Source organism: [Clostridium] clostridioforme AGR2157 (assembly GCF_000424325.1).
In the GTDB taxonomy this organism is placed as follows: Bacteria; Bacillota; Clostridia; order Lachnospirales; family Lachnospiraceae; genus Enterocloster; species Enterocloster clostridioformis_A.
Genome location: NZ_AUJR01000015.1, coordinates 1 through 96,738, shown reverse-complemented (window position 1 = coordinate 96,738; position 96,738 = coordinate 1). Strand labels below are relative to the sequence as shown.

General features: G+C 50.1%; 87 protein-coding genes, 1 tRNA gene, 11 pseudogenes and 3 riboswitches. Of the genes and pseudogenes, 35 read left to right on the top strand and 64 right to left on the bottom strand.

What is annotated here, in order from left to right:
• Nucleotides 1–192: pseudogene (locus G614_RS32145) on the bottom strand (IS21 family transposase); the annotation flags it as partial.
• A gap of 415 nt (nt 193–607) precedes the next feature.
• On the opposite strand from G614_RS32145, the gene G614_RS0109105 reads away from it, so the two are divergent.
• The 7 genes and pseudogenes from G614_RS0109105 to G614_RS0109075 all read left to right on the top strand — a co-directional run bounded on the left by G614_RS0109105 (nt 608) and on the right by G614_RS0109075 (nt 7,693).
• On the top strand, nt 608–1,456 hold the full coding sequence (locus tag G614_RS0109105; RefSeq protein WP_027641723.1) for a MerR family transcriptional regulator: 849 nt from the start codon (nt 608–610) through the stop codon (nt 1,454–1,456).
• Between the two features lie 146 nt (nt 1,457–1,602).
• Nucleotides 1,603–3,183 (top strand): MobQ family relaxase, encoded by a 1,581-nt coding sequence (mobQ, locus tag G614_RS0109100; RefSeq protein WP_027641722.1) that lies wholly within the window; start codon nt 1,603–1,605, stop codon nt 3,181–3,183.
• Nucleotides 3,184–3,247: 64 nt separating this feature from the next.
• Nucleotides 3,248–3,892 carry a CHC2 zinc finger domain-containing protein gene (locus tag G614_RS0109095; RefSeq protein WP_027641721.1) on the top strand — a complete coding sequence of 215 codons (645 nt, stop codon included), beginning with the start codon at nt 3,248–3,250 and terminating at the stop codon, nt 3,890–3,892.
• Nucleotides 3,861–5,198 (top strand): virulence-associated E family protein, encoded by a 1,338-nt coding sequence (locus G614_RS0109090; RefSeq protein WP_027641720.1) that lies wholly within the window; start codon nt 3,861–3,863, stop codon nt 5,196–5,198. The genes G614_RS0109095 and G614_RS0109090 overlap by 32 nt, the downstream gene beginning before the upstream one ends.
• 308 nt (nt 5,199–5,506) lie before the next feature.
• Nucleotides 5,507–5,740 (top strand): excisionase, encoded by a 234-nt coding sequence (locus G614_RS0109085; protein WP_027641719.1) that lies wholly within the window; start codon nt 5,507–5,509, stop codon nt 5,738–5,740.
• A gap of 111 nt (nt 5,741–5,851) precedes the next feature.
• Nucleotides 5,852–7,049: pseudogene (locus G614_RS27160) on the top strand (integrase DNA-binding domain-containing protein).
• 185 nt (nt 7,050–7,234) lie between these two features.
• A complete protein-coding gene (locus tag G614_RS0109075; RefSeq protein WP_027641718.1) occupies nt 7,235–7,693 on the top strand; it encodes a low molecular weight protein-tyrosine-phosphatase in 459 nt (152 codons plus the stop codon).
• Between the two features lie 166 nt (nt 7,694–7,859).
• On the opposite strand, the gene G614_RS0109070 is transcribed toward G614_RS0109075, so the two are convergent.
• The 5 genes from G614_RS0109070 to G614_RS0109050 are packed head-to-tail and all read right to left on the bottom strand — an operon-like array spanning nt 7,860 to nt 15,626.
• On the bottom strand, nt 7,860–10,493 hold the full coding sequence (locus G614_RS0109070) for a ComEC/Rec2 family competence protein (RefSeq protein WP_027641717.1): 2,634 nt from the start codon (nt 10,491–10,493) through the stop codon (nt 7,860–7,862).
• Nucleotides 10,494–10,515: 22 nt separating this feature from the next.
• Nucleotides 10,516–11,517 carry a GerMN domain-containing protein gene (locus G614_RS0109065; protein WP_044917521.1) on the bottom strand — a complete coding sequence of 334 codons (1,002 nt, stop codon included), beginning with the start codon at nt 11,515–11,517 and terminating at the stop codon, nt 10,516–10,518.
• A complete protein-coding gene (locus tag G614_RS0109060; RefSeq protein ID WP_027641715.1) occupies nt 11,514–12,983 on the bottom strand; it encodes a sensor histidine kinase in 1,470 nt (489 codons plus the stop codon). The genes G614_RS0109065 and G614_RS0109060 overlap by 4 nt, the downstream gene beginning before the upstream one ends.
• Complete coding sequence (locus G614_RS0109055; protein WP_027641714.1) at nt 12,984–13,853, bottom strand: DegV family protein; 870 nt, start codon at nt 13,851–13,853, stop codon at nt 12,984–12,986. It abuts the gene before it with no gap.
• A 15-nt stretch (nt 13,854–13,868) separates the two neighbouring features.
• Nucleotides 13,869–15,626, bottom strand: coding sequence for an ABC transporter ATP-binding protein (locus G614_RS0109050; RefSeq protein WP_027641713.1), 1,758 nt, complete (start codon nt 15,624–15,626; stop codon nt 13,869–13,871).
• A gap of 90 nt (nt 15,627–15,716) precedes the next feature.
• On the opposite strand from G614_RS0109050, the gene G614_RS27155 reads away from it, so the two are divergent.
• The gene (locus tag G614_RS27155) at nt 15,717–16,211 is read left to right on the top strand and encodes an MmcQ/YjbR family DNA-binding protein (RefSeq protein WP_242828045.1); all 495 of its coding nucleotides are present in this window, start codon (nt 15,717–15,719) and stop codon (nt 16,209–16,211) included.
• 57 nt (nt 16,212–16,268) lie between these two features.
• On the opposite strand, the gene G614_RS0109040 is transcribed toward G614_RS27155, so the two are convergent.
• The 4 genes and pseudogenes from G614_RS0109040 to G614_RS32635 form a co-directional block, all read right to left on the bottom strand.
• Entirely contained in the window at nt 16,269–16,754 is a 486-nt protein-coding gene (locus G614_RS0109040) for a GNAT family N-acetyltransferase (RefSeq protein ID WP_027641712.1), read from the bottom strand.
• Between the two features lie 11 nt (nt 16,755–16,765).
• Nucleotides 16,766–17,213: pseudogene (locus G614_RS27150) on the bottom strand (GNAT family N-acetyltransferase).
• Between the two features lie 56 nt (nt 17,214–17,269).
• Entirely contained in the window at nt 17,270–17,728 is a 459-nt protein-coding gene (locus G614_RS27145) for a GNAT family N-acetyltransferase (RefSeq protein WP_044917520.1), read from the bottom strand.
• A pseudogene (locus tag G614_RS32635) lies at nt 17,727–17,923 on the bottom strand (nuclear transport factor 2 family protein); the annotation flags it as partial. The pseudogene G614_RS32635 and the gene G614_RS27145, both read right to left, overlap by 2 nt.
• Nucleotide 17,924: 1 nt before the next feature.
• Here G614_RS32635 and G614_RS32630 point away from each other — a divergent pair.
• Both G614_RS32630 and G614_RS0109020 read left to right on the top strand, forming a co-directional pair.
• Nucleotides 17,925–18,083: pseudogene (locus tag G614_RS32630) on the top strand (DUF6061 family protein); the annotation flags it as partial.
• A gap of 141 nt (nt 18,084–18,224) precedes the next feature.
• Nucleotides 18,225–18,638: an aldo/keto reductase gene (locus G614_RS0109020; protein WP_330366798.1), complete on the top strand. Its 414-nt coding sequence runs from the start codon at nt 18,225–18,227 to the stop codon at nt 18,636–18,638.
• On the opposite strand, the pseudogene G614_RS27140 reads toward G614_RS0109020, so the two are convergent.
• A pseudogene (locus tag G614_RS27140) lies at nt 18,614–19,030 on the bottom strand (LysR substrate-binding domain-containing protein); the annotation flags it as partial. The gene G614_RS0109020 and the pseudogene G614_RS27140 overlap by 25 nt on opposite strands.
• Before the next feature lie 35 nt (nt 19,031–19,065).
• On the opposite strand from G614_RS27140, the pseudogene G614_RS27135 reads away from it, so the two are divergent.
• Nucleotides 19,066–20,303 (top strand): annotated as a pseudogene (locus G614_RS27135) (cation:proton antiporter).
• 82 nt (nt 20,304–20,385) lie between these two features.
• Here G614_RS27135 and gpmI read toward each other — a convergent pair.
• From gpmI to gap, 4 genes are all read right to left on the bottom strand, one after another.
• Nucleotides 20,386–21,927, bottom strand: a complete 1,542-nt coding sequence (gene gpmI / locus G614_RS0109005) for a 2,3-bisphosphoglycerate-independent phosphoglycerate mutase (protein WP_027641709.1) — start codon at nt 21,925–21,927, stop codon at nt 20,386–20,388.
• Between the two features lie 98 nt (nt 21,928–22,025).
• A complete protein-coding gene (tpiA, locus tag G614_RS0108995) occupies nt 22,026–22,778 on the bottom strand; it encodes a triose-phosphate isomerase (protein WP_027641708.1) in 753 nt (250 codons plus the stop codon).
• 54 nt (nt 22,779–22,832) lie between these two features.
• A complete protein-coding gene (locus G614_RS0108990) occupies nt 22,833–24,050 on the bottom strand; it encodes a phosphoglycerate kinase (protein WP_027641707.1) in 1,218 nt (405 codons plus the stop codon).
• 109 nt (nt 24,051–24,159) lie between these two features.
• The gene (gene gap, locus G614_RS0108985; protein WP_027641706.1) at nt 24,160–25,191 is read right to left on the bottom strand and encodes a type I glyceraldehyde-3-phosphate dehydrogenase; all 1,032 of its coding nucleotides are present in this window, start codon (nt 25,189–25,191) and stop codon (nt 24,160–24,162) included.
• A gap of 227 nt (nt 25,192–25,418) precedes the next feature.
• On the opposite strand from gap, the gene G614_RS0108980 reads away from it, so the two are divergent.
• Nucleotides 25,419–26,228 carry a histidinol-phosphatase HisJ family protein gene (locus G614_RS0108980; protein WP_027641705.1) on the top strand — a complete coding sequence of 270 codons (810 nt, stop codon included), beginning with the start codon at nt 25,419–25,421 and terminating at the stop codon, nt 26,226–26,228.
• Between the two features lie 33 nt (nt 26,229–26,261).
• On the opposite strand, the gene G614_RS0108975 is transcribed toward G614_RS0108980, so the two are convergent.
• Nucleotides 26,262–27,221, bottom strand: coding sequence for an N-acetylmuramoyl-L-alanine amidase family protein (locus G614_RS0108975; protein WP_027641704.1), 960 nt, complete (start codon nt 27,219–27,221; stop codon nt 26,262–26,264).
• 186 nt (nt 27,222–27,407) lie between these two features.
• On the opposite strand from G614_RS0108975, the gene G614_RS0108970 reads away from it, so the two are divergent.
• The 5 genes from G614_RS0108970 to G614_RS0108950 all read left to right on the top strand — a co-directional run bounded on the left by G614_RS0108970 (nt 27,408) and on the right by G614_RS0108950 (nt 31,627).
• Nucleotides 27,408–27,959: a sigma-70 family RNA polymerase sigma factor gene (locus G614_RS0108970; protein ID WP_027641703.1), complete on the top strand. Its 552-nt coding sequence runs from the start codon at nt 27,408–27,410 to the stop codon at nt 27,957–27,959.
• Nucleotides 27,928–28,800 (top strand): DUF3298 and DUF4163 domain-containing protein, encoded by an 873-nt coding sequence (locus G614_RS0108965; protein WP_027641702.1) that lies wholly within the window; start codon nt 27,928–27,930, stop codon nt 28,798–28,800. The genes G614_RS0108970 and G614_RS0108965 overlap by 32 nt, the downstream gene beginning before the upstream one ends.
• A 64-nt stretch (nt 28,801–28,864) precedes the next feature.
• Complete coding sequence (locus G614_RS0108960; protein ID WP_027641701.1) at nt 28,865–29,047, top strand: hypothetical protein; 183 nt, start codon at nt 28,865–28,867, stop codon at nt 29,045–29,047.
• Nucleotides 29,048–29,053: 6 nt separating this feature from the next.
• Complete coding sequence (locus G614_RS0108955) at nt 29,054–29,233, top strand: hypothetical protein (RefSeq protein WP_027641700.1); 180 nt, start codon at nt 29,054–29,056, stop codon at nt 29,231–29,233.
• A gap of 120 nt (nt 29,234–29,353) precedes the next feature.
• Nucleotides 29,354–31,627 carry an adenosylcobalamin-dependent ribonucleoside-diphosphate reductase gene (locus G614_RS0108950; protein WP_027641699.1) on the top strand — a complete coding sequence of 758 codons (2,274 nt, stop codon included), beginning with the start codon at nt 29,354–29,356 and terminating at the stop codon, nt 31,625–31,627.
• A gap of 121 nt (nt 31,628–31,748) precedes the next feature.
• Here G614_RS0108950 and G614_RS0108945 read toward each other — a convergent pair.
• A tRNA-Ser gene (locus G614_RS0108945) sits at nt 31,749–31,837 on the bottom strand.
• 121 nt (nt 31,838–31,958) lie between these two features.
• Nucleotides 31,959–32,762 (bottom strand): DUF6612 family protein, encoded by an 804-nt coding sequence (locus G614_RS0108940; RefSeq protein WP_027641698.1) that lies wholly within the window; start codon nt 32,760–32,762, stop codon nt 31,959–31,961.
• 253 nt (nt 32,763–33,015) lie between these two features.
• Here G614_RS0108940 and G614_RS0108935 point away from each other — a divergent pair, with 253 nt between their 5' ends.
• Genes G614_RS0108935 through G614_RS0108925 form a run of 3 tightly spaced genes read left to right on the top strand, consistent with a single transcriptional unit; the run spans nt 33,016 to nt 35,400 of the window.
• Nucleotides 33,016–33,681, top strand: a complete 666-nt coding sequence (locus G614_RS0108935) for an amino acid ABC transporter permease (protein WP_027641697.1) — start codon at nt 33,016–33,018, stop codon at nt 33,679–33,681.
• A 43-nt stretch (nt 33,682–33,724) separates the two neighbouring features.
• On the top strand, nt 33,725–34,624 hold the full coding sequence (locus G614_RS0108930) for a transporter substrate-binding domain-containing protein (RefSeq protein WP_027641696.1): 900 nt from the start codon (nt 33,725–33,727) through the stop codon (nt 34,622–34,624).
• Between the two features lie 38 nt (nt 34,625–34,662).
• On the top strand, nt 34,663–35,400 hold the full coding sequence (locus G614_RS0108925) for an amino acid ABC transporter ATP-binding protein (protein WP_027641695.1): 738 nt from the start codon (nt 34,663–34,665) through the stop codon (nt 35,398–35,400).
• A 65-nt stretch (nt 35,401–35,465) separates the two neighbouring features.
• Here the strand turns inward: G614_RS0108925 and G614_RS0108920 are convergent, their stop codons facing one another.
• From G614_RS0108920 to nifS, 4 genes are read right to left on the bottom strand one after another with little or no spacing between them, the layout of a single operon-like run.
• Nucleotides 35,466–36,872 (bottom strand): N-acetylmuramoyl-L-alanine amidase, encoded by a 1,407-nt coding sequence (locus G614_RS0108920; protein WP_027641694.1) that lies wholly within the window; start codon nt 36,870–36,872, stop codon nt 35,466–35,468.
• Nucleotides 36,869–37,948 (bottom strand): tRNA 2-thiouridine(34) synthase MnmA, encoded by a 1,080-nt coding sequence (gene mnmA / locus G614_RS0108915; protein ID WP_027641693.1) that lies wholly within the window; start codon nt 37,946–37,948, stop codon nt 36,869–36,871. Before mnmA ends, G614_RS0108920 begins: the two co-directional genes overlap by 4 nt.
• Nucleotides 37,945–38,382 (bottom strand): Fe-S cluster assembly scaffold protein NifU, encoded by a 438-nt coding sequence (gene nifU / locus G614_RS0108910; protein WP_027641692.1) that lies wholly within the window; start codon nt 38,380–38,382, stop codon nt 37,945–37,947. The genes mnmA and nifU overlap by 4 nt, the downstream gene beginning before the upstream one ends.
• Nucleotides 38,383–38,439: 57 nt before the next feature.
• The gene (gene nifS / locus G614_RS0108905) at nt 38,440–39,633 is read right to left on the bottom strand and encodes a cysteine desulfurase NifS (protein WP_027641691.1); all 1,194 of its coding nucleotides are present in this window, start codon (nt 39,631–39,633) and stop codon (nt 38,440–38,442) included.
• A 214-nt stretch (nt 39,634–39,847) separates the two neighbouring features.
• Between nifS and G614_RS0108900 the strand changes: the two genes are divergently transcribed.
• Nucleotides 39,848–41,407: a putative polysaccharide biosynthesis protein gene (locus G614_RS0108900; RefSeq protein WP_027641690.1), complete on the top strand. Its 1,560-nt coding sequence runs from the start codon at nt 39,848–39,850 to the stop codon at nt 41,405–41,407.
• Between the two features lie 55 nt (nt 41,408–41,462).
• Here G614_RS0108900 and G614_RS0108895 read toward each other — a convergent pair whose 3' ends face one another.
• From G614_RS0108895 to G614_RS0108880, 4 genes are all read right to left on the bottom strand, one after another.
• Nucleotides 41,463–42,188: a GntR family transcriptional regulator gene (locus G614_RS0108895; protein WP_027641689.1), complete on the bottom strand. Its 726-nt coding sequence runs from the start codon at nt 42,186–42,188 to the stop codon at nt 41,463–41,465.
• Nucleotides 42,189–42,276: 88 nt separating this feature from the next.
• The gene (pnuC, locus tag G614_RS0108890; RefSeq protein WP_027641688.1) at nt 42,277–42,960 is read right to left on the bottom strand and encodes a nicotinamide riboside transporter PnuC; all 684 of its coding nucleotides are present in this window, start codon (nt 42,958–42,960) and stop codon (nt 42,277–42,279) included.
• Between the two features lie 26 nt (nt 42,961–42,986).
• Nucleotides 42,987–43,919, bottom strand: a complete 933-nt coding sequence (locus tag G614_RS0108885) for a PfkB family carbohydrate kinase (protein ID WP_027641687.1) — start codon at nt 43,917–43,919, stop codon at nt 42,987–42,989.
• The gene (locus G614_RS0108880; protein ID WP_027641686.1) at nt 43,916–44,911 is read right to left on the bottom strand and encodes an ADP-ribosylglycohydrolase family protein; all 996 of its coding nucleotides are present in this window, start codon (nt 44,909–44,911) and stop codon (nt 43,916–43,918) included. The genes G614_RS0108885 and G614_RS0108880 overlap by 4 nt, the downstream gene beginning before the upstream one ends.
• A gap of 324 nt (nt 44,912–45,235) precedes the next feature.
• Between G614_RS0108880 and G614_RS0108875 the strand changes: the two genes are divergently transcribed.
• A complete protein-coding gene (locus G614_RS0108875) occupies nt 45,236–46,615 on the top strand; it encodes an MATE family efflux transporter (RefSeq protein WP_027641685.1) in 1,380 nt (459 codons plus the stop codon).
• Between the two features lie 195 nt (nt 46,616–46,810).
• Here G614_RS0108875 and G614_RS0108865 read toward each other — a convergent pair whose 3' ends face one another.
• The 5 genes and pseudogenes from G614_RS0108865 to G614_RS0108845 all read right to left on the bottom strand — a co-directional run bounded on the left by G614_RS0108865 (nt 46,811) and on the right by G614_RS0108845 (nt 50,481).
• Nucleotides 46,811–47,662, bottom strand: a complete 852-nt coding sequence (locus tag G614_RS0108865) for a sugar phosphate isomerase/epimerase family protein (protein ID WP_027641683.1) — start codon at nt 47,660–47,662, stop codon at nt 46,811–46,813.
• Between the two features lie 46 nt (nt 47,663–47,708).
• A pseudogene (locus G614_RS34325) lies at nt 47,709–47,857 on the bottom strand (NAD(P)-dependent oxidoreductase); the annotation flags it as partial.
• Between the two features lie 5 nt (nt 47,858–47,862).
• Nucleotides 47,863–48,435, bottom strand: coding sequence for a folate family ECF transporter S component (locus G614_RS0108860; protein WP_027641682.1), 573 nt, complete (start codon nt 48,433–48,435; stop codon nt 47,863–47,865).
• A gap of 234 nt (nt 48,436–48,669) precedes the next feature.
• A riboswitch (THF riboswitch) is annotated at nt 48,670–48,782 on the bottom strand.
• Between the two features lie 66 nt (nt 48,783–48,848).
• Nucleotides 48,849–49,874 carry an MBL fold metallo-hydrolase gene (locus G614_RS0108850; RefSeq protein WP_027641681.1) on the bottom strand — a complete coding sequence of 342 codons (1,026 nt, stop codon included), beginning with the start codon at nt 49,872–49,874 and terminating at the stop codon, nt 48,849–48,851.
• Nucleotides 49,875–49,938: 64 nt separating this feature from the next.
• Entirely contained in the window at nt 49,939–50,481 is a 543-nt protein-coding gene (locus G614_RS0108845) for a phosphatase PAP2 family protein (RefSeq protein WP_027641680.1), read from the bottom strand.
• A gap of 208 nt (nt 50,482–50,689) precedes the next feature.
• Between G614_RS0108845 and G614_RS0108840 the strand changes: the two genes are divergently transcribed.
• Nucleotides 50,690–51,712, top strand: coding sequence for a PTS transporter subunit IIC (locus G614_RS0108840; RefSeq protein ID WP_027641679.1), 1,023 nt, complete (start codon nt 50,690–50,692; stop codon nt 51,710–51,712).
• Nucleotides 51,713–51,927: 215 nt separating this feature from the next.
• Here the strand turns inward: G614_RS0108840 and G614_RS0108835 are convergent, their stop codons facing one another.
• The 10 genes and pseudogenes from G614_RS0108835 to rsmH all read right to left on the bottom strand — a co-directional run bounded on the left by G614_RS0108835 (nt 51,928) and on the right by rsmH (nt 59,279).
• Entirely contained in the window at nt 51,928–52,674 is a 747-nt protein-coding gene (locus G614_RS0108835) for an ABC transporter ATP-binding protein (RefSeq protein WP_027641678.1), read from the bottom strand.
• Between the two features lie 35 nt (nt 52,675–52,709).
• Nucleotides 52,710–53,840, bottom strand: a complete 1,131-nt coding sequence (locus tag G614_RS0108830) for an ABC transporter substrate-binding protein (RefSeq protein WP_027641677.1) — start codon at nt 53,838–53,840, stop codon at nt 52,710–52,712.
• Nucleotides 53,841–53,885: 45 nt separating this feature from the next.
• Nucleotides 53,886–54,659 carry an ABC transporter permease gene (locus tag G614_RS0108825; protein ID WP_027641676.1) on the bottom strand — a complete coding sequence of 258 codons (774 nt, stop codon included), beginning with the start codon at nt 54,657–54,659 and terminating at the stop codon, nt 53,886–53,888.
• Nucleotides 54,628–54,924 (bottom strand): thiamine-binding protein, encoded by a 297-nt coding sequence (locus tag G614_RS0108820; protein ID WP_002584424.1) that lies wholly within the window; start codon nt 54,922–54,924, stop codon nt 54,628–54,630. The genes G614_RS0108825 and G614_RS0108820 overlap by 32 nt, the downstream gene beginning before the upstream one ends.
• A gap of 80 nt (nt 54,925–55,004) precedes the next feature.
• Nucleotides 55,005–55,114: riboswitch (TPP riboswitch) on the bottom strand.
• Nucleotides 55,115–55,180: 66 nt separating this feature from the next.
• Nucleotides 55,181–55,480 (bottom strand): TIGR02452 family protein, encoded by a 300-nt coding sequence (locus tag G614_RS33635; protein ID WP_330366803.1) that lies wholly within the window; start codon nt 55,478–55,480, stop codon nt 55,181–55,183.
• Nucleotides 55,413–55,772, bottom strand: a complete 360-nt coding sequence (locus G614_RS33630) for a hypothetical protein (RefSeq protein WP_027641674.1) — start codon at nt 55,770–55,772, stop codon at nt 55,413–55,415. Before G614_RS33630 ends, G614_RS33635 begins: the two co-directional genes overlap by 68 nt.
• Before the next feature lie 3 nt (nt 55,773–55,775).
• Nucleotides 55,776–56,159: pseudogene (locus G614_RS27125) on the bottom strand (NUDIX hydrolase); the annotation flags it as partial.
• Nucleotides 56,160–56,447: 288 nt separating this feature from the next.
• Nucleotides 56,448–57,056: a DNA-3-methyladenine glycosylase I gene (locus G614_RS0108795; protein WP_027641672.1), complete on the bottom strand. Its 609-nt coding sequence runs from the start codon at nt 57,054–57,056 to the stop codon at nt 56,448–56,450.
• Between the two features lie 68 nt (nt 57,057–57,124).
• Complete coding sequence (locus G614_RS0108790; protein ID WP_027641671.1) at nt 57,125–58,138, bottom strand: SDR family oxidoreductase; 1,014 nt, start codon at nt 58,136–58,138, stop codon at nt 57,125–57,127.
• Nucleotides 58,139–58,229: 91 nt separating this feature from the next.
• Entirely contained in the window at nt 58,230–59,279 is a 1,050-nt protein-coding gene (gene rsmH / locus G614_RS0108785; protein ID WP_027641670.1) for a 16S rRNA (cytosine(1402)-N(4))-methyltransferase RsmH, read from the bottom strand.
• Between the two features lie 577 nt (nt 59,280–59,856).
• Here rsmH and G614_RS0108775 point away from each other — a divergent pair.
• Complete coding sequence (locus G614_RS0108775; protein ID WP_027641668.1) at nt 59,857–60,765, top strand: LysR family transcriptional regulator; 909 nt, start codon at nt 59,857–59,859, stop codon at nt 60,763–60,765.
• A 13-nt stretch (nt 60,766–60,778) separates the two neighbouring features.
• On the opposite strand, the gene metF is transcribed toward G614_RS0108775, so the two are convergent.
• From metF to G614_RS0108660, 23 genes and pseudogenes are all read right to left on the bottom strand, one after another.
• Complete coding sequence (gene metF, locus G614_RS0108770) at nt 60,779–61,642, bottom strand: methylenetetrahydrofolate reductase [NAD(P)H] (protein ID WP_027641667.1); 864 nt, start codon at nt 61,640–61,642, stop codon at nt 60,779–60,781.
• A 138-nt stretch (nt 61,643–61,780) separates the two neighbouring features.
• On the bottom strand, nt 61,781–63,262 hold the full coding sequence (locus G614_RS27120) for a DUF512 domain-containing protein (RefSeq protein ID WP_162142744.1): 1,482 nt from the start codon (nt 63,260–63,262) through the stop codon (nt 61,781–61,783).
• 28 nt (nt 63,263–63,290) lie between these two features.
• Entirely contained in the window at nt 63,291–64,028 is a 738-nt protein-coding gene (locus tag G614_RS0108760; protein ID WP_027641666.1) for an ABC transporter permease, read from the bottom strand.
• A complete protein-coding gene (locus tag G614_RS0108755) occupies nt 64,019–64,864 on the bottom strand; it encodes an ABC transporter ATP-binding protein (protein ID WP_027641665.1) in 846 nt (281 codons plus the stop codon). Before G614_RS0108755 ends, G614_RS0108760 begins: the two co-directional genes overlap by 10 nt.
• Nucleotides 64,864–65,574 (bottom strand): precorrin-2 C(20)-methyltransferase, encoded by a 711-nt coding sequence (gene cobI, locus G614_RS0108750; RefSeq protein WP_027641664.1) that lies wholly within the window; start codon nt 65,572–65,574, stop codon nt 64,864–64,866. Before cobI ends, G614_RS0108755 begins: the two co-directional genes overlap by 1 nt.
• A 160-nt stretch (nt 65,575–65,734) precedes the next feature.
• Nucleotides 65,735–66,832: an ABC transporter ATP-binding protein gene (locus G614_RS0108745; RefSeq protein WP_027641663.1), complete on the bottom strand. Its 1,098-nt coding sequence runs from the start codon at nt 66,830–66,832 to the stop codon at nt 65,735–65,737.
• 40 nt (nt 66,833–66,872) lie between these two features.
• On the bottom strand, nt 66,873–67,892 hold the full coding sequence (locus G614_RS0108740) for a FecCD family ABC transporter permease (protein WP_027641662.1): 1,020 nt from the start codon (nt 67,890–67,892) through the stop codon (nt 66,873–66,875).
• A 16-nt stretch (nt 67,893–67,908) separates the two neighbouring features.
• Nucleotides 67,909–69,108 carry an ABC transporter substrate-binding protein gene (locus tag G614_RS0108735; protein ID WP_027641661.1) on the bottom strand — a complete coding sequence of 400 codons (1,200 nt, stop codon included), beginning with the start codon at nt 69,106–69,108 and terminating at the stop codon, nt 67,909–67,911.
• Nucleotides 69,105–70,081 (bottom strand): annotated as a pseudogene (locus tag G614_RS0108730) (hypothetical protein). The gene G614_RS0108735 and the pseudogene G614_RS0108730 overlap by 4 nt, the downstream one beginning before the upstream one ends.
• Nucleotides 70,082–70,112: 31 nt before the next feature.
• Nucleotides 70,113–71,168, bottom strand: a complete 1,056-nt coding sequence (locus G614_RS0108725) for a sirohydrochlorin cobaltochelatase (RefSeq protein ID WP_027641659.1) — start codon at nt 71,166–71,168, stop codon at nt 70,113–70,115.
• 297 nt (nt 71,169–71,465) lie between these two features.
• Nucleotides 71,466–71,674, bottom strand: a riboswitch (cobalamin riboswitch).
• Between the two features lie 41 nt (nt 71,675–71,715).
• A complete protein-coding gene (locus G614_RS0108720; RefSeq protein WP_027641658.1) occupies nt 71,716–71,994 on the bottom strand; it encodes a type II toxin-antitoxin system HicB family antitoxin in 279 nt (92 codons plus the stop codon).
• 271 nt (nt 71,995–72,265) lie between these two features.
• On the bottom strand, nt 72,266–72,805 hold the full coding sequence (locus tag G614_RS0108715; protein WP_027641657.1) for a methylated-DNA--[protein]-cysteine S-methyltransferase: 540 nt from the start codon (nt 72,803–72,805) through the stop codon (nt 72,266–72,268).
• A 65-nt stretch (nt 72,806–72,870) separates the two neighbouring features.
• Nucleotides 72,871–74,355 (bottom strand): AAA family ATPase, encoded by a 1,485-nt coding sequence (locus G614_RS0108710; protein WP_027641656.1) that lies wholly within the window; start codon nt 74,353–74,355, stop codon nt 72,871–72,873.
• A 241-nt stretch (nt 74,356–74,596) separates the two neighbouring features.
• Nucleotides 74,597–75,100: a hypothetical protein gene (locus G614_RS0108705; protein ID WP_027641655.1), complete on the bottom strand. Its 504-nt coding sequence runs from the start codon at nt 75,098–75,100 to the stop codon at nt 74,597–74,599.
• Between the two features lie 278 nt (nt 75,101–75,378).
• Nucleotides 75,379–76,251, bottom strand: coding sequence for a tyrosine-type recombinase/integrase (locus G614_RS0108700; RefSeq protein ID WP_027641654.1), 873 nt, complete (start codon nt 76,249–76,251; stop codon nt 75,379–75,381).
• Between the two features lie 389 nt (nt 76,252–76,640).
• Nucleotides 76,641–77,645 (bottom strand): LacI family DNA-binding transcriptional regulator, encoded by a 1,005-nt coding sequence (locus G614_RS0108695; RefSeq protein ID WP_027641653.1) that lies wholly within the window; start codon nt 77,643–77,645, stop codon nt 76,641–76,643.
• A 47-nt stretch (nt 77,646–77,692) separates the two neighbouring features.
• A complete protein-coding gene (locus G614_RS0108690; protein WP_027641652.1) occupies nt 77,693–79,783 on the bottom strand; it encodes a heparinase II/III domain-containing protein in 2,091 nt (696 codons plus the stop codon).
• Between the two features lie 149 nt (nt 79,784–79,932).
• On the bottom strand, nt 79,933–80,742 hold the full coding sequence (locus tag G614_RS0108685) for a PTS system mannose/fructose/sorbose family transporter subunit IID (RefSeq protein WP_027641651.1): 810 nt from the start codon (nt 80,740–80,742) through the stop codon (nt 79,933–79,935).
• Nucleotides 80,732–81,520, bottom strand: a complete 789-nt coding sequence (locus G614_RS0108680; RefSeq protein ID WP_027641650.1) for a PTS mannose/fructose/sorbose/N-acetylgalactosamine transporter subunit IIC — start codon at nt 81,518–81,520, stop codon at nt 80,732–80,734. The genes G614_RS0108685 and G614_RS0108680 overlap by 11 nt, the downstream gene beginning before the upstream one ends.
• Before the next feature lie 34 nt (nt 81,521–81,554).
• Nucleotides 81,555–82,046 carry a PTS system mannose/fructose/N-acetylgalactosamine-transporter subunit IIB gene (locus tag G614_RS0108675; protein WP_027641649.1) on the bottom strand — a complete coding sequence of 164 codons (492 nt, stop codon included), beginning with the start codon at nt 82,044–82,046 and terminating at the stop codon, nt 81,555–81,557.
• A 22-nt stretch (nt 82,047–82,068) separates the two neighbouring features.
• Nucleotides 82,069–83,274, bottom strand: a complete 1,206-nt coding sequence (locus tag G614_RS0108670) for a glycoside hydrolase family 88 protein (protein ID WP_044917518.1) — start codon at nt 83,272–83,274, stop codon at nt 82,069–82,071.
• 166 nt (nt 83,275–83,440) lie between these two features.
• The gene (locus G614_RS0108665; protein ID WP_027641647.1) at nt 83,441–83,875 is read right to left on the bottom strand and encodes a PTS sugar transporter subunit IIA; all 435 of its coding nucleotides are present in this window, start codon (nt 83,873–83,875) and stop codon (nt 83,441–83,443) included.
• A gap of 612 nt (nt 83,876–84,487) precedes the next feature.
• Nucleotides 84,488–85,951 carry a GntR family transcriptional regulator gene (locus tag G614_RS0108660; protein ID WP_027641646.1) on the bottom strand — a complete coding sequence of 488 codons (1,464 nt, stop codon included), beginning with the start codon at nt 85,949–85,951 and terminating at the stop codon, nt 84,488–84,490.
• A 162-nt stretch (nt 85,952–86,113) separates the two neighbouring features.
• Between G614_RS0108660 and G614_RS0108655 the strand changes: the two genes are divergently transcribed.
• The 11 genes and pseudogenes from G614_RS0108655 to G614_RS0108605 all read left to right on the top strand — a co-directional run.
• Nucleotides 86,114–87,766 (top strand): diguanylate cyclase, encoded by a 1,653-nt coding sequence (locus G614_RS0108655; protein WP_027641645.1) that lies wholly within the window; start codon nt 86,114–86,116, stop codon nt 87,764–87,766.
• An 18-nt stretch (nt 87,767–87,784) separates the two neighbouring features.
• On the top strand, nt 87,785–88,138 hold the full coding sequence (locus G614_RS32615) for an Hpt domain-containing protein (protein WP_242828042.1): 354 nt from the start codon (nt 87,785–87,787) through the stop codon (nt 88,136–88,138).
• A 41-nt stretch (nt 88,139–88,179) separates the two neighbouring features.
• The gene (locus tag G614_RS0108645; protein WP_044917517.1) at nt 88,180–89,559 is read left to right on the top strand and encodes a ParB/RepB/Spo0J family partition protein; all 1,380 of its coding nucleotides are present in this window, start codon (nt 88,180–88,182) and stop codon (nt 89,557–89,559) included.
• 309 nt (nt 89,560–89,868) lie between these two features.
• On the top strand, nt 89,869–90,225 hold the full coding sequence (locus tag G614_RS0108640; RefSeq protein WP_009901612.1) for a hypothetical protein: 357 nt from the start codon (nt 89,869–89,871) through the stop codon (nt 90,223–90,225).
• Nucleotides 90,212–91,297, top strand: a complete 1,086-nt coding sequence (locus G614_RS0108635) for a DNA cytosine methyltransferase (protein WP_025992000.1) — start codon at nt 90,212–90,214, stop codon at nt 91,295–91,297. The genes G614_RS0108640 and G614_RS0108635 overlap by 14 nt, the downstream gene beginning before the upstream one ends.
• Nucleotides 91,298–91,301: 4 nt before the next feature.
• On the top strand, nt 91,302–92,015 hold the full coding sequence (locus G614_RS0108630) for an antirestriction protein ArdA (RefSeq protein WP_027641643.1): 714 nt from the start codon (nt 91,302–91,304) through the stop codon (nt 92,013–92,015).
• A 14-nt stretch (nt 92,016–92,029) separates the two neighbouring features.
• Nucleotides 92,030–93,079 (top strand): hypothetical protein, encoded by a 1,050-nt coding sequence (locus tag G614_RS0108625; protein WP_027641642.1) that lies wholly within the window; start codon nt 92,030–92,032, stop codon nt 93,077–93,079.
• Between the two features lie 91 nt (nt 93,080–93,170).
• The gene (locus tag G614_RS0108620; protein WP_027641641.1) at nt 93,171–93,641 is read left to right on the top strand and encodes a PcfB family protein; all 471 of its coding nucleotides are present in this window, start codon (nt 93,171–93,173) and stop codon (nt 93,639–93,641) included.
• Nucleotides 93,638–95,461 carry a VirD4-like conjugal transfer protein, CD1115 family gene (locus G614_RS0108615; RefSeq protein ID WP_027641640.1) on the top strand — a complete coding sequence of 608 codons (1,824 nt, stop codon included), beginning with the start codon at nt 93,638–93,640 and terminating at the stop codon, nt 95,459–95,461. Before G614_RS0108620 ends, G614_RS0108615 begins: the two co-directional genes overlap by 4 nt.
• Nucleotides 95,462–95,550: 89 nt before the next feature.
• Nucleotides 95,551–95,766 (top strand): Maff2 family mobile element protein, encoded by a 216-nt coding sequence (locus tag G614_RS0108610; protein WP_016306504.1) that lies wholly within the window; start codon nt 95,551–95,553, stop codon nt 95,764–95,766.
• Nucleotides 95,767–95,807: 41 nt separating this feature from the next.
• A pseudogene (locus G614_RS0108605) lies at nt 95,808–96,398 on the top strand (VirB6/TrbL-like conjugal transfer protein, CD1112 family); the annotation flags it as partial.
• Between the last annotated feature and the right edge of the window lie 340 nt (nt 96,399–96,738).

Below are 96,738 nucleotides of genomic sequence, written 5' to 3'. Positions count from 1 at the left end.
CCACTCCTGAATGACAGGCTTAAATGGATCAAGTTTTGAAGGATTCTCCTGTGCAATCGGTGGAACAGGGGAGAAATCATCCTGTGAGAGGTATTTGCGTATTGTTTTGGGATCCGAGCCGGTTTTTTCGGAAATTTCACTGATTCGGTATCCACAACTGCTCAAATCTTTGATATGATTGATTTGGGACATAGTGAGCATCTTCCTTTCCTCCTTTATCTTTGGTCGTGCTTAGATAAAGGATAAGCGTTAGTTAAAGGGGATTCAATATGTCCCGCCTTTTTTAGGGAATTTCCCTTGCTCTTTTCAGGGAATTCTGACGCTTTTTTTCGGTAATTCTAGTGTATCATAAACACTGCTCCAAATCAAACAGGGGACGCTACGCTTCCCCTGCGCTGGCTACCGCCAGCTACCCTTTTGTGAACTTGCCATCTGGGGACACCTTGCATTGCAAGCTGTTCCCAGCCGACAAGTATAGTAGAAGAACTTCTCTATCTTTTGATAAAGATAGAAAAATGTTATACTGAAAAAAATCAAAAATACCTATTGACTCTTACGGAGCGTCATAGATTAAAGTTATCTTATCAAGAACAGGAGGTTAGTAGCTATGAGGACGGTAAAAGAAATATCAGATTTAACAGGTATCAGCGTTCGCACGCTTCACTATTATGATGAAATTGGCTTGTTTAAACCAACGAAAAAAAGTGATGCGGGATACCGGCTTTATGACGATAAAGCATTGGAAACATTACAACAGGTTTTGTTTTTTCGTGAGTTTGATATTCCGCTGAAAGAAATCAAAGCTGTTATGGACAATCCAGTTCTTGAAAGAAACCAAATTTTGCAAATGCAGAGAAAAATGCTGGTAGCAAAAAAAGAACGCATGGAACGATTGATTAACAGCATTGATGACATTCTGAAAGGAGATAATAAAATGGATTTTGCAATTTTCAGTAAAACAGAAGTGGAAGAAATGTTCCAAACTATGATTGAGCATATGCCAGAAAACATGAAAAATCTTGCAGCCAAAGAGTTTGGAAGCATTGAAGAATGGAAAAAACATTATATCGAGGTAGTTTCATCAGAAGAAATGCAGAAAGGCTACGCTAAAGTTGTTGAATGGTATGGCGGAAAAGAAAAGTTTCTGTCTGTTGCAAATAATCCCATTAGCAAGGATGTGGCTGAAAGTTACAACAAGCGAATTGAGGAAATATTGCAAAAACTAATTGCAAAAAGAAATTGTGATGTAAACTCTGTGGAAGTCAAGGAAATCGTCAAAGAGTATGGATTGGTTATGAAGGAGCTTTCACAGATAAAAAATGAAGAAGAATTCATGTTGGCACAGGCACAGTACTATCGTAATGAAATAGTTAAACCAATGATAGACGAAAAATATGGTAAAGGTGCTTCTGAATTCTTCTCACAAGCAATAGAAACCGTTTATAACATTAAGTAGTAGGTGCTATTTAACTAAATACCTACCGCCCACACAGCGGCACACCAAGCAGGAAATCTGAAAAAAGGTCTCCTGCTTTTTTTCTGTCCAAAATGAGGTGGTAAAACGCCACCCCATCCATGAATCACAGAAAGGAGGGACACGAAATGCCCTGTCCACACAACGAAATCTCTGTTGTGCAGCGCAGCCAGCGGCAGTCTGCGGTTGCCGCCGCTGCTTACCAAAGCGGCGAAAAGCTGTTCTGTGAATATGACCAGCAAGTGAAACACTATCCGGAAAAGCGTGGTATCGTCCACAATGAAATCCTGCTTCCGGCAAATGCCCCGCCGGAGTACGCGGACCGCAATACCCTATGGAACGCCGCCGAAGCGGTGGAAAAGCAATGGAACTCCCAGCTTGCAAGGCGGTGGGTGCTTACCATCCCCAGAGAAATACCGCCCGACCAGTACGCTGTCCTTGTCCGGGAGTTCTGCCAGCAGCAGTTTGTTTCCAAAGGCATGATTGTGGATTTTGCTATCCATGACCCTCATCCGCCGGGACATAACCCTCACGCCCATGTCCTGCTGACCATGCGGGCGATGGACGAACATGGGAAATGGCTTCCCAAGAGCCGCAAGGTTTATGACCTTGACGAAAACGGGGAACGATTCAAACTTCCGTCAGGCAGGTGGAAAAGCCACAAGGAGGATACGGTTGACTGGAACGACCAGAAGTATTGTGAAATCTGGCGGCATGAATGGGAGATCATCCAGAACCGTTATCTGGAAGCCAATAACCGCCCGGAGCGTGTGGATTTGCGTTCCTATGCCAGACAGGGGCTTGATATTGTCCCCACTATCCATGAGGGGGCTGCCGTCTGGCAGATGGAAAAGCGTGGTATTCAGACGAATATCGGCAACCTGAACCGGGAAATCAAAGCCGCCAACCGCCTGATGAAGTCTATCCGGCAGCTCATTCAAAATCTCAAAGGCTGGATTACCGAACTGGGAGAAAAACGGAAAGAACTGCTTGCACAAAAAGCGGCGGAGGAAGCGACATTTCTTCCTAATCTTTTGATGAAGTATATGGAGATACGAAAAGAAGAACGGAGCAGCTGGACAAGGGCTGGACAGAACCGGGGGACTTCAAAGGACTTAAAGGCAGTCAGCGAAGCCTTGTCCTATCTCCGGCGAAAGGGGCTTTCTACCGTAGAGGATTTGGAAGCGTTTCTGGAAGCTTCCGAGAAATCTGTTACCGACTACTGCAGTCAGATGAAGCCAAAGGAAGCCCGCAGCAAAGTGATTGACGGGATTCTTTCCGCCCGGACAGACTGTAAGGAATGTAAGCCTGTCTATTATAAGTACAGAAAGATATTTTTCAAGAAAACAAAGGAAAATTTCAAACAGGAACACCCGGAGGTTGCCCGGTATGAGAAAGCCACTGCCTACCTTGCCAAGCACCCGGACGATAAGGACAGAACCAAAAAGGAGCTGCAACAGGAGCAGGCAAAACTGGTCAGCGAAATTGCAGAGCTGAAAGTGCCGCTGACCGAGGTACAGGATGATTTGAAGAAGCTGCGAGATATCCGCTACTGGGTACGGAAAGCCATACCCGGCACAAAGGAAAGTAAAGAGCTGCCCAAGAAGCAGCCCCTCAAAGAAGTCTTGCGGGATAAGGCTGACGAGAAAAAGGCACAAAGGACTGCCCCGGCACAGACGAAACACAAACAACAGGATATGGAACTTTAACAGGCACTTGCCATTTTCAATCAGAGGATGTCAGGTGCTTTTCTTTTTTCAAGGAGGGATAGATTTGAATGTATTTGAAGCTGTGAAGCAGTCCGTCACAACAAGACAGGCTGCGGAGCATTATGGAATCCATGTAAACAGGAACGGGATGGCTTGCTGCCCGTTCCACAACGATAAAACCCCAAGCATGAAGCTGGATCAGCGTTACCACTGCTTTGGCTGCGGCGCAGATGGGGATGTGATTGATTTTGCCGCCGCCCTGTATGGGCTGGGAAAGAAAGAAGCCGCCGTACAACTGGCACAGGACTTCGGGCTTTCCTATGAGGACTGGAAACCGCCGGGAAAGGCAAAAAAGCCCAAGCCCCGGCAGAAATCCCCGGAGGAACAGTTTCAGGAAGCAAAGAACCGCTGCTTCCGTATTCTTGCCGATTATCTCCATCTGCTTATGGCATGGAGAACGGATTACGCCCCTCACTCGGTGGAGGAAACTTTTAATCCCCGGTTTGTGGAAGCCTTGCAGAAGCAAGCCCAAGTGGAATATCTGCTGGATGTGCTGATGTTTGGGGAGACAGAGGAAAAAGCAGCCCTGATTACGGACTACGGAAAGGATGTGATACAGCTTGAACAACGAATGGCAGAGCTTGCAGCCGCAGACGCAGCAAGAACTAAAAAACACCATGAATGCCATGCAGCCGCCCCAGAGCATTGAGGAAATCAAAGCAGGGCTGGAAACCACTGAGAAAGGCGGTATCCGTCAGAGCATACGGAACTGTCTGACCGTATTCCAGCGTGACCCGCTGCTTTCCGGGGCTATCGCATACAACATCCTGACTGACCGCAAGGATATCATAAAGCCCATCGGTTTTCACAGAGAAGGCACAGCCCTGAACGATACAGATATGAAGTATCTGCTTCTCTATCTGGAAGAAACCTATGGGCTTACCAATGAGAAAAAGATTGATAATGCCATCGGGATTGTGGCGAATGAAAACAATTACCATCCCATCCGGGACTACCTCAATGGCCTTGTGTGGGACGGTACAGAGCGAATCCGCTTCTGCCTGCGGCACTTTCTGGGGGCTGACGCAGATGATTACACCTATGAAGCGTTGAAGCTGTTCCTGCTGGGTGCAATCTCACGAGCCTTTCAGCCGGGGTGCAAGTTTGAAATCATGCTCTGTCTGGTAGGCGGTCAGGGGGCTGGCAAGTCCACCTTCTTCCGTCTGCTGGCAGTCCGGGACGAGTGGTTCTCTGATGATTTGCGGAAGCTGGACGATGACAATGTGTACCGCAAGCTGCAAGGTCACTGGATTATCGAAATGTCGGAAATGATGGCAACCGCCAATGCCAAGAGCATTGAGGAAATCAAGTCATTTTTAAGCCGGCAGAAAGAGGTTTACAAGATACCCTATGAAACCCACCCGGCAGACCGCCCCCGTCAGTGCGTGTTTGGCGGTACTTCCAATGCCCTTGACTTCCTGCCCCTTGACCGTTCCGGCAACCGCCGCTTTATCCCGGTCATGGTGTACCCAGAGCAGGCGGAGGTTCACATTTTGGAGGACGAAGCCGCTTCCAGAGCCTATATTGAACAGATGTGGGCGGAAGCAATGGAGATTTACCGAAGCGGCAGGTTCAAGCTGTCTTTCAGTCCCGCCATGCAGCGGTATCTCAAAGAACACCAGCGGGATTTTATGCCGGAGGACACCAAAGCCGGGATGATACAGGCGTATCTTGATAAGTACACCGGGAGCATGGTCTGCTCCAAGCAGCTTTACAAGGAAGCCTTAAACCATGCCTTTGACGAGCCGAAGCAATGGGAAATCCGGGAAATTAACGAGATTATGAACCAGTGCATTTCCGGCTGGCGGTACTTCCCGAACCCAAGGATGTTTGCGGAATATGGCAGGCAAAAGGGCTGGGAGCGTGAAAACCCGGCAACGGACTCCGGCAACCCGTCTGAAAAAACGATGGACGGTTTTGTGGAGGTCACAGAACAGATGGAGCTTCCATTCTGAAAATGACAGCCCGTTGCACCCCCTGTTGCTGTCCCGTTGCCGATCCGGTTGCCGGGGAAAATCCCATAACTGCGGGCTTTTCTCCCCTATGACAACCAAAACAAAAGAAAAATAAAAGAAAAGTATAAATAGTAACCATCGCCAGATTGAGATTGTTTGCAAGGTCTTTTGAAGCCCGTTGCCGGACTTCGTTGCCGACACCCTCTGTCTGGCTGTTTTCCTGTGCGCAGGCAATGAGCCAAGCGGATACGCTTGCATATCCATTTGGCGAATGCTGCGACAACGATAGTTATGGAGGATAACTGCCTATGGCAAATAATAAGATGAATATTGAAGGAAAAAATTACTCAGATATTCCGGTGTGGCGTAGATATACGCTTACTATTGAAGAAGCTGCCAGATATTATCATATCGGCGAAGGAAAACTGAGAACGCTTATTGACACACATCCCAATGAGGATTTTTATGTGATGAATGGCAATCGTGCCCTCATTAAGCGTGAGAAATTTGAACGGTATCTGGATCAGGCTACTACTGTGTAAAAAGAGTTGACAGATTTACCGATTTCATATGATATAACTATGCGGAGAGCTGGATTTGTGCTATGATAAGAGTGCAAGTCTGGCTCTCTTTTTTTGAAAGGAGAGTTCACGATGAGTGAAAAAAGACGAGATAACCGTAATCGGATTTTGCGAGAGGGCGAGTATCAGCGTAAAGATGGGAGGTATCGGTTCCGCTATATTGATGAGGACGGAAAAGAGAAAAATGTGTACAGCTGGCGTTTGGACAAGAATGACCCAATGCCAAAGGGGAAGAAGCGAGAGCCTTCCCTGCGTGAGAAAGAAAAACAGATTGAAGCGGATTTGTTTGACCGTATCGTAACAAACGGTGGCAACTATACTGTTTTGGAACTGGTAGAAAAATATGTTTCATTGAAAACCGGAGTCCGCCACAATACGGTTGCCGGATATAAAACGGTTATCAATATGCTGAAAAAAGAGGACTTCGGGAAACAGCGAATTGATAAGGTGCGTTTGTCGGATGCAAAGGCATGGCTGATTAAGCTCCAGCAGATTGATGGGCGTGGATACAGTTCCATTCATTCTATCCGGGGCGTTCTCAGACCGGCATTTCAGATGGCAGTAGACGATGATCTGCTTCGTAAAAATCCATTTGAATTTGAGCTTGCATCCGTCATTGTCAATGATTCTGTTACCAGAGAAGCGATTACCCGAAAGCAGCAGAGAGATTTGCTAAAGTTTATTCAGGAAGATAAGCATTTCAGCAGATACTATGATGCAATCTACATTCTTTTTCACACAGGGCTTCGTATCTCAGAGTTCTGGACTGACGGTTTCAGAAATCGAGTTTGGAGAAATGCATATCAAGGTAGACCATCAGTTACAGCGAACTGCACAGATGCAGTATGTGATTGAAGAACCAAAAACAGACAAAGGTATCCGCTATGTGCCGATGACAGAAGCTGTCGCAGCGTGTTTTCGCAGAATTATTGCCAACCGCAAGACACCAAAGGTTGAGCCGATGGTGAAAGGATATGCTGGATTTTTGTTTCTGGATAAAAACGATATGCCGATGGTTGCCCTTCACTGGGAGAAGTATCTGGAGCATATCATTCAGAAATACAACAAGATTTACCGTATCCAGATGCCGAAAGTTACCCCGCATGTATGCAGGCACACCTTTTGCTCTAACATGACAAAATCCGGGATGAATCCGAAAACCTTGCAGTATATCATGGGTCACGCAGACATCAGTGTAACCTTGAACACTTACACCCATGTGAATTTTGATGATGCAAAGGAAGAAGTATATCGGATAGCAAATAGTTAAAAAAGCCCGTTGGTAAGGATGCTTGCTTTACCAACGGATTTACCAAGATTGCAGGGAAAAACATAAGAAAACATGAGAAGATTTGAGAAGATACCTTGAAAAGAAAGGAAAACTCAAAAGTCGGAAAACCCTGAAATATCAAGCGTTTGAGAAGAAATACAAGACTTAAATGGAGATATAAGAAGATGATAAAAATACTTTTCGTGTGTCACGGCAACATCTGCCGCAGCCCCATGGCCCTCTACTACTTCCGCAGCCTGCTAAAGGAAGGAGGCCTGTCCGGGGTAATTCAGGCAGATTCTGCTGCTACGTCCACCGAAGAAATCGGTAATCCTGTACACCACGGGACCCGCGCCAAATTAAAGCAGGCCGGCATTCCCTGCGAAGGGCACCGCGCAAAGCAGATGACAAGGGCAGATTATAATTCATTTGATTACCTGATTGGCATGGACAGCTGGAATATTCGCAACATGCAGCGCATTGCAGGTGGTGATCCTGACCACAAGATTTTTAAACTTATGGAACTCACTGGTTCTGGTAGGGATGTGGCCGACCCATGGTACACCGGTGACTTCGACACCACCTGGTCCGATGTGACGGAAGGCTGCACTGCACTGCTGAATTATATATTAGAGCGTCTTTAAACATTGCCCTTCCTTACTGACAGCTTATACTATTGCCCCGTTTGTCTCTACGACACTGCAGCCGGCATAATATTACGCTCCTTAAGATACCGCCTGTAGTATCCCGGATATCTGCCGTATTGTTGCATGTCCAGTAATATGGCTGTCAGAGGCGTATTTCATCCAGCTAATCCTGACGAGATTTTTCCTCCAGGAATACATGGACCCTCAGCGACGCGCCGTCTGTTTTAAGTGTTATGGCCCCCTTTTTTCCGGTTTCCAGAATCACAATCCCCTGCTCCTTTAAACGGGCCATTGTCTCCGGCGACGGATGTCCATAGGAATTTCCCTTTCCATAGGAAACCACGGCTAATTGAATCCTCAATCGGTCCAGAAACACCTCCGATGAAGATGTCCCGGAACCGTGATGGGCTGTTTTCAATATCTGCGCATGATTCAAATGTATATCCTGCAGGGCCCCCTCCTGTTCTGCCAGTCTGACCAGACTGCGCTCCTGTCCTTCCCCCATATCCCCGGTAAACAACATATGAAATCCCTTATAATCTCCGCACAAAACCAGGGAGTGGCTGTTTCGGTCCTTTCCGCCAAAATCTTCACCGGCATACAGACAGGTAAGCGTCAAATCCTCTGCTTCCACCCAGTCTGTGGTTTTCATATAAACCACATCTGCACCTTCTCTCCGGGCCAGTACAGCCAGATTTTCATATACCTCCTCCCCCTTTCCCATCACAGGCAGTACCAGCGTTCCTATCCTGATGTCCTTTGACTCCTCCAGCAGGTACACAAGACCGTTTATATGGTCGCTGTCCCCATGGCTTACCACCGCGTAATCAATCCATGATATTCCCCGGCTTTTTAAATAAGGCTCCAGAACAATATTCCCCAGTTTTTTCTGACTGCTGCTGCCTCCGTCTATAAGCACCACCTTCTCACCTGTCCTGAGCAGCAGACCATCCCCCTGTCCCACATCCAGACAGACAACCTCCAGTCCTTTGACGGGACGCGGGACCAATGCCAGAAAACTAAGGGCATAAATGCCAAAAAAGCACATTAAGATCATTGGTTTCCAACTGATGGCAGACGCAAATGTTACCAAAACTTCATATGCTCTCTTTCTTCCCGCCGCGGGCTTTTCTTCCCTTTCAGATGGGATTTCTGCCTTGGGGCGTGTTTGAAAACCGTTTTCTGCCAGATGGCGGGAATGAATTTTTAAACCATCTCTGGTCCGGCCTCTGATGCAAAACAGCACAACAGCTGTTCCCATCCCATATATGCCAAAATACATGACCAACCGGCCCGGCGACGGGCGCCCCAGCACCAGACTGTATCCGGGCAGCCCTTCCACAAATCTGCACAGCAGTTCATAGAACCTTAAAATATAATGTCCGGCTCCCACTGCCGCAACTCCTCCCTGAATCCAAAAGCTTCCCAGTACAATCCCGAGGATGCCGGAATACATTAATATGGAAACAAGGGGTATAACCAGAAGATTTAAAAAAATCCCGTAAAGCGGATGCTGAAAATAGTGATACAACACAATGGGAGTGAGTATGATTTGTACGCACAAACTGATAAAAAGCGTTTTTTCCCATGCCCGCTCCCATTCAATGAAGGACTGCATCCAGCCCCCTAATCCGCTGATTGCCAGAACTGCCCCAAAGGACAGTTCAAATCCGCTGTGGTAAAGCAGATACGGCTGCCTGTACAGGAGAATTAAGGCTGCCGCTCCCAATGCCGACAGGGTGTCGTAGGTTCTTCCTTTGACCGCCGCCAGCCACAGGCACAATATCATGATAACTGCCCTTATAGCGGAACCGGAACTCCCTGTCATTATCCCATAACTGATAACAAGAACAGCTGATATCATCCCGGCCCGGCCATAACCGGATCCGGCCCGGCGAATCATCAGATAAATCCCTCCGCCGATAATAGCCAGATGCTGTCCGCTGACAGCCAGAAGATGGGATATTCCGTTGCGCTGGTACATATCCCGCATCTCCGGATTCATATCAGACGTATCTCCAAGAAGCACGGCTTTAAATACTGCCACGTCCTCCGGCAGGCATATCTTCTCAAGGATGCCGGCGCAGCGCATCCGAAATTCCGTTATTCCCTTATAATAAGGAATCTCCTCACCGCCCACCACTGCCAGGTTTTCTCCATACATCCTGCATGCAGTTCCCTTTGTGCGGTAATAGGTCCTGAAATCAAATTCCCCGGGATTTCTCGGCCCCTCCACCGGCGCCAGCTTCCCTCTCACCTGTACTTCCAAACCTGCTGTCATCATTTCACCGAAGCCAGAGTCATTCTTCCCTTTGGCTCCGTTCTCTGCATACACCACTATCCTCCTGAACTTCCAGGTCCTCCTCCCCGCCTCAGCCGTCACGTCCTCCAAGATAAGGGTAATCGCATCTTCCTTTTGTTCGGCCTTTTTTATTTCTCCTCTTACCAGTATCCGGGCGCCGGCCATGGTCCGGGCCGCAGACTCCTCCCTGTCCAGTATCCCCTTTTCCTGCCGTCCTCTGGCCAGCCCCACAGACGCGCCGGCCAGGAGACATACCAAAAAGAGCAGAAGCGCCCTATGTTTTCGGTTACTCCTGCCCTGCATCTTCTCCTTTGGAGCAGAAAGGCGCAATACACCTCTACCTGTATCCAAAAGCCATACCAAAAGCCATAGGATTCCGGCCGCAGCCTCGCACAGCCACGTCAGAACCCCTATGTCCACCGCCGTATTAACCTGCAGGGCCAGCACCTCTCCAAGTACGTAACCTGCTGCCAGTACAACCAGCGGTCTCTTCATATTCGGTTATGTTTCCTTTCGTCTATTCTTTCTGCCCGTCAATATAGTTCTGGCTTCTCTCAAAGGTGGTATTCAGGGACACCACGTCCCGGAACATCACATCCTTAGAGCCGTTTATCATGATCTGCACCTTTGTCACTGTTGTCATCTCTGAAAGAGAATCCACAATGGAATAAATGGGTATATACTCGTTCACTGCCAGAGTTGTATTGGCAAAGGCGGAATCAAAGTTGATATAACATACATTATCCGTCACTGACAGGCTCAGTATCTTGCAGTCTGACGGAAGCGTGGGATTATGTCCCTCCTGCCCCGGTCCGGCAATGAGCTGCTCTACTATCAGCTGTTCCAGGGAAGTATTGATGTTGTGGACCACCTCCCGCTTCTCCGGCACCAGGCGGTTGCCTGTCTCATCGGCAAAATACAGGGTAAGCTCCGTCTTTTCGTAGGCATTTACATTGCTGGTGTTCATGATAAAATCAGTGGATGTCAACATTCCCACGGGATTTCCCTGCCGGTCCATCAAAGGCTGGTCCCCGCAGTAAATATTGATATAGTCAATTCCCTCAATCTGCGTCAGGGTTCTGGTGAGGGCTGCCCGGCAGAGAATCTCCCGGTCCGCCTTCATGGCTGTGTAATTCATGTCGAAGTACAGATACAGCACCTGTTCCTCCTGGCGGCTCCCCTGATAGGTCACCCGGTCCGTCAGGCCAGGCTGGCAGTCCAAATCCTTTGGTACATTCAGGAACTGGTCCATCAGTTCATTCACCAGCTCCCCCTTATCCTTTGTTTCTGTCACATATACCTGGGGAACCAGCTTGGTGATGGACGCATTCAGATAGTAAATCAGATATCTGCCCTCGGCAGGGTTTGATGAGGGGCTTTCACCATCCCCGCAGCCTGACAACAGGAATAGGGCCGCCATCAGGGGCAGAAACAGCCTTCTCACCGCATATCTTCCCACCGCATATCTTCCCACGGTATGTCTTCTCACGGTATGTCTTCTCAAGGTATATCTGCTCATGGCTTCGCCTCCTGTCTCGGTACATAGTTAAGAGGTATCCTCACACTGAATGTGGTTCCCTCTCCCACCGTACTCTCCACATCTATGATACCGTGGTGCATCTGAATGACATTTTTCGCGATAGCCAGTCCCAGCCCGGTGCCGCCCACTTCCCTGGAGCGCGCCTTATCCACCCGGAAAAACCGTTCAAATATATGTTCCAGCGCATCCTCCGGTATCCCGATACCGGTATCCGCCACCTTGATGTAGAAATATTTGTGGTCCGCATCCAGGGTCACGCGGACCACGCCTGAATCCCGGTTGTATTTGATGGCATTTTCCACCAGATTGGTGATTGCCAGGGATATCTTTACCTTATCCACATCCGCTGTCACTTCCCGGATGCTCTCCAGAATCAGTTCCACATTTCCGCGTTTGGCAATGGGACGCAGACGTTTTAAAATCAACTCCAGTTCTCCGTTGATATTTACCTGCTCTATGTTCATCTGGTCTTCAGCTGTCTTATCCATCTTGACCAGCATCAGCAGGTCCTCTATAATCTGGTTCTCCCGGTCAATCTCGTCCGAAATATCCGTCATAAACTCCCGGTACAGCTCCACCGGCACGTCTTCCATCCCCATAAGTGAATCAGCCAGCACACGGATAGAGGTGATGGGCGTCTTCAGTTCATGGGACACATTGGAGACAAACTCCTGGCGTGACTGGTCCACGGCCTTAAGCTTGCCCAGGGACTTCTGGACTGACTGGGACAAAAGCCTGGTCTCCCTGTAAGTCTCCTCTGTGATGTCCGCGTCCAAATCTCCCTGTGCCACCCTGTCGAATGACATCTGAAGTTTCTTAAAAGGACGCAGCAGCAGATGGGCTGCCACCACACCCAATACACTGATCACAAGCGCCATGCACACCAGAAACAGATGGGATTTTCCCATGACCTTGTCTGTCAGGGACAGAATGTTTTCCGTGGATGCGGTGACCACAATGACTCCGCTCACAGCTTTTCCGTCCGCAGCGTCATACACGGGAATGGTCTGGGCAAAATACTGCATATCCTTGTTGTAGTGGCTGCTGTTCTCACCCTTGAAACACTTGATGACTTCTTCTGACAAATAATACTTTCCCGTGGCCAGATTAAAGGTATCTGTCACCACCCGGAAATTGCTTCCCACTATGACGATTCTTCCATTATATACATCGGACAGGGTCTGCATCTGGCTGTCCAGGCTGGCATTGTTCTTTTTCTCGGCCGTCATATAGCCGGACCGGGTCATCTTATTGCTGAGTATGACACACTGGTTCTGTATCTCTATGAACCTGGCATCCAGCTGGCTCTGCCGGAATGTTCCCAGCATGATGCCGGCCTCCAGAAAGAGCGGAATCAGAGCAGCGCCTATGATGATGGCGGCCAGAGGTACCTTCATGCTCATGCCAAAGGTACGCAGCTTCTTAACAAATTTCTTTTCCGACACTTATTCCAGCTCCTTTAATTTCCTGGTACAGGCAACTGCCAGGGCGCCAGGGCCGATATGGCATCCGATACTAAGGGATAGGGGAGCCCCAAACACGGGGACGCCGGGATATAATTCCCTTACTGTTTCTTCCAGCTCATGGGCTGCCTGCTCACTGCATGTATGGGCAATCTGCAAATAGGTGTGTTCCGCCTTCCGGTCTGCCAGGCGCTCCTCCAGGTCATGGGCCAGGGCAGTCAGCATGATGGTCTTGGCCTGCTTCATGGTCCTGGCCTTGGCAAATGCATCCAGCTTTTCTCCCTGGATGGTGAGCACCGGCTTTATCTTGAGCAAGGTTCCCAGCGCTGCCGCGGCAGGGGTAATCCTGCCTCCCTTTTTCAGATATTTAAGGGTGTCCACCGTAATATAAATGGAGCTGTCAAACCTGGTTGCCTCCAGCTTTTCCTTTATCTGCTCACCGCTCCATCCCAGCTCTGCCAAATCCCTGGCGTCCAGGGCAGACTGTCTCTGGGTAACGGAAATCCTCTGGTTGTTCACCACCTGGACGCGGCCCTCATAATCTTCCGCCAGCATAAGGGCTGTCTGGCAGGAACCGCTTAGTCCGCTGGACATGGGAATGTACACCACCTGATCATGGTCCTCCAAAAGCTGGTCCCACTGCTCCATCACGTCTTTGGGCGAGGGCTGGGATGTGGTGATGTCGGCGCCTTCCTCCATCCTTTTGTAAAATTCTTCATGGCTTAAATCAATTCCCTCATAAAATACCTGTCCATCTATCATAAAAGGCATGGGAAGCACATATATGCCCAGCTTCTTTGCCTCATCCTGCGTTACTCCGCTGTTGCTGTCCGCAACAATAGCTATTTTCATATTAAATGTTCTCCTTTATGCAATCCCCTGGTTCAGTCTGTTTGCGGTTGTGTATAACTGGTAATACATTCCCTTCTTCTCCAGCAGCTGTTCATGATTCCCCTCTTCCACAATCTGATTGCCTGCCAGCACAAGTATGCGGTCTGCACCCTGGATGGTGGTCAGGCGGTGGGCGATTGTGAGTGTTGTTCTGCCTTCCGCCAACATATCCAGCGATTCAGCCACAAGATGTTCGCTCTCATTATCCAACGAGGCGGTGGCCTCGTCAAGTATAACCAGCTTTGGAGCACGAAGCAGTACCCGGGCAATGCTGATTCGCTGCTTCTGTCCACCGGAAAGCTTCACACCCCGTTCTCCCACATAAGTATCATAGCCATCTTTTAGAGCTTCAATAAATTCATGGGCGCCAGCCATTTTTGCCGCCCTGATGACTTCTTCCCGTGTCGCTTCCGTTTTCCCATATGCGATGTTTTCGTAGACACTGCCGGAAAAAAGATATACATCCTGCTGAACCACTCCTACATTACTTCGTAAGCTCTGGAGTGTTACCTTTTTGATATTCTGGCCATCCAGAAGAATTTCACCCTCCGTAGGATCATAAAAACGTGGGATCAGATTACACAGCGTTGTTTTCCCTCCTCCTGACGGACCTACCAAAGCCACTTTTTCTCCCGGTTTAATCGTCAGGTTAATGTCGGAAAGCACCGGTGTGTGATTATCCGGATACTCAAATGATACATGTTTAAAGGTGATTTCTCCCTCTACATTTTGAAGCGGCACCGCCCCTTCTTCATCAAAAATATCAATACTGGCATCCATCAGCTCTGTAAAACGTTCAATTCCGGTCATTCCTCTCTGGAACTGCTCTGCAAATTCTATAATACGGCGGATGGTTGCCAGCAGGGTTGTCACATATAATGTATATGCCACCAAATCTGCCGGTGCAATCAGTCTCTTTATCATGAAGATACCGCCAGCCACGATAACCACCACATACATGAGTCCGTCAAACATACGAATGGTATTCTGAAATGCAGCCATATACTTATATGTCTGGCGTTTTATTTTCAGAAATTCCTGATTATCGCGGTTGAACTTTCCAATCTCCACATCTTCGTTGGCAAAGGCCCGGACTACCTTATTCCCCAACAGGCTGTCCTCAATTCTGGCATTCAGCTCGCCAATGTGATTTCTCTGATGCTTAAATGCCTTTTTAACCTGTATATTTAAGTAAGAACAAGATATGGCCATTACCGGAATCAACACAAAGATGATTACCGTCAAAAGCAAATTAATCTGGGAAAGGACCACAAAAGATACCACTGTCTTTACAAATGCAATGAAAAACTCCTCCGGACAGTGATGCGCAAATTCCGTCACGTCAAATAGATCACTGGTAATGCGGGACATGATCTGCCCCACTTTTGTATTGTTAAAATAGTTATCCGACAACTTCTGCAGGTGTGCAAATGCATCCTCCCGCATATCCGTTTCAATAGCCGCGCCCATCACATGGCCTGTATAAGCCATATAAAAGCTGGCTAAGCCGTCAATAATTCGTAACAGGAAATAAAGCGCACCGATTGTCACAATCGTGCGTATCGTCAGCGCAGACAAATCGGTCATTCCAATATTTGTGACATAGCGCAGAATCAATGGCAGCACTAACTCGCAAATGCTTGTGAGCGCTGCACAAAATAAATCCATTGCCATGATTCCCAAATATTTCCGGTAATATGGTGCAAACCTTTTCAGTAATGTACTTGTTTTCATCTTTTCACTTCAGCATCCCTGCATACCATCTGCTATTTCACTAATCCTAGTCCAGTTCTTTCACTGTCCTACACTATGTGATGTTTTCTAGTGTATCATAAAACCTACTTTTTTTCCACCAGAAAAGCACAGCCTTTTGATTTGGCTGTGCCACATATTCTTTTATCCGCCTACGTTGTTTATGAGTATCCTAAACCGAAATGCTGTTCATTCTCCCTTTTTAATGGTCACAGAATATGTACCATTTTTCTTCCTGTTTGTTATAAATTGAATGGGAAAGTTTTTGCACAGATTTATCCGAATCAAGAAGATTTCAAAATTACTTTAAAGTGTACAGCAGATGCCGGGCAATTTTATAGACAGGTGTATCCGGATGTAGTGGTAAGGGGATATCACTGCCCGCCTGTGCAGCAGCCTTACTGGAATACGATTTATCTGGAATACTTCTCTGACGAAGAGCTTCTTAACATGATTGACCATGCCTATGATACCGTTTTATATAGTTTCAGTAAAAAAGTTCAGAAACAGATTCTAACGGCAGATGAAATAGAAATTATGCATGTTGGTACATCTCCAAAAGGATAATCCTCATAGGCTTTCCATTTATTCAGGCAATATGCCTTGATATCTTCCAATTTCATTTTATTGTCTCTCCCTGTCACAATTGGAAAACAGAAAAATTCCATCTTCGTATTGATTGCTCTTTTCCGTATATTCATCAATTACATTTTTCCAGAATAAATATGCCTGCTCACTTCCATAGGACGGGGAAACCTCCCAATTTCCCGTATATATGTCAAAACATGCGAAGGCTGCTTTCTTCCCGATTTTATTTCTTCTGAACTTAGGCAGTACCATAAATTCTGCTATACTATGACCGGAATCGCATTTCTGCACATGGGTATTGATCATGACAAATCCCAGAAGCTTGCTTGTTCCCTGCTCCTTTATGAAGAAAGCATCTCTCCCTTTTTCCGTAAAATAATTTTCAAACCACGGATATTCAAATAATCCATCTTCGTCCATATCATTCTGGTCGCTGAGGCTTTCTTCAAATAAAGAATATTGTAAGAGCCTGTATAAAACAGCCCTTTTAGATTCTTCCACTTTTTCCAATATAATAGCCATGTATTCTCCTTTTACATACAGTCTTCCGGTAATTCCATCTCATCATTCATGCTCACAAAACCATAGCGTTCATATAAAGGTCTTCCCATATACGTTGCCTCTAATGAAATATGCTTTACACTTTTATTCTTCACTTCTTCTATCAGAAGCTCCAACGTATGGTATGCAATCCCTTTTCGCCTGTAGTCCGGGTTCGTATACATATTCATAATATATGCTTTCCATCCTGTCGGATTATGATAGGTGGGCATTACTCTGAAAAAACTGACTCCTCCTGCACCGATACATTTTTCTCCATCGAAAACAAGATATGCGATATGTGATTCTGTCTGCAGAGACTCCTGCTGCTCCACAAGCGACATCTCTATATCATCACTCAGACGGTTCGCAACACGCAATACTTCAATTCTTGTTCAATTCTATGTCTTCCAGACCTGCTCTCTTATAAACAAATTCCATATTTATCACAGCTCCTGTATTTATATTTCTTTACGGTAAATTTCCAATTCATAAGGCTACCCATTCCGCAAATCTGTCTTCTTTTCTGCATATTGATAGGTAACGCCACAAGACAAGGCCAGAGCTTTTGAAGCCTCATTATTTGCACGTGTAGAATAATAAAATTCCTTTGCTCCCAATGAAAATGAACGGCAATATTCCAGCAACAACCGTAAAATCTGCTTCCCGTATCCATTTCCCACATATTCGGGTCCAAGTGCTATACTCGCATCCTGATAAATATGCGGCTTAATTTCTTCCACACCTGCAAAACCTATGGCTTGACCAGACTTCTTCTCATAAACCAACCAGGTATCATGTTTTTCCTGATATTTTATGGTCTTCTGTATCCTCACTTTGGCATCTTCTTTATCTGTTGTCACACGCCATGACATATATCTTGCTGTTTCCGGTCTTGACCAGACATTCCGGTACATTGCCTGCCAATCCTCAAATTCTGCCTTTTTCAGTCTCATTACACCCAAACTCTTTCAAAAAACAAATCCTATTATCACAGTCCATTGAATAAGAGACATCCCATCAAAAGCTTCAACAGAACCATCGTTCATCTTATTTTTAAAATACCACTCAACTATAGTCTGGTTGTTCTTATGAAAGAATTGTTTCACATCCCATGTAAGGTCAGCCCCTCTTGTATTCCATTCATCAAACCTGCGGATTGACTGTTGGGAAGCAGAGAAAGGACTAAAGACTACTCCTTGCTCGGAATGTGGCTTAAATGCCCTTGCTATTGATGAGCCACTTGAATACGCCCGTCTTTACCTTGAGGGCAATCCAGCGCTTGTTCGTTTCATCATAAATGGGTTCTGATTCCAGTCCATGATTATTCGGATTAGCATGGAGATACCTAAACTGCTTATTTCCAGGTGTATCTGATATGCAAAAAAGACGTAAAGGTCAACTTTCAAAATTGCCTTGATAGGCGCTTGACTGGGCGAAACACCCGCTGCGTTGATAAGCATAGCAGTGGATATGGGCTACACCTTCTTTGATACGGCGGAATGCTATCTTGGAAATCGTGCAGACGGTACGCTGGCTCATAACGAGGATTTGGTGGGCGTAGCACTAAAACCCTATCGCAATCAGGTGAAGATCGCTACAAAATGCGGCGTACAGCATTCGCCGGAGGGACTTGTCATGGATTCCCACCCGGAAACCATCCGAAAGGCCATTGAAGGAAGTATTACCCGGCTGCAAACTGACCATGTAGATTTGTATTATCAACACAAAAACAGGCCTTCAGAGGCTTCTCCGGCCTTTGAGGAAACCAGCTTCCATTTTATCCTATTTCCCATAAAAATGGAAGGGATACCCGACCATAAAAAGCCAGTCAGGAAGCATCACTTTGCCTTCAACTGTTCATAAATACCCCGGATATTCTGGATAAGCTGCGGATGCAGGAAATCTTTCTGGTATACCATGTCAATCTGGCGCACCATGGAGGAATTTTCAATGGGAATAATGGCCAGACGGCCACTGGCCAATTCCTCGCGGCAGGCGCTTTTTGCAATGATGGTAATTCCCAAATCCATGGTTACCAGCTCTTTAATCATGGACACATTATCCAGCTCCATCATCACGTTAAACTCTGCCAGGCTCATGTCCCTGGCGCCCAGATGCTTCTCAAACGGCTGCCTTGTGCCTGCACTGCGGCTGCGCAGAATCAGCTTTTCATGGCGTATCTCCTCCACGGACACGGTCTTGGCCCTGGCCAGGCGGTGCATGGGAGAGACAGCCAGACACAGGTAATCCGTGTCAGGAAGCAGCAGGAATCATATTGACCATAGCAGTCATGCTGGCATCCGGCTTTCTGTTGACACGAATCACAAAACGGCTTCACCTGCCTAACGTTACCGGTTATATCATTGGGGGAGTCATCATCGGGCCCTGGTGCCTGAACCTTGTCCCTTCACAATATATTGAACAGATGGATTTCATCACGGAGTATAAGGCCAGAGGGCCGTTTGTGGACACCATCCTGCAGGTAGCTGCCCTGGACGATGCTGTCTCCCTGATTGCCTTCAGCGTGTGCGCGGCCTTTGTCCAGGCCAGCTCCTCAAACGGCTCTGTGACGGTTTCCCAGATTGCATTTCCGGTGCTCTTTAACCTATTGGCGCTGGCGCTGGGCGGATTATCCGGTGTGGTGCTCAGCAGGCTGATACACAAACGCCGCAGCAAGGATCACAGCCTGGTTCTGGCCTGTGTCACCATTATGGGCGTGGCCGGTATCTGTACTTCCCTTAATGTTTCTCCCCTGTTAGCATGTATGGCCTCCGGCACAGCCTATATCAATGCCAGCTGCAACAAACACCTGTTTAAGCAATTAAACCAGTCCACGCCTCCCCTCCTGGTGGTGTTCTTCGTGCTTTCCGGCATGGGGCTTTCCATCCCCAGCCTAGCAGCTGCCGGCGTGAGCGGCATTGTTTACTTTCTGTTCCGCATTGCAGGAAAATACACCGGCTCTGCCCTGGGCGCCGCGGTTACCCACGCTTCACCGGAAATCCGCCGTTACTTTGGCCTGGCGCTGATTCCTCAGGCAGGTGTTTCCATCGGCCTGGCTGTACTGGGACAGCGTATGCTCCCCGCAGAAAGCGGCCAGCTGCTTTCCACCATCATTCTGTCCAGCGGGCTTTTGTATGAAATGGTGGGGCCTGCCTGCGCAAAGGCTTCCATCAAGTTATCCGGAAGCGTTGCGGGGAAGGCGGCTGTTGGTAAGTCTGTCTCTGGTAATTCTGCTGCTGGTAAGGCGGCTGTCGCTGGTAAGGCGGCTGTTGCTGGTAAGGCGGCTGTCGCTGGTAAGGCGGCTGTTGCTGGTAAGGCGGCTGTTGCTGGTAAGGCGGCAGTAAACAGACCATCTGCAACTAAAGCAGAAGAGGCTGAACAACCAACTGTGCATAAAGCGGGCGCAACGGCCCTGGAGGAACATGAACTAAAAAAATCCCAGACAGCAGTAAGGAAACGAATACTACTGTACCAACCCGGCAAATCCCTCCAAAACATCTAAGTGATTTGGGACTACTTGGCGCCTAATCCGGCAATTTCAGGTCAAAAAAAGCCAGCTCCGCACATTCGAAACTGGCTTTTATATATATTTATTCTTACTTAATTATTCTTACTTAACCAACAGTGATTTGCCTGTCATTTCCCTAGGCTGCTCCATTCCCATGAGCTCGATAAGGGTAGGTACGATATCGCACAGGGCACCGCCTTCACGCAGCTTATAGGATGGGTCTGCATTTACCAGGATGAACGGTACAGGGTTGGTGGTATGGGCGGTAAATGGCTCGCCGGTCTCATAGTCCACCAGCTGCTCTGCGTTTCCGTGGTCCGCACAGATGAACATAACGCCGTCCGCTTCCTTGATGGCCTCCACTGCACGGCCCACGCAGGCGTCCACGGTCTCGATGGCCTTGATGGCTGCGTCCTCAACCCCGGTATGGCCTACCATGTCAGGGTTGGCAAAGTTGATAATGATGACATCGTATTTACCGGATTTGATGGCTTCCACCAGCTTATCGCACACGCCGTTCGCGCTCATCTCAGGCTTTAAATCATAGGTGGCAACTTCCTTTGGAGAAGGAACCAGGATGCGGTCCTCACCCTCGTTGGGTTCTTCCACACCGCCGTTAAAGAAGAAGGTCACATGAGCATATTTCTCAGTCTCCGCAATCCTCACCTGTGTCTTTTTGTGGGCTGCCAGGAATTCGCCAAAGGTATTGGTGATGCTCTCCTTCTTAAACGCAACCAGCTTGTTTTGGATGGTCTCATCATAATCCGTAAAGCATACATACACCAGGTCCAGCCTTTTCTCCCTTGGGAAGCCGTCAAAGCTGTCGCCGCAGAATGCACGGGTAATCTCCCTTGCACGGTCCGGACGGAAGTTGTAGAAAATCACGGAATCCTTGTCCTGGATTGTTGCCACAGGCTTGCCGTCCTTCATCACCACAAAGGGGATAACGAACTCATCTGCCTTGCCATTGTCATAAGAAGCCTGGATGCCTGCCGCAGCGCTTTCAGCCTGATTTCCTTCGCCCTTTGTCAGAGCACTGTAAGCCAGCTCCACGCGGTCCCATCTCTTATCACGGTCCATGGCATAGTAACGTCCCATGACAGATGCCACCTCGCCTACGCCAATCTCCTTCATCTTTGCTTCCAGCTGCTCCACAAAGCCTTTTCCTGATTCAGGAGGTGTATCGCGGCCATCCAGGAAACAGTGTACATAAACCTTCTTTAAGCCGTTCTTCTTAGCCAGCTCCAGCAGGCCGTAGATATGGGTGTTGTGGCTGTGTACGCCGCCGTCAGACACCAGTCCGAACATATGAAGGGCAGAATCATATTTTTTGCAGTTTTCAACTGCTGTAAGGAACTCCGGAATCCGGAAAAAGTCCCCGTCCTGAATGGATTTTGTGATTCTGGTCAGTTCCTGGTATACGATACGGCCTGCTCCCATGTTCAGATGTCCTACCTCAGAGTTGCCCATCTGTCCCTCGGGAAGTCCCACCGCCATGCCGCTGGCCTCGCCCTTTACAAAGGGGCACTGGCTCATGAGCTGGTCCATAACCGGGGTTTTGCCCTCGCATACAGCGTTGTGCTCGCAGTTATCGTTCAGTCCGTAGCCGTCCAGAATCATTAATACGGTTGGTTTTTTACTCATTTTCAATCTCCTTCTGTTTTAAATGCCCTGCCGCCTTAGGGTGCGTGAATCCCACATTGGGACACGCTCCGGTCAGGGGCAGGGCACACATTCCGCTATTACTTGTTGTAATTTACAATCTTGCCAAAGTCAGGCTTTAAGGAAGCGCCGCCTACCAGTCCTCCATCGATATCCGGCTGTGCGAAAAGCTCCGGAGCGGAGGATGCGGATACAGAGCCGCCGTACTGGATACGGATTGCCTCAGCTGTAGCCTCATCATAAATCTCCCCAATGCATCCACGGATGGCTGCGCAAACTTCCTCAGCCTGTTCTGTGGTAGCCACCTTGCCGGTGCCGATTGCCCAGATTGGCTCGTAAGCAATGACTGCAGTCTTAGCCTGGTCAGCTGTCACATTCAGGAATGCAATCTTAATCTGCTGGCGAATCCAGTCAATGGTGATTCCCTGCTCCCTCTGTGTCAGTGTCTCTCCGCAGCAGACAATCGGTGTGATGCCGTGTTCAAAGGCCTTTAACACCTTTTTGTTCACGGTCTCATCTGTCTCCGCGAAATACTCGCGTCTCTCGGAATGGCCGATGATTACGTACTTAACGCCGGCGTCTACCAGCATATTTGGAGAAATCTCGCCTGTATAAGCGCCCTTCTCCTCATAGTACATGTTCTCGGCTCCGATACAGATATTGGTGCCCTTAGCTGCTTCCATAGCAGGAATGATGTCAATGGCAGGCACACAGAATACCACATCCACATCCTCATTCACTACCAATGGTTTTAACTCGTTTACAAGGGCAACTGCCTCTGATGGAGTCATATTCATCTTCCAGTTGCCTGCTATAATTTTCTTTCTTGACATTGTATTTTACCTCTCCCTTTCACACAGAAATCCATCATTTATGGGAAACCCGAATTAAGCTTTGTTGTCAGCTGCAGCCACGCCTGGCAGTTCCTTGCCCTCCAGGAATTCCAGGGAAGCGCCGCCGCCGGTGGAGATGTGGGTCATCTTATCAGCAAAGCCCAGTCTCTTCACAGCGTTGACAGAGTCGCCGCCGCCGATTACAGTGGTAGCATCTGCCAGGTCAGCAACCGCACGGCATACTTCCAGTGTGCCTTCTGCGAAGTTGGAGAACTCAAACACGCCCATAGGTCCGTTCCACACAACGGTCTTTGCGCACTGTAATGCTTCCTTATAAAGCGCGATGGTCTTAGGACCGATGTCAAATCCTGACCAGCCCGCATCGATTACATCCACTACTTTATGCTCTGTGTCGTTGGAGAATTCTTTTCCTTCCACATGGTCAACAGGAAGCAGCAGCTTAACGCCCTTCTCCTCTGCCTTCTTAATCATCTCCAGAGCGTAATCCAGCTTATCTGCCTCACATAAGGAGTTGCCGATTTCCTGGCCCTGTGCCTTTGCAAAGGTGTAAGCCATACCGCCGCCGATAATCAGGGTGTCAACCTTGTCTAACAGGTTGTTGATTACATTAATCTTGTCGGAAACCTTGGCGCCGCCCAGGATAGCCACGAATGGACGAACCGGATTCTCAACTGCCTGCCCTAAGAATTTGATTTCCTTCTCCATCAGGTAGCCTACCACGTTCTCCTTGGTAAATCTGGTAACACCTACGTTGGAGCAGTGTGCCCTGTGGGCAGTACCGAATGCATCGTTTACGAAAATGCCGTCGCACAAATCAGCCAGCTCTCTTGCATAAGCCTCGCTTGCAGCATCGCCGTCTTTGAATTTGGTCTCCTCAACCCTGTAACGGGTATTCTGAAGGAGCAGAACCTCTCCGTCCTTTAACTCATGAGCTACCTTCCGGGTCTCAGGTCCTGTTACCTTTGGATCGTCCACAAACTTAACCTCTACGCCCAGTCTTTCGCTCAGAGCAGGAGCAACAGGAGCAAGGCTCATCTCCGGAACGGGCTCGCCCTTTGGCTTGCCTAAATGGGAGCACAGGATAACCTTGGCGCCCTGGTCAAGAAGCTTCTTTATGGTAGGGATGGCTCCGTCAATACGGTTATAGTTCTGGATGACGCCTTCCTTTAACGGAACGTTGAAATCGCAGCGTACCAGTACCTTTTTGCCCTGTAAATCCTTTAAATCATCAACTGTTTTCTTGTTTAACATATGTCTATCCCCTTTCAGAGTTATTGATACATCCGGCGAACAAAGGGCCCGGCCCAAACGACCGGACCCTTCATGAGTCTACATAAAAATTACTGTCTTATTGTCACAATTAGCCTAACTCAGCAAAGTACTTGATTGTCCTTACCATCTGGCTTGTGTAGGAGTTCTCATTGTCATACCATGAAACAACCTGTACTTCGTACAGATCATCAGCAATCTGAGCTACCATGGTCTGTGTTGCGTCAAACAGAGAACCAAATCTCATACCGATAACGTCAGAAGATACGATGGCATCTTCGTTGTATCCAAAGGACTCGCTGGAAGCTGCCTTCATAGCTGCGTTAATGTCTTCCTTTGTAACGCCGGCCTTCTTAACAACAGCTGTTAAGATTGTGGTGGAACCGGTTGGTACAGGTACACGCTGTGCGGAACCGATTAACTTGCCGTTCAGCTCTGGGATGACAAGGCCGATAGCCTTGGCAGCGCCGGTGGAGTTAGGAACGATGTTAGCCGCGCCGGCTCTTGCTCTTCTCAAATCACCTTTTCTGTGTGGTCCGTCCAGAATCATCTGATCGCCTGTGTAAGCGTGGATGGTGGACATGATACCGCTCTGGATAGGAGCGTAATCATTCAGTGCCTTAGCCATAGGAGCTAAGCAGTTTGTTGTACAGGAAGCTGCGGAGATAATCTTGTCGTCAGCTGTCAGTACATGTTCGTTAACGCTGTATACAATAGTAGGAAGGTCATTGCCTGCCGGAGCGGAGATAACAACTTTCTTAGCGCCTGCGTCGATGTGTGCCTGAGCTTTGTCCTTAGAGCAGTAGAATCCTGTACACTCCAGAACTACGTCTACGCCGATTTCTCCCCATGGAAGCTCAGCAGCCTTTGGCTCCTTGTAGATGGTAATCTTCTTGCCGTCTACAGTGATGGAATCCTCTCCAGCCTCAACGGTGTGCAGACCCTGGCCATAAACGCCGGCATATCCGCCCTGTGCTGTATCATACTTTAACAGATGAGCTAACATCTTAGGATCGGTTAAGTCATTGATAGCTACCACATCGTAACCTTCTGCTCCGAACATCTGACGGAAAGCCAGACGTCCAATACGTCCAAATCCATTAATCGCTACTTTTACTGCCATGATTCAATTCCTCCTAATTTGTTAATAAATATATTTATTGTTAAATATTAATCAACCTCTTTCTATTGTAATCAATTTCTAATGAAATGGCAAGTCCTTTTTTTATTTTTACGGATATTTGACCTTTTTATACAAGAAAAGACTGGAATCTTGCCATTCGGGTATTTTCTGCTATAATGTTGTTATGAAATGCGTATGAAAATGATAGAAGCAAAGGAGAATCTCCAATGATATACGACTGCCATCTGCACACTGAATTTTCCGGTGACTCCAACACCCCTATCAGCCTGCAGATTGAGAAAGCCATAGAACTTGGCATGAAGGAGATGTGCATTACCGACCACCACGACTACGATTCCGGATTCTGCGACTGTGATTTTATCCTGGATATTCCCACCTACCTCACAGCCCTGCGCATGCTCCAGGCAGAGTACAGGGACCGCATCCGCATCAACATTGGAATCGAGCTGGGGCTTCAGGAGCATCTTAAGGAATATTTGGAGCACTTTGTAAAGCGTTATGGGGATTCCTTTGATTTCATCATCGGATCCAGCCATTTTGTGAAAAGCATGGACCCCTACGACCCCGAATACTGGAACAAGCGGGGCGAGGTGCCTGGCTTTGAGGATTTCTTCGAGGCCTCCCTGGTGCGTGTCAGAGACCTGTGCCACACCTTTGATTCCTTTGGCCATCTGGATTATGCGGTGCGCTACGCTCCCCACCAGAACGACTTTTACGACTGCCGGCATCTGAGCCAGTGGATTGACCCGCTCTTAAAGATTCTTATTGAAAACGGCAAATCTCTGGAGTGCAACGCAGGCGGTTTTAAGTACGGCCTGGGCCAGCCCAATCCCTGCCGGGAGATTCTTATGCGCTACCGGGAGCTGGGAGGCGAGATGATTACCATTGGATCCGACGCCCATACCCCGGAGTATGTGGGTTATGCCTTTGACACCTGCCGCGAACTGCTGCTGGACTGCGGTTACAAATATTTTACCGTGTACCATGGCAGGAAGCCGGAATTCATTCCTCTTTAGCCGGGGGACGGCTGTGGACAGCGTTTATGCACCTCATTCCGCACTTTCCGTCTTCATGGCCGTCTTCACATCCTTCAGGAACTGCTCCCATGCGTCCTCGTGCTCCACATAATACTTAGGGCAGAGTTTTTCATTTACATCATAATGGCGTATGACGTCCTTGGGCGTCAGTTTCAGCTGCCTGCAGAGGAAGGCCGTCAAATCCGCCAGGGATTCATATGTGGCATCATTGAACTTTCCGCTGTCGTCCGGATGGCACACCTCAATGGCAACCGTCGTGTTGTTTAATGGGGCATTGGCATAGGCAATCTCATTTACAGGAATGCACTGGATGACTTCCCCTTCCAGTCCCACCACAAAATGACTGCTGGCAGACGAACCGCTCTTTTGAGGGTCCTGGTCAGCCAGGCTGTCAAAATAGTCCCTGTTATTTTTAGCCGTGGAGCCGGGATTGGCCACATAGTGTATAACAATCTTATCCACCCTCTGCCGCCCCACGTCCGGCCTGGAAAATATATTCTTCCTTATGAAATCCTGCTCTACATAATCCGGCACCTCCACTGCCTTCAAATCCACGGTATATGGTCTCTCCCAGCCCCAGAGGTAATAACCTCCGCCCAGACCGGCACCTGCGCCCAACATCAGCACCAGCAGAAGCGCCAGGAAGGACACGCCTTTCCCGGAAGTGTTCCGGTGTTCTCCTGAACATGAATTTCCTGTCTTTTTATTCCTTTGGGACCGGCCGGCCTTCTTTCTGGCATTCCGGTCCTCCTGCGCCGTTCCGGCAGCAGGCTTTCTGGCCTCTGGCCCCGTATCTCCCATACCGGGCTTTCTCCTGGAAACCCGCTCACGTCTGGGCCTGCCTCCTATGTAGGAATCCCCCACAGGAGGATTCTGGCGGCCTGACGCCGGCCTGTTCGGCTCCAGCGGTACCTGCCGGATATCTTCATAATCTCTCATCCCATCTATATCGTTAGTCCGTTCCTCTCTCATCCTTTCGTACACCTTTCGTTGATTCGCCACAGATTCTGTCACATGAACAATATAACATTTTTCAGCTTAAAACACAATGGATGTTGCATTTTATGAATCAATTTGTAAAATCTTAAAATAGATGCAACTTTATCCTTGCCTCAGACGTCTAACAGTCAGAAGGATATGAAAGGAGGATGCAGATACATGGGCTTCCACAACCATACGGCGGAAACAGAACGTCTCCTTACGGAAAATTATGAACGCTACTACCGCCTGGCATTTAAGCTGATGCGAAACCAGGATGATGCCCTGGATGTAGTCCAAGAAAGCGCCTACCGGGCAATTAAGGACTGCAAAGAGGTCAGAAATAAAGACTACCTGTCCACATGGATTTACCGGATCGTAGTCAACACAGGCCTGGATATGCTGCGCAGGAAAAAGAAAGAAACCCCCACAGAAGAAATGCCGGAGACTCCCACGGAGGACCATTACCAGGACCTGGATTTAAAACAGATGATAAATCGGCTGGATGACAAAAGCAGGAGCGTCATCATACTGCGGTATTTTGAGGATCTTAAATTAGAAGATATTGCTGATATAGTAGGTGAAAACCTCAATACAGTAAAGGCCAGGCTTTACCGTACACTGAAAAAACTAAGGCTGGAACTGGAGCCGGAGCCTTCAGGCGGAAACCAGAACCATTTTTCAGAAAGGAGCCATGCTCATGAAACAGGAAGAAAACAGACAGATGGATAAGCTGAAATCAGATTATGAAAGCATACCGGTTCCAAAGGAAGCAAAGGAACGCATGCTTGCGGGCATTGCCCAGGCAAAAAAAGAACAGAGAGGTGTGATTATCATGAAATTCGCAAAGAAGACTGGCGGGGCCGCTGCCGCTGCCATGATTGCCATTACCGTACTGGCCAACGCCACACCGGCACTTGCCAATGCCATGGAACAGATTCCGGTCATAGGATCCATCGCAAAGGTGGTAACCTTCCGCACCTATGAAGATAAAAAAGATAATTTTGAGGCAGATATCAAGGTTCCCCAAGTGACAATTGAAGGGACCGAGGGCGCCCAGGTACCGGCAAACAAATCCATTGAGGATTATGGCAATGAGCTCATTGCCATGTATGAGGAAGAATTGTCGAAGGACAACGGAGAGGGACACTATGGTCTGGATTCTCGCTATGAAGTGGTGACAGACAACAGCAAATATCTGTCCATCCGCATTGATACCACCCTTACCATGGCCAGCGGTACCCAGTTCGTCAAGGTATTTACCATAGATAAGGCTACCGGAAACGTCATCTCCTTAAAGGACCTGTTCCATGACCGTCCGGAAATGCTGGATGCCGTCAGCACCAACATAAAGAGCCAGATGGCGGAACAGATGGCAAAGGATGACTCTGTCATGTACTTCTACCAATCCGACATGCCGGATGAGGATTTCAAGGGACTTACAGGTGATGAGAGCTATTACTTCAATGAAAACGGGGAACTTGTGATTACCTTTAACGAATATGATGTGGCGCCGGGTTACATGGGTGCCGTACAGTTCACCATTCCCAGTTCCGTTACAGGTACCTTTTAAATACTGAATCCGGCCATGCATATTTTCCACCCCCGCCTTCCATACTAATACTGAGGTGATGAATATGATAGAGCGAGATGAACTTCCCATTGGATTTACCATGGAGCTGGCCATGAATCCTGAAGCCATGAGCCGTTTCTCCGGTCTTACGGAGCCGGAACAGGAACATGTGGTAAACAGGGCCAGAAACATAAAAAGCCATGAGGAAATGCGCAACTACGTGGAAAATATGTTTACGGAAGGATGATGGCACATGGACGGAATACAGATACCAGGAGGGCAGGAGCCCGGCAGACAGGAACCCCTGGAACTCCCAGGCAGAAACAGCAGCACCTATGGGGATGGAGACATTCCTGAAATTGATTTGCCCGGCGCAGACAGCGCCACCCATGATTTCCCTCAGGAATTACCTGAAAACCGCATGCAGTCCTGATGAACCAGGGCTGCATTTTTTTGCGCATTTTTAACCCATGCCTTCCCAGGCCTTGAAATGCACTATATATTGTGATATTATTATTTTTAACACAATATATAGAACGGAGGGTGTAATTATATGGAAATACAGGAGTGGCTGGGAGCTGATAACCAGCTGGGAATCGATATCTGGAAACACAAATACCGTTATCAGAATGAAACCTTTGAACAGTGGCTTGGGCGCGTCAGCGGGGGAAACGGCACGATTGCAGGGCTGATACGGGAAAAGAAGTTTCTTTTTGGGGGAAGGATACTGGCCAACCGGGGCCTGGAATATGTTGGGCGGAAAATCACGCTCTCCAACTGCTATGTCATCGAACCTCCCCAGGATGAGATTGAGAGCATTTTTGAATGTGCGAAAAAGCTGGCGCGTACATACAGCTACGGCGGCGGATGCGGCATTGACATCTCTCTGTTAAGTCCCAGGGGAGCTAAAATCAACAATGCGGCCAAGGAGACCTCCGGAGCCGTTTCCTTTATGGACCTCTATTCCCTGGTCACGGAGCTCATCGGACAGAATGGACGGCGGGGCGCCCTCATGATATCCATTGACTGTTCCCATCCGGATGTGGAGCAGTTCATCGACATCAAGACCGACCTGTCCAGGGTCACCAAGGCAAACATATCCATCCGCATCTCCGATGCTTTTATGGAGGCAGTTAAGAACAACCGTGATTTTCTTCTCCACTACACAAGGGAAGCCACAGGCGAAATCATACAGCAGACTGTAAATGCGCGGGAACTGTTCCACCACATTGCAGAGACAAACTGGGACTACGCGGAACCGGGAGCCCTGTTCTGGGACCGCGTCAAGGAGTGGAACCTGCTCAGCAATACAAAGGAATTTTCCTATGCAGGCGTCAACCCCTGCGCCGAGGAACCCCTTCCGGCAGGCGGAAGCTGCCTTCTGGGAAGCATTAATCTGTCCCAGTTTGTCGTGGAACCCTTTACATCCATGGCCTCCTTTGATTTCGACGGCTTCAAACAGTGCGTACGCGACTGTGTGCGGGCCTTAAACGAGGTACTGGATGAGGGAATGCCCCTCCATCCCCTGAAGGAACAGCAGGAAAGCGTAAGGGACTGGAGACAGATTGGTCTGGGTATCATGGGGCTGGCAGATATGCTCATCAAGCTGGGGCTGGCCTACGGGGATTCTGCTTCCCTCAAGCTGTGCGGCCGCATCGGCTTTGCCATGGCGGACACGGCCATTGCAGCCTCCGCCCTTCTGGCAAAGGAAAAGGGTCCATTTCCCCGGTGCCATGCCGGAGAAATCATGGAAACGCCTTTCTTTCAGGCCAATACCTCCGTCCCCACCAGGGAACTGGTGAAAAAGTATGGACTCCATAACTCCCAGCTCCTGACCATTGCCCCCACCGGCACCCTGTCCACCATGCTGGGAATATCCGGCGGCATCGAGCCGGTCTTTGCCAATTACTATGAACGCAAGACCGAGTCTCTCCACGGAAAGGATGTATTTTATAAGGTATATACCAGAATCGTGGAAACTTATATGAAGGAACACAAGATTACCGATGACTCCCTTTTGCCAGACTTCTTTGTCACGGCCATGACCCTGGATTACCGCCAGCGTATCGGAATGCAGTCCGTCTGGCAGGAACACATCGACGCCTCCATCAGCTCCACCGTCAATGTGCCCAGCCAGTTTACGGTGGAGGAAACCGGGCAGCTGTACCTGTATGCCTATGAAAAGGGATTAAAGGGCATCACCATATTCAGGGACGGCTGCAAGCGCGTCGGCATCCTGACGCCGGAGGAGGAAAAGAAGCAGAAAGGCGCCGTGGCAGGCGAGGGACTGGGCAGGGGCGAAATCATTCAGGTCAACGACGATGTCATAGGCAAGAAGCGCAAGCTCATCACGGGCTGCGGAAGCCTTCACTGCATCGCGCTCTTTGACCCTTATTCAGGGGCTCTGCTGGAAGCCTACCTGAGCAAGGGCTCCACCGGAGGCTGCAACAACTTTATGATTGGGCTCTCCCGCATGATCTCCATCAGCGCCAGGGGCGGCATTGACATCCACACCATCATAGACCAGCTGAATTCCACCGGTTCCTGCCCTTCCTACACGGTTCGCAGGGCCACCATGAAAGATACCAGCCGCGGTTCCTGCTGTCCCATGGCCGTGGGCAATGCCCTGCTGGACATGTATAACGAAGTCCAGGATGATCTGGCACAGAAAAATGGCGTCGCAGGCCACACGCCGTTAAAGCCGCCCAAACCCCAGGCAGTAAAGATACGCAATCAAAAAATGCTCTGCCCGGAATGCGGCGAACCCCTGGTATTCGAGGGCGGCTGTAACCTGTGTAAAAGCTGCGGCTGGAGCAAATGTCTTTAATCGTGACAGCGCAAAAACAGCACAATGCCCGAAAGACCGTGGAAACGGCCCGTTCCGGGCATTGTGCTGGTATGTGTTCTGTTTCAGGTACAGTCTTTATGGACTGTCCTCATTGCACAAACGGAGGAGGAGGGATTTGAACCCTCGCGCCGGTGCTACCGACCTACTGGTGTTCGAAGCCAGACCCTTCAGCCACTTGGGTACTCCTCCAAAAAAATGCCAACTACTGCATTATACACTAAAATCCGTGTTTTGTGTAGTAGTTGGCGTTAATTTTTTAGACATTTTCAGCATATTTTCAAACTATCTTAAAAATGACCTCAAATCCCCTTTAACTGGCTGCTGCCTGCATCTCGGTATATTCCGCAGGATTTGGAACAGGTACATCCACGGGCTGGCCGGGGTCCGCTATTCCCACATCGCCGTCCAGGCTCACGCTGAAGGTCTCACCCTGCATGGTCATATCCATATCCATCTTGAGGCGCATCTTAATGCAGTCGCCGGCCGGATTAACCACATACTCTCCGCGGATATTGTGAAGCTTCATGTCAAGACCGTCCAGCATGCCTGTAAGTCCGGTAGAGCCAAGTACCATCTGCATGTACTCGTTCATCCTGGCATCGTTGATGGTATAGCCGATAACCTTGTTCTCGCCCTCATCCCACAGATTGAAATCCCCAATCAAATCCTCCGGCACATCGAAGGCCTTGGATGACGCCATGGCCTGATTCATCATGTCGCCCATGGCCATGGGATACTTCACCTTCTGTCCCAGCATATCCATATAGACATAGCCGTCCATATAATACATGGAATAGGTGATGGGCTCGCTGTCCGGAACCGTCATACGGCAATAGGCCATATAGCGCAGCTGGTTCGGGTCCTGCATATGATTCATCTTCATATTCATCTCCAGCCGCATGTCGATGGGACTGATACCTTCATTCTCAAGCAGGCTGCCTGTCATCTTCATCTTGAAATCGTAAAAGGCGTTCATATCCGTCATGTTCTGGTTCTTGGCTTCCACTGCCTTATACAGTTCCAATGCTTCCTGTGACTGAGCCGCATAAGCGGTCATGGGACATAACAGGGCTGCTCCCAGCACCACTGCCAGCAGACGTTTCATTAATTTCATGTTATCCCTCCTTGTCTTGAACAAACCTTTGGTGTTATGTTCATTGTAACTCATCAGGTTTAATTTGTAAATGCGGAAGGATTTACGTTTTCCTTACATTTACATTTTTAACATCATTCATAATATCTATACGGCACAATTCCCCCATAGATTTTGTCAACTGGATTTCATGCATTTTGCGATATATAATATGTCTGCTGTTCAAAGCTGTATCAATTATACATAAAGATAAAGCATCATGAAGGGGTATGGTATGAAATTTAACTGGAGCTATTTCTTTCAAACACTTCCCTATATTGCTGGCAAGCTGAATGTGACTCTGACCCTGACCATTATCAGTGCCGTTTTCTCGCTTGTCATCGGAATGATCTTTGCCATTATCAGCTATTACAAAGTAAAGGGAGTGAGCCAGGTTTTAAAAATCTGGATATCCTTTGTCCGCGGTACACCGGTTGCCGCCCAGCTGTTCTTTTTCTATTACGGGCTGGCCAACCTAAGTTCCCTTATCCTTAATATGTCTCCCACCGTGGCTGTTGCGGTCATCATGAGCCTGAACATGGGAGCGTTTGTTTCAGAATCCATCCGCGGGGCATTGATTTCCGTGGATGAGGGGCAAAGGGAAGCAGCCATGGCCTTTGGCATGACAGGTTTCCAGATGACAATGAGAATAGTCATTCCCCAGGCAATACGGGTTGCCTTGCCGCCTTTATTCAATGACCTGATTAATCTTTTTAAAATGTCATCCCTGGCATTCCTGGTTGGAGTCCGGGATGTGATGGGGGCCGCAAAAATCGAAGGAGCCAACACCTTCCAGTTCTTTGAGTGCTATGCTTGCGTCATGTTGATTTACTGGGTTATAACACTGATTCTCACGGCTTTTCAGAAAGTATTGGAAAAACGGTGCAATGCTATTTTTTAGACCGTTTACTTATATATTATAATATTCATCATGGAGGAAACATATGAAAAGCAAAAAAGCAACCGCTCTTATTATCTCGGCAGCCCTGGCAGCTGCTTCCATGGCAGGCTGTTCAGGCCAGAACCCGGAGCCTGCAGCCTCTGCCAAAACCACACAGGCAAACCAGTCCGAAAATGCAAAGACAAACGATTCTGGCAATGATACAGAACAGGCTGAAAGCCGCACTGTCATTGTAGGGACTGCCGGTACCGGCGAACCCTATTCCATGGTTGACGACCAGGGAAACTGGACAGGAGCTGAAGCTGACCTTTGGGCTGAAATCGAAGCCCGCACCGGATGGACCATCGAGATGAAACAGGTTTCAGATATGGCCTCCCTGTTTGGGGAATTAAACACCGGCCGTGTGGATGTGGCCGCAAACTGCTTTGCCATTACCGAAGCCCGTCTGAAAACATATATTGCATCTGACCCAATCTATGCGGATGCGCAGGTCATCATAGTCCGGCCGGACAGCGAATACAAGACTCTGGATGATTTACGGGGATGTACCATCGGAGTGACAGCCGGACAGGCTGCTCAGTCAACGGTTGAGAACATGGCTCCTGATTATGATTGGGAAATCGTAACCTATGAGGATTCAAATGCAGGCTTTCAGGATTGTTCCCTGGGGCGCATTGACTGTTATGCAAATACAGTTACCAACATTGAAAAGGCAGAAAAAGCCCAGAACCTGGAATTCCGTATGTTAGACCAAAAGCTGTTTGGAAACAACGTAGGCTGGTGGTTTGCTGACACAGAGGAGGGAGCAGAACTCCGCGATGCTGTCAACGTGGTATTAAAAGAAATGCATGATGATGGAACTGTATCCGAAATCATCACCAAATGGTTCTATGAGGATTTATCCCAGCTTATTAGCGACGAGTGGTTAACGGCAACCCACTAAATAACAGCTGAAAATCTGCAGTTGAAGGGAAATAACAGATGGTTACAGTAGAAAATCTGTCCAAAACATTCGGAACTGATACAGAAGTTCTAAAGGACATTAATCTGAATATAAAGAAAAATGAAATAGTGGCCATCCTGGGGCCATCGGGTACCGGAAAATCCACCCTACTGCGCTGCCTGAACTTTCTGTGTATACCCACCACGGGAATCATTCAGATCGGCAATGCGCGGGTGGACGCAGCCAGGTATACTTCTAAGGAAGTACGGAACCTGCGGCGTCAATCTGCCATGGTATTCCAGGGCTATAATCTATTTAAGAATAAAACAGCTTTGGAAAATGTCATGGAGGCGCTTGTGACCGTTCAGAACAGACCAAAGGCTGAAGCAGAGGAGACATCCTTGCGGCTTTTAGAGAAAGTAGGCATGCTGGACCGTAAGGATTTTTACCCGGCCAAGATGTCGGGCGGACAGCAGCAGCGTGTGGCCATTGCCCGGGCCCTGGCTGTTAACCCGGATGTCCTCCTTTTTGACGAGCCCACTTCTGCCCTGGACCCTGAACTTGTAGGGGAAGTGCTGAATACCATCCGCCAGCTGGCCGAAGAGGATTCCACCATGGTCCTGGTCACCCACGAAATCAAATTCGCAAGAAACGTAGCAACCCGCATATTGTTCATGGACAACGGAATGATTGCGGCTGACGGTTCTCCTGAGGAACTCATTGATAACCCTGAAAATCCAAGGCTGCGCCAGTTTTTAAATTTCGTACGCAAATAAAGTCAAATATACCGGCCTCACTGTCTGTGGGGCCTTATTACATTCTATTCCGACTCAGGGAGGAATCACTGCCCAAAATACTGGTTCACCCCAGCCACCAGGCCGTCTGCCAGCGTAGTCAGCGTGGCCGCAGAATGGTCGGAAGCCTTATCTCCCAGCTCTATATCCACGGACGGCACAGTGGAGAAGGAAGTCTGGGTCAGATCCATGGCCATGGAGCCGCCGGAGAATATCTTGACTCCCGCCCCCTTAAGCCCTGCCACCAGGCTTTCACCAAGGGCATTATGCTGCTGCCAGTGAGATTTTACGGGTTCCATGTTCCGGTAGGATTCCACATTGGGGACGCTCATGTAAAATGCCCCCTTGTTATTGGTGGTGGAATCCCAGTGAAGGGCAATGTGGCAGTCGCTTGCATTATTGGCTATGACAGTCCTGGCTATATTATCCAACTGGACATCGTCGCTCTCCCGGATCATCAGCACATCATATCCTGCTGCCAGCAGCTTATCCTTCAGTATCTTTGCCATGGACAGCGTCACCTTGCTCTCAGCGGTTCCGTCGGCAAAGGTCATGCCGCCTGACACGGCTGCCGCAGAGGTAGCCCCTGCGCCGGTGGTGCCTCCGGTTACCTTGGGAGTGCCGTCGGGATGACACAGCGTCTTGACAGAAGCACCGCCCTTGGTTCCATGCCCCGCATTGACGCAAACCGTGATGCCCTTGGGGCTTGCTGCCTCGGAGCGGTACAGTACCGCCGCACCCGAATAAATCTTGGAAAACTCCGCGTATTTCCACGAAGGATTCAGGGTTATCTCCCCGCTGTCCACACATGCCTGGGGCAGCGCAGCCGCGGTCTCCGGAACCTGGGCGGTTATATATCCGGATGATATGTAACCCGGCATTCCATTATAATCGATTCTGGTCCACTGCTCCCCCTTCCCGGTACGCTTTAGTCCGGTTCCGGGACTGGCGTATGTCAGAATGTTGGAATCGTCCCCTGTATCGCAGGCAGAGCGTATACGAACACTGCCGCCGTCTGATGATTTCACATAGACAGTGTCTGATACATCCTCAAACTGAGGCATGGGTGCCGTGGTTCGCTCTGTGTCCAGTTTGATGGTCTCAGCCTTACTGCCTTCACCCTTACCGCTTTCGGCTGTACCGCCTTCATCCGCACCGCCTTCTCCCAATGCACCTGAGGCCTCACCGGCTGCCGGACTCTCCTGGCTCCAGGATGCCTCCCCGCCTTCGGACTGGATTCTGGCCTTCATCTCGCTGCCGGGCACATATTTTCCGCACCCGGTCAGACTCATGCCGGCGGCCATGATGCCTGCCAGTCCAATGGCGGCTAGACCATTTACCCGCCGTTTGTTACGTGCCATTCCGTTACGTGCCATTCCGTTACGTTCCATTCTGCCTGTATGCGCCGCGCTGCTTTTACACGCGGCACTGCTTTCTCTTATCTTCCGCTTCATCTTATTATGGTACCTCCGCCTGCCACATAATCCCCGTCGTAAAATACCACGGCCTGTCCGGGAGTCACGGCCCGGACCGGCTCATGGAAACGGCATTCCACCATATCATCCCCGATTTCCCGGATGGTACAGGGACTTCCTTTGTGGCTGTATCTGATTTTGGCTAAGACATCCATGGGCTTTCCATGAAGTCCGTCAACTGCCATCCAGTTCAGTTTACCGCAGCGGAGCACATTTGTAAATACATCCTCGTTGTCACCGATGACAACTTCATTTGTTTCAGGGCGTATTTCCACCACGAAAACAGGGCGGCCCATGGAAAGGTTCAGCCCCTTTCTCTGGCCCACCGTATAGTGGGTAATACCCCTATGACGGCCCAGAACATTGCCGTCCAGGTCCACGAAGTTTCCGTGCGGCAGCTCCCTGCCCGTGTATTCCTCAATAAATGACGCGTAATCGTGGTCCGGGATAAAGCATATCTCCTGGCTGTCCGGTTTATGTGCCACCGGAAGTCCCAGGCGCTCTGCCATGTCCCGTATCTCCTCCTTGTGGTAGCTTCCCACAGGCATCAGGGTATGGGACAGCTGTTCCTGGGTCAGGTTGTAGAGAGCGTATGTCTGGTCCTTTGAGGCGGTCACCGAGGTTTTCAGGGAATAACGCCCTCCCGGCAGCCTGTCTATCTGCGCATAATGGCCAGTGGCAATGTAATCAGCCCCGATGGCAATGCTCCGCCTGAGCAGCGACTCCCACTTCACATGGCGGTTGCAGGCAATACACGGGTTGGGCGTCCTTCCCTCCACGTACTCGCCTACAAAATAATCCATCACGTTTTTACGGAACTCTTCCTTGAAATTCATGACATAATAAGGGATACCCAGGTCCATGGCAACCCTTCTGGCGTCGTCCACCGCGCTTAAACCGCAGCAGCCGCCCTCTGCCTCCTGGACCTCAGTATCCTCGTCCTGCCAAATCTGCATGGTCACGCCAATCACGTCGTAACCCTGTTCCTTTAACAGCCAGGCTGCCACGGAGGAGTCAACTCCTCCTGACATGCCTACTACTACCTTCCTGCTCAATAGTTCTCCTCTTCTTCCTCTTCCTCAATATTATCCTTGGGCTTTTCTAAGCCCTCAATGGTAATACCGTTTTTCTGTGCGTAATCCCAGAGGGCCGCATGGATTGCTTCCTCTGCCAACAGAGAACAGTGTACCTTAACCGGAGGCAGTCCGTCAAGTGCTTCCATGACTGCTTTATTGGTAACGGCCATGGCCTCCTGGACCGTCTTTCCCTTTACCAGCTCCGTGGCCATGCTGCTGGTTGCCACGGCAGCCCCGCAGCCAAAGGTTTTGAACTTCACGTCCCGGATGACCTGGTTCTCATCAATATCCAGGTAAATCCGCATGATATCGCCGCATTTGGGATTTCCCACTGTCCCCATTCCGCTGGGGTTCTCTATCTCACCCACATTTCTGGGGTGCTCAAAATGGTCCATTACTTTTTCTGTGTACATCTATATTCCTCCTGAATCGTTCCAAGTTTATCTTTCATACAGGCACTTCCCTGTATATTATTTTTTCTCACCGCCATTGTGCTTTATATAATCCTCATACAAAGGCGACATGCTCCGCAGGTATCCTACGATATCCTTAATCTGCTCCACCACATAATCCATCTCTTCCTTTGTGTTCTCCTCGCTTAAGGTAAGACGGAGGGAACCGTGGGCAATCTCATGAGGCAGTCCGATGGCCAAAAGCACATGGGAGGGGTCTAATGACCCTGAGGTACAGGCAGAACCGCTGGAGCCGCAGATTCCCGCCATGTCCAGCTTAATGAGAAGGGATTCACCTTCAATAAACTGGAAGGCAAAATTCACATTGTTGGGAAGGCGGCTGGTGCGTGAGCCGTTAATCCTGGTAAATGGCACCTCGTCCATGACCCGCTTCATCAGATAATCCCGCAGCTGCGTTTCCCTGGCAGCCCGTTCCTCCATGTTGGCCATGGCCAGCTCCACCGCCTTGCCGTATCCCACTATACCGGGCACATTCTCTGTTCCGGCACGGCGCTTGCGCTCCTGGGCGCCCCCGTGGATGAAGGAACGAATCTTAACACCTGTACGGATATAGAGGAATCCGATTCCCTTTGGCCCGTTCAGCTTATGTCCGCTGGAGCTGAGCATATCAATATTGTACTCATCCACGTGGATGGGCACATGGGCAAATGCCTGTACCGCATCGGTGTGGAACAAAATCCCGTGTTCCCTGGCAATGGCCCCAATCTCCTTGATGGGCTCGATGGTGCCGATCTCATTATTGGCAAACATCACTGATATGAGGATGGTGTCCGGCCGGATGGCCTTCTTAAGCTCATCCAGCTTGACCACTCCATTTTCATCCACATCCAGATATGTGACCTCGTATCCCCTTTTCTCCAGGTACTGGCAGGTGTGAAGGATGGCATGGTGCTCAATCTTGGTGGTGATGATGTGTTTCCCTTTATTTCCATAGGCCTCTGCCGTGGCCACCAGGGCCCAGTTATCGGCCTCGCTGCCTCCGGCCGTGAAATATATCTCATTGGTCTTTGCCCCCAGGGACTGGGCAATGGTCTCTCTTGCATGGTTTACAGCCTTTTTACTCTCAGTGGAGAAGTCGTAGACAGAGGAGGGGTTTCCGTAATATTCCGTAAAGTATGGAAGCATGGCCTCCACCACCTCCGGCCTGGTCTTTGTGGTGGCCGCGTTATCCAGATAAATCAATTGCTTCATAATCAAAATCCGCCTTTCTGAAGTCCTGAAGTTAAAAGCTTCATCTACGCTTTTTACTATACCATAGTATTCCTACAATTTCAATAGGAATACTTGTTTTATATGGTACTACTGTTATTATATGAAGCATGAGGGCGCTTAAAACCAGCCGCTTGTGTTCTACATCCTGGAATTCATCATATATTTTTAATAATTCCCATCTCCAGGAGCGTTTATGAATCACTCATTGACCGCATCCTCCCCTGTCTCCAAGCGTCTGTCACCCAGGAAAATGGCCTTCATCACCGGGACCTTACTCCTGACCTCCACCGGGTTCATATGCAGGATACTGGGATTCTTCTATAGAATCTTCATGTCCAGGACCATCGGTGCCGAGGGACTGGGTATTTACAATATGGTGCACCCCATATTCAGCATCTGTTTCGCCGTCTGTGCAGGTTCCCTCCAGACCGCCCTGTCGCAGTACGTGGCTGCCAACCAGACCAGGGGCAGGGCCGTATTCAGGACGGGTCTGGTTATTGCCATGGGCATGTCCTTCCTCCTGGCCTGGGGCATCTATGGAAATGCCGGTTTCCTGGCAGAGAAGCTTCTGCTGGAGCCAAGATGCGCCCCCTATCTGCCGGTGATGGCAGTGTCCGTCCCCTTTGCAGCCCTCCACGCCTGTATCAACGGTTACTACTACGGCATGCAGAAAGCCCGTGTACCAGCCTTTTCCCAGGTGGCGGAGCAGGTCATACGCATGGGAGCCGTGTTCCTCATTGCCAGCATCTGGCTGGAATCAGGGCGCCAGATTACGGTAAGCCTGGCTGTATACGGACACCTGATTGGTGAGATGGCATCTGCCGTGTTCACCGTGTTCTGTCTCGGATTCTTCCCGCCTTGCAAAGACGGAGATTCCCGCCGCGCACCGGCCCTCCCCCTTTCCTTTGGCGCCACCGCTGCCCCCCTTATGGCCCTGGCCCTTCCCCTTATGGGAAACCGCCTGATTTTAAATGTCCTGGGAAGCGCGGAAGCCATATGGATTCCCAACAAGCTGATAAGCTCCGGCCTTACCAACTCCGAGGCCCTGTCCGTATACGGCGTGCTGACCAGCATGGCCCTTCCGTTCATCCTGTTTCCCTCTGCCATCACCAACTCCATGGCCGTGCTCCTGCTGCCCACGGTGGCCGAAGCCCAGGCCGACGGCAACGAGGCCCGTATTTCCTCCATGATATCCATGTCCCTGCGCTACAGCTGCTATATGGGCGTGCTGTGCATCGGCATATTCACCATCTTTGGGAACCAGCTGGGCGTCAGCGTATTCCACGACCAGAATGCGGGTACATATATCACCATCCTGTCATGGCTGTGCCCCTTCATGTACCTGGCCACTACCATGGGAAGCATCCTAAACGGCCTTGGCAGGACTTCATCCACCTTCTTCCAGAATGTGTTTGCCATGGTCATACGACTGGCATTTGTGCTCTTTGCCATTCCGAGATACGGAATCCGGGGATACCTGTGGGGCATGCTGGTCAGTGAACTGGCCCTGGCCCTCATGAGTTTCCTTGCGGTGAAGCGTCTGGTGCCCTTTTGCTGGGATACCGCCAACATGATAGTTAAGCCAGTGCTCCTTCTGCTGGTCTCCATCGGCATGTACCTGGCATTTTCCCAGGCCTGCGTCTGGCTTAAAGAGCTTCCCCTCTTTATCATGACAACAGTGCAGATTCTGTTCCTGAGCTTCAGCTACATGGGACTTCTGCTCCTGTTCCACAAAAAGCGGCCCCTGCCTTAGTGTCAGGGACCGCTTTTTCCTTGCATTGCAAACAATATATTCTTCAGAATCCTTCTTACGTGTTATATTTTTCCACATAATAACTGAGGATGTCTGTCAATATATAAGATTCATATATCTCGAATACCGTCTCATTATCATGATACAGACAGAACGATGTGGCGTTGATTCTGAGTAAAGGCTGGTTTTTCTCTGTCTCCAGATATCCGTAGATTTCGCTGCTCCCCACTGTGGCGTTTAAAATCTGGCGCGCCTTTGTGAAGGAGAGCTGGTAAAAGGATTTCAGCACCTCGTACAGGGAGTTGTGGTTGAAGTCAAATAACTCCAGCTTGGGAAACAGCTTCTTTGGAAGGATGGAGGTATTGATACAGTAGGGCCTGCCGTCCGCATAATAAATGCTCTTGATGACATAGACCTCCTCCCTTTCCTTTAAGCCCATCCTGCGCCTTATGTCCGCGTCGGCTTCCTCCACCTTCAGGGACAGCAGCTTCTTGGACGGCGTCTTTCCCTGATGGAGGATGGCTTCGGTAAAGCTGTAGATGCGCGATAGTCCCTCCGACGCATGGTCCCTGACAAAGCTTCCTTTTCCCTTGATTCGGTAGAGCAGCCCCTCATGAACCAGCTCGTCTATGGCCTTTCTGACCGTAATCCTGCTCACCCCATAGGACGCGCACAGTTCATTTTCCGATGGAATGACCTGGTTGGGCCTGTATTCCATGCTCTCGATTTTATGTATGATATCCTGCCTGATCTGCTCATATTTGGCTAATTTCTCTCTCATGATAACCTCAATCCGCACTCTTGCTGTTTTTATCATTATATACTGAGAGAGACATTCTTTCAACTTATTGGAGAGAGAAAAGGGGGTATTACGCTGTTTTCTGCGATATTTTCCTCCAGTTCATATACCCATAGAGGGAATTCAGCAGATTTACGGTCTTCATCACAATGATGAGCAGGGCCGTGGTATCCCCTGATACAAACACCATAATCCACATGATGATGGACAGCGCGTTGACAATGACCCACATAAGCCACTGCTCGGAATAACGGAGCAAATAGAGCATACTGGCTATGACGGAAACCACTGTGGTCAGTGAATCCATAAATACAAAGGAACCGCCCATGTATTTTAACAGTTCTGAATATCCCCATACTCCCACGGCTGTGGCAGCCGCTACCCCTGCCATAAGCTTAGGCGTCATGGTGCGGAATCGGACCTCGCCGTCGCTGGTTGCGTTCCTCTTCCACAGATAGATGGCCGTGGCGCTGACCGGTATGCTGTAGAGAACATTGTACATTACCTCGCCGTACAGCGGGATTCCCAGGCACTGGTACGCGTACAGGGCGCTGTTGATGATGGCAAAGCAAAGCCCTGCCACCTTGCCCTTGGCTCCCAAAACCAGGTTCAGGCTGCCTGTAAGGCTTAAGACAAGCATGAACGGCGTATCCCCGTTGATAAACCATATAACGGTCATCAGTGAGCACACAAAAACCAGCCAGACTTTTTCAAATATACTCCAATCATGAAAGAACTCTTTTATCTTATTCATATAAACTTCCCCTCCACATTCGTATGTTATATGCAGCCATTCAGGATATACGATGCAAAATCCTGCTGTTCAAACATTTCCCTGGTCATCACCGGTCCCTGGATGCTTACGATTCCCGATGCCATCCGGTTGGCCAGTCTCACACATTGTTCCGTATCCAGCCCTTTGGAATACCCTGCAATCATGGCGGCCACATGGCTGTCTCCTGCCCCTATGGTATCCTTTACCCGGGCCTTACAGGCAGGGACCGACTTCATCCCGCTGCCGTCATAATACATGGTACCGGAAGCCCCCATGGTGACCACCACAAGGTTATGGTTCAGGCCGTGCAGGTACCTCAGGCAGTCCTCCACAGACGGCTGCTTCGCGTAATCAAAGGCTTCCTTCTCATTGAGATGGAGAATGGGCTCCACTGAAAGGATGCGCTCCATCACATCCCCGTCAATGTCGGTTATGACAGGCCCCGGAGCAAAGAAAACGCGCTTTTCCTTCATCCTGTCCTTCGCGCCCTCCATCCAGCCGGATATGACCCTGCCGCTGGTGCCGCACACCTGGTATCCGGCCACATAGATGCTGTCGTAGGAATCCTGGGACAGCTGTTCAAACCAGGAGGGCCTAAAGCACCCTTCCGCACCCTTGACCGTGATGAACGTGCGCTCTCCATCCTCCTCCACCAGACACAGGCAGTAACCGTTGTCCGACTCCTCTTCCCTGATAAGGATGCGGTACCCCAGTTTTTCCAGATCGCCTGCAATCATATCCCCGTACATGCCCCTTCCCACAGGCACGAAAAGGTCGTGGTCCACGCCAAAGCCCCGCAGCGTACCTGCCACGTTGTAGGCACATCCTCCCACCGCGGACATGGTTTCGCTGCACAGGATGTCCTCCCCGCTTTTAGGCAGGCGCTTTATTTTCATGATAATATCAATGATGGCCGCACCTATCACAAGGGTTTTCATGCAAGTCTCTCCCTTCCTTTTTCCAATATCTGTATGTAATGGTCAAAGTCAGCGTCATTCTGCTGCCTCAGGGTTTCAATGTATTCCTGTTTTATCTGTCCAAGCCCTGTAAATGCCCCGCAGACAGCAGTTGCCATGGCTCCGATGGTGTCTGTGTCGCCTGCCATGTTGGCGCAGAGCAGGCAGGACCGGTTGGGGTCCTGGGCAAAGTATGCCACGGACAGGGCTGCCGGTACGGACTCAATGATACCCACCCCGGTGCCCACCACATCATAGAGCCTGCGGATGAATCCCTCATCATCCCCCCTATGGGCTCTGGCAATGTCCAGGCCGATCTTTAAGCGCTCTCCCAGCTTTGGACTGAAGGTCTCGCAGCCCATGCCGTAACCAATCTCCTCAATCCCAAACACATCCTCCATGACTTCCTCAAAGTCATCCTTCACAATGGCCGAGCTCACTGCCTCCGCAATCATGGCCGCCCCGGCTATGGTCACATCGCTGGTATGCGTGGCTCTTGACACCTGGTACACATACCTGGCAATGTCCTCCTTCTGTTCCGGCCTGAACAGGCAGCCGATGGGGGCAATCCTCATGGCGCTTCCGTTGGACAGTGCCTTGTCCGTAATCCTGGAATCCTGAATGTTGTCCCTGAAATTCGCCAGAGCCACCTTGGAGGTGGGGCCCAGTATATTGTTCTCAAAGGCATTCTCCTTTTCAGCCCAGGCTAACATCCTCAGGGCAATGTCCCTTGTGTCCGGTTCATATTCAGTGGACGCAATGGAGTCCAGCAGAACCAGGGCCTGGCCCGTATCGTCGGTGAACTGTCCCTTCTTATAATTAAAAGCCACATCATTCTCAGCCGGTCCGTCTAAAAATCCCTCAATCCGTCCGAAAAAGGCTTTCACTCTCTTTCTTCCCCACAACTCGGCAGGCATACCCATGGCGTCGCCCAGGGCCATCCCGTAAAGGGCTCCGGCAATTTTGTCTCTCATACTGTTTCCTCCTGGCAAGATTATTATTACATATTGTCATTACAACTTGTATTGTTATTTGCATTATAGTATCATCTGACATTCCTGTCAATATAAAAATACATCTTTATGCATATGGTCATAACCCCCCACTGTTTTACCATTATATTGCACTTATTTTTGTATATTTTGTACAATCACGGCAAGTTTCGTTCTGTTCTTGCCTCTCTGGCAGGATTCATTTTTCGTCTTTTTTCCATCCGCCCATCCGGTTGACTTTCCCAATGTTTCGAGATATAGTATTTAAATGGCTATTTTTTGAAATACGAAAGGATTGTGATTTATATGGAGAAGAACAAAGAAGCAAAAGAGGTGGACCTGGGCACGGGAAGCGTGGGGAAACTTCTTTTTCAGTTGGCCCTGCCGGCCATTACAGCCCAAATCATCAACGTGCTGTATAACATGGTGGACCGTATGTACATCGGCCATCTGCCCGGCGAAGGCGCCAATGCACTTACAGGCGTGGGCGTCACCTTCCCTGTTATCATGGCGATTTCCGCCTTTGCTGCCCTGGTAAGCATGGGCGGCGCTCCCAGGGCATCCATCATGCTGGGCAAGGGCAGAAAGGAAGAAGCAGAAAACATCCTGGGCAACTGTACCACTGCCCTCATAACCGTGGCCGTTGTCCTGACTGCCTTCTTCCTCAACTTCGGCCACCGCATCCTGCTGATGTTCGGAGCCAGCGGCAATACCATAGAGTATGGGTGGGCTTACATGCAGATTTATTCCCTGGGAACCATTTTCGTACAGCTGGCCCTGGGACTCAACGCCTTCATCAATGCCCAGGGATATGCCAAGACAGGTATGTACACCGTGCTTATCGGGGCCATATGCAACATCATCCTGGACCCCATCCTCATGTTTGCATTCCACATGGGCGTGCGGGGCGCTGCCCTGGCAACCATTATCTCCCAGGGGATTTCCGCTGCCTGGGTTATCCTGTTCCTTATATCGAAGAAGAGCTACCTTAAAATACGCACCTGCTACATGCGGCCCAAGAGGGAAATTCTCATGCCGGCCATTGCACTGGGCGCAGCCCCCTTTGTCATGCAGTTCACGGAAAGCATCCTGAATATCTGCTTTAATACCTCCCTCTTAAAATACGGAGGCGATGTGGCAGTCGGCGCCATGACCATCATGGGAAGCGTGATGCAGTTCTCCCTCCTGCCCCTCCAGGGACTGACCCAGGGCGCACAGCCCGTCATCAGCTTTAACTACGGCGCCAAAAAGCTGGACCGCGTAAGCAGGACCTTCCGGCTGCTTCTGACCTCATGTATGGCCTACTCCACCGCCCTTTGGGCCGTGGCCATGTTCGCGCCCATGGTATATATCCGCATCTTTACCCATGACGCTGCCCTGACATCCTTCAGCGAGTGGTCCATCCGCATCTATATGGCCGCGTCCCTGCTCTTTGGCGCCCAGCTGGCATGCCAGCAGACCTTTATCGCCATCGGCGACAGCAAGACCTCCCTGTTCCTGGCCCTGCTGCGCAAGGTCATCCTGCTGATACCGTTGATTTACATTCTGCCTAACATCTTCGAAAACAAAGTGTTTGCCGTGTTCGTGGCAGAACCCATTGCCGATACCATAGCAGTGTGCACCACGGTAACACTGTTCATTCTTTCCTTCCGGAAAATGAAGCGGGATCTGGCAGCTCATGCCTGATGTATCCGCACCTGATGAGCGGGCCGGAATATCCTATATCAGAAAACACCCCAAAGCTTTTCTTATCAGCTTTGGGGTGTTCTATGTTTTGGTTTTTAACCGGCTTTGCGGCCCATTTTTACCGGCTTTGCGGCCCTTTTCACCGTTTTCACGGCCCATTGTTCCGGGCGGCGGCTGGCTGTACCCATACCGCATCTACACCCGGTCGTAAATCTTCTGAAGGAACTTCACATCTTCATGATACCGCTCCCTGCTGGAATTCTCCAGCAGCATGGCAATATGGGGCTTCCTCTCCTTTACATGCTTCATAAGGGGTTCATACCTGAAAAGGCCGTCCCCCACATGGCGGAACAGCTGTTCCTGCCCGTCAAAGACGAAATCCTTCACATGAAGAACTCCTATGCGGTCGCCGTAATATGCAAAGGCCCTGTCAATGACCCGTTTCTGTGCCTCCGGCTCCACCTGTCCGGGGTGGATCAGGTTCACGGCGTCCAGTATCACCTCCACATTGGGGGAATCAATGTCCTCCAGGAACCGCTTCATCCTGGCAGGACTGTACAGCGTGTGATTAAATACGCCCTCTACCCCCACGATAACACCCAGTTTCTCGGCCGCAGCCACGATCTCCCTCATGCTCCTTAAAAGCAGCTGGTAGGCTTCCTCTGTATAGGATTCCTCTGTGACCCTGAAATCCGGATCCAGGCGTCCGGTCTCGGTTCCCACCATATCAGCCCCTATGATTCTGGCATATTTCATGTGTTCGATGAAACGCGCCACCTCTGCCTGGCGCCGGGATTCAATGGGGTTGGTGGGATTGATGTAGCAGCCCAGCACAGCCACATGGATTTGGTTCTTCTCCAGCTCTCTGGCAATGGCCCGGGCAAATCCAAAGCTGTAATGGCCTGTGGTAAAATCATAATCGCTGATGGACTTTCCGAATGCCAGCTGTATCTGACAGATATCATGTTCCCTTACCTGGGCAAACAGCTTCTCCATTTCCATCTTTGGACATAAATCATGGCATCTCATGCCTGTATTCAGTTTCATAGACCATTCTCCTTTGCAAACGTTTTCAAGTCCTATTTTACCACGGTTATTCCCGGCCTGCCAGCCCTTTCCCGTCTTTTTTATCTTTTTCCTTCACAGCTTTTCTTTCATATAAGCATCCATGGCATCTGCAGCGGTCTTGGAATAGGCCACTGCCTCCGCCACTGTCTTGGCTCCCAGAACCCGACTGCCGCTTCCTGCTACCGCTGCACGGCGGCCCTGCTTCCCCTGACTACACGGAACACGCCGGACATCTCCAGCATCTTGGCCACATAGTAAAAAATAATGGAATCAATGGGCCATTTCACTATGTTCTGTATGACGCGGGGAGGCAGGAGTATCATGAATGCCTGCCCGTACAGGATACTGAGACACAGTGTATTGAGAATCACGTTGCACACCAGGCAGACCAGGAAGTGGGCTGCCAGCACCCTGGTCAGCTTTAATGGTTTCTTATAAAAGAAAACCCCGTAAATCAGGCCGGCCAGCATGGTTACCAGCGTCAGGCCGGGAAAGAAGGCGCCAACCGGCTTTATGAGATACTTGATAATGTCCAGCGCCCCCGCGAACAGACAGCTGACAGCGGGTCCAAACAGATAGGCCACTAATTGGTTGGGTATGCCGGAAAAACCGATTCTCTGGGTGTTAGTCAGCTCGATGCGGAAATTCACCAGGATGATTGCCGCTGCCGCCAGCATGGCGCACACAGTGATGGTCCTGACACTCTTAAGCTCCCGGGATGAGCTGCCAAACAGTTCTGCTAATTTCTTCATGATTCATTACCTCCTTTGCAGATTTCACGGACTACAAACGGAGATATACAATGGCAGGTGCAGGAACCTTTCTTCCTGGCATACAAAAAACGGCCCCGAAAACCTATCCAATGCACGTTTATGCCCGGACATGGCTTCCCTGTGCGAGTGCGTGTTGCATCATTGATTTTCATACACGCTTTTGGCCGGCGTAAACCGGCTGCACATAAAACAGGCCGCTCCATCTATCTCTGTTGCAGCGGGATGCGGTATATGTACCGCAGACAGATTCCCTTTGGGAATCCTCTTTCGTCCAGCTGACAACTCCCTGTCCAGCCGGCACTTAACGCACATATACCTACTCTGCTTCTGTTTTTATTGTATCTTCTACTATACACTATATATGAAGATATGCAAGCACTTTTTTATTTTCCTTACGGCGCTTCCCAGTAATAGGTCCCGTTCTCCAGGGTGCGGATGGCAAAATCCTCGTCATACAGGTATTCCAGACAGGAAAAGGTCTTGCTTATGACCATCTTAAGCTTGATGAACTCAGACTGGTCTCTGGGCACATGGTCTATGCCGTAAGCCAGGCATGCTACCTCCTTGGTGGTCATCCTGTGATGGCCGTGGTCCAGGATATGCTTGATTAAATCCGTCTTATCCAGATAGGCAAAGACAATCCGGTCCGCCACCCGCTTCACATCCCGGATGGGCTCCTTGTGAGCCGGAAGAATCAGGCAGTCCCCGTACTGGTGTTTCAGCTTTTCCAGGGAGTCAAAATACCCCCTAAGCAGATGCTCATCCGCATAGGTGGTCCCCACAATGGGCACAATGCCGTCAATGACCTGGTCAGCGCAAAAGAGTATCTTATGCTTCCGGTCGTACAGCCCCATCTGCCCGTAGGTATGTCCCTTAAGCCCCACTGTCTCCAGGTCATAATCCCCATAGCTCAGCATCTGACCCTCATTTACCGGTGTATAGGGATATCCCGGAATCTCGAATTCCCATCCCTTGTTCTCCCGAATCCTCCGGTACACTTCCATGAACATGTTCCATATCTCCGGTGTCCCATCCTCTGTCACACCAACGCTCTGCAGCACCTGGGGCTGGTCCTCCGGGGAACCATGGCTGTGGTTATAGTACAGACAGTCATAACAATGCCTGTCTTCCCGCGGATTCATGAACAGCCTTGCGCCTCTGGCCGCATACTCGCCGGCCAGGCCGCAGTGGTCATGATGCTTGTGGGTAAGGAATATATCCAGCCTGTCATAGGTGATTCCCAGTTTTCCCAGCGCCTCTTCCATGACGTGCAGACATGTCCTGCTGCGAAAACCGGCATCCACCATCAGGCTTCTCTCCCCATCCTTTCCCGGAATGAGGAATATCTTAATCTCATCAATGCTTTTCTGATTGCTGTGAAGCTCCACTTCAAAAATTCCCGGAGCGCGTTCCAACATAGCTTCCACCTGTCTTTCATTCTGTCATTCTATGGTCATTTTAATTTATCAGCCTGCCGCCATGTCACGGCTCCCCTGACATCCGGTCCGTTTTTTCCATCCGCCTCTTAGCCGTCCTCACCACGGACCACGCAATTACGGTTCCCATGATGATTCCCGCCAGCACATCCGTGGGAAAATGTACAAAGAGATACAGTCTGGAAAACGCGATAAGCACAGCCAGCATAAGGGCCGGAATCCCCCATTTCCTGTTAAAAAGGAAGATGCAGACCGCTCCCTCAAAGCTCACCAGGGAATGCCCTGAAGGAAAGGAATAATCCTTCGGGACACGGACCAGCAGTTCCACGGAAGGGTCCAGCCAGCAGGGACGCTGCCTGGCCGCCATATTCTTAAGCATTACATTGCCCAAAAGAAATCCGGCTGCTATGGATATCAGCATACACCCACCTAAAAGCCTGGTCCTGGGAAATGAAAAAAGCAGGACACCCATAAGGAGCCAGAACCATCCGTGGTCGCCCAGAGAGGTAATGAACACCATAAGCCCGTCTACCAAAGGCGTGTGAAGTTCCTGCAGTGTATATAAAATCTTGAATTCGATACCGTCCACCTCATTTCCAGGTTAATATCCCATATTCATACCATTATATCCCACACAGTATTATTTTGCAATCTGTTAATATTTTAACGAAAACCTGCGATTTTAGTCAAAAACCTTGCATTTTTATGAATATGTGATAAAATCCCTAACAAAATAAAGGCTCCGGAGCGTATAAATTCCGATACACCCCTCAGCCCGAAAAAGGGAGAATATGAGTATGGCAAAATCAAGTGTGAAAGAATTCCTGAAACGGAAAAATGTAAACATCACGGTACAGACCTATCTGATTGACGCCCTGGGAGCCATGGCCTTCGGCCTGTTTGCTTCCCTTCTCATCGGCACCATCTTCGGTACCCTGGGCCAGCAGTTCCAGATAGAAATTTTCAACGTCATTGCCGACTATGCCAAAAGCGCTACCGGCGCAGCCCTCGGCATCGCCATTGCCCACGCCTTAAAGGCGCCTCAGCTGGTGCTGTTTTCCGCTGCCACGGTAGGTATCGCGGGCAATGCCCTGGGAGGTCCTGTGGGCGCCCTGGTCGCCACCATCGTGGCGGCAGAATTGGGTAAGATTGTATCCAAGGAAACACGTCTGGACATCATCGTGATGCCCGGCATCACCATTATCTCCGGCGTGCTGGTGGCCCAGTTCGTGGGGCCCGGCGTGGCCCAATTCATGAACTGGTTCGGAAACCTGGTAAAGACAGCCACGGAAATGCAGCCCTTCATCATGGGAATCCTGGTGTCAGCCCTTATCGGCATCGCTCTGACCCTTCCCATCAGCAGCGCTGCCATCTGCATTGCCCTGTCCCTGGACGGACTGGCCGGAGGCGCCGCCACAGCCGGCTGCTGCGCCCAGATGATTGGATTTGCCGTCTTGAGCTACCGCGAAAATAAAATCGGCGGCCTGATGGCCCAGGGCCTGGGCACCAGCATGCTGCAGATGGGCAATATTGTGCTGAATCCCCGTATCTGGATACCGCCCACACTGGCATCCATGATTACCGGCCCCATAGCCACCATGGTCTTCCGCCTGGAAAACATCCCAGCCGGGTCCGGCATGGGCACCTGCGGACTGGTAGGCCCCATCGGCGTATATACGGCCATGGGCGGCGGAACCCGGATGTGGGTGGGCATCCTTCTGGTGTGCTTCCTGCTTCCCGCTGTGCTGACCTTTGTGTTTGGGGAGGTGCTGCGCAGTATGGGGTGGATTAAGGATGGGGATTTGAAGTTGGATTTGTAAGGTGGCAGGGGACGCGGACGGGGGATTGTCGTCGGGAAAAGGCGCGGTGGGACGGGCTGGGAGATTTTGCTCATGGTCCCCTCGGGAACAGACTGACTCTTTTTCAAAGTGCTTTCCTCGCCATCTGTAAACGCCGCTTTGTAAAATAATATCTTCCTCAATCATAGAATAAATATCCTCACAGTACGTTTCAGGTTATCTTTTCAGAACGCTTTTCAGGATGTCCTTTCAAGATGTTTCAATATATGCCTCTTATATTCCAGAAACTCTTCCGTAAGTCCGAAGTCCCTGTCCCTGGGCTTTGCCTCTCTTATGATGAGTTCCTCCGTTATCCTTCCGGGCCTGCCTGTCAGCAGGTATATCCGGTCGGACAGCAATATGGCCTCGTCAATGTCGTGGGTAATAAACAGGGTGGACAGATGGATTTCATCCATCACCTTCAGATACCAGTCATGGACGGATTTCTTGGTCAGCATGTCCAATGCGGAAAATGGTTCATCCAACAGGGCCACACTGCCTGAAAACAGATACGTCCGAAGCAGAGCCGCCCTCTGCCTCATGCCGCCGGACAGCTGGGCCGGATACTTCTTCTGGGTGCCCTCCAGGCAGAACTGCCGGAAGTAGGGGGATGCCAGCTCCCGTGCCTCCCGCCTCTTCATTCCTTTTACAATCAAAGGAAGGGCCACATTGTCCTCTATAGTCCGGTAGGGAAGGAGCAGGTCCTTCTGCAGCATATAGCTCACCCGTCCGGGACACCCGGTCACGTCCTCCCCGTCCAGAAGGACATGCCCTGTATCCGGCCTCGACAGCCCTGCGATAATATTAAAAAGAGTGGTCTTTCCGCCTCCGCTGATTCCCAGCAGCGACACCAGTTCCCCCTTGTTCAGGGCGATGGATATATCCGCCAGCACCGGCTCCCCGTCAAAGGATTTTGAGATTCCCTCTACCTTTAGTTGTTCCATGTTCTCCTCCTGGCACAGCACTGCCGTCCCCGGCCTTACGGCAGGTATTCGTTGGAAAATCCTGTTCCCGCCTCAATGGGCGTCTCCGTAAGCCCTTTTTCATTCAGCCATGCGTAATATGCATCCCAGCGCTCCTGGTCAATGTATCCCCATTTTGGCGCATCCGCCCGGTACTTGTCCGCCAGGTATTCCTGGCTGGCCTTTACCAGTTCCGGGTCCAGCTCCGGCGCGGCCCTGCACAGGATGTCCCCTGCCTCCTGAGGGTGTTCTATGGCGAACTCGTATCCCCTGCTGACCGCGTCCAGAAATGCCCTGGCTGTCTCCGGCTCATTTGCGAGGAATGTATTGTTGGCTATGATGACCGGCGTATAAAAATCAAATACAGAATCCAAATCCGCAAACGCAAAATAGTCTGTCTCCAGACCTTCCAGCTCTGTCTTGACTCCTGCCCATGCATAGAAAATCCATATGGCATCCACGGATTTTGTCCTGAGGGCCGTCACCTCATCCGTCACAGTGCTGGGAATCAGTTCCACCTTACCAAAATCCCCTCCGTCGGCTTCCATCACATCCTTAATGGTCGCCTTTTCCACAGGAAGGTCCCAGGTGGCGTACTTTTTCCCCTCCAGTCCCCTTGGGCGGTCCATTCCCTCGCCCTTTCTGGAAATAATGCCCGATGTATTGTGCTGTATGACACCTGCCACAGCGGTCACCGGAAGAGGATTATCCCCTGAAAATGCCGGCGCCAGGCTGTCCTGGAAGGACATTGCAAACTGAGCCTTTCCGGAGGCTGCCAGCACCTCTGCCCCGTTTTCCGGCGGCTGCACGATCTCCACCTCCAGGCCGGCATCCTTAAAATATCCCTTTTCCCGGGCAACATAGATGCCTGTGTGGTTGGTGTTAGGCGTCCAGTCCAGGACAAATGTCAGCTTTCTTACATCCTGCTTCGCCGCCTTTTCCTCCTGGCTTCCGTTTTCCTTATTTACGTTTTCCTTATTTGCGGCTTCCTTTTGTGCCGATTCCTTATTTGCGGCATCTTTCTGTGTACCCTCCGCAGCCTGGGCAGGGGCGGTATTCTCTCCTGTATCCGAGACTTTACCGCACCCGGTGAGAAGTACTCCCAGGCACAGAGAGGCCAGCAGCATACTTGCACATTTATTTATCATTTTAATCTCTCCTCTTAATTAAGCGCCGGATATATTTTTCCCTGCCTATTTATGTTTTTGGCTGTTTTCCCATGGCATGCATTTTTTCTGAAGCAGTTCCACGGCCCACATCAGAATTAAGCTGATGGCCGATATGAGGAAAATGACCGCGAACATCTTGTCAAAGGAAAAAGCCTTCTTAACCCTTGTCATGTATACGCCCAGTCCTCCAAAACCACCCAGCCACTCAGAAATCACGGCTCCCACCACTGCATAGGAGACAGATATCTTGAGACTGGAAAAGAACTGGCCCATGGCGCCCGGCAACTTGATATAGCGGAATATCTGGAACCGGCCCGCTCCCATGGCCTTTAACAGGTTCACCGCATCCGGGTCCGCAGCCCTGAATCCGGTCAGCAGCCCCACCGTGATGGGGAAAAATGTGGTAATTACAATGAGTATGACCTTTGGAGTCATTTCATAGCCAAACCACAGCACCAAAAGAGGCGCTATGGCAACCGCCGGCACTGTCTGGGTCAGTACAATGATGGGATAAAAGGCCTTGTATGCCTTGTCAAACCGGTCCATCAGCACTGCCGCCCCAAAGCCCGTGGCAATTCCCAAAGCCAGTCCCAGCCCGGCCTCGGCCAGCGTAATCCTGGCGTTCTCCATGAGGGCCGGGAATTCCTTCATGAATGCAACGGCTACCTGGACCGGTGAAGGCAGCATGAATCCCTCCACCAGGCCAAGGGATACAGAAAGCTGCCACAGGATGAGGATGACCAGGATGGCGGAAACAGACCACAGTTTACTGGTGATGCTTGGTGACTTTCTTTTCAATGGTAAGCACATCTCCTTCGGGGTGGTAAGAAACCTTGATATATGCAGCCACAGAGGGGGCGCCCGCCCTGACCGCAATATACTGGCACTCTTTTACAATATCCATCAGCTGGTCATAATCCCCTTCAATGGTTGTCTCAAAGGGACCTACATAATAGTTTAACCCCGTACTCTTGATGTAATCGATAACCTGGTCCACGATACGGATTAATTCCTCGTCATCAGCTGCCTTTGGAAGTGACTGGATTGCTACGCTTGCGTTCATATTGTTTCTCCTTTTCTCTTCAAATCATATGGATCAAAAAATCCCGTCCGGATATTACGGGCGGAATAAAACTCACAAAAACTTACATCTTGTGCAGGCTTCCTACGCTGGCATTATCCAGATCAGGTATCAGGGTTCGGAACATATTCCATCTCAGCCGGATTCCACTCCAGCACCCCTTTTCATTGTTGGGACAAGTATACTACGGCTCATTTTAAAAGTCAATAGGTACTGCTCCTCCTCTGCCTTGCGGCTGTTATGGGAGCTGTCGCGTGCCGGAACGGTCCAAAACCGCATATACAATGGTATCAAACTCACCGGGAAAATACTGCCCCAAAAGCTCCTTCCACCAGCCAGCCACCTTAACCGGATCATTGCGGAACACGCCGCATCCGTAGGCGCCCAGTATCAGGTTCCGGCAGCCCCGAAAGGCAAAGATGGCAAGGGCCAGCTTCATGCGGCGCTTCATGGCCTGCTCTGCTTCGGCCTCATCTTCCCCTTTCAGGATTACCTGGCCCATATTGACAGCCGGAAGTGTGAGCACGGACGCCTCCACGGGTTCCTTCAGCAGGTGAAACCTTCCGTCCCGGAAAAACACCACATCCGGCGAAAATATTGATGGCATCCACCGTGGAACAATTCCATGTATAGCTCTTAAAACCCGCTGCCCTTTTGGAAACCTTATCGTATTGCTTCAGCAGTTTCTCCCCCTGTTCCGGGGTAAAAAGTATGCTGTTCTTCACTGACTCCTGCTGGCGGCCGCTGATTTCCACCACGGTTCCCTCAGTCTCATACCAGCCCTTCTCCATGATGTCCAATGTCTGTCTTGCAACTGCTTTTCTGTCCATATATTAAAATTCCTCCCATTTCCTCCTGTAAAGACGCGAGGGGCGGTGGCCTTCCCGTTCCGTAAAGGAATCGGTTTCCTCCACCAGAGAAGCAATCCTGCGCCGGAACGCAGGCTTCAAAAGGCATTTGTCCAGAATCACTTCATATACCTGCTGCAGCTGTGTCAAGGTAAATTCCTGAGGCATCAGATGCAGGGCCAATCCCGTATATTCCACCTTTCCGCGAAGTCTTTCCAGGGCATAGGATATGATTTTTGCGTGGTCAAATGCCAGCCCCCGGTTATCTGTTATCTTATATTCCACTGTCTCCGCCTGTCTGTTTTTCTCGGTTATCTTCTCAATCCCGGAACAGAGCACCGTATCATCCGTCCATAATTTGAGTTCATAAGCAGCTGGAGACAGTATTTAAGGCAGCCGGCGATTATCCCCGGCTGCCTCTGTGGGTGCATACCTTTTATCCTGTCACCCGTTCCGGCCTGGACATCCTCATGGCACTGTGCCGCAGCCATCCCTCAGTACCGGTGATTTTCGGCCATCTGGGCGGCTCAGACTGGATGGATGTCATCGGCTTCGCAAGGACTTCTGGCCGGAGACCGCAAAAAACAATGCGGACAAAAAGGATTCCCAGCCCAGGACAGCTCGGAATCCCTTTCATCTCCATGTTACAGACAAATATTATGTATGCGCTCTACTCTTATCCCGCTTCTTCACAGTGGGATAATGCTCCATAATATCACGATACCGGAAACATCCCTCCACATGGTCATTAATCACACCGCAGGCCTGGAGATGGGAGTAAACCGTGACCGGACCCAGGTACTTAAAACCGCGTTTCCTTAAATCCTGGCTGACCTGCTGCGACAGGGCGTTATGGGCCGGAATTTTTCCCTTTTGATGGCCTGCATAGAGAATGGTCTTTCCCCTGGAAAAGCTCCATATGTACGAACTGAATGAGCCGTATTCCTCCCTGACCTTCTGAAAACACCTGGCGTTATGGATGACAGCCTCTACCTTTCTGCGGGATTTAATCATTCCTTCCCAGGACAGAATACGTTCAATATCCTCCTCTGTATACGCCGCAATCCGGTCATAATCAAACCCGTCAAAGCACTGGCGGAAGATTTCCCGCTTCTGTATCATCATGTTCCAGTTCAGCCCGCACTGCATGACTTCCATCATAAGAAACTCAAACTGCCTGTGGTCATCATGAAGAGGGATGCCCCATTCTTCATCGTGGTATTTCTTCATCTTTTCATTGCACAGACACCATGTACACCCGTCCATATGCCCCGGACCTCCTGCCGTTTATCCGCTTTCCCTGCCGATACATCCAACCGTTTTCCAACCAATCCCTATTTTCCAAATGCCTCATCCGCAGCCTTCCATGCCCCGGCAATCCGGTCACACCACGCATCAAACTGAGGGTCCGGCGTCTGGCTCTCCGGATGGTCCATCATATAGCGGACCGAGCTTCGAATCCCCTCTGCCATAGATACCGTGCATACAAAATCAGGCACCGCCCTCTTGATTTTCGTATTGTCAAACAGGACCGTACACGCCTTATCCCCCAGAAGCTGGCCTGCAAAATCGTATTCCTTTCCATGCTCTGCCAGAAAATCAGATGCCACATGAAGGGCGTTGAGAGGCCTGTCCAATGCCTCTGCCAGCGTTTCATAAATCTGGTTCCATGTCATGGACTCATCGCTGGTAATATGGTAGGCATTGCCTATGGCATGGGGATTGCCCATAAGGCCCACATACCCCCTTGCAAAATCAGTGGAATGGGTCAGGGTCCACAAGGAGGTGCCGTCCCCCGGTATGATGATTGGCTTTCCCTCCAGTATCCTCTTTAATATCTGCCAGTTTCCCTTATCGCCATGGATGGCCACCGGCGGCTTTTTACCATCATATGTATGGCTGGGGCGCACAATGGTTACAGGGAATCCGTCCCTGCGGTACGCTGCCGTCAGCACCTCCTCCGCATCAATCTTTTTGCGTGAATATTCCCAATACGGGTTGATTAAAGGCGTGCTCTCCGTTATGGGACAGCCTGCCACAGGTTTCTGGTACGCAGACGCGCTGCTGATGAAAATATATTGCCTCGTCTTTCCCTGAAAGAGCCGTATGTCGCGTCCCACATCCTCCGCCCCATATGCAATGAACTGGGCCACCACATCATATGTCCTGCCCTCCACTATGCGGGCCACCGCTGCCTCGTCGTGAATGTCCGCAACGATGGACTCCATTCCCTCCGGCACCGGTTTGGATCCCCTGTTGAGCAGGGTAACCTCCCAACCTCTCTCCCTGGCCAGCGCTGTCACGGCCGTGCTGATGGTTCCTGTTCCCCCTATAAATAATGCTTTCATTATGACACCTCCCTGTTTCTGTCTGCTGTTCCTGCCTGCTGCGCCAGCCTGTCCACGCGCCTCTCTATGCCGCACGTACATCAGTGCTATATCACGCCTTAATGGCCCACCGCATTTTCGTGGAATGAGCACGGCTGTTCATCCTGCACTCCTCTGCCGTAGGACGAATCACATCCGTGGCAACCTGGCTGTAAAGACCCGCCCTGTACATCTCCTTAAATGATTTCTTCACGATCCTGTCCTCACCGGAATGGAAGGTCAGGATGGCTGCCCGTCCTCCCGGCTTTAATACGTCCGGAAGCTTGTCCAGAAATTCATACAACACCTCAAACTCGCTGTTCACATCAATGCGCAGGGCCTGAAACGTCCTCTGGCAGGACTTCTTCACTGCCTCCTTCCGTTCCTCCTCCGGAATGAACGCCAGTGCCCTGTCTATCATCTCATATAGCCTGGTGGTGGTGGCAACCTCCCTTCCCCGCTTGATTTCACCCATAACCGCGCGGGCAATCTCCTCTGCGTAGGGTTCGTCGGAATTCTCTATGAGCATGCCTGTTAATTCCTCCTGGGTAAGCCCCTTCAGCCGCTCAGATGCAGGCTCCCCCTTAAGCGGGTCCAGACGCAGGTCCAGGGGGCCTTCTTTCTTAAAAGAAAAGCCTCTGGACGGATTATCAATCTGCATGGATGACACGCCCAAATCCGCCAGCACAAAATCCAGCGGCCCCGATTCCCCGGCTATCTGGTCTATATTGGCAAAGTTCAGCTTCCGGATGGTAAGTATCTCCGGCCCATAGCCCATATTTTCAAGCCGCTGCCTGGTCTTTTCCATCTCGATGGAATCCACATCCAGGGCATAGATATGCCCCTTTGACTCCAGGCGCTCCAGCATCCTGCTGGTATGGCCCCCATATCCCAGAGTGGCGTCCAGGCCAATCTGGCCCGGCTGTATCTGAAGAAACTCCAGTATCTCATTTACCATGATAGGGATATGCATACCCACAGGGGTGCTTCCCTTCTGGATGACCTTTGCCACGGTTTCCGGGTACTTTTCCGGCTGGAGCTCCTTATATTTTTCCTCGTAACGTTTGGGATGCGTTCCCTTGTAGCGCACACGGCGCTGGTGCTTCTGGCCTTCCTGTTCCATGTCTTACACTCCTCTGCTTCTTCGATATTCTCTTTCAAGCTCCTCCCAGTACCTGGTATCCTCCTCTGTGATGGGCCTTGATGATTTCCTCCCACACACACATCATTCCCAATCACTGCCTTCTTTCCGTATTCCAGCTGCCTGCGGCGTACTCCGGCGTCGATGGGATGACCTGCGGTATAGATGCACACCCTGGGGGCAAGGAACACATTATCCCCGATGGTCGCACCCTGTACTCCGCCTGTTCTTTCTGCTTTCCTGCCTCTCCCGCTTATCCTTACCATTATACCAAGCATAAGGGCAGGGATGCAATATATGATGGAAGGAAATCTGTATCCTTATGGAATATCTGCTGCTATACACCCCTAATCCCCCACCGCTGTCTTAAACAGCCGGATGGACCCTGGCTCAAGTAACATCTTCCCTCCAGAGCAATATGATTCCTCACAGTGAATAAAGCCAGCGGAAATCAGGATAATACCACAAAAAACATCAAAATGTGGAATGACATAGTTTCAAACTATATCATTTCGTGCTAAAATACCTCCATGCATCAAATGCAATGGAGGTATTTGTCATGACCCTGCAGCAACTGCGCTATATTGTAACCATCGTAAACTGCGGCTCTATTTCCGAGGCGGCCAAGCAGCTTTTCATAACCCAGCCCAGTCTTTCCAACGCAGTCAAGGAGCTGGAAAAGGAAATGGGCATATCCATCTTCAACCGGAGCTCCAAGGGTATTGCCCTGTCCTCCCAGGGAATGGAGTTCCTGTCCTATGCCAGGCAGGTACTGGAGCAGGCCGAGCTGCTGGAACAGCACTACACAAACAAAAAACCGGTGAAGCGTATCTGCTCCATATCCACCCAGCACTATGCCTTTGCCGTCAATGCGTTCGCCAACCTGGTATCCCGGCAGAACACGGACGAATATGAATTCACCCTGAGGGAGACCCGCACCTATGAGATTATCGACGATGTGAAGAATTACCGGAGTGAGCTGGGCATCCTTTATATCAACGGGTTTAACCGGAAGGTGCTGGAAAAGCTGTTCAAGGAAAGCGGTCTTGTATTCCATCCCCTGTTCCGGGCCAGCCCCCATGTATTCATCAGCGTATCCCATCCCCTGTCGGCCAGGAAACGCGTTACCATTGAGGATTTGGAGGATTACCCCTTCCTGGCTTTTGAGCAGGGCGAAAAAAATTCCTTTTACTTTTCAGAGGAAATACTCAGCACCATTCCCAGAAAGAAAGTAATCTATGTCAGCGACAGGGCCACCCTGTTCAATCTTCTCATCGGATTAAACGGATATACCATCTGCAGCGGCATTCTAAACCGCAATCTAAACGGCGACTCCATCATGGCGATTCCTCTGGAAACAGAGGAAAACATGCTAATCGGATGGATTGCGGACCCCAAGCTCCATCTCAGCGAGTTTGCAAAGAAATATCTGGAGGAATTAAACCAGCTGATTGGCCGGCAGTCTTAGTGAAAAATGCGTGCTAAGACGCCATCAGCCGGAATACGGATTCGTAAATCCTGTTGGCAATATAAGGATTGTTCATGGTATACAGGTGGATGCCATCCACGCCTCTGGCTGCCAGGTCCACAATCTGGTCTACCGCGTAGGCGATTCCCGCATCCCGCATGGCAATCGGGTTATCCCCGTACCGCTCCATCATGGAGATGAATTTTTTCGGCAGCTTTACACCGCACAGGGATACCATGCGCTCGATCTGCTTTTTGTTGACCACCGGCATGATTCCGGCCTCCACCGGAACATGGATTCCCACAAGGTCCATCCGTTCCCTGAAGCGGTAAAAATACTCGTTGTCAAAGAAAAGCTGGGTGATGAGCTGGCTGACGCCGGCGTCCACCTTGTCTTTCAGGTGTTTCATATCCCTTACCAGGCCGCCGGATTCCTGATGGCCTTCCGGGTAGCAGGCGCCTATTATGTTAAAATCCCCATGGAGCTTTATAAACTCCACCAAATCCGCCGCGTACCGGAAATCCCCTGCCGGCTCCCTGTCCGGAACGCGGTCCCCCCGAAGGGCCAGTATATTCTCTATTTTCTGTTCCTTCAGCCGTTCCAGAATCAACAGGACATCTTCCCTTGTCAGGTTCAGACACGGGATATGGGCCACGCTCTCTATGCCGTATTTATGCTTAATAGCAGACGCAATCTCCAACGTTTTCTGACTGTTCTCGCTGCCTCCCGCCCCATATGTGACGCTGATGAAATCAGGCGTGATTCCCTTAAGTTCATCCAGCGTGCTGTAAATTGTGTCAACGGGCGCTGTCCTCTTGGGAGGAAAGACCTCCAGGGACAGTACAGTTTTATGGTTAAACAATGATGATGTCTTCATGTCTGTTGGTTCCCTTCTTTATTTGTCATGGTCATGATTCCTGATTGCAGTAATCATAACACAAAACAAAAAGAAGGGATAATTTGAAAATTCTATGGGCAACTATAGTTTAAAGCTATATCAGATTCCTGTATTGTTTTATTTCTCCCGGTATCCATGATTTACCTCCGTCTGCTCCTGTTTTTCCTTATTCCGGTCATAGGCCTGGATATACACAAAATTATCATTCTTTCGTTCCATTCTGTATTCCGGATCCAAAATGGCGTCAATGAACTCCCTGCCTCCTGATTCCACTGCCACCACCTTCATCCCCAGCTCCCGCTCCACATCCTGGACCGTCAGATCATCTAAAAATACCTGTTCACCCATACGCAGCATATTGGAAGGAATCTGCAGTACTTCTCCCAAGTCCTCCCCCGCAGCCTGCCGTTCCTTTAACTGTCTTATCAGGTCCTGTCCCGTTATAAGGCCGGATACCGTAATGGTCTCTCCAAAAAAGTCATTCCTTATAAAGTACACATGAACCGTGAGATGGGGGAATGCATCCATCAGCTGTCCCGCAAAGCCGCAGATGGTGGAATACGTCAGCCTTCCCGTTGCAATGGTCAGCGTCCTTGAAACAGTCTTAGCCAGCCCTTCATACTCCTTTCCGTTGATTACATCCTCCAGGGCCTCATTGAATTCATTGATGAACATACGCATCATGCCCACGCCGTTCTCCAGCTGGATATAGCCGTCGTAACGCTCTTCCTCAGGAAAATCCCTGCCTGCCGTGATGTACCACTCGTCACTGGCATGAATGAAATGAAGGCCGTATTGGTCATAAAACTCCTGCTGGCGGCTTTCCACCATGTCAATGACAGCGCCTGCTTCCTCCCTGGTATATAACTCAATGGGAAACAATCCATCCCTGAATTTTGTGATTCCTGCAGGAACCACGGAAACACTTCTTAAGAACGGCAGATATTTAGATAAATCATGAATGGTCCGCTCCAGCTCCGCCCCGTCGTTTACATTCTTGCAGCAGACCACCTGGCCGTTCATTTCCACATGGCCGTCATAGAGCATTTGCAGATACTTAAGCTTATCCCCCGCAAAACGGTTGTGGAGCATTTCACACCGCAGCTGCGGGTTGGTAGTCTGTACCGATATGTTAATGGGAGCCAGCTGCATACGGATGATTCGCTCTATGTCCCTCTCCTTCATATTGGTCAGGGTAATGTAATTTCCCTGCAAGAAAGAAAGCCTGGAATCGTCGTCCTTAAAATACAAGGTCTCCCGCATCCCCGGCGGCATCTGGTCGATAAAGCAGAATATGCATTTGTTGCTGCACGAACGGTAATCGCTCATCAGGCCGTTTTCAAACTCCACACCCAGGTCATCGTCATATTCCTTGTCGATTTCCAGCAGCCACTCTTCCCCGTCCGGTTTTCTTATGACCACCTCAATATACTCATCCTTAATCAGATACCTGTAGTCAAATACATCCTCAATCACTTCATTATTAATCGAAACCAGTATATCGCCTGGTTCTATTTCCATCTCCTCCGCAATAGAGCCGGGATATACCTCCTTTATCACATGTTCATTCTTTTTCGTTTTCAATCTATTTTCCTCAATATTATAGTTCTTTCCACAATCCCTGTTTTTATGCTTTTGCTTCCCGGTAACATGCCCACACGCAGCCTCCGGTAAGCGCCGCCGCAAACAACACCGCCGCTGCCATGGACAGCCAGCTGACGCTGCCGCCAAAAGAAATTTCCCGTATAAGCCGCGTAGTATGGGTCAGCGGCATAATATTCACGACCCACTTAAGGGCCTCCGGTATGCCGTCCAGGGAAAAGAAGGTGCCGCACAAGAACGACATGGGCGTTATCACAATATTAGTAAAATTATTCATGTCGTAATGGCTTTCCATCATCATGGCTGCCAGAAAGCCCAGGGCGGAAAAAATCAGCGAATTCAGGATAACTGCTGTCAGCAGCCACCCATTCATGGCCAGCCTGGCCCCTGACACGATTCCCAACAGTACAATGAACACGCCGGAATACATGCCGCGGAGGGCTCCCGCAAGGATATGGCCCATTGCCAGCAGATGCATCCGGGTGGGTGAATACAGATAACACTCAAAGCTCTTTTCGTGGAGGCGCATGACGCTGATGCGGGTGGAAACCGATGTGTAGCTGTTGCGCATGGTGGTCATGGCTAAGAGTCCCGGTATCAGGTAGTAGAGATAGGGTCTTCCATCCATCTCCATCACCCTCCCCAGTCCCATCCCAAAGGTAACGAAATACAAAAGCGGCGATACCATCTGGGAAAATGTGACTCTCCAGAACCTCCGTTTGAGGAACAGCCATTCCCGCCACAAAATCGTGGTTATTTCCATCCTCCCACCCCCTTACTGGTGTAATGGAAAAATACGTCCTCCAGTGTGGAAGGAAGCACGCTGCACAGCGCGTCAATCCCGGCAGCCCTGGCCTTGGCAGCTGACAGGTCCTTAAAGAACTCAGCCCTCATCCTGTCCCCGTCTTCGTACTCCACCTTAAATGGTCCGATTTCATCAATCAGTCCTTTTGGCGTGTCCTCCTTAAATATCTTTCCTCCGTCAATCAGCATCACATAATCGCAGAGATGCTGGGCCTCCTCGATATAATGGGTAGTCAGAAGTATGGTCTTTCCCTCCTTATGCTGCATGCGCAGGAAATCCCATATATCCCGGCGGGCATTGGGGTCAATGCCTACCGTTGGTTCATCCAGAAATAAGTATCTTGGATTGTGAATCAGGGACTTTGCAATCATCAGCTTGCGCTTCATTCCTCCTGACAGGTTCTGAGTCACCCTTTTTTTGACACTGTCCAGTCCAAGGAAGGCCAGGAGGCGGTCCGCAGACGCAGCAATATCCGCCTTTCCCATCCGGTAAAGGCGGCCTGCAAACTCCATATTTTCTTCCACAGTCAATTCCTTGTCCAGGTTGACATGCTGGCTGGTTACGCCAATGGCCTGCTTTACAGCCACGGCATTCCGGTCCATGGCCTGTCCGTCAAAGGCCACGGTGCCTGTATCCGGCACCAAAAGTCCGGTCATCATCCGCATCAGCGTTGTCTTTCCCGCTCCATTTGGTCCCAGCAGGCCCAAAAACATCCCGTCGGGAATCTCCATGGAAACACCCTTCACCGCTTCCACATCACCGAAATGTTTATACAGGTCTTTACATAGAATCATTACTGCCTCCCCTGCTTCTTGATGATGACCGTGGAAAGATAGGGTATATCATACTGTTTCAGCTCCTCAAAGTCAGTCACCAAACGCTCCTCCCCTGTGCCTGTCTTGGTAATCAGCACAAAGTTGTCCTCCAGGTGGTTCTCCTTAAGAGCCTTCAATAGGACCTCCGGGTCTGTGGACGGTTTCATCAGGACCACATTGTCATGTTCCCTGAGCACCCTCCCCAAATCCTCACTGCTGTTTTTACGCACAGGCGCCACCACCAGGTCCTCATTCCAGGCCACCAGAGGCATTTTCATGGAGTCTGCCACGGCGCAGAACGATGTGATGCCGGGTATTACCTCCACCTCCACGCCGGCTGCCTCTATGTAGGGAAGGGTGTACATAAATGTGCTGTAAACCGCCGGGTCTCCCAGTGTAATAAAGGCGCCGGTGCGCTCCCCATTTAAATGTTTTGCGATACATCCCGCGTTCTGCTCCCACATTTCGCGCAGCTGCGTGCCGTGATAATGCATTGGATATACTAAATTTACGATTTCCGCCTCTGTGTTCTCCAAAAGTCCCTTTATGATATCAAAGGCAAAGCTGCCTGCCCCAGTCTCCTTTTCAGGACAAAAAATCACATCCGCCCCATTTAGAATGCGGTGTGCTTTTAAAGTCAGCAGTTCCGGATCTCCCGGTCCTACCCCGATTCCGTACAGTTTTCCCATTTTTCTTACCTCTTTCTGTTTTCATACCTGGTGCTCCGTCCGGTCAGGCAGTATGGTTTCTTCAATTATTACCTTTGCTTTTTATTCTAGCACAGGATACTCTGCCTTTTCAAGATATGCAAGGCACATCAGCTCTGATAGATAATCAGGGAGAATTAGCTCATATCTGTAACCCAGGCTTATCCCTTCCCAGCTCAGCCAGTTTCCGGTTCTTTTCATTTAATGTCCCAAAATCCTTCAGGCAGCAGATGACCCGTCCGCAGGACTCCAAAACCGCCGCCGCGAGCTCATAGGTCTCCTCCCGAATCAGTTCAAAGGGCGCTTCCGATATCACCCTGGCAGCCAATGCCCTGGCAATGGGGTAATCTATATCATTTTCGTGGAGGATGCCTGCTGCAAATGGGATTCCCATGCGCTGCAGTTTCCTGTAAACCGGAATGCCGCTTCCGTTTCCGCCTATGACGAACACCTGAGGCGTCCCCTTTACCGGTTCCATCTCCAGACAGCCAAACCCGGCATAATAGCTGCCTTTAGTAATTCCATACAGCCTGGTAATATAGGAGGATGTGAAAATTTCTTCCGGTGTCCCGCACCGCTCGATGTACTCCCCGTTTACGCAGACAATATAATCAGATAGCTTCTGCGCTAAATCCAACTCATGAAGGGACATGAGCACCGCTACCTTCTTCCTGCGGACCAGGTCCTTTAAAATGGTCAGAAGCTCCAGCTTATGCCGGATATCCAGGAAGGAGGTGGGTTCATCCAGGACAATGACCCTGGGGTCCTGGCAGATGGCCCGCGCCAGAAGAATGCGCTGCTTCTGCCCGTCGCTTATCTCCGAAAAATCCCGCGGGGCAAGTTCCCATGCATGGACCAGCTCCATGGCCTCCCTGACCTTTCCTCTGTCCTCTGACGTCAGTATGCCCATCCTTCCGGTATATGGATAACGGCCTGTGCCGACCACATCCTCACAGGTCATGAGCTCAGGGTGAATCCGCTCTGTCATCAAAATGGACATCCTCTTTGCAATCTCCCTGTCCCCCATACCCTTCATGGGCATGCCATCCAGATATACTGTCCCTTCCAGCAGTCCCAGCTGCCGGATTACGCTTCGCAGAATGGTGGATTTACCAGCCCCATTTGGCCCGATCAGCGTCACGATTTCACCCGGCCTCACATGTATCCCGATTTGCCTTATCAGAGGTGTCCCGCCGTATCCCACGGTCATATTTTCTGTCCATATGTAATCTTCTGCCATGATATCCGCCTCTCCATTTCTCTTGCATTTCTCCTGCAATTCACTGCATCCCCTTCCGGTTATGCACCATCATACAGATGACCACAGGCGCGCCGAATACAGCCGTCACAGAGCTGATGCTGAGTTCCGTGGGCGCAAAGACTGTCCTGGCAGCCAAATCGCAGAACAGGCAGAACACTGCGCCGCCCAGGAAGCAGCCCGGAATCATGAGTATGGGCTTTGCCGTCTTAAACAGGCTCTTCACCAGGTGGGGAACCGCGATTCCCACAAAGGATATGGGGCCCGCAAATGCAGTCACACAGGCGGAAAGAATACTGGACAGCAGAATCAGGGCCACCCTGAACCGCAGTATGTTCACACCCATGTTCTGGGCGTACACCTCCCCCATCTGGTAAGCGCCAATGGGCTTTGCCATGAGAAAGACAAGAATCAGCGCCAGGAAAACCACTGCCGTCATGACCCTTACATTCTCCCAGGAGGTACCTGAAAAACTGCCCATGGACCAGTTATGGAGATTGACAATGTTGGCATCGTCTGCAAATGTCACCACAAAATCAGTTATGGCGGAACAGATATAGCTAATCATCACCCCGCAGATAACAAGCATGGACATCTTCTTCACCTTACCGGAAATCATAAGGACAAATCCCATGGAAATCATGGAACCCGCAAAAGCAGCCAGAATCATACCCGCAGAGCCGATAGAGCTTCCTCTTCCCAGCAGGACAATCATCGCAAGGGAGACCACCAGTTTTGCGCCGGATGAAATCCCCAGCACAAAAGGACCTGCTATGGGATTTGCAAAAAACGTCTGGAGCAGAAAACCTGATACGGACAGCGCGCCGCCCAGTATCACAGCCGAAAGAATCCGGGGGAGGCGTATATCCCATACAATGCGGTATGAGGCGGCCTCCCCTGTCCTCCTAAACAGAATTTCACCGATTTCCTCCACAGACAGGCGCACACTGCCGGAATTGATGTTCCAGATAAATAAAAAGCACATCATGGCCGCCAGAAGGGCAAATGAAATGCTGTATTTTATGTAGGTACTTTTTGTCATTCAGACTACTCCTTATTTAACGCAGCCGGTGCATATACCTGAGACCTTCCGGCTCCTCCTCTGTCAGTATCCGGTGGATATCCAAAATCATATCCCCAAGGCCCATGGTTTCCTGAAACAGGCTTTTCTCCGTACACCACACATTTCCCTCTTTCACGGCCTTAAAATCAGCCAGAAGGCTGCTTTTCTCCAAAAGCTGGCTCAGTTTGTCCAGCTCCCCGTCAATGGTGCTGTTGTATATAATATAATCCGCATTCCTGGCCGCGGCATAAAAGCTTTCCATCTGCATATTCATGGTGGACAATGCATTTTCATGTTCCGTAAGTCCCTGGGGCACATAGGATCCTCCGGCCAGGTCTATCATTTTAGCCACATAATCCCCCGACTTCCTGACATTGACATAACCGTTGGAGCTGATATAGAAAAATGATACTGTTTTCCCGGTATTCTTCTGATTCATCACGGGTTCCAGCTGCTTCACCTGCCCGGCAAAACAGCGCTCTGCCTGTTCCTCCCGGCCCAACAGCACCGCATATAATTTCAGCCATTCCATCCTTCCCAGGGGATGGCTCTCATAGCTGGATCGCTCCACCAGAACCGGTATCCCCAGCTTCTCCAGCTGTTCCTTTACTTCCGGGGAATGATAAATCATAGTGGATTCAATGGCCAGGTCACAGGACCCGGACAAAATCCGCTCATAGTCCGGCGCGTTGTATTTGCCCGCATAGAGCATTCTGCCATCTTCCAGGGCCGACTTTGCCTCCTCTATGTACCAACCGGAAGCATCTGTCCCTGACAGTGTAATCCGGTCCATTCCATCCAGGCTGCAAAACAGGTCCATGGCTGAGGTCGCCGCCAGATAAATATTCTCCAGCGGCTGTTTTATGACAACCACATCGTCCGGAAGGCCGGAAGGCTCTGATTTTCCTTCCGGCACCACCAGATAACAGCCGCTGTCCTTAATCGTTATCATTGCGTAACCGCCTTCGTAGTAGTCCACTGAAAACTGGTCCGCATAGAGAAGCTCCATACCTCCGGTTCTCTTTTTGCCGCTCCAGCTTTCCGGGACAGGGTCCGGGGAGGAATCCACGGACTTGTTATTCGCGGCAGCCAGATCCGCCCCGGTCCGCTCTGCCGGAGAACAGCCTGTACACACCGCTGCCATAAAGATTCCTGCGGCAGCAATCGCCATTAATTTCTTTTTTCGTTTCATCATTCAGCCCTTTTAATTGTCGTTGAATCAAACACCAGGGTATATTCCACCTCGTGAGGTTCGCTCATGGCTACGGTATCCGCTATGACCGGCATCTTCCAGTCAAATGCACTGACCGGAATCTCAAAAGAAGAATTACCCTCCGTATGAATCAGGTCGAACTTCTCTCCGTCAACCTTCATATAATCATAGTTGGAACTGCTCCAGATAATGACCGCAAATGCCCGGCCGTCCTCAACCCTGAGTGCTGCCGGTGACTCCACAGACGCCCGGCCTGAACCGCCCTCCAGCCTGACTGCCACCGTATATGAACCATCTTCCAGCTTAAGGCTCTCCGCTGAAGCCACCTTACCGTCGGCAAAAGCCTCTGGCGGAAGGGAGTCGGCGAGGAACACCAGAACACGGTCATACCATTTTTCCTTTTTCTTGCTGAAGGCGCTGCAGTCAATTTCCTTGTCCAGCGCTTCCACCGGTACCTTGAAGGTGTGTTTTCCATCTGCATTTTCCACAAATGGGATAAAATCCGCCTCAGAAGCCTGCTCCGCCTCAGCCCCAGTTCCCATATACAGTTTCAAATACCCGGTCCCGCTCATGGTCATAACCGCACTCATGGCGCCATCCTGCACCGTAAGTTCACACTCCGTAATCTGGAACATGCTGGAGCTGGAGTCCACCCTGACCTCATAGACCCCGTCCTTTATCGCATCCGCCTGAATTGGCTCCATTCCGCCTTTCACCACATCCCCGTGGCTGCCTGACTCCTGATTTCCGGCATCTTCTGCCCGGGCATCATCATATGCCGCTTCGGTCAGTTCCTCCACAGAAGATTTTGCGGCGGCACTGGTGTCAGCGGCAGCCGGCGTCTTTCCGCCGCAGCCTGAAAGGGCCCCTGCGGACAGCCCTATGGCAGCCAGGAGGACATACAATTTCATTTTCATGTATTTCATTTTCCCACCTTTAAAAGGGCGATCAGCAAATTACCCCGACCGCCCAATTATCTTTCTGATTTACTTTGTCAGACTGTCAACCGCTGCCTGAGCATGTTCTGCAAAGAGCTGCTGGATTGCTTCCAGCTCGCCGAGTCCGTTAACAAGGCATGTCACTTCATAGCCCGCATCCTCGAAAGCAGTCTTCCAGGAGCCATCTTCGTCTCCTGCCATGTCATTGTTGGCATGGTCGCCTGCCACGATCATCAGCGGTTCCAGTACTACCTTCTGGTAGCTTCCTTCCTTCACTGCTGCCAGGACATCATCCAGGCTTGGCGCTGCCTCCACGGTACCCACATAGTAATTCTTATAGCCTGCCTCCGTGAGCATATCCTGCATTTTTGCATATACCTGGTTGGACTCTGCCTCTGTGCCGTGTCCCATAAAGCAGATGGCTGTCTCGCCGTCATCATACTGGGCAGTTGCCTCTGTGATGGCCTTCATGACTGCCCTGAAATCATCATCCGTGGTGAGGAGCGGCTTTCCGATTGCCACTTTATCAAATGCGTCAGAATACTCCGCCACCTCATTGACTAAATCCGTATACTCAAGTCCGTTCATCAGATGGGTGGGCTGAATCACAAGATTCCTGACACCGTTCTTCTCTGCGCGTTCAAGCGCCTCGCCTACATTGTCAATGGCAACATTATCCCTGGATTTTACGTGGTCAATGATAATCTGGCTGGTGAATCCTCTCCTGACTGCGAAGTCGGGAAATGCCTTCTCAATAGCGTCCTCAATGGCACCAATGGTCAGACGTCTGCTGTCATTGTAGCTGGTACCAAAGCTGACTACCAGAAGCTCATTTTCACCGATTTCATCCTTATTCCTTGCATTATCCTTTGAAGCATCGCCAGTATCGTAATTCTCCTCGTCAGCCTCGGCTGCTGCTTCGGCCTCTGCTGTTGTCTCTGGCGCTTCCGTTTCTGCCTCTGCGGTCTGCTCAGCAGTGGTCACTGTCTCAGACTCCTTGGCGGCCTCTGCCGCCGTTTCCTTCTGCCCGCCGGAACAGCCGGCTAAGGTCACTGTTGTCAGGGCTGCTGCCGCAAATAATACTGCCAGTTTTTTCATCTTTATTTTCTCTTTCCTCCTTGTTTTATGACACCGTATCGGTTAAACCAAGGTAGAGGAATATGCAGCTGTATCTGATGAATCCCAAACGGCAGCCCACACGCGCATAAGCGTATTCCGGAAGCTTTTTGCGGATATGCGATTTTCCGCAGATATGTAATACGCAGCGTGTCCATGCCCCGAAGCAATCCCCTCCGTCCGGGCACAGTTTCCCCTGCGTAAAAATCCGTTACCGTATGAGTCAGAAATCTGCGGCCGAAACACCGTAAATCGGTACAACCAATTACTCGTGATTTGGAAATTATTCCTGTACCAACAACTGGCAGGTTTCCTGACTCGTATATCAACACGCATGACCGCCTTCCCAATTCAAATTGAATCAGTGACTGTCCCTGACATAAACCATGCGCTCCTTACTTACAGTGACGAGATCGTACAGGATTTCCACCTGTTTCCCTATTACCCCCAGTCTGCCAAAGACAGACAGCGGCACCAGCTGTTCTTAACTCGATATGCTTTATCCTACCACTTAATGTAAAAAAAAGCAATAAAATCAATCATTATCTGGAAGCAGCTTCACTGTCACCATGATCTGTTTCAGAAACTCCCCTTCCTCCAGCCTGATATCCTCCATATGGGTCTGGGGAGGAAACTCAAAGGTTCTCTCCTCAATCTCCAGATAGAGCCAGTTGTAGGCCGCTTCCCTGGCATGCTCCACAGCGTCCTCCAGGTCCGGTCCGTCTGCCTCGCAGCACTGCAGATCCGGAAATGTCACATGGTAGCCTTTATCGTTTTTATGAGGCGTAAATACCGCCGGGTAAGTAAATGTCATGTCTTTCTTCCTCCAATATTCATAATAAAGCATACTTATTATATACTGAATTTGGATTCTGCACAATCTCAGACTGTTATTGTATAGCTGTAATTTTTTGGAATGTTTTTTAAGTCCGGATTCCGGCAGCACACCATAAATATAAGTCTTTGTGCCTTCATCCGGAACAATATGGACAACTGCCCCATCCCTGGACCGTATGCTGCATCCTCTCTCTCATTGTGGTGGAATCAAAACCACAACCGTTGTTTTCCATGACATTCCCCTGCCTTCAAAGCGCCGTCCCCATCTTAGGCATGAACAGGCCTTCCATGTCCACCCCTTCATGCTTCAGCAGCCATATCTTTTTATCAATGCCCCCGGCGTATCCGGTCAGACTGCCGGTTGTGCCTACCACCCTGTGGCACGGTATGATGATGGAAATTGGATTGTGGCCCACTGCTCCGCCCACTGCCTGTGCAGACATGGTTTCCCTGTTCATGTTCTTTGCCATTTTCTTTGCAATATCGCCGTACGTAGTGAGCCGGCCATAGGGAATCTGACAGAGGATTTCCCATACCCCCTGCCGGAATTCTCCTCCCAGGGGAGCCAGCAAAAGCTCTGAGGAGTTGGGCTTCTTTCCTGCAAAATAGCGGTCCAGCCAGTCCTTTGTATTTTTAAAAATACCAAGTTCCCGGTCCTCAGTCATCTCTTCTTTTACAGTACCGGCGAAATACTTCTGTCCTTCCAGCCATAGCCCAACCAGTCCTTCACCGTCAGCAGCCAGCTTAATCCTGCCAACCGGCGATGCATAATCTGTTGTATAATACATATTACTCCCTCTCTGTCCTCCCTTCCCACCAGCGCCAGAAGTCACGCCGGAGCAGGAATACATCCTTACCCCAGCAGTCCCCGCACCATTTCCCCGTCAAACACCACCGCTGGGACGTGGTCCACTTCTATCTGATAGAGGGCGTTGGCAGCCATATGCTCTGCGGCCTGCTCCAGATCCCGGATGCCTGTGGTGTCCGCGTATTTTTCTATGACTGCGTCAAGTGCGTCTTCTGTCACCACACATTCATTTTCATGCAGTCCCATGCGTCTTAAAACCTTTGGCATGGCGTACCTGGAAAATATGATTTTCTTCTCCTCCGGTGTATAATCCGGAATATCAATCACTGCAAAACGCGACATAAGGGGCGCACTGATTTGGCTCTTATCGTTGGCCGTGGCAATGGGATACACGCCGGCGGTGGGAATCATACATTCTATGTAATTGTCCGTAAATCCCAGATTGTCCAGGAGGGTCAGCAGAACATCGGCTGGATTGCCGTTGCCTTTTCCCGCTGACGCCTTGTCCAGTTCGTTGATAATAAAGACAAGGTTGGATTCTCCCGCCATGGAGAATGCTTCCATGATGATTCCCGGTTTGGCATTTGAATAGATGCGGGAACTGCCGGTGAGCTGTTCCGAATCATTGATGGAGCTCATGTCCAGTGTCGTCCACGGAAGCTTTAAAATCCTGGCTACCGCATAGGCAATCTGTGACTTTCCGGTGCCTGCCGGGCCAGCCAGAAGCATGCCGTATGCGGGAAGGGTATGGGTGCGGTTAATCTGTATGATGGTCTCTATGATTCTCTGCTTGACCCGTTCCATACCGTACAGCTCCTCATCCAGAATCCGGCGGGCCTCCCTTGGGTCAATGGACTCAAAATAGTGGTTCTTCCACTGTATATTCATCATGATGGAAAGGGCGCGCTGCGCATGGCGCCTCTCCTCCGGGGTCACTTCATGGGATCGGGCTACCGCCAGGTTCCTGCGGGCCCAGATTCGTATGTTATCAGGCAGCGTCCTGCCGGCGCAATTCAAGAAATCAGAAAGGCTCTGAAGACTGGTCAGCTTCATGTCGTCCCCGATTTCCTCCATGTCCTCTTCCGCCAGTTCCGTCTCCGGCGCGCTGCTTGCCAGCAGCCTGTCAATCATAAACTGGAGAAATCCGTCCTCGGCGGACAGCTTGGTTCCGCCGCCAAAGGCCACCTCCCGAATCTTATAGACCGCGTATCCGTCCCCGCGGTTCTGGCCGGACAGACGGACACTGATACGATTCTCCCCCAGCCAGCGCAGCAGACTGATGAAGCGTGCGTCAACCCGCAGGATATCCGCGCTGATGGTCCCGTCCTCCTCCTTGAATTCAAAGGCTGTCCGCTTGGCCTGATTGGTGAATACGCCGCAGGAATGGTGCTTCCAGGCCCGGCCGCTGTTATCCAGGACAAGCATGGGCTTCTCCGGAGAGGCAGCCGCCTCGCTGGAATAGTATACCGTATAGGTACACTGGGGCACCTCTTCCTTTTTGGGTGTGTCGCTGAAATCAAATACTGGCATGATAATCCTCCCTGATATTGAAAGAGAGAGTCATAACACCTCTGTGCCATATACTCTCTCCTTGTGGCTAAATTACGTGTATGTCCACTGGAAAAGCACGTTTTTCCAGCCTTATTATATGTAAATCCTTTTTTTATGTCAATAGGTGATTGCGGCCTTTCCTCTGTCCCCATCTTGCTTCTTTCTATCCCACTCCTTCCAATCTCCCGCTCTTTAAATCCTGCGTCATGAAAGCATGGTTTTATATCCGTATCATCCGTATCATCCGCATTAATTCCAGCGCACTCCGGAAATTAACGATTTCTCCCTTCGTGACTTTCCCCCGCACGCTTCCCTGAATACTGGAATTCTGTCTGTATTTCACGTAAACCACCAATACATGCCTGGCCTGGATGGCGTGCTGAAACGGAATCTGGTCTATGCTGTAGACCAGGTTATCCCTGCTCACCTGGGGATGATGGGAGCTGGCCTCACGGTACTGCTTTTCCATCTCTGTATTTAAGAATCTGGGGTCCGTGGTAGACTGAGGGGCTCCTACCCAGTCGCATATCTCATACAGTTTCAGCGCCATATCTCCGGCTCCGTTAAATTGTACAGGCTCCTTGAGATAACAACTATATATTTCTCCGTATGGCTCTCCCTCCTTCGCTCCATGGATACATACCATCATCGTGCTTGCCCTGTCAGATACCACCATTTCTTCAATCCGCCTTATGGCTTCTTCATCCTGTATGCTGCCGCCCATTTCTTACTCCTCTTCCATTTATTGTCTTTCATCCGCTATTTACAACAGAATCCCTCTTTTGTTGTAATAAACAGAAATATGTTTTGATTTATTATACTACATATTTTTTGTGTATGCCACATAAAAGTGAAAAGCCGCATTTTTTTAGGGTTTTATTGTACAAAAACCAGGCTGGTTAAAGTCATATTTAACCGGCCTGGTTTTTGTGGAGTTTAATGGTTCTTTATTTATGTATACGCTTCCTTTCAGGGAAATGAGGAACAGTCTGGACATTTTGTTTACAACAAAAGAGGGATTCTGTTGTATCTGTCTATCAACAGGTCCATTTTCTCCAACTGTCTGAGATGATTCTCTCCGCTTTCCATTGTATAAATCCTTGTGGTATTAACACTGCTGTGTCCCAGTATATCCGCCAGCCTTACCAGATCCTTCTCCTGGCTGTAATATACCCTTGCAAATAAATGCCTGAGATTATGGGGAAATACCTTATCCGGATTGACCCCGGCTTTATGGCTGATTCGTTTCATCTCGCGCCAGATATTGCTTCGGTCCAGGGGCTTGCCGTTTCGCGTGACGAATATCATGCCGGATACAATATTCATTTTTCTTGCGTACGCCTTAAGGAGCCTGCACAATCCATCGGTCAGGAATACGGTCCTTACCTTTCCTTTGCAGTCCACCTCTGCAATCTGCTTATCCACCGCGTTCACTGTGATGTAATTGAGCTCCGATATTCGGATTCCGGTGGAACATACGGTCTGAAGCAGAAGGGACAGCCTCTCATTCCCTTCACTGCGGGCAACATTCACAAGCCGTTTATATTCCTCCCGGGAAAGCTCCCTCTGCCTGGAGCAGAATACCCTCTGCTTTACCTTTATGAACCGGACGGTGCAGTCCTCCCAGCCAGCCCACCGCAAAAAACCGTTCAGGGCCGCAAGGGCGCTGTTGGCCGTAACAGGGGAAAAACGTTCCTTTAGTTCTTCCTTCCATAATATTACGCTTTCCTTGCTCACCTGCCTTCCATTCACATATTCCCTGAAAAGATTCAGATAATAGTAATATTTTTTAATGGTTCCGATGCTCATTTCATTTTCATGCATCACGCTGCAATAATCCTTCATCATGCTGTCTGAGATAACTTTCTTACCCATATCCTTTCCTCCTTGAACTGCCTTCAGTCTGTTCCTCATCTGGTAGAATTCCCATTCCATCATGGATTATTCTGCCGTAACAATCGTGTTTTATAGATAAAATAAACAGGCATCCAGAACCCCAAACAGTTCCAGATGCCCATTCACAAGCATGTCTTTTTCAAAATAGCTCTGTGTAATACTGCCTTTCTCATTCAGGTCTTTATTTGTGTGTTAAATCATATCATGATTCCTGCTGCCGCGCAATGAAGGGGGGCGCCGCAAAATAAAATATTTTCCCAAAAAACAGGAGCCAAAATAAGTTTCCTTATATTGGCTCCCATATCAGAAAATCAGATGTCCCAAAATACGGACATCGTCATTCCGCAGACTCATATTAAGTTAAAATGTCAAAGGGTGGTTTCCCTCCACTTGACTATATTCTTAAACACCACTTCCCCATCTGTCTTCTTCCCATCCAGGATGTCAGCCAGCTCTTCCATGGCCCTGACCCCTTCCTGATAAGCAGGCGTGATGATGGCAGATATGGCTGGGGTAGTCATCCTGGTCCATCCCTCTGCGTCAAAACCGATAAGGCCCAGGGTGTCCGGAAACAGCTTCATATAATCCGGATACCTGCGAATCGCCTGGTACACCACCTGCAAAAGTCCCGGACTGGCAACATAAATCAGCGTCCTTTTTTCCAGGTTTATCTGGTCCTTCAGCATTTCATACACCCGATCGGACTTCACGCCCTCCTGGAGGTACTGGGTGGCGCCCTCCTTCCAGGCGTCCTGTATGGCATCCTTATATCCCTGGGTATTCTCAAAACCTGCGCTGATATTGGAATCACCGTCGGAAATCATGAGGAAGTTCTCATATCCCTTCTTGATGCATTCCGAAATCACCTGGTACACACAGTCATAATTGTTGCTTTTCACATACCGTCCCTTGAAATCATAGGGCTTGGCATCCAGATATACGATGGGTTTTTTCTTTTTTTCCAGGTCTGAGGCCAGCATGCCGAAACGATAGGTGGACTGGACAATAAAACCGTCAACCCCCAGTCTGAGCATGCGTTCCACATAATCCTTCTCGTGCTGGAAAGCGAGACCGCTGTTTCCGACCACAATCTGGTACTCCAGGGCGCTGGCAGCCTCCTCAATTCCTTTGAGAGCCCTGGAGCAGTATCCCTCCGACGTGTCCGCCAGAATGACCCCCACCACGCCGCTGCTCTTGGCCTTCATGGCCCTGGCTGCAGCACTTGGCTCATATCCGGTCTCATCAATGATATGCTGTATTCTCTGTTTGGTCTCCTCAGACATCTTATTAATCTTGCCATTGAGATAGAAGGACACCGTTGTTTTTGAAACACCCGCCCGTTCAGCAATCTCATTAATTGTCAACTTCTTCATTCTGACCTCCACCCGCCTCATCCTGCATCGCTCTTATAAATATACCATTAAATCCTCAATCGGTAAAGTGTCGTGATCCCATTTATGGTGTGAATGGCTGCTGCCTTGGCGTAAACCGGCACACCTTTGCAATAGTGAATTTTACCGCCCTGCCATGTTTCCTGATTCCAGACCAGGAAATCCCAGGATTCATCCGGCGAGATGAAAAAGCTCATTGCCGTCACCTGTTCCTCCGGCTCCGGCCGGCTGCTTCCATACTGGAAAACCTGGGGGATTTTTGCCTCCGCTCCTTCTCCGATCAGACAGGTCCAGTCTGTGATACGGTCCGTAAAACCGGCTTTCTTGACCAGACAGGTGCTTTTCTCTTTCTGGTTATACTGTTTGGATATGACACAGGGCGCTGCCTCAAAGGGATGGGAGCCCATAACCTTCATTGCCTCATCCCCGCCAAAACACAGTCTCCAGCAGTCCCCGGTCCCGTCCGTCCCCGTCCCCATGCGGGTTCCCTGTACGGCACTGTCCAGATGATAATACTCCTTCACCTCATGGCTGCCATTGCAGCGTATATCATTGACAATCATCCAGATTCCCTGGTCCACCGCCATCACCTTGCGGATGACCAGATAATGTGCGCCGGACATGAGACACCCGTGATAAGCCATTTCCCCGTAATGGACCGGCCCCTGTTCCCGGTAATAATTTTTAAAGCTCTGTCCAAAGCTGTCATACCCCCATGAACCCCTGGGCCTTCCATGGGACTCGCCGTCTATGACGCATACATTGTGGGCCTGGGCGCTCTTGAGAAACGGACGCAGCGCTTCCTCCTCCACGTAGGAATACCTGCCGCTGTCCACCAGTATGGGACAGCCTCTGTAATGCACCGATACATGAGTCATATCCGCATGCCCGTGCCCGCTGCCCAGGGGACCGCATTTCAGGTAGGTAAAATGGCTGTCCTCCTCCCAGCTGCTTCTAAAAAAAATATGCCCTGCATCCGCTGCATCCAGGGACAGGCTCTCCGGTTTCCTGCCCGCCATGGCACTGTACCCGATGATTCCGGCGCTGCCCAGCATCCAGGCACTGTCCAGGTCCGCGGTATCATATCCTGCATATCTGTACCTGCCGTCACCGGTAAGGACAGCCGCCTTCACCATCACATCCCTCACATCGGTAACATCGCTGTCACATTGGGCTATCTGAAAATGATCCGGTCCCGAGGCGAAAAGCACGTAATGGCTCATCCTGGCAACGGCTTTCTCCAGCCAGTCTATATTGCGCCAAAATTCCTTCCGGCCATATCCATCCCCTGCGCCTCCCGCGCCGGCCTTATCTGCCCTGCTTCCAATCCGGCTGCAGGCCCGGCAGGAAGCCAGCAGCTTCATGCAGGCCAGAAGTACCTCCATATGATACATCATAGACTGCTCCCAGTGGGCTCCGTCATCCAGTACCTGGAGCCCAATCTGACGTTCCAGTTCCTGCCAGGCCCAGTCCTCTGTTCCGTCTGCAGGTAAATATTCGGGAAACCACAGGTATCCGCTGCATATGGATGCCGTCTGAAGGACGCCCCAGTTGCTGAGTGTATACTTTCCGATGTATCTCTTCCTCAGGCTGGCAAACTGGTCTTTCATGCTCTCCATGATTTCTCCTGCTTCCTTTTCCTCCATAAGACCCTCTCCCAGAAGATGAAGCAGAAGATACTGCCAGCTCATGCACCGGATTCCCGTGTCAATGGTCCGGGTGGTCACGGTTCCCTCAGGCAGTATGGGGTTTGCCTGAATCCAATGAAGCAGGAACCATTTCAGCTTTTCCACATATCTCCTTTCGCCGGTAAGCCAGCCTGCAATAAGCAGTTTGTTCATGTATTCGTGACGGTTCAGCATGAAAATCCATTCCGGATCCCCGTTAGGGCTTCTGTCCCATATCATTTCCTTAAGGGTAAATGGTTCACGGCAGGGTTCCATATCCCATCTGTCCTCAAATGAAAATGTATGCGCCATCAGCCTGTCTGCCTGCGCCAGAATTCGTTCCGCCTCCTGCCGGCAGTTTTCGGTGATATGGGCGGACACCCGTTCCTTCTCATACCAGGCCGCGTAGGCCTCTGCTCTTTCTCTTACATGTACATATCTTCCATCATGCATAGATAACTCCTTTTTATCCCATTCAGTCTTTCTTTCATTTAGGGGGCAGCTTCATCCCCTGTCCTCATTTACAGTTTAAAACCAGAGAGGGAGGCACCCCTGCTGCATGCTTCAGGCATACATGTCAAAGGGTACCTCCCTGCTTTTTTCTAGGCAATCAGATGCAGGACAGAAAGCACCACGCCCAGGATAATGGTAAGGATGACCAGCTTATAGGTGGTCCACTTTTTCACCTTTATAAGGTAGAAAATAAGTCCTGTGAACAATGCAGGAAGGAGCCTGGGGGCGATGGCGTCTATCATCTCCTGGATGGCCACCACCTTCTGCTGGTCTCCCGGCATATTGGCAACGTATTGAATCGGTGTGGAAATCTTCACAAAATTTACGGCAAGTCCGGAGATGACAGTCACGCCTATCATGCTGGCGATATTGGATATCTGTTCCATCTTCGTGCTGAGGGTGGCAATGATGTTGGTACCCAGCTTGTGGCCCCACATGCCGGTCAGAAGCTTCATGGCCAGAAGAATCACGTTCATGGCCACAAAGAACAGGATGGGTCCCATAATCAGGCCGTCCTGGGCCAGGGATGCGCCAATGGTTGCAAACAGCGGCGCCAGGCAGAACTGGGCAAGAGAATCACCGATTCCGGCCAAAGGTCCCATGAGAGCCATTTTGATGTTGCGGATTTCATTGGAAGGAGTCTTATTCTCCAGCATGACCAGATGAAGGCTGGTGATAAACGGAAGAAAATGAATATTGGTATTAAAAAACTCTATATTCTCCTTCAATGCTTCCTGAAGTTTGTCATCGTCGTCCTTGTACATCTTGCGAAGGGCAGGATAAAGTACATTTGCATAGCCAAGGCCCTGGTAATTGCCATAGTTAAATCCATTCTGCAGGAAATAGGCCCGCAGGGATGTCTTCATATAATCTTTTTTCTCCAGCTGATTAAATGCCATCTTCAAATTCAACCTCCACTTCTTCTACAGATTCGCCGTTTCCTTTGCCGGCATGGAAAAATACAAGCAGCGCAATGGCCGTACCGATTACAGCCACTCCCATAACAGGAAGGTTCAGGTAGGCAATGGCGATATAGCCAAACAGTACAAATGGAATCAGTTCCTTCTTTGCCATTACATTGAGAATCATGGCAAAACCAATGGCTGGAAGCATCTTGCCTGCCACGCCCAGACCCGCGCTGAGCCATGCGGGAATCAGAGAAATCACCTTCTGGAGCCCCTCGGAGCTAAAGGCGCCGCCGAATCCGATAATGAAGCCAACCACCGCAAATACGCAGACTGTTGCATTGGCAGCTATCCTGAAGCCGCGGAAATTCTTCTTATCCAGGGCCTTATACGCATAGCTTGTAAGGATTGTGGCAAAGGTATAGGTGGCTGTAATCACAAACTGGAAAGCCACTGCAAAGGGGAATGAAAGAGCCAGGGCAGAACCCACGTCAATACCGGAATCCTTCATGGTGATGGCTATGATGGTTCCCACAATTCCCGGTCCCATGGGGTTTGGCGGTACGGAACCGCCCTGGGATACGCCAAATCCCATGAATGCCAGCTCACCCACAGCTCCCATGGCCAGTCCAGTGGGAAGGTCCCCTAAAATAAGTCCCACGCCGGCTGCCATGACCAGGCACCGGTTGGTGTAAATTCCGAACAACATGCCTGCCAGACAGAAGGCTGTCCACAGACCGATTAGCAAACATTGAAACATACTGATTGTCACGATAAATCCCTCCTCTTAAACGTGTCTTTTCCAATTAAAGATACTTATTCAAATCCACCCTGGCTGCTCCGTCATCGCCGGAAGCAGTTGTCCTGGTATTAAAGACGACTCCATACTCATCACGCAGCTGCCTTAAGGCTGCCTTATCCTCGTCGCCCAGTGCAATATACTTGCTCACTTCCTCCTTTCCCGGAGCGTGATGGATATTGCCCACGTTGATTTCCTTCACAGGTACGCCGCCTGCCGCCAGCTTAAGCGCATCCTCCGGCGTCTTGCAGACAATAAAGATGGTCTGTTTCGGAGATGCCTTCATGATTACGTCACAGGTGTGCTGGATGGAAAAAAAGCGCATGGCGATGGTCTTTGGAACCACAGCCTTCATCAGCGTCTGCTGCATGGAATCCTCACTGGCCGAATCATTTGCAACAATGACCGTATTCACGCCAAGAGCTTTAATCCAGAGCTGTCCCTGTCCGTGAATCAGCCTCTCGTCAATCCTGAATGCTACAATATTAGGTACCGCCATTTCATATCCTCCTTTTATTTCCTTACCAATATAAATTCCAATCCTTATAAAACCGCGTAAGGGCTTCCATATAATAATAGTCTCCCCAGATATTACCCTCATCCACGCCCTTGCCTGAATGCCATGAATACACGCCATGGAGCAGTACCGGATTTCCGGCTTTTATCTCCGGCGCCGTATAGCGTTCCATCAGGGTGCGCAGGATACAGTGCATGGCATGGCGGTAGGTGTCCTTATCGGATTCTACCTCCGGCAGATACTTAAGCATCTCGTGAATACCGCACACCCCAATGGCTGCTGCCGATGAATCCCTGGACTGTTCTGAACCGTCTGTGAATATCAGATCCCAGTAGCACACCTCATCTTCCGGAAGCCGGTTCAGGAAATAATTGGTCATGCCCTTAAACAGATTGAAGGCACTGACATCCTTAACGTATCTGTAATTCAGCGGTATACCGTAGATTCCCCATGCCTGGCCCCTGGCCCAGGCCGAGTCATCGCTGTATCCCTGTCTGGTGACGCCCTTAAGAGGTTCCCCTGTCTCAGGGTCAAAATAAAAGGTGTGGTATGCTGAGGCGTCATCCCTTATAACATTGTTGCAGGCCGCCTCATAATGCCGTACCGCCGCGTTCCGGTATACAGGATTTCCGGTTTCCAGGGAAGCCCAGTGCAGAAGCGGAATATTCAGCAGGCAGTCAATAATCAGGCGGTAGTTATCCCTGGCTCCAAGCTCTCCCCAGGCCTGGATGAAACCGCCCTTTTCCTGAAACCGCTCCATCAGCTTGTCGGCTGCCAGAAGCCCTGCCTTCCTGCCCTCCGCGGAACCGGTCAGCTTATATCCGGCCACACATGACAGGCTGTAGAGAAAGCCCAGATCATGGTGGTCCAGCTCAATGCGCTTCTCCACCCGGTTCAGGAAGGATCCCACATTTTTAAGAGCCAGCTCCTTAAAGGCATCGTCTCCTGTGTACTCGTAGCACAGCCACAGAAGTCCGGTCCAGAATCCGTCCGTCCATTCAATGTTGTCTATGACTCCGTATGTCTGGTTCCTGGTGGCTGATGAAGGGAATCTGGTGCCAAAGTACTCCATATTGCATCTTACCTGGTCCACCACCCGATCCATGGCTGCCGTGACCTCTTCCCTGGTCAGAAACCGCGCCGCCTCGTAGTTAGCCTTCCTGTTGATTGGTTCCACATGAATCTTCTTAATCACGTTCTCAATCCCCATCCTTTCCTTAAATCGAATCTGATTGTGCTGCAATCCGATTCATTTATACTCCCTTTTGCGGTATATGCCGCTGTGTCAGCCCATGCTCTTGTAATACGCTCTTGTAGTTCGTTCTTATAATCTGCTCTTATAATCTGCTCTTATAATCTGCTCTTATAATCCGTTCTTACAATCCGTCCTCAAACTCCGGCGCTTCCTCTCCGCTGTCCAGGGCATCCAAATCCCGCAGTCCTTCCTTACCTGCTGTCAGCAGTGTTGATGCCAGCTCGTCCAACCCATACATAGGTCTGGAGAACACGGCTTCCACCAGAGCCGCCATGTTCACACCGGCAATTACCTTGATTCTCTTGTCCGCCCGCTCTGCCCTCAGGGCCGCTGCCGTGTTAAACGGGGTGCCTCCCACCAAATCAGCCAGAATCAGGACCTCATCCCCTTCCAATGATTCCATGGCCCTTGTCATGGAGTTCTTCAGTTCCTCTGAACTTTGTCCCAGCTCAAAGTTAACTGCTGCCGTGTTGTCCGGTTTTCCAGCCACCAGGGAGATGGCGCTTAGAATGCCTTCCGGAAACTTCCCGTGTCCTGTTACAATGATTCCTGTCATGCGTTTTCCTTCCTCCTGTTTGTTTTCCTCCAGGTTTACTTCACCTTGGTTTACTACATCTTCAAGCAATCTTTTCTGTCCTCTGCAAATGCCATGTTTGGTAAATTAGTTTACCAATATTTGAAGTATAGTACTATTCACAATGAATGTCAATATCCTCTTTTATTTAAAACACTTTTCTTGCATATTGCATAGTAATTACTTCTATTTTTTGTGCATTTGTCACATATTTCATCACCATAAACTGGTATTTTTTTATTTCATCCTCTTGTTTCTTATTATTTTGTTTTTTAGTAAACCAAATAAAGTTAACTCCGCCATTTTTGTAGTAAACTTTATTATCATCTCTAGCCTTTAGTCAGACTTTTTTACTCAATAGGCATGGCGGTTTTGGAGGACACGCAAATGCAATCGGCGAGGCAATATAACCATCGCCTCGCCTAACCACATCCAACATGATATTTTATTCAATCATCGCATCCACCAAATGGCAGTACCTTTGATTCCCCTCCTGGTAAGTGTGAAATTCGCCGGACACAGTGATTTTGGTCCCCGATTCGGGGTAATCTGCCGGATATTCCATGCTGTCATCCGCAGTCCCATTGCCCGCAATTAGTATTTTTCAGGAATCCGAATATTAGCTGCATTATTAAACTTATATTTTTCTATCATGTGCTTCTTCATACAAACCAAAATATAACGGTAGCAATCCGCTATACCATCTGCAAAGGAACCCGCATTACCTTCACTTAATTGATGAAGCGCTGTAATGACTTGTTTATTGAGATGTGAAAGTGTATGTCTCTTGGACGGATAATAAGCGAAATGATGCCCCCATTCAAGAAGATGATTGGTTTCAGATAATATAACATATAAAGGATCTAAAGTGGTATGTTTCAATATGGCTTCTAAAATATCTGCTAGATAAACAGAACCTGGAGAAGTAAATCTGTCTGCCAACTCGTCCAATTCTTCTCTGGTAAACCGCAAAGCCGCAGCTAAAGCCGCCGGGCGGATAATTAATACCATTAGCTGCAGGGCATGAAGGTAACGCAATGCCTTTTCTACATATCCGGAATTAAGAGCCAGCTGATGAATTTTAGTATCATCAGGTTCTATAACGATAGTACCTTTACCATTTAATGTCTTTACGAAACCTCTTTGTTCCAGTTCTGACAATGCCTTTCTGACTGTCGATAAAGAGACATCATACTGGCTGGCCAGCTGCTTTTCATATGGAAGATACATTCCAATAGAATATTCTCCAAGGCCAATTTTCAGATTCAAGTCGTCAACAATTTTTGAGTAATAGTAATCTTGACCACGCATGGGATTCCACGAAAACGACATACCAGTTTGTACAGGGCATTCAGGCGTAGTGTCTGATAAATTATTTAACGTGTTTTCAATGGCATCCGTAAGTTTTTGATACATAATTGCTAACTGGTGGTACTTTGTGGACGGATCTTCGCCCTTTAATATGTCTATAATAACGCCGGTCACAGATGCAGACCCCTGTAAAAAGTGTTTCGTGAAATAGGGGCAATCTTCTGTAAAAAATGTAAGCTTATTGTAAAGGCCAAATGTAGAATAAAGTTCGCTGAATAAGGAATTACCGCCTATTCTTAATATATCATATCCCAATTTAAAAGGAGGACGCCATCCACCAGCGTAACGTCCCAAACGCAATACCTTCATAGCGTGTTTATAATGTGGCATTATCTCCGCATCGCAGCCCTGCAAGGCAAAAACCAGAAGTGAAGGCAATATTAGAGCAAAGGTCTGATATACCTGTAATATACTTTCCTTCTGTTTCAAAATGTCAAAAACAGTATTCAATGAATTGGGCGTATCTTTTCTTGATACAACGATTGGAGCAAGGCGGGGCTGAATCTCAATCAGCCCTTCTTCCCGCAATGCGTCAAAAACATGGTTAATAGTATATCTGCTTACATGAAATTGCTCGCAATACATCCTTGAAGATAATAAAGAATTTCCAGGAAGTATCTGGCCCTCCAAAATGCACTGTTTAATTTCGTTATATACAAATGTAAATTTTGTTTCTTTTGGTTTCATAACTTATCTCCTATCTGTCTGAATTATATCATGAAGAGCCATTCTTGTCAGCATTAAAAGGACCAACCTATTTGCACTCCTGACCAATATGAGTATTGCCAGTTTATAAAGATAACATTTATAATTAAACCGTAAAATTGGTAGGAAAGAGATTAAGGTTTTATGGAAAAACAGAAAATTTTAATTGTAGACGATTCTGAAATAAATCGAGCTCTTTTGGTAGATATCCTGGAAGAGCAGTATGATGTGGCAGAGGCTGATAACGGTGTCGAAGCAATTGCACTTCTCTCAAAGCAAAGAACGGATTTCTCACTCCTGCTTCTGGATATTATGATGCCTGAAATGGATGGATTTGAAGTGTTGGCATACATAAACAAATACCACTGGAATAATACATTTGCTGTTATCATGATTTCTGCTGATGATTCTCCTGTGAATATAAAACGCGCCTATGATTTGGGGGCCTTTGACTATATCAGCCGTCCCTTTGATTCAACCATTGTTCAGCGCCGAATTTCTAATACGATGTTTCTATATGCACGGCAGCAGCGTCTTGAGAAAATTATCGCAGAACAATTTCACGAGCAGGAAAAAAATAATAAGCTGATGATTTCAATCCTGTCTCATATTGTGGAATTTCGTAATGGAGAGAGCGGCTTACATATACTGCATGTAAATACTATTACAAAGTATTTATTAAAGCAGCTGGTTCGGCGTACCGATCAATATCCTCTGTCCAAAGCTGATATTTCTTTAATCAGTACTGCTTCTGCGCTGCATGATATTGGTAAAATCTCAATTTCCGATGCAATTTTGAATAAACCTGGACGCCTTACGGAAGAGGAGTTTGAAGTGATGAAAACTCACTCGATGGTCGGTGCCAACATGCTGTTAGACCTGCCCATTGAGCAGCAGGAAGTTCCGCTTGTCAAAGTAGCTTCTGAGATTTGTCGATGGCACCACGAAAGGTATGATGGCAATGGTTATCCGGATGGACTAAAGGGAGAAGAAATTCCCATAGCCGCCCAGGTGGTTGCGCTGGCCGATGTATACGATGCTTTGACCAGTGAGCGATGCTATAAGAAAGCTTATTCACATGAAGTAGCTTTGAAAATGATTTTAGAAGGACAATGCGGTGCATTTAATCCTACCCTTTTACTGTGTCTGCAAGAAATTGCGGATACACTTCAAAGTGAGCTTATGGATAACTCTTCTGGACAAGAGACTAAAAATATTCAGGATATAATAAATAAAATAGACTACGATAGGTTGTTTTCCTATGAAAAATACACCTTCCTGTCTCGCAAACAGCGGCATTTGCAATTATTATATATTGATTCGTTAACCAGTGTCTACAACCGCCGTTATTATGACGAACATTTTCAAGACGCAGATAATATTCAAGCAATGGTCGTAATAGATGTAGATAACTTTAAGCATATCAATGATAATTATGGCCACGATATAGGTGACATCGTGTTGCAAAGCATTGCACAAACTGTCTTATCCTGTGTACGAAAAACAGATGCCGTGATCCGTTATGGTGGCGATGAATTTGTAATTATCTTTTTCAGTATACCTGCAGATATATTTGAGAAAAAACTGGAGAGGATCAGATACTCTATTGATAGTCTGATAATTGACGACCATCCCGAACTGCATATGTCTGTAAGCATAGGCGGAGCGTATGGAATAGGAACTACAAAAAAACTCTTCAAAGTTGCAGACAATATGATGTATCAATCAAAAAACACAAAAAACCAAGTGACCATATGTTTTCTTAAAGAGAATGAGGACAGCACAGACAACATTTAAAAAGGAAGAAATGTGATTATGAATCTAAAAGATTGTTATATAAAATTTGGCGGCGATTTTGATGAGGTACTGGGTAGATTGCGGCGGGAACAGACCGTCCAGAAATTTGTATATAAATTCCTGGACGATAAAACTTTCAACTTATTTGAAGTGTCTATGGGTAATAAGGACTATGCAGAGGCTCTCAGAGCCGTTCATACACTCAAAGGAATTTGCCAAAATCTTTCTTTTGCAACGGTGTACAAAGGGAACATAATAAAAAACTTAATAATGGACTGCCAATCTTACACAAAGTACCGCCCAAACGAGACTACGGGCGGTATTTTTGTATCATGGCGGAGAAAGGAGGAACTTCCCACGGGGCTTGACTGAAAAGTTGAGCCCCTTTTTTCATGCCAAAAAACAGGAGGTAAATGCTTATGGCAGATGATAAAACCACAAAAACGCCGGAACAGCCGGTAACGGATAGCGGGCCGGGCAAGGAAACGCCTCCCGCTCCCCCAAAAGAGCCGGAGAAGGTTTCCGTTTCCTCGGAGCCGGAAAAAAAGACGGAACCAGAGGTAAAGAACCCACAGGTTTCTGTCTATAACTTCGCTGAAATTATGAAGGAAAAGAAAGGCGAGGAACGGGCGGCAGCTCCCGGCGTGGAAAAGCCTGACCCGGCAAAAGCGGAGAAACCGGAAAAGCAGCCGGAGGCTCCGAAAAAAGCAGAGGAAAAACCCAAAGAGCCGGAACAGCCGAAGCGCCGGGGCCGCCCCCCGAAAGCAGATAAGGACAAGGACGCAGCCCCGAAGTCCAAAGCTCCCGCACAGAAACCGGAAAAGGCGGTCAAAAAGGAACCGGAGAAAAAAACGGCTCCAACGGTACAGGCCGCTCCCGCTCCGAAAGGACCCGAAAAGCCGAAGGATGCACCACGCCGGGGCAAGGAGCAGATCGTCTATATCAAGCTGAACGAGCTCCACGCCTTCAAGAACCATCCCTTTGAGGTTCGGGATGATGAAGAAATGCGGGCTATGGTGTCCAGCGTTAAGGACAAGGGCGTTACCCAGCCCGCTATCGTCCGTCCCCGTGAGGATGGCGGCTATGAGATCGTGTCCGGCCACCGCCGCCAGAAAGCCAGCGAGCTTGCCGGATATGCGGATATGCCCTGTATCGTCCGAAACCTGACGGATGATGAAGCCATCACCCAGATGGTCGAGGACAATCTGAACCAGCGTGAAGAAATCCTCCCCAGTGAGCGGGCCAAAGCCTTGAAAATGCAGCTTGAAGCTATCAAGCACCAGGGCTCCCGCACTTCGGGCCAGATTGACCCGAAGGACGCTGGCAAACGCTCCAACGAGATCGTGGCCGAGCGCAATAAGATGGCGGTCAAGCAGGTGCAGCGGTATATCCGTCTCAATGAGCTGGTTCCCGACCTGATGAAGCTGATGGATGAAAAAAAGCTGGGCTTTACTACGGCGGTGGAGCTTTCCTATATCGGCAAGAAGAACCAGAACTATATCGCCGTCGCCATTGACAGCCAGCAGTCCTCGCCTTCACAGGCGCAGGCAAAGCGTATGCGTGAGTTGGACGAAAAGAAGCTGCTCAACGGGGATGTGATCGACGGCATTATGATGGAGGACAAAAAGGAGGTAGACAAAGTGATTTTGACAGGTGCGGAACTGAGCAAGTATTTCGGCAAGGAAACTACGCCGAGGGAAATGAAGGACCAGATCATCAAGCTGCTGGACGACTGGAAGGGACAGCAGAAGGAACACGAAAAGCCGGAGAAGAAAAACGAACAGGAAAAGTAAGCCCAAACTTCGGGTCAGCATGGCCCGAGGATTGCGGGGCTCTGCCCCGCGCCCCGAAGCTCTGGAGATATAAATTATTCCCCGTCGCCAGTTATTCCGTAGCATAGCCGGGAAAATCAGTCAAGGGCAGCGCCGCCGCAGGCGGTGCCGGAGGCACCCTTGACGGATTTCTCCCGGTTATGCTTTTTCCCGGTCAAGCGACGGGGATATAAATTCTCCAGAGCCGTTCCCCTTCCCGGGGGAAGGGGCGGAGGGGTTGGGCGAACTCTTGCTTTTCCCTAAACCAAAACAGAAATGGAGGCTCAACCAATGAAACGACCTTTAGCGTACCTGACCGCCGCATGGAGCGGCGAGCCGGATGTTGATATGGAGCTGGCGGCCCACTACTGCCGCCTTGCTTATGAGGCGGGCTTTTCCCCGATCTGCCCGCTCTTGTACCTGCCGCTGTTTTTGAATGACAGCGTTCCCGAGGAACACAAAGCCGGGATTGATATGCGCCGGGATATGCTGCGGCGCTCCCACACCCTGATCGTCTGCGGCAGCGTTGTGGACGAGGATGTGAAAAACGATATTGCGGTTGCCGGGCGGCTGGGCATTGCGGCGACCACACTGGAAGGGGTGCTTGCCGTGAAGGGACACGGCACCCCGGGCCATGCCGGACATTAAGCTGGGGAGCCTTTTTGACGGGATCGGCGTGTTCCCTCTGGCTGCTTCCCGGTGCGGTATCCGTCCGGTATGGGCCAGCGAGATTGAAAAAGCGCCCATCTCCATAACCAAAAGGCACTTTCCCGATATGGCGCATTTGGGAGATATTACGAAGGTGGACGGCGGGAAAATCCCACCTGTCCATATAATTACCTTCGGTTCCCCCTGTCAGAACCTTTCTCTGATCGGCAACCGCTCCGGCCTTGCCGGGGCAAAATCAAGCCTGTTCTATCAGGCGTTTCGTATCATACAGGAAATGAGGGATGCTACTGATAACCTATATCCAGCTATCGCTGTTTGGGAAAACGTCATGGGAGCGTTTTCTACAAATGACCGGATGGACTTTAGAGCCGTCCTATCCGCCTTCTCGGACACCGAAGTTCCAATGCCTCCTTCGGGAAGATGGGGAAACGCCGGAATGGTGCGAGGGGGAACGCCTGATGTGTGCTGGCGGCTCATGGACGCCCAGTATTGGGCAGGCTCCCGAAGGCTGGCACGAAGGCAGCGGATTTTCGTCGTGGCGGATTTTGGAGGCAGACGTGCCGCAGACATACTATTTAAGCCCCGTCCAATGCTCCCACTTCCTCCGCCTTGCGGAGAGGGCGGGCGGGCCGCCGCCGAAGGAGATCGAACAGCTTCTTTTGAAACAGGGCGGCAGATACCAGTCATCCACCCCTTTCAGTGCTTCCGTATGCGGGGAGCGGCAAAAAGGCAGGAAGAAACGTCCTTCCGAAACAGCTTCGGATTACCAACTGACCCTTTTCCCACTCTTTTAGCCAGTGATGTAACGCCCTTTGCCTTCTGGTATGAGGGCGACCCGGAGGGCGGCTGTATCCGTTTTCTGACGGAAACGGAAAGCGAACGGCTGATGGGGCTGCCGGAGGGCTGGACAAAGTACGGGGCGGACGGCGTGGAGATCCGGCCTCTGCAACGCTACAAGGCGCTGGGAAATGCGATTGCCCTCCCTTGCGCCGATTACATTATGGCCGGGATTTATGAGGTGCTGGCTGACCGGGCCGGAAAGGAGGAATGAGCCCATGTTTGAAGCCTATATAACCAATACAGCCCTATACCCCTTAATGGGGATTGAGGTAGGGACAACGGTACATTTCCCCATGACGACACAGGAGTTGCAGGCCGCCCTTGCCAAAATCGGGATAGACGGGAAACGGTACAGCGAAGTGTTCTTTACCAGCTTTGACAGTGATGTGCTGGGGCTCTACGATCATCTCTACGAATGTGAGAACATCGACGAGCTGAACGAGCTGGGCCACGCCCTGCTGGAAGTACGGGATAAGGGCGGACTGGAAACCTTTGAAGCCGCTCTTGTCTTGGGAAACCACACAAGGAGCGTGAAGGATTTGATAAACCTGACGCAGAACCTTGACCTTTACCGCTTTTACCCGGATATTTCCGATGATGAAGGGCTGGGCCATCTGTACGCCGACGAACTGGGGACTATCGACATACCGGAGCACATTCAAGGCTACTTCGATTATGAGGCATACGGACGGGATATGCGTATCAACGAGGGCGGCGTATTCGCTCCCGGCGGATATGTGGCTGCGGACCCGGTTGGCTACAAGGAGCACTACCACGGGACGCAGGACATACCGCCGGAACACCGGGTATTTGCCTATCCCGAAAAGGCCGAGCCCGTCCATTCCATTCTCGGCGCGCTCAAACGATTTCAAGAGGCCCCGCCCGCTCCGCAAAAGGACAAGGCGAGGCCTTCCCATGAGGAACGGTAAGACCTCGGGCCATGCTGGCCCGAAGCATGAAGGAGGTGCATACCATCAACTATTATCCCATCAATGAAGGGGCCGCCTGCCGGGCAAAGGAAATGAACAGCTTTTCCGACTATAAGGAAGGGAGCGCAACGGCGGAATACCGGGCAATGGTGGACAAGGCCGCAGCCATAGCCGAACAGCAAAAGTCCCGGGTAGACCCCATGTACCACGAGAAGATCGACCATCTGCTGGACACCTACGCCCGCAAGCTGGCCGAAAACATGAACCAGAGCTTTGCCATTGACGCGAGGGTTCCCTCTGTGCTGATCGCCGGGCCTTCCAATTTCCCGGTTGGAAAGAAGGAAAAGCAGAACCGGGCGCGGGACAGCAACATGGAGGAATGGCGGCATATTCAAGGGCTGCTGGATAAGATACGCAGCACCGGCATGGGCGGTATCAGCGCCGATGACCCGGCGGCCATTGAAAAGCTCCAGAAGAAGCTCGACGGGCTGGAACGCTCCCAGCTCATTATGAAGGAGGTCAACGCCTATTACCGCAAGCATGGCAAGCTGGACGGCTGCGCGCTGCTGTCGCCTGACCAGATCGAAAAGCTGAAATCCAGCATGGCGTCAAGCTGGCGGAGCGACCCGAGGCCCTTTGAAAGTTACCAGCTTACCAACAACAACGCGGAGATCCGCCGGGTAAAGGCCCGCATCGAACAGCTTTCCAAACAGGCACAGCGGGAGTTTTCCGGCTGGGAGTTCGATGGGGGCCGTGTGGAAATGAACCGGGAGGACAACCGCTTGCAGGTGTTCTTTGACGGAAAGCCTGACGCCGACACCCGGGCCGAGCTGAAAAGCAACGGTTTTCGCTGGGCTCCCAGCGTGGGCGCATGGCAGCGGCAGCTCACAGACAACGCCATCCGGGCGGCTGACCGTCTGGAATGTATCAAGCCGCTGTCCGGCGAAAAGCCCTCCCAGCTTCAAAAGAAGCCCTCTATCTTGCAGACCATGCGGGAACAGGGCGAAAAAGTCCAGGCGGAGCCGGAAAAGAAAGCTCCGTCCGGCAGGGATGCCGAGCGGTAAGCCTCGGGCCACATTGGCCCGAGGTTTTCTGTTGTCCCGGAGTGTACGGGGGCCTCCCGTCTACCGGGAGCCCTGACGGAAAGGAGGTTTTATGCAGGAAGAAGTAAACCAGAAAACAGTTGCCCTTTCGATCAAGACGGCAAAGCTGACAGGAAAAGTGCTGGCCGCCGCTCTTGGCAAGGTGGTTCGGGCGCTGCAAAAGCACCACCGAAAGGCGCTGACCCCGCAGGGCCGCCAGAGCGTGAAGAAGCTGATGAACCACTACGGCGGCAAAAACGCCATGCAGTATGTGGGTGCGCCGAAGGATTTTGACCGGATAGCGAAGGAGTTCCATGTGGACTACGCTTTCCATAAAGTGAGCCCCGGCCATTACCTGCTGTTCTTCAAAGCCAATCAGGCGGACGCCATCACGGCGGCCTTCCAGAAATACAGTACAAAGGTGCTGAACAAAGACCAGAACAAGACTTCTATCCTCGGCCAGCTCCGCAAGCTCACGGAGCAGATCAGGACAAAGCCGAAGGAGAAGCAGCGAACCAGAGAGGCGGTGAAGGACGGACGTTGAGTGACAAGATCAGAAAATATGTGCTCCCCAACCTGCCGTACCTCTTTGTGTTCTGGTTTTTCTCCAAAATCGGGACGGCCTACCGTATCGCGCCCGGCGCAGACTTCGGGACAAAGCTCATGGGGATGCTTGACACTTTCCCCAAAGCCTTTGAAACCTACTGGCCGGGGCTGGGCGGCATTGACCTGCTGGTGGGCCTCGCCGGTGCGGCTGGGGTGTATCTGCTGATACAGTCCAAAATCAAGCAGGCAAAGAAATTCCGGCGGGATGCGGAGTACGGCACCGCCCGCTTCGGAACAAAGGAGGATATAAAGCCGTTTGTAGACCCTAAATTTCAGAACAATGTCATTCTGACCGGGACGGAGTTCCTTACCATGAACACCCGTCCGAAGATACCCGCCAATGCCCGGAACCTAAACGCCTGTGTCATCGGCTCGTCCGGTTCGGGCAAGACAAGGTTCTGGCTGACTCCGCAGCTCCTTCAAGCCCATTCCTCGTATGTGGTGGTAGACCCGAAGGGCGGCACCCTCGACCAGTGCGGGCGGTTTCTGCAACGGGAGAAATACAGGGTGCGGGTGTTCAACAGTATCGACTTTTCAAAATCCATGCACTACAATCCGCTGGCCTATATCAAGACAGAAAGCGATGTTTTGAAATTTGTTACCGCCCTGATCGCCAACACCAAAGGCGACGGCAAGGAGGGCGACGAGTTCTGGACCAAAGCCGAAACCCTTTTGTACTGCGCCCTTGTGGCCTACATCGTCTTTGAGGGGCCGGAGGAAGAACGCAACATGAATACGCTGGTGGAAATGATAAACAGCATGGAAGTCCGGGAGGATGACGAAACCTTCAAAAATGCGGTGGACTATATGTTTGACGGGCTGGAACGCCGCAGCCCCCAGCACTTCGCCGTGAGGCAGTATAAGAAATACAAGCTCGCCAGCGGCAAGACAGCCAAAAGCATTTTGATTTCCTGCGGTGCAAGGCTGGCTCCCTTTGACATTCCCCAGCTCCGGGAGATCATGTCCTATGACGAGCTGGAGCTTGATAAGCTGGGGGATGAAAAATCGGCGCTGTTCTTCCTTATCAGCGACACGGACACCACCTACAACTTTTTGGTTGCCCTTGCTTTTTCGCAGATGTTCAACCTTCTGTGTGAACGGGCTGACAACACCTATGGCGGGCGTCTGCCCTACCATGTGCGGGTGCTGTGGGACGAGGCTGCCAACACCGGGCAGGTGCCGGGGCTGGAAAAGATCGTGGCAGTCATCCGCTCACGGGAGATCAGCCTAACGCTCTTTTATCAGGCTATGAGCCAGTGCAAGGCATTGTACAAAGACCATTCCGAAACCATCATGGGCAACATGGACAGTATCGTGTTCCTCGGAGGCCGGGAAGCTTCCACCCTAAAGGATATTTCGGAAAACTGGCTGGGCAAGGCCACCATCTCCATGCAGACCGAGGGCCGAAGCCGTGGACAGTCTGAAAGTTACAGCCAGAATATGCAGCGGCTTGGCCGGGAGCTGATGACCACCAGCGAGATCACCACCATGCCCGGGGATAAATGTATCTTGCAGCTTAGGGGGCTCCCGCCTTTTCTATCCCCAAAGTATGACTTGAAAAAGCACCCGAATTACAAGTACACAGCCGAATTTGATAAAAAGAAAAACGCCTTCCGCTTGGAAAGCCTGTTCCGTCACCGGCCATTGAGACTAAAGCCGGAGGACGAATACACGGTGTACGAAGTGGACGGCTCCGACACGGACGAAGAAGCTGACCTGTTGAATTTCGATGATCTGGACAGCGACGAGTTTGTGTAACTTCGGGCCATGTTGACCCGAAGCGCCGCCGATGTGGGCGGCTTTTTTTGGACCCAAAACCATCAAACAAACAAAATGGAGGAACGTATATGGAATTTTTCAATCAGGCAATCGACATTCTCAAAATTCTGGTCATGGCTCTTGGCGCCGGTCTGGCGGTATGGGGCGTCATCAACCTTCTGGAAGGTTACGGGTCGGACAACCCTGCGGCAAAATCACAGGGCATTAAGCAGCTCATGGCTGGCGGCGGTGTCGTTCTGATCGGCCTTCAGCTTATCCCTCTGCTGTCCGGCCTGTTCAGCTAAGTGTCACCCGTTGTCCCTTTTTCCAGAAAAGGAGCTGATGTATGGACTTTATCATCGACGCAATCGTTGAATGGCTGAAAGGTCTGCTCGTCGATGGTATCATGGGAAATCTGGACGGCCTTTTCGATAACGTCAATCAGAGCGTTGGCGAGATCGCCACACAGGTAGGCACGACCCCGGCGGACTGGAACGCCGGGGTCTTTTCCATGATACGACAGATCTCTGAAACTGCCATCCTGCCAATCGCCGGGGTCATCCTCACTTTTGTAATGACTTATGAGCTGATACAGATGCTCATAGAACGCAACAACCTCCATGAAGTTGACACATGGATGTTTTTTAAGTGGGTGTTCAAAACCTTTGTGGCTGTGATGATCCTGACGAATACCTTCAATATCGTGCTGGCGGTCTTTGATGTGAGCCAGCATGTGATACAGCAGTCAGCGGGCATTATCCAGAACGGGACAGAGATCACGCCGGATGTGCTGGACAGTCTGCGGACAGAACTTGAGGCGATGGAGTTAGGCCCTCTGTTCGGGCTATGGCTCCAGTCCTTCCTGATCCAGCTTACCATGATTGCCTTAAACATCGTGATCTTCGTCATCGTATATGGCCGTATGATTGAAATTTATTGCGCGTCCAGAAGCGTCGCTTGTCATCCACAGGCGGTGCGTGGGCATTTTGGGAATCCGGCTTTGGCAAGCCGGTAAAGAAAAGTATCAAAGACGCTGAAAAAGCGTCGCTTTAGCGTCAGCCGGTTTACCCCGGAGGGAAACCATAAGGGGGACAATAGCGTACCGGAAACGTCGCAAGTTGGGGAAACCATCTACCCACGACTGAGCGGCAAGACGCAACATTGTGAACGAGGAACAAGGCTAAACTGCTTTAAGGGCAGTCCGAGGCGGGATACTCGACCCGGCGGTGTAGGATGGTTGTATTCGCCGTATGTCATAGCGGAATGTGACAGGTATA

Excerpts from the sequence above, each read along its gene's own strand:
- G614_RS0109105 (WP_027641723.1), top strand. The coding sequence starts at position 608 with ATGAGGACGGTAAAAGAAATATCAGATTTAACAGGTATCAGCGTTCGC.
- mobQ (WP_027641722.1), top strand. The coding sequence starts at position 1,603 with ATGCCCTGTCCACACAACGAAATCTCTGTTGTGCAGCGCAGCCAGCGG.
- G614_RS0109090 (WP_027641720.1), top strand. The coding sequence starts at position 3,861 with ATGAATGCCATGCAGCCGCCCCAGAGCATTGAGGAAATCAAAGCAGGG.
- G614_RS0109085 (WP_027641719.1), top strand. The coding sequence starts at position 5,507 with ATGGCAAATAATAAGATGAATATTGAAGGAAAAAATTACTCAGATATT.
- G614_RS0109075 (WP_027641718.1), top strand. The coding sequence starts at position 7,235 with ATGATAAAAATACTTTTCGTGTGTCACGGCAACATCTGCCGCAGCCCC.
- G614_RS0109070 (WP_027641717.1), bottom strand. The coding sequence starts at position 10,493 with ATGAAGAGACCGCTGGTTGTACTGGCAGCAGGTTACGTACTTGGAGAG.
- G614_RS0109065 (WP_044917521.1), bottom strand. The coding sequence starts at position 11,517 with ATGAGCAGATATACCTTGAGAAGACATACCGTGAGAAGACATACCGTG.
- G614_RS0109055 (WP_027641714.1), bottom strand. The coding sequence starts at position 13,853 with ATGAAAATAGCTATTGTTGCGGACAGCAACAGCGGAGTAACGCAGGAT.
- G614_RS0109050 (WP_027641713.1), bottom strand. The coding sequence starts at position 15,626 with ATGAAAACAAGTACATTACTGAAAAGGTTTGCACCATATTACCGGAAA.
- G614_RS0109040 (WP_027641712.1), bottom strand. The coding sequence starts at position 16,754 with ATGGCTATTATATTGGAAAAAGTGGAAGAATCTAAAAGGGCTGTTTTA.
- G614_RS27145 (WP_044917520.1), bottom strand. The coding sequence starts at position 17,728 with ATGAGACTGAAAAAGGCAGAATTTGAGGATTGGCAGGCAATGTACCGG.
- gpmI (WP_027641709.1), bottom strand. The coding sequence starts at position 21,927 with ATGAGTAAAAAACCAACCGTATTAATGATTCTGGACGGCTACGGACTG.
- tpiA (WP_027641708.1), bottom strand. The coding sequence starts at position 22,778 with ATGTCAAGAAAGAAAATTATAGCAGGCAACTGGAAGATGAATATGACT.
- G614_RS0108990 (WP_027641707.1), bottom strand. The coding sequence starts at position 24,050 with ATGTTAAACAAGAAAACAGTTGATGATTTAAAGGATTTACAGGGCAAA.
- gap (WP_027641706.1), bottom strand. The coding sequence starts at position 25,191 with ATGGCAGTAAAAGTAGCGATTAATGGATTTGGACGTATTGGACGTCTG.
- G614_RS0108980 (WP_027641705.1), top strand. The coding sequence starts at position 25,419 with ATGATATACGACTGCCATCTGCACACTGAATTTTCCGGTGACTCCAAC.
- G614_RS0108975 (WP_027641704.1), bottom strand. The coding sequence starts at position 27,221 with ATGAGAGAGGAACGGACTAACGATATAGATGGGATGAGAGATTATGAA.
- G614_RS0108970 (WP_027641703.1), top strand. The coding sequence starts at position 27,408 with ATGGGCTTCCACAACCATACGGCGGAAACAGAACGTCTCCTTACGGAA.
- G614_RS0108965 (WP_027641702.1), top strand. The coding sequence starts at position 27,928 with ATGAAACAGGAAGAAAACAGACAGATGGATAAGCTGAAATCAGATTAT.
- G614_RS0108960 (WP_027641701.1), top strand. The coding sequence starts at position 28,865 with ATGATAGAGCGAGATGAACTTCCCATTGGATTTACCATGGAGCTGGCC.
- G614_RS0108955 (WP_027641700.1), top strand. The coding sequence starts at position 29,054 with ATGGACGGAATACAGATACCAGGAGGGCAGGAGCCCGGCAGACAGGAA.
- G614_RS0108950 (WP_027641699.1), top strand. The coding sequence starts at position 29,354 with ATGGAAATACAGGAGTGGCTGGGAGCTGATAACCAGCTGGGAATCGAT.
- G614_RS0108940 (WP_027641698.1), bottom strand. The coding sequence starts at position 32,762 with ATGAAATTAATGAAACGTCTGCTGGCAGTGGTGCTGGGAGCAGCCCTG.
- G614_RS0108935 (WP_027641697.1), top strand. The coding sequence starts at position 33,016 with ATGAAATTTAACTGGAGCTATTTCTTTCAAACACTTCCCTATATTGCT.
- G614_RS0108930 (WP_027641696.1), top strand. The coding sequence starts at position 33,725 with ATGAAAAGCAAAAAAGCAACCGCTCTTATTATCTCGGCAGCCCTGGCA.
- G614_RS0108925 (WP_027641695.1), top strand. The coding sequence starts at position 34,663 with ATGGTTACAGTAGAAAATCTGTCCAAAACATTCGGAACTGATACAGAA.
- G614_RS0108920 (WP_027641694.1), bottom strand. The coding sequence starts at position 36,872 with ATGAAGCGGAAGATAAGAGAAAGCAGTGCCGCGTGTAAAAGCAGCGCG.
- nifU (WP_027641692.1), bottom strand. The coding sequence starts at position 38,382 with ATGTACACAGAAAAAGTAATGGACCATTTTGAGCACCCCAGAAATGTG.
- nifS (WP_027641691.1), bottom strand. The coding sequence starts at position 39,633 with ATGAAGCAATTGATTTATCTGGATAACGCGGCCACCACAAAGACCAGG.
- G614_RS0108900 (WP_027641690.1), top strand. The coding sequence starts at position 39,848 with ATGAATCACTCATTGACCGCATCCTCCCCTGTCTCCAAGCGTCTGTCA.
- G614_RS0108895 (WP_027641689.1), bottom strand. The coding sequence starts at position 42,188 with ATGAGAGAGAAATTAGCCAAATATGAGCAGATCAGGCAGGATATCATA.
- pnuC (WP_027641688.1), bottom strand. The coding sequence starts at position 42,960 with ATGAATAAGATAAAAGAGTTCTTTCATGATTGGAGTATATTTGAAAAA.
- G614_RS0108885 (WP_027641687.1), bottom strand. The coding sequence starts at position 43,919 with ATGAAAACCCTTGTGATAGGTGCGGCCATCATTGATATTATCATGAAA.
- G614_RS0108880 (WP_027641686.1), bottom strand. The coding sequence starts at position 44,911 with ATGAGAGACAAAATTGCCGGAGCCCTTTACGGGATGGCCCTGGGCGAC.
- G614_RS0108875 (WP_027641685.1), top strand. The coding sequence starts at position 45,236 with ATGGAGAAGAACAAAGAAGCAAAAGAGGTGGACCTGGGCACGGGAAGC.
- G614_RS0108865 (WP_027641683.1), bottom strand. The coding sequence starts at position 47,662 with ATGAAACTGAATACAGGCATGAGATGCCATGATTTATGTCCAAAGATG.
- G614_RS0108860 (WP_027641682.1), bottom strand. The coding sequence starts at position 48,435 with ATGAAGAAATTAGCAGAACTGTTTGGCAGCTCATCCCGGGAGCTTAAG.
- G614_RS0108850 (WP_027641681.1), bottom strand. The coding sequence starts at position 49,874 with ATGTTGGAACGCGCTCCGGGAATTTTTGAAGTGGAGCTTCACAGCAAT.
- G614_RS0108840 (WP_027641679.1), top strand. The coding sequence starts at position 50,690 with ATGGCAAAATCAAGTGTGAAAGAATTCCTGAAACGGAAAAATGTAAAC.
- G614_RS0108835 (WP_027641678.1), bottom strand. The coding sequence starts at position 52,674 with ATGGAACAACTAAAGGTAGAGGGAATCTCAAAATCCTTTGACGGGGAG.
- G614_RS0108830 (WP_027641677.1), bottom strand. The coding sequence starts at position 53,840 with ATGATAAATAAATGTGCAAGTATGCTGCTGGCCTCTCTGTGCCTGGGA.
- G614_RS0108820 (WP_002584424.1), bottom strand. The coding sequence starts at position 54,924 with ATGAACGCAAGCGTAGCAATCCAGTCACTTCCAAAGGCAGCTGATGAC.
- G614_RS33630 (WP_027641674.1), bottom strand. The coding sequence starts at position 55,772 with ATGGACAGAAAAGCAGTTGCAAGACAGACATTGGACATCATGGAGAAG.
- G614_RS0108795 (WP_027641672.1), bottom strand. The coding sequence starts at position 57,056 with ATGGACGGGTGTACATGGTGTCTGTGCAATGAAAAGATGAAGAAATAC.
- G614_RS0108790 (WP_027641671.1), bottom strand. The coding sequence starts at position 58,138 with ATGAAAGCATTATTTATAGGGGGAACAGGAACCATCAGCACGGCCGTG.
- rsmH (WP_027641670.1), bottom strand. The coding sequence starts at position 59,279 with ATGGAACAGGAAGGCCAGAAGCACCAGCGCCGTGTGCGCTACAAGGGA.
- G614_RS0108775 (WP_027641668.1), top strand. The coding sequence starts at position 59,857 with ATGACCCTGCAGCAACTGCGCTATATTGTAACCATCGTAAACTGCGGC.
- metF (WP_027641667.1), bottom strand. The coding sequence starts at position 61,642 with ATGAAGACATCATCATTGTTTAACCATAAAACTGTACTGTCCCTGGAG.
- G614_RS0108760 (WP_027641666.1), bottom strand. The coding sequence starts at position 64,028 with ATGGAAATAACCACGATTTTGTGGCGGGAATGGCTGTTCCTCAAACGG.
- G614_RS0108755 (WP_027641665.1), bottom strand. The coding sequence starts at position 64,864 with ATGATTCTATGTAAAGACCTGTATAAACATTTCGGTGATGTGGAAGCG.
- cobI (WP_027641664.1), bottom strand. The coding sequence starts at position 65,574 with ATGGGAAAACTGTACGGAATCGGGGTAGGACCGGGAGATCCGGAACTG.
- G614_RS0108745 (WP_027641663.1), bottom strand. The coding sequence starts at position 66,832 with ATGGCAGAAGATTACATATGGACAGAAAATATGACCGTGGGATACGGC.
- G614_RS0108740 (WP_027641662.1), bottom strand. The coding sequence starts at position 67,892 with ATGACAAAAAGTACCTACATAAAATACAGCATTTCATTTGCCCTTCTG.
- G614_RS0108735 (WP_027641661.1), bottom strand. The coding sequence starts at position 69,108 with ATGATGAAACGAAAAAAGAAATTAATGGCGATTGCTGCCGCAGGAATC.
- G614_RS0108720 (WP_027641658.1), bottom strand. The coding sequence starts at position 71,994 with ATGACATTTACTTACCCGGCGGTATTTACGCCTCATAAAAACGATAAA.
- G614_RS0108715 (WP_027641657.1), bottom strand. The coding sequence starts at position 72,805 with ATGTATTATACAACAGATTATGCATCGCCGGTTGGCAGGATTAAGCTG.
- G614_RS0108710 (WP_027641656.1), bottom strand. The coding sequence starts at position 74,355 with ATGCCAGTATTTGATTTCAGCGACACACCCAAAAAGGAAGAGGTGCCC.
- G614_RS0108705 (WP_027641655.1), bottom strand. The coding sequence starts at position 75,100 with ATGGGCGGCAGCATACAGGATGAAGAAGCCATAAGGCGGATTGAAGAA.
- G614_RS0108700 (WP_027641654.1), bottom strand. The coding sequence starts at position 76,251 with ATGGGTAAGAAAGTTATCTCAGACAGCATGATGAAGGATTATTGCAGC.
- G614_RS0108695 (WP_027641653.1), bottom strand. The coding sequence starts at position 77,645 with ATGAAGAAGTTGACAATTAATGAGATTGCTGAACGGGCGGGTGTTTCA.
- G614_RS0108690 (WP_027641652.1), bottom strand. The coding sequence starts at position 79,783 with ATGCATGATGGAAGATATGTACATGTAAGAGAAAGAGCAGAGGCCTAC.
- G614_RS0108685 (WP_027641651.1), bottom strand. The coding sequence starts at position 80,742 with ATGGCATTTAATCAGCTGGAGAAAAAAGATTATATGAAGACATCCCTG.
- G614_RS0108675 (WP_027641649.1), bottom strand. The coding sequence starts at position 82,046 with ATGGCGGTACCTAATATTGTAGCATTCAGGATTGACGAGAGGCTGATT.
- G614_RS0108670 (WP_044917518.1), bottom strand. The coding sequence starts at position 83,274 with ATGGGGATTGAGAACGTGATTAAGAAGATTCATGTGGAACCAATCAAC.
- G614_RS0108665 (WP_027641647.1), bottom strand. The coding sequence starts at position 83,875 with ATGACAGGAATCATTGTAACAGGACACGGGAAGTTTCCGGAAGGCATT.
- G614_RS0108660 (WP_027641646.1), bottom strand. The coding sequence starts at position 85,951 with ATGAAACCAAAAGAAACAAAATTTACATTTGTATATAACGAAATTAAA.
- G614_RS0108655 (WP_027641645.1), top strand. The coding sequence starts at position 86,114 with ATGGAAAAACAGAAAATTTTAATTGTAGACGATTCTGAAATAAATCGA.
- G614_RS32615 (WP_242828042.1), top strand. The coding sequence starts at position 87,785 with ATGAATCTAAAAGATTGTTATATAAAATTTGGCGGCGATTTTGATGAG.
- G614_RS0108645 (WP_044917517.1), top strand. The coding sequence starts at position 88,180 with ATGCTTATGGCAGATGATAAAACCACAAAAACGCCGGAACAGCCGGTA.
- G614_RS0108640 (WP_009901612.1), top strand. The coding sequence starts at position 89,869 with ATGAAACGACCTTTAGCGTACCTGACCGCCGCATGGAGCGGCGAGCCG.
- G614_RS0108635 (WP_025992000.1), top strand. The coding sequence starts at position 90,212 with ATGCCGGACATTAAGCTGGGGAGCCTTTTTGACGGGATCGGCGTGTTC.
- G614_RS0108630 (WP_027641643.1), top strand. The coding sequence starts at position 91,302 with ATGTTTGAAGCCTATATAACCAATACAGCCCTATACCCCTTAATGGGG.
- G614_RS0108620 (WP_027641641.1), top strand. The coding sequence starts at position 93,171 with ATGCAGGAAGAAGTAAACCAGAAAACAGTTGCCCTTTCGATCAAGACG.
- G614_RS0108610 (WP_016306504.1), top strand. The coding sequence starts at position 95,551 with ATGGAATTTTTCAATCAGGCAATCGACATTCTCAAAATTCTGGTCATG.